The organism is Williamsia sp. M5A3_1d, from assembly GCF_053345315.1.
On record NZ_JBKEZX010000001.1, the window covers coordinates 1 to 111,730 of the forward strand.

The window sequence follows — 111,730 nt, forward strand, 5'->3', positions numbered from 1 at the left end:
GACCTTCTTCACGCCGGCCGAACCCTGGTCCTTCTTGCCCTCGGCCTCGAGATCCTTGTTGTCGGTGACGTCACCGACGACCTCCTTGGCCTTGCCGATGGCGTCTTCGGCGGCGTTCTTTGCCTTGTCAACGATTCCCATAGCAGTTCCTCTTTCATCTGGAAGGCCCCGGTTGGGGTCACAAAGAGGTAGTCGGGACCGACACGGCGATGTGCACGCGCGATTTATGTGAAGTGAATCACACGGTATCGCCGACGTCGGGTACCGAGGCGTCACCGGCGATCATCTCGGCAGCGATGTCGCGGACCCGGCGGTTGGTGTTCTGCGACTGTGCGCGCAGCATCGCGAACGCCTGCTCGGCGCTCACCCCGTGGCGGCCCATGATCATGCCCTTGGCCTGTTCGATCGGCGCGCGGGAATCCAGCGCCGCGCGCAGTGCGTCGGCGACCTCGACCGCGGACTTGAAGCGTGCGAAATCACCGATGGCACGCGACACCGTCGTGGTCAGCAGTTCGATGATGTCGGCGTCGACGGTGTCGAAGGCCGCGGCCGCCTCGCCGTAGAGGTTCAGGGCGCCGAGCGGCTGGTCCGGCGCCAGCAGGGCTGCGGCGAGGAAGGAGTGGATGTCCTCCTGCGCGGCGGCCGCCGCGAACTCCGGCCACCGTTGGTTGCCCGCGTCGACGTCGACGAGCACCGTCTCCCCCGTGCGCGCCGCGTGCAGGCACGGCCCGTCCCCGGAGTCGTACTGCTCCTGATCGACGCGCAGGGTCCGCGAATCGGTGTGCACCGCGGTGTAGGTGCGGCCCCCGAGGGCGATGGTGATGCTGGTGCAGGTGGCGCCGTCGATCGCCTCGTGCGCCACGTCGACGACGCGCTGCAACAGCACCACCAGGTCGTCGGTGTCGGTGATGCTGCCGCCGAGGGCCACGAGCATCGCGGCGAGTGTCGCCGGTGTCGCGTCGGAGGCCGCGACGACGGTGGCGACCTCGACCGCCTCCTCGGTGGCGCCGTCCGGTGTCGCCGCGAGCAACGACGTGCTCGTCCGCGGATCCGACACCGGGTCGTCGCCGGTGATCTGCGTCGTCATCGCGGATCCTCCCCGCTGGGCAGGGCGTCGGAGCGGCGCGCCTGCACATCCTTGGTATCTCGCACCTGTACCTCGACCGACTGCGTCAGCACCGCGTGTCGGGCTTCGCCCAGCACGTCGCGGACCACATCGAGGACGAGCCGCCGGACCCGTGCGACGAGCGCGTCGAGGTCGGTGGGATCAGGTTCGTCGAGGCCGACGCGCACGCCGGTCAGGCGGTCACCCTCGATGTCGAGGTCGACCACCGACGGTCGGTGGGCGTCACGGCGCAGCGCTCGGGCGAGGACTGCGCGCAACGCGTGTTCGCGGACGGTGAGGTCGCCGACGGGGCGTGTCTCGGAGGCGCCGAGCGACAGCAGCCGCCCGCCGCGCGTGCTGGCCCGTACCCGCTCCAGGACGCTGTCGGCGACGGAGTCCCATCCCGCCTGGGCCCGGTCGCGTAGGTCCGCGACGAGCTGCCGGTATGCGAGGTCGTCGTCCTCCGACGGTGACCGTGAAGCCTTCATCGCCAACTCTCCATCGACTCGCGCAGCGCAGTGCGGGCGCGGACGTAGTGCCCGCGGGCAGCCGGGGACGCGACACCGATCACCTCGCCGATGTCGCCGAACGGCATCTGTTCGACCTCGCGGAGGACCCAGGCCGCGCGTTGGCGAGGTGGCAGCACCGACAACTCCTTCTCGAGCGCGTCGACGAACGCTTCCCCCGTGGTCGCCGTGAGCGGCAGTCCCAGCGTCGACGGACCACCGAGATCGAGGATGTCATCGCCGACGGGGATCGGCGACCGTTTGCGGTATGCGTCGATGATCTTGCGTGAGCAGATCGAGAACAACCACGTCTGCACCGAGCTGTCGTGGCGGAAGTGATCGAGTCCGCGCCATGCGGCGACGAACGAATCCTGCACCACCTCCTGCACGGTGCATTCGTCGGACAACATCCGACGCGCGTAGCCGTGCAGGCGGGGCCCGAAGCGGTCGACGAGCCGGTCGAAGGCGTCGCGGTCGCCGAGTCGGGCACGGTCGACCAGTTCACGGTCGGTCAGGACAACAGCGTCCTGGTCGTCTCCCCACACAGAAAAACCCCTTCACAGCTATGGCTCCGCTCGAGAAGCCATCACATGGAAGAGGCAGCTCAACAATAGGTTGTTCGACACCGCCGTGTCGGGAGGGGGCTCAACCGAACGTGGTGTGTGTCACACCACGTGGGCATTCGAAGGCGAGGACAGTGGACGTCTGTACCCATGTCGGGCGATTCCGACATCACTTCCGAGGAGGCCCGACCATGAGCCAGGACGACGGTCGCACCGATCCCGCGTGGGTCGATGCCGTGCTCGCCGTCCCCGAGGTGGTGGCCGTCGTCGCCGATCCCGACGCTCCGCGTGCAGACGCCGGTTCACGTGCGGCGGGCGCCGACACGGGCGAGGCGACACATGTCCACGTGACGGTCACCGACGCCGGCGATCCGTCGACCACCGCGCAGAACGTGCAGGACGCCGCCCATCGGGTGACGGGCGGACGGGTCGACGTGACGATCGAGGAGATCCTCGAGCGCTGATCGCCTCGAGGTGACGGAGGGTGGGACCGGTCCGTCAGCGAGCTCGGGTCACCGCATGTAGCCGCGCGGCCTGACGGGTCAGGTGATCACGCTCGAGCAGGTTCGACGCCTGCGTCGCAGCGCGGGCATACAGCTCCGCCGCGGCCACCGGATCGCCCGCCCGTTCGTGGAGATGGGCGGACACCGCCGTGTGCCGGGGCAATTCCGGATCGATGTCTGCCAGTGCGGCCAGCCCGGCGGCGCCACCGTCGGCCTCACCGACGGCCACCGCACGGTTGAGCCGCGCCACGGGGCTGTCGGTGATGGCGATCAGCTCGTCGTACCACTCGACGATCTGCACCCAGTCCGTCTGCTCCGCCGAGGGTGCGTCGGCGTGCAGTGCCGCGATCGCCGCCTGAGCCTGATACTCGCCCAGCCGATCTCGAGCCAACACGCCCTGCAACAGCGATACCCCCTCGGCGATGAATGCTGTGTCCCAACGACTTCGGTCCTGCTCGGCCAGCACGACCAACGACCCGTCCGATGCATACCGCGCCGGGCGCCGCGCGTGGTGCAGGAGCATGAGCGCCAGCAACCCGACGACCTCCTCGTGGTCGGTCAGCGCGACGAGCGCACGGGTGAGCCGGATGGCCTCGGCGGCGAGATCGACGTCGCCCGAGTACCCCTCGTTGAACACCAGATAGAGGACCCGCAGCACGGTCGCCACATCGCCCGGTGCGTCGAACCGGACTCCCGCGATCGTCCGCTTGGCCCGGCTGATGCGTTGCGCCATGGTCGCTTCCGGCACCAGATAGGCCTCGGCGATCTGCCGTGTGGTGAGTCCGCCGACCGCACGCAAGGTCAGCGCCACCGCCGACGCCGGCGTGAGGGACGGGTGCGCACACAGCAGATACAGCGCGAGCGTGTCGTCGGTGGACGGGACCGGCCCCGCCTCCGGCTCCTCGTCGACACGCTCTTCGCGCAGTCGCCGCGACGAGTCGGCCCGCGCTGCGTCGACGAATTTGCGCCACGCCACCGTGACCAGCCAGCCGCGCGGCTCGCGTGGCGGATCGTGCGGCCAGACGCGCAGCGCCTCGAGCAGCGCGTCCTGGACGGCGTCCTCGGCGCGGGCGAAGTCGGCACCGCGACCGACGACGACCTCGATCACCCCCGGAATCAGGGATCGGATCAGGTCGGCGTCGACCGCGGCAGGTTCACCGGCAGGCATGCGTCGCTCCGTGACAGCCGTCAGGGTGATCACTCCGTGATCGCCGGGGGCTCGGTGAGGAACGGTCGCACCTCGAGCCACTCGTGGATCGGTTCGCTGCCTCGACCGGGGGCCGCCGAGAGTTCGCCGGCGAGTTCCACGGCACGGTCCCAGTTCTCGACATCGATGATCATCCAGCCCGCGATCAGGTCCTTGGTCTCCGCGAACGGCCCGTCGGTGACCGGCGGCCTGCCCTCACCGTCGTAACGGACCCACGCGCCCTCAGGCGCCAGAGCCTGACCGTCGACGAACTCGCCTGTGCCCTCGAGTCGGTCAGCGAAGTCGCGCATGTACTGCATGTGCGCCGAGATCTCGTCCTCGGTCCACTGGTCCATGGGCACGTCGTTCCGCGGGGCCGGGGCGCCACGGTAGTGCTTGAGCAGCAGGTACTTCGCCATGATGTTCTCCTCCATGCGGTGCGGCCCATTCTGGCCGCTCTCGACACGGGGACGGAACCGATCGACGGTTCTCGACATCGCCACGGAAAAACTTTCTCGGGTTCGTCGGCGGGCGCCGGGTCAGTAGTCGTTCGAGGTGTCGACGGCGGGCCGCTCGGGGCTCAGTCGTTGCAGGTGAACGCGGCGCGCAAGCCGGATCACGGGACGGATCAGCAATTCGACACTGCCGGCGAGGAACAGCCACGTTCCCGCGTAGGTGGTGGATTCGCCGAAGAACAGAATGCTGCCGACGATGAACCAGATCGCCACGAGGATGTCGTTGACGATGCTGACGACCTCCCAGCGCTGGCGGATGACGAGTTCTTCATGGCCGATGGTGAAGGTCACTTCGTTGTTCATGTGCTCATCCTGCAGCGACGTCCCGGGCCGCCGTGGCCCCTCCGGGGCCCTCCTCGTGACATCCGGTTCAACAGATGTTGAGATTGGCGTGGTAGGCATGTCGAGAACCGAACAGGAGATACCGATGACGACCACGTCCCGTTCCGGGGCTCGCGCCGACGACGCCCGAGGCGACCGCGCTCCGATCGGCACCCTGCTGCTGATCGTGCTGGCACTGCTCTCGGCGATCGCACCGATCGCCACCGACCTCTATCTGCCCGCGTTCCCGACAATGACCGGCGACCTGTCGACCGGCGCCACCGCCGTGCAACTCACGCTGACCGCCTTCCTCGTCGGCGTCGCGGCGGGGCAACTCGTGTTCGGGCCGCTGTCGGACCGGGTCGGACGCCTGCGCCCACTGCTCGGGGGTGCGGTGATCTGTGTGGTCGCGAGCGCACTGGCCGCGCTCGCACCGTCGATCGAACTGCTCATCGCCGCGCGCTTCGTCCAGGGACTGGCCGGCGCTGCGGGGATGGTGATCGGACGCGCCATCATCAGCGACCTCGCCGTCGGCCCCGCTGCAGCCCGCGCGTTCAGCATCATGACCCTCGTGACCGGCGTCGCGCCGATCCTCGCCCCGTTCGTGGGCAGCCTCCTCGTGGGCAGCATCGGATGGCGCGGGGTCCTGTGGGTGGTGTTCACATTGACTGCACTGATGCTCGTCGCGGTCGTCGCGGTGGTGCGCGAGACCCACACACCCGAGCGACGCGCAAAGGCGAGAACCGAGCGCGCGCACAACGGTTCGGCAACAAAGGATGTGCTGTCGCGATCATTCCTGGGCAACACTCTCGCCTACGGATTCGGTTTCGCGGTGATGATGGCCTACATCGCCGCATCGCCGTTCCTCTATCAGGTGATGTTGGGGATGAGCGAGATCGCCTACGGGGTGTCGTTCGGCGCCAACGCAGCCGGACTGGTCGTCGTCGGCAGCATTGCGGCACGCCTGGCCGTGAGCCGCTCGATCCGGGGGATGCTGGGACTCGGACTGTCGGTGGTCGGCGTCGCGACCGCGGCCTTGCTCGTCCTCGTCGTCGCAGGGACACCACACTGGCTCATCCCGATCCCCATCTTCGTCGCCGTGTCCGGTCTCGGGCTCGTACTCGGGAACGCGACAGCGCTGGCCCTGCAGGCGGTCCCGCGCGTATCGGGCTCGGGGTCAGCACTGTTAGGCGCCTTGCAGTTCGGGCTCGGGGCCGCGGTCTCGCCCCTGGTCAGCCTGGGCGGCGAGAACGATCCGCTCCCCCTCGCGGTCGTGATGGTCACCTGCGCACTGATCGCCCTGCTGGCCTTCGCGGTGGCGGGCCGACGATCAGGCTGACCCGCACCGCCGAGCGCAGACTGGCGTAGTGCTCGGGTGATCAGATCTCGGTTTCCGAGCAGCACCCGTTCGCGGGCGGCCGATCGTCCTGCTCTTGTCGATCCTCGTCGGTAGGTCGCCGTCCGTCCGATCCGGCTTTCGCCCAGCTACCGAGTCGGTGATGCGTGTCTACGGGGTGGACGTCGAGATCGCTTGGCGAACAGACCGTTAGAGCCCCGGCAACCCTCACTGCACCGGGAGCACCAGTAGGTCAGCAAGCACCACCAGTTGTCATACCCCGCCTCTACACTGATGCACATGGTCGACGGGGGTTGGGCTGGGGTGGATGCGGGGTCGGTGGGGTTGCTCACCGACCACGTCGACGCGCCGGTAAACTCGTTGTTGGGCAACATGGTTCACGCCGCCGCCGGACAGGCCTACCTGGAGTGGACCCGCTACCGTGACGCCGGGGAACTCCACCGACAACTGGTGGTACCCGAGGAGACATCGGACCGGCGGACATTCGATGCGTCGATGCAGTGCGCGGCCCGGATCGCCCTGACCCATTCGATGTCGCAGGGCGCCGCCGAACGGTTGGTCGACACCGCAGTCGCGTTGCGGGATCGCCTACCGAAAGTGGCCGCGTGTTTGCGGGATGGGCGTCTCTCGCCGCGGTATGTGCGGACGATCGTCGAACGCACCGACCTCCTCCTCGACCGTGATGCGCAGGACACCGTCGACACCGAGATCGCGGCAGCGCTCCGCAGGCGGGGGTCGTGGTCACCGTCACGGATCCGGGACATGGTCGACCGCAGCGTCTACCGGGTAGATCCCGATGCCGTCCGGGCCCGCCGTAAAGCGGCGGTGGATGCGCGTGGGTTCTGGACTGAACGTCTCGAGGACGGCATGGCCCGGGTGGAGGCCACCAGCACGGCGGAGAAGGCCATTCAGATCTCCCGACGCGTAGACGCGCTCGCCCGTGCGGTCTGCAAGAACGATGATCGGTCGTTGGCCGCACGGAAGTCCGATGCCCACTTCTGTCTGATCATGGGTGTGGCGTGGGAATGCCACTGCGGCGATGACTCCTGCGATGCGCCGACAGTGCCCGACCCGGATGCGCCTGCGGTGCGGGAGGTCCCCGGCACCGGCAGCAACATGACCTTGCACGTCATCTGCGATCTCGAGACCGTTGCCGGGGATGGGCAGACACCGTGTTTCCTCGACGGGTACGGCGTCATCTCCCCTGCCCACCTCGACGAGTTGCTTCACGAGCCCGGGGTGTCGGTGAAGCCGATCGGGCATCTCGATGACCCGATCGCCCCACATACCCCCGGCAACCCGCATCGGCCGTCGACGGCGTTGGACACCGTTGTGCGGGCCCGATCCCTGTACTGCGACGTCGGGGGCTGCGACCGGGCGGCGTGGGTCTGCGACATCGACCACACCCGCGAATACGACCACGACCACCCCGAACACGGCGGACAGACGTGCCCAGGGAACACCGGGTCGAAGTGCCGGTTTCACCACAACCTGAAAACCCACACCGCGTTCCTCGACGACCAAACCATCAGTCGGGATGGGCGTACCGAGAGGGTGATCATCACCCCCGAAGGCCTCACCATCGACGGGCCCGCGTTCAGCGGCGACGACCTGTTCCCGGCGTTGAAAGACATCCAGTTCACCGCCCCCGAAAACGCACCCCCAGCCACCCACCCCGACAACCCAGAACCTGCACCCACCAGACGCCGCCCACGCCTGGCAGACAAACACGCCCGCCGACAGACAGAACGCGAACACAACCGCCGCACCCGCGAAGCCCAAGCCCAAGCCCAAGCCGAAGCCCAGGAACAGGCAGCCCGCGAGGCGGAGGACGACGAACCACCACCGTTCTGACAAAGCCCGCCGTGGCGGGCGCCGGGGGTTACCGTCGGGCGATGACACCGGCCCGCCCGCGCGATCGTCGCGGATGGTGAACCGCCGATGGTGAATGCCGTCGCGCTGGCGCGCGCCGGACACCTGACCCCCGCGGTGGCGGTCACCGCGCTGTCCACGGTTCTCGCGGCCACCGGCGACGTCGCACCGGTCGTCGTGGTCGCACTCGCGATCGCCGTGTTCAGTGGGCAACTGGTGGTGGGGTGGACCAATGATCTGATCGATCGCGACACCGACATCGCCGTGCACCGCACCGACAAGCCGCTCGTCGTCGGCACCGTCACCCGTCGGACGGTCGTGACCGCAACGGTCATCGCCGCCGGCGTGTCCGTCGTGGCGTCGCTGCTGTGCGGTGTCGCGGCGGGAACGGTGCATCTCGTGGCCGGGGTCGGCGCGGCCCTCGCCTACAACCTCGGGGTCAAGCGGACCCTGTTCTCCTGGGTTCCCTACCTGGTCGCGTTCGGATCGGTGCCGATCGCGGTGGGTCTGGCATCTCGATCCGGTGACCTGCCACCGGCCTGGGTGGTGGCCATGGCCGCCCTGCTCGGCGTCGGCGCCCACCTGCTCAACGTGTTCCCCGATCTCGAGGACGACGCCGCGTCCGGTATCGCCGGCCTGCCGCATCGTCTGGGCCACAACAGGATTCCCACGATTGCGGCCGCACTCCTCGTGGGGGCGACCGTGATCGGGGTCGTGGCCACCGACCGCGGGGTGTGGCAGTGGGTGGTTTTCGGCGTCGTCGTGGTGGTCGCCGCGGTGTGCACCCGCGGCCCGGGTCGGACGCCGTTCTACGCCACGATGCTGATCGCCGGGATCGATCTCACGCTCATCGTCATCGGCTGACCATGCGCGACACCAACAGGTCGACGATCGCGCGTCGTTCGGCCTCGTCGCCGGGATGGGTGAGCAGACCCTCGACCACGAACGCGATGATCGCGCTCGCCGCCTCGGCGTCGTCGGCCGGAAGGTCGGCCCGCGTCAAGGCGTCGGCGAGGTCGTGGAACGCGGTGTGCCACTCGTCGATCACCGGCGACGACGCACGCCGCGAATGGACGGTGTCGACGAGAGCATGCATCGACGACAGCTCGTTCACCGCGAACAGGATCTTCTCCGACAACGGCTCCGCGGCCACCACCTCGTAGCGGGACAACGCTTCGGCCAACAGCTGCTCGAGCACGGCGACCAGGAGGTGGTCCTTGTCGGCGAAGTACCAGTAGACGGTGTTCGTGGTGACCCCGGCCTCGGCCGCGATCCGGCTGACCGCGGTGACCTCGTAGCCGTCGGCGACAAACAACGTCCGCGCAGCAGCGACGATCTCTTCACGCTTCTCCGCCCGGGCGCGGGGACGGCGGTTGGCGGGCACCCGGCGAGACTACTTGATCGGCGTTCAAGAAACCGTTACCTTTCCTTGAACTGCACTCAAGAACCTACCGAGAGGCGACACCGTGCCCACCGAGATCGACTACACCCGCGTCGAGGAGACGTTCGTCTCGGCGGGCGTGACCTGCGCGGCCACCGTCTACCGTCCGAGCACCGCGACGCCGGAGAAGCCCTCGCCGGTGGTCGTGATGGCCCACGGGTTCGGTGGGGTGCGGGCCCTGCGGCTACCGGCATACGCCGAGGTGTTCGCCTCCGCCGGCTACGTCGTGATGCTGTTCGATTACCGCTACTTCGGCGACAGCGAGGGAGAACCACGACAGCTCCTCGACGTCGCATCGCAGCTCGCCGACTGGCGCGCAGCCATCGCCTTCGCGCGCACGATCGACGTCGCCGACCCCGACACCGTCGTCGCGTGGGGCACCTCGTTCGCCGGCGGTCACGTGATCACCACGGCCGGTTCCGGCGAGCGTCTGGCGGCGATCATCGCTCAGGTCCCCCACGTGAGCGGCCCGGCCGCGGTGCGTGCCACGGGGATCCGACGGGCCCTGCGTATCGCACCGAGCGCACTGGCCGACACGGTCGCCGCTCTCCTGCACCGTCCGCCGCGCTACGTCGCGTCGATCGGCCCGGAGGGCTCTTCCGCGGTGATGTCCACGCCGGGTGCAGAGCAGGCGTTCGAGCGTCTCGTCACCGAGTCGGGGTTGCGCCGCGGCGACCACGCGGAGACCGTCGCCGCCCGGATCGCCCTGCGCATCGGCCTCTACTCGCCGGTTCGGTCGGCATCGGGTGTCCGGTGCCCGGCACTCATCCAGGTGGCCCGGGGTGACACGATCGCGCCCGCCGCCGCGGCGACGAAGGCCGCCCGCGCGATCCCCGACGCCACGGTGCTGTCCTACGACGGCGGTCATTTCGACCCCTACGTCGAGCCGCTGTTCCCGTCCGTCGTCGCCGACCAGCTCGCATTCCTGCGTGCCGTGGTGCCTGTCGAATAGGCGACCGCGGCGAGCGAGCACTGCTATGTTCGGAACTGCTGAAGCCCCCGGCACCCGCGCACAACGGATTTCGAGTCTGCGTGATCGAAATCCTTGACCTGCGAGGACGCGCACCGATCACCGCTGGTGACGACACCGGCCGGCGAACACCACACGGCCCGCGCCTCCACGGGATGGCGTGCAAGCGCCCCCGCGGACCCCGGGGTGTCGGTTAACGTAGCGCAACTCGCCCACGGCACCCCACCGACGTCCGTCGATCCCTACTCGGACGCGGAAAGCGCTGCGGTCGCACGAACGATGGGATGCCAGTGGATCTTTGGGGATACCTACGAGGCCGGGGCGAGCTGCTCACCTTCCTCACGTATCAACACGCGTCGCTCGCGTTGCAGACCCTGGTGGTCGGCTCCGTGATCGCCGTCGTGGTCGCGGTACTCGTCTACCGCCTGCCTTTCGTCTCCGCCCTCACCCTCACCACCAGTCGCGTGGCGCTCACGATCCCGTCGCTGGCGCTGCTCGCACTGCTGATCGTCCCGTTGGGCCTCGGTGTGCTGCCGTCGTTCTTCATGTTGGCGTTCTTCGCCGCGCTGCCCGTCATCGGCAACGCCATCGTGGGCCTGCGGTCGGTGCCGGAGACGGTGATCGAGTCGGCACAGGGAATCGGGTTGTCGCGCTGGCGGATCCTGTTCACCGTCGAACTGCCCATCGCGTGGCCGATCATCCTCATCGGCATCCGCGTGTCCACCCAGATGATCGTCGGCGTCGCCGCGATCGTCGCCTACGTCCTCGGTCCGGGACTCGGATCGTTGATCTTCAACGGCCTGGCCAGACTCGGAGGCGCCAACGCCCTCGAGATGGCCCTCACCGGAACGGTTCTCATCGTCGTCATCGCCCTGGTGTTCGACGCCCTGCTGGTGCTGCTCGGGCGCCTCACGATCGCAAAGGGACTTTCATGACGACCACTTCACCCAGCGACGTCCCGCCGCGGACCGCGGCCGACACCGACTCGTCGCGCACGGTCACCGGAGTGCCGATCCGCCTCGACGGAGTGGTGAAGCAGTACCGCGGCACCGCGACACCGGCGGTGAAGAAGCTCGATCTCGAGATCGCCGCGGGCGACATCGTCGCGTTCGTGGGCCCGTCGGGCTGCGGCAAGACCACGACGCTGAAGATGATCAACCGGCTCATCGAACCGACCGCCGGGCGCATCCTGCTCGACGGGCGCGACGTGACCGGCGAGAACCCCGACAAGCTCCGCCAGTCGATCGGCTACGTCATCCAGTCCGGTGGTCTCTTCCCGCACTGGTCGGTCAAGAAGAACATCGGCGCGCTGCCGCGGGTGCTCGGATGGGACAAGAAGCGGATCGCCGAACGCACCGACTACCTGCTCGACCTCGTCGGTCTCGACGCCGACGTCTTCGCCGATCGTCTGCCCAAGGACATGTCCGGCGGCCAGCAGCAGCGTGTGGGCGTCGCCCGCGCCCTCGCCGCCGACCCACCGGTGTTGTTGATGGACGAGCCGTTCGGCGCCGTCGACCCCATCACCCGGGTTCGCCTGCAGGACAGCCTCATCGCGATCCAACACGAACTGGGCAAGACCATCGCCATCGTCACCCACGACTTCGAGGAGGCGACCAAACTCGGCGACAAGGTGTGCATCTTCTCCGAGGGCGGCCACATCGAGCAGTACGCGACACCCGAGGAGATCCTCGCCAGCCCGGCGACACCGTTCGTCGAGGAGTTCGTCGGTTCCGGCGCCACCCTCGCCCACCTCACCCTCTCGCGGGTCCGCGACGTGCCGCACAACCCGGTGCTGCGGGCCCGGGTCGGGCAGTCGGCGCAGGAGGTCGTGAACCAGGCGCGCGCCGAGGGCCACACCTGGGTGGTCGTCGTCAACGAGGACGGCACCCCGCGCTCGTGGCCCTCGATCGATGAACTCCTCACCAAGGAGGTCGTCTCCGACTACGTCGACAACCGCCTGCCGGTCGTCGCCCGATCGGCGACCCTCAACGACGCGCTCGACTCGATGCTCGCAGCCAGCCAGGGCGGCGTCCTCGTCACCGACGGTCGAGGCGCCGTGCAGGGAACGCTCACCATCGCGGTGGTGATGGACGTGATCCGCAACCAGCTCGCCGACGCCCGCGCGGACACCGACACCGACACCTACGCCGACCACCAGGACGGCGCGGCGTCGTGAAGCGCCTGCGCCGCATCCCGACCGACGTCTGGTTCGAGCCGCTCATCATCATCGTGGTGCTGATCGGCTACATCATCTGGTACCGGTCGACCACGTTCAGCACCACCGAGCAGGCCTCACTCGCCTGGTCGACGCTGAAGTCGACGATCCTCGACCACATCGAGCTGACCCTCATCTCCACAGCCTGGGTCGTGGTGATCGCCATCCCGCTGGGCATCCTGCTCACCCGCGAGAAGGCCAGGCGCGTCAGCCCGTTCGTGGTGAACATCGCCAACATCGGCCAGGCCGCACCCGCCGTCGGGCTCATCGTGCTGTTCACCTTCTGGCTGGGTACCGGGTTCCGCACCGCAGTCCTCGGGCTCGTGGTGTACGCGATCCTGCCGATCCTGCAGAACACGATCATCGGACTTCGCCAGGTCGATCAACGCACCATCGAGGCCTCGCGCGGTATCGGGTACTCGGGGCTGCGCACGCTCGTGCAGGTGGAACTGCCGCTCGCCGTGCCGGTGATCCTCAACGGTGTCCGCACCGCGCTGGTGATCCTGGTGGGCACCGCGACACTGAGCACGTTCATCGGCGCCCCCAGTCTCGGCACCCTCATCACCACGGGCGTCACCCTCTTCCTGCCGAAACTGCTCATATCCGGGGCCATCCTGGTCGGACTCCTGGCCATGACGATCGATTGGCTCGGCCGCCTCGTCGAGCTGGTCGCGACACCACGAGGACTCGCATGACCCCGAACAGCCCGATGTCCCCGAACGGCTCGATGACACAGCGCACATCCCGGGTCGTCAAACCGCGCAGGCGTTTCCGTGCCGTGTTCGCCGTTCTGGCGGCGACGCTCCTCACGGTCACCGGCTGCGGCCTGGTCAGTTCGTCGGGGACGTTCACCACCGGGAGCCTCCCCGACGGCGCGAAGCCGCTCGAAGGCGCGAAACTCACCGTGACCTCGAAGAGTTTCACCGAGGGCGTTCTGCTCGGCAAGATCACCGCATCGTATCTGTCGTCGGCGGGCGCGAAGGTCACCGACCTCACCGGCGCCCCGGGTTCGGCGTCGTCGCGGCAGGCGCAGCTCAACGGCGACGCCGACATCCTGTGGGAGTACACCGGAACCGGGTGGGTCACCTACCACAACCAGACCGAGACCATCGCCGACCCGACCCTGCTGTGGGAGAAGGTCCGCGACATCGAGAAGTCGACCAACGACCTGGTGTGGTTGCCGCCGTCGAACTTCAACGACACCTACGCGTTCGCGGCCTCGGGTCCGACCGCGCAGCGCCTCAAGGTGACGTCGTTGTCGGAGGTCGCGGCATTGCCGGTGGCCGACCGCACCTTCTGCGTCGACGACGAGTTCTTCAGCCGCTCCGATGGATTCCTGCCGATGCTCAAGAAGTACGGGATCCCCTACGGCACCCCCGACGGTGTCCCCGCGGGCAACGTCACGCGCATGGACGCCGGGGTCATCTACACCTCGACCGCCAAGAGCGCGCCGTGCAATTTCGGTGAGGTCTACACCACCGACGGCCGCGTAAAGAACCTCGACCTGACCGTGCTCACCGACGACCGGAAGTTCTTCCTGCCCTACAGCGGAACCGCGGTGGTGCGCGCGTCGATCAACCAGGAGTACCCGCAGCTGGCCCCGTTGATCGCCAACATCTCGAAGCGGCTCACCGACGATCTCATGCAGGACCTCAACGGTCGCGTCGACATCGACGGCCAGGATCCCGCCGACGTCGCCTGGGAATGGCTGAAGAGCGCGAAGCTGGTGAACTGACCGAGCTCGGTGGGCTGACCGAGCTGGGTGGACTGACACAGACGGGCGCCGGACGCTGTACGCGTCCGACGCCCGTCTGGCGTGAGAGGTGTTGTGTCAGTTGACGAGCGGTCCGCTCTTGGCGCAGACCACCGGGCTCGCGGGGTTGAGTGCGTTCTTGACGATCGAGATCGCCCGCGTCGAGTAGCTCATCGACAGGTGATCAGAGAGGTCGATCGGGCACCCGTCCTGCAGGGTGACGTTCTTGACCGTGGCGCCCGGGCCGGCGGTGAGGAATGTCGACTCCGACGGGGTGGTCACCTCGTCGTAGGTGGTGCGGATGATCGTGTAGTCGATCCCCGGGAGGGTGTCGCCGCCGGCGTTGACCTTGTTGATGAAGTCCGATCCGACGACCTGCTGGATACCGGAGACACCGACGGGGAGCTGGGCGAAGCCGAGGATGTCGATGCCGAGGTTGTTGATGCTGCGGCCGAGCGACCCGATGCCGAGAAGCGTGGTGCCGTGATTGGTGGCGCCGAGGGTGATCAGCTTCTGCACCTTGGCGGCCCCACCGTTGAACTTCAGGTACTGGCGCGCGAGCACACCGCCCTGCGAGTGCCCGACGATGTCGACCTTCGACGCGCCGGTGGCCGCGAGGACGCGGTTGACGAAGGTGGCGACCTGGCCGGCCGAGGTCGGGATGTCACCCGTGCCGTTGGTGCCCGGGATCAACGAGATCACGCCGCCGCCGTTGAAGATGTTGAGCTTGCCGTAGTTGAACGTGAAGACGCAGTAGCCCGCCGCCTTCAGATCGGGCGACATCCGCGCGAAGTTGTCGTAGGCGTTCTCCCAGGTCCCGTGCAGCAGGACGACCGGACGCTGCCCCGACTTCGGCTTGCAGCCGAAGTCGTTGGCGCCGGTAGGAGCTGCGTTCGGATTCTGGATGGCGTAGCCGAAAGCGTTGCCGAAGTTGGTCTGCTGGGGACCGAAGCCGACGGTGTCCGACGCGGTGCTCCCGGTGCCGTCGGGCACCGTGAACGGTCCGGCGACGGCGTTGGTGGTGATGGAACGGTTGGCCGTCCCGTTCTGTTGTTGCTGCTGAACCTTCGGAGCCGCCTTCGTCGGCTTCTTCGCGCCCTGCTTAATGGTGTCGGTCAGTTGCTGCACCGACGGTGCCGCGGTGGCGGGGCCGGCGAGACCGGCGCCGAGTCCGACGACGGCCGCGACGGACACGCAGCCGATCGCGAGACGGTGAAACCTTCCAGAGGTTGTCATGGTGTGCCTTTCTTCGTGTGATTCGGCGCCCCCGAGGCCGTTTCACCCCTAGTCGTACGCCGAGCGAAAGGTATCCATGCCCACTCGTCCCATTGGCAACATTCGTCACGGTACGTTCGATTTCTAGAACGAGTGAGCTGGGTCACTGTGAGATGTCACCATGATCGAGTCCATATCAGGAGGTTTACTCAACGTCGGTTGAGGGTGGTTGTGTGGTCGCTGTCGAGGCCCATGGTCACGTGGCCGGGGCGAGCACCGTCACGGAGTTGTGGCCGCCCATCCCCAACGACGGCTTGATCGTGATCCCGTCGACCATGGTCGTCGCGCCGTCGAGCAGCTGCGGATGCGCTGCGGCGACCTGCGGCGGCGCCGGGACCACGCCGTGCTCGGTGCCCAGTGCAGCCGCGGCGATCTCGACCGCGGCGGCCGCGCCCTGGCAGTGCCCGGTGAGCGGTTTGATCGAATAGACCGCGGGGCGCGCGTGGGCGAACATCTCGGCGAGGATCGCGGTCTCGGCCGCATCGCACTGCGCCGTCCCCGGGCCGTGTGCGTTGAGATACCGCACATCCGCGGCGGAGACACCGGCGTCGTCGACTGCGTCGGCGACACAACGCATGATCTCCCTGTGATCGGGGGCGACCGACGCCACGTGGAACCCGTCGTGCGACATCGCGCCACCCAGGACGCTGAGATGGCCGCGCGCAGCGGCGCGTCGGGTGACGACGAACCCGACCGACGCCTCTCCCATCGCGAATCCACGGCTGCCCTCCTGGAAAGGGCGGCAGGCGTCGAGCGGCTCGGCATCGACGACGCCCGCACCGAGTCGCACGAAGTGATCGATATTCTCGGGGGTGAGCGAGAGATCGGTCGCGACGCACACGACATCGTCGACGATGCCCGCGTCGAGCCACATCTTCGCCGTGATCAGTGCGACATTTCCCGAGCTGCACGTGGCCGACAGATTCATGGCCGGACCGTGGAAGCCGAATTCCTGCATGAGTGTCGAGATGGGTGTCGAGGGCAGCAGACCCATGTAGTCACGAATGCGCCGGTGGCCGTGATCGTCGAGGTGGAACGTCCGCCAGTCCTCGGTGTCGCCGAGGACGACTCCGTGCAGCAGCCCCACCCGGCGTCCCGCGGTCCACCCCCGGGCGTGCGCATCGCTGATCGCCTCCCGCGCCGCGTAGCGCATGGCCTGCGAGAACCGGCTGCGACCATCGGCCGGATCACCGCCATCGGGCACCTTTGCGAGCCAGACGCCGTCGTCGCTGCCGTAGTCCGCTCCCCGGTGGAGGACGCCGGCCGGCTTACCGCCCGAGACGCCTCGCCACAGCGCCTCGGCGCCCCACCCGTACCCGGTGACGGCTCCCACGCCGACGATGTCCACATTCTTCGCGCCCTTGTTCGTCGTCATCTCGGTGACACCTTTCGTCGTCGCGGAATCGGGGATCCCGTCCCCGACATCCATTGAGATACATGTGGTGCGACAACACAAAAGAAGGCATCAACAATTCGTGATCAACAATGCGGAATCACGCGCTCCGCACATTGTTCGAGTCCTTTCATCTCTCATTGATGGTCCGATAGACTTCGCCGGTCGGCTTGGATGAGAACCCCGACATCATCAGAGAGAGGTGGCGACGGAGAGGCACGGGGTGACCGATCCGGACCGTCACTACAAGATCCTCATCGACCACAGCCCTGACGCGATCGTCGTGCACGAGGGACGACGACTGGTGTTCGTGAACCCGGCGGCTCTACGCCTCGTCGGTGCGCACTCCCCTGATCAGGTTGTCGGCCATCTGTTCTCGGAGTTCGTCGACCAGGGCTCGTTGGGCGCGTTGCGTGAACGCATCCGTGCCCTCGAGGAGGAGGGGGTGCCGTCCGCGCCGACAGAGATGAACCTGCGCTGCATCGGAGGTCGGCGGACCCCCGTGGAATCCCGATCGGTGCTGACCCTCTGGGAAGGGCGACCCGCCTATCTCGCGGTCCTGCGCGATCTCGCCGCGCAGCGCGCGGCTGAACGCGCCACGGCCGCTGCCGAACACCGTTTCTCCAGCGTGGTGTCCACGCTGACCGAAGGGGTCATCGTGCAGGATCCCGACGGGATCGTGCGGTCGATCAACACCGCCGCGCTGACCATCCTCGGGATCGACGCCACATCGGTTCTGGGAAAGGACATGCCGCGAGACATGTTGCGCACCATCAGGATCATCGACGGTGACGGCGTCCCGATGCGGCATGCCGACCTGCCGCACCAGACCACCCTGCGCACCGGCCGCGCCACACATTTCGTCCTGGGCGTGACCCGTCCCGACGGCACGCAGGTGTGGGTTCGCGGGACCTCACAGCTCATCGACGACCACGCCCTGTCGCATCTCGTCGCGTCGTTCACCGACATCACCGCGGAGCGGGAATCGGCCGCCCTGCTCCGCTATCAGGCCACCCACGACTCGCTGACCGATCTCCCCAACCGGTTGAGCATCGTCTCCACGCTGGCCGACGTTGTGGGGTCCGACGACCGCGGATCGCTCGCCGTCCTCTATGTCGATCTCGACAACCTCAAGACCGTCAACGATTCCTTCGGCCACACCATCGGCGACGCCGTGCTGCGCGAGGTCGCCAACCGGTTGCGCGCGGTCGTGCCCGACGGGTGCGAGGTCGGTCGGGTCGGCGGTGACGAGTTCGTCGTGCTGCTCTGCGGCGCGAGCGCCGACACCGACGTGGTCTCCGAGGCCGTCCACGCCGCACTGTCGCGGCCCCTCCAACTCGACGGTTGGACGATGGGCGTCGGCGTCAGCATCGGCCACGTGCTGGTGCCGCGGGGTGACGGTCGCAGCATCGACGACCTGCTCCGCGACGCCGATCTGGCCATGTACGCCGCGAAGGATGCAGGCGGTAACCGCACCGTCCGGTTCTCCTCCACCCCGACGCCCTGAACCCGAAGCCGCACCCACGTGCGGTTTCGACATACGTGTTCTCGGCTACTCCTCGCACGACGAACCGTGAGACCGAGACGAGGGACGCTGCGATGACCGATTCCGACACGACCGACCCGGGAACGAACCGGCAGGATCCAGCCCTGGCCGGGCGGATCGCGCAGATCACCTCGCGGTACCCCGACCGACCGGTCCTCGCGTTCGATGCCGACGGAAAACTCATGGATTGGAAAGTGGCGGACGCGTCGGACTGGGCGAACGGTTCGCATCCGCAGGAGCGGATCTACGAGATCGACGGGGGCGCCGACGAGCAGGCGGTGAGCGCTGCGATCTCCGCTGCGGACTGATCGACGCCTGCCGATGGGACCGAGATCGTGGCGCTGCCCGACGTAGGCTCGACCCGTGCATCCTGACGAGTCGTCGACCTCATCGTCCGAGCGCCCCGACGCCGGTTCGGGCCAGACGCGTATCGAGGTGTCGCGGGTGATCGCCGCATCGCCTTCCGCTGTGTTCGCCGTGCTCAGCGACCCGCAGGGGCATGTGGCCATCGATGGATCCGGCATGTTGATGGGTGCCGACGGCGACCGTGTGCGGGCGGTGGGCGACACGTTCGTCGTGCACATGGACCGTGAGGCCCTCGGCGACATCCCGATGGGTGAGTACGACGTGACCGTCACGATCGCGTCGTTCGAGCGCGACCGTGAGATCTCCTGGACGATCCTCGGCCGCATGCGTCCGCCCATCGGCCACGTGTACGGCTACCGGCTGGAGCCCTCGGGCGACGGCACGCGGGTCACCTCGTTCTACGACTGGTCCGACATCCACCCCGAGTGGCGCGCGAAGGGGATCTTCCCCGTGATCCGACCTGAGTCACTCACCACCACCCTGGGCATCCTCGCGCGCACCGTGCTCCGCGGGTACCCCCACGCGACCCCGCCGGACTGACGTCAGCGCTCGGGTCGGTCGCGGTCGGTCGGATCGAGTGCGCGCCGGGTCACCGACGTCGATCGGCCGTAGATCGCCTCGTATGCAGTCCGGTCGGCGACGGCCTGCCGACGACGGCTCTCCGGCAGCAGATCCGGATCGAGGCCGTGCTTGCCCAGACGGTGCCTGCGATTCTGGTCCATGTAGGCCGCACAGTAGATGAGGCCGAGAACTGCTGCGAGCGCGACCATCTGCGCGCGTAGCCACCACGGTCCCGGGAACATCATGAACACCGCGAAGATCGGGAGGAACGGGACCATCCCCCGCACGAGGTGCCGGATGTAGTAGTTGCGGCCCAACAGGTCTCGTCGCACCCAGTCCCGGAGATCGGGAGCGAGGGTGCGTCCGAACGCGTAGCCGATCCACTGCCACACCGTGGGGCGCTCACGCCCGCCTGTCGACCTGCTCATCGGTTCGCGCCGTTCTCCGCAGCCGCCTTGGCCGCGGTGTTGATCCGCCAGAGCACCTCGCGGAGATCCTCGAGGTCGGCCAGGGACACCCCGAGGGTGTCGACCACGGCCGGCGGGATGTCCAGCGCCTTCTCTCTCAGCGCTGCGCCGGCGGCGGTGAGCGTCACGTCGAGCTGACGCTCGTCGGTGCTCGATCGCTCACGGGTGAGGAGCCCGGCGGTCTCGAGGCGCTTGAGCAGCGGGGACAGCGTCGCGGAATCGAGCATGAGCACCTCGCCGATGGCGCGCACGCTGCGCGGCGATGACTCCCACAGCGCCAGCATCACCAAGTACTGGGGATGGGTCAGCCCGAGGGGTTCGAGCAGGGGACGGTAGATCGTCAGCACGGTGCGGTTGGTGACGGCGAGCGCGAAACACACCTGCCGGTCGAGCTGCAGCAGGTCGTCGGTGGTCGCCAGATCGTTCATGATTCAGATCGTACACGATCCAATAGTGCACTATCTATATTTCGAGACCCGCAGACGAAAGATCCCGCCGTCGGGGTCGACGGCGGGATCTGTCGGCGCGATCGGAGATCGCGAGCGATCTGGTTCTACGAGCGGGTGCGGGCGCTGAAATCGAGGTCGTTGCCGCCCCACAGCAGGATTCCCGAGACCGCGACGGTGCCGAGCACGAACATGGTGATGAGCATGGCCTCTCCTCTTCTCGTCGGCGAACGCCTGACTGGCACGTTCGTTCTGTTCTCCAGGATAAGCCCGAAAAGTGGCTGCGCACAGAGAAAGTCGGCGACGACTCGTCTGGCGGGGCGAAGTGACGTGCGTCGCTGCGCGCCTCTGGGCGAGTCCCGGGTCACCACCAACGGTGGACCGTGACCGAAGTCAGTCGCCGGAGCGGAAGATCCGCCGGCGCCGAGGCCGCGCGGTCTCACGGAGTTCGGTCTCGCTGGTGAGTTTCACGCGGGGACGCCCCGCGGTGGTCCCACGGCGTCGTTCGACACGATCGATGGTGGCGATCCCACGAGCGCGCACGGGTTGCACGCCCTGCCGGCGGAGGAACGAGTCGAAGTCACCGATCGCGTGTGGGCGGGTCGGGAGTCGTCCCTCCGCGGCGTCGGAGATGAACGCCTGCACGGTCTCCTCCGCGTCGGAACGATTGGCGCCGATGCCACCGGTAGGGCCGCGCTTGGCCCACCCGACCACGTACGAGCCGGCCACCTCCACCGAGGCGTCGGATATCCGGCCCGCCTCGTTGGGGATGCGGCCCGCGGCGTCGTCGAACGGGAGTCCGGGGATCGGGCGGGTGCGGTAGCCGATGGATGAGATGAGGTTGTCGGCGGGGATGTCGCGGACCACGTCACCGGTGCGTACACGGACCGCACGCACACGGTCCGTGCCCGACTGACCGCCGCCCAGCACCTCCAGCGGTGTGGAGTCGTAGAGGAAGACGATGCGCTTGGCCGTCCCGTCCACGTCCGCGGTGACGGTGATCGAATCCTGGTCCGACGCGTCGACGGTGATGATCTCGACCCCGGGGGTGTTCACCAGAGCGGTGTACTCGGCGGGGGTGTGGGCGCCGGTGTCGCGACCACGGCGGCCCAGCAAAACCACCTCGTGGGTGCGGTTGACCTCGAAGAAGTCGAGGGCCCGGTCAGCGATGTCGGTGCGGGCGAGGTCGGCGAGATCGGTGTGGAACAGGCGCACGATATCGAGCGCCACGTTCCCGGTCCCCACGATGACGGTGCGACCGACGGTGGCCGGTTGCAACGGGTTCGGGGCGTCGGGGATGCCGTTGTACCAGGCGACCGCCGCGCTCGCCGAGGTGCTGCCGGGCAGGTCCTCGCCCGGGATACCGAGGCGACGGGGCTCCGACGCACCGATCGCGTAGAAGACGGCGTCGAAATGATCGGCGAGATCCTGCGGCGAGATGTCGCGACCCACCTCGACACCGCCGAGCACGGTGACCCGAGGATCGCGCAGATGAAGATCGAAACCGCGGGTGATGTTCTTCGTGGCCGGATGGTCGGGGGCCACACCCGACCGCACGAGACCGCCCGGCGTGGGGAGCCTGTCGATCACGGTCACCTCGACGGCGGTGCGCATCAGCAGCGTGCGCAACGCGTATCCCGCCGAGGGGCCCGTGCCGACGAGTGCCACCCGCATGCCCTCCGGCAGACGCAGCAGCGGCACGTATTCGGTGGGCTTCTGCTCCTGCGAGACCTCCCGGTCGCGGTAGTACGCGGCGTTCACCTCGGCGAAGTGCAGATCACGCGGGCCGAGGCGGTCAACCGGGAAGATCGCGTCGACCGGGCACGCATCCGAGCACGCGCCACAGTCGATGCAGGTGTCGGGATCGATGTGCAGGATGTCGGCGGTCCCGAAACCCGGTTCGCCGGGCGCGGGATGGATGCAGTTGACCGGGCACACCGACACGCACCCGGCGTCGCTGCAACACGACTGGGTGATGGCGAAGGCCATCAGAGAAGATTCGCCCTGCGGTACCACCGCGCGGCCGGACGCGTGAGCAGACCGACGCTGTCGAGGAACTCCATCAGGTGGACGCAGCTCTCCCGCATCATCGACTGGAAGTGACGGTTGTTCTTCTTCACCGCCATCGCGCGCTTGCTGTCCAATCCGGCGTTCGTGTACAGGTGCGGCGAGTGCAGGCTCGTCACGATGAGGAAGCCGGCGATGGCGATGATCAGTGCGCTGAGCTGGCGACGGAACCAGCCGACACCCTCCATCGACTCGCGCACCTCCTCGCGCGCGAACTTCATGTGGCGCGACTCCTCGAGCACGTGGATCTCGTTGACCGTCCGCACCAGCGGGAGCACGCGGTCGTCGTTCATGCAGCCGCGCTGGAAGACGTCGAGGACCTCTTCGGCGACGAGGATCGCGCTGTAGGCGACCTCGTTCTTGGCCAGGGCCATGAACGCCTTGCCGGCCCAGCCGACGAACCTCGAGGGCCGGTAGGAAGTGCCGACCATGACATCGGCGCCCTTGGCGAACATCAACGAGTGGCGGCACTCGTCGGCGATCTCGACCAGCGACCACTGGAACTCGGGCGAGTGGTATTCGCCGAGGTACTGATCGCGGATCACCATCTCCTGCAGGATCATCTCGAACCAGATGCCGTTGGTGGAGATCGACGCGAACTCGTGCCGGGTGAGCGCGATGCGCTGCTCCTCGGTCATCTCGTCCCACATGTCCGTGCCGTACAGCGACGACCACTCCGGGCTGCAGCCGTACTTGGTCGGGTCGAGTGGCTCGTTCCAGTCGATCTCGGTCATCGCGTTGCGCGACATCCGTGCGGCGGACGCGATGAGTCGATCCGAGACCTCGTTCGACCCCTGGTCGCGCCGGGTCTCGTTCGTCTCGGTGCTCTCGACGGTGATCGTCATCTCGCGTCCCTCCATCGTGACAACTGGTGTTGTAGTCAATGAACGTTGTAGTCAACGCTCATTGTCACGATACGGGTTCGGAGTACACCTGTAAACCCTCGGCAGGGCGCCTGGTAACGCAGAACGTCCCCGTGGCGGTCGCGACGGACCGAGGTCCGTCGCTCCCCTCCACGGGGACGTTCTCAGCAGTTCAGGCCGGTCCCGAGGGACCGTCGGCCGTCAATCTCGCAGCGTCATTCCCGCGGCGGCATCGACACGCGCACGCCGTTGTCGCCACCGTGCTCCGGGCCCGCATCCGGGTGATCGGCGGGCAGACGGCCACGGAAGCGAGCGGCCTCGCTGTCGCGGACATCGGAACCCGAGTGCGCGGGGCGGTGGTACGGGCCGGGCTTCGGCCGCACCTTGCCGCCGGGGAACGCCAACCGCAGGATGGTGCGCTGCACCTGTCCCCACTGGGAGAAGAACGGCCCGGTGTTGTACGGCAGGTCGTAGCGCTCGCAGATGTCCTTCACCTTCGGGGCGATCTGCGAGTACCGCGAGCTCGGCATGTCGGGGTAGAGGTGGTGCTCCACCTGGTAGCTCAGGTTGCCGCTGGCGATGTGGAACAGCGGGCTGCCGTCGATGTTGGCCGCGCCCACGAGCTGACGGGCGTACCAGGCGCCACGACTCTCGTCGGCCGCCTCCTCCTGGCTGAAGGTGTACGCCTGATCCGGGAAGTGTCCGCAGAAGATGATCGCGTTCGACCACACGTTACGGATGATGTTGGCGGTGAAGTTCGCCCAGAACGTGGCGACGAAGGTGTCCTCGACACCGGGCAGCGCCTTGTCGGCGATCGACGCGGCCGACTTCGCCGACTTGCCGTTGAGCTTGCGCAACTGCTTGCCCAGCCGCGAGGTCTTGCCCTGCGGCACCCGACCGCCGGTGACGACTGCGGTGAGCGCGAAGGCGCCCGCGCTGATCGCCGGCCAACCGATGTAGTCCTTCACCACCTGACGACGCATCTTGTACGCGCTGCCCTTGAGGTCCTTGAGGACCGCGGCCGGCGACTTGTCGCCCCGACGCATGGCCTCGAGGTCGAGATCGTGCAGGGCCACGCCCCACTCGAAGAACGCGATGAGCAGCAGGTTGTAGAACGGCTGCGCCAGGTAGACGGGGTTCCACTTCTGATGCGGATCGATACGCATGATCTCGTAACCGAGATCCTTGTCCTTGCCGCGGATGTTGGTGAACGTGTGGTGCACGTAGTTGTGCGAGTGCTTCCACGACTCCGCGGTCGACGCGGTGTCCCAGTCCCACACCGACGAGTGGATCGTCGGATCGTTCATCCAGTCCCACTGGCCGTGCATGACGTTGTGGCCGATCTCCATGTTCTCGAGGATCTTCGCCGCGCCGAGGGCCGCCGTGCCGGCGAACCATGCGGGCTTGGACCGCGAGTTGAGCAGGACGACACGGCCGAGCGCGGCCAGCTGACGCTGCGCGGCGATCACGGACTTGATGTAGTTGCGATCCTTGTCGCCGAGGTCGCTGTAGACCTCGTCGTGGATCGCGTCGAACTCCTTGCCCAGGCGCTCGATCGTCTCGGCGTCGAGATGAGCGATCGGGTTCCCGGTGGGGTTACGTCGTTCGGTGGTGGTCATGGGTGGTCCTCCCTGATGGATCGCTGTGGTGCTGTGCGAATCGCTGGTGTTGCCTGCCGTGCGGGCTGTGGTGGTGGAGCCGGGTCTGTTAGAGATCCACTTCCACTTCGCCCTCGGCGCTGTTCACGCAGATGCGGATCGACTGTCCCTCGGGTGAGGAGACGTCTCCGGTGCGCAGATCACGGATCTGTCCCTTCTTCAATACACCCGTACAGGTGTGACAGATGCCGATGCGACACCCGTACTTGAGCTCCAGCCCCGCCTTCTCGCCTGCCTGCAAGATGGGAACGCCTGGCTCACACTCGAAGTCACTGTCACTCTTGAGCATCGTGACGTGGCCACCCTCACCTTCACCGGGGTCTGCACCGAAGGTGGGTTGGAATCGTTCGAGCAAGATCTGATCGCCGATGTCGTTGGCCTTGTAGTGCTCGACGAGGTCGTCGAGCAGCTCGGCCGGACCGGACGCCATGGTGGTGCGCTCACGCCAGTCGGGGCACAACTGGTCGAGGTCCTCGGGCTTCATGCGGCCCTCGTCGCCGGTGACCCGCAGGTTCAGCGTGAAGCCGTCATGCGCCTTGTCGAACCGCTCGAGCTCGGTGAGGAACATCGTCTGCTCGCGCTTGTGGATCGAGTGGATCGCCACGACGTCGTTCATCTCGTCCCGATGATCGAGCGCGCGCATCATGCTCATGATCGGCGTGATGCCACTGCCGGCGCTGATGAAGAGCATCTTCTTCGGCAGCGGCTCGGGCAGCAGGAACGTGCCCTCCACGTCGCTGAGCCGCACGATCTCGCCGGGCCGGATCGCCCGCACCAGGTACGGCGAGACGGTTCCCTCCTCGACCAGCTTGGGCGAGACGCTGATGAGACCGTCGCGGGGCTCGGGATCAGAGGTCAGCGAGTACGCACGCCAGTGGAACTTGCCGTCGATGACGAGTCCGAGGCGGACGTACTGGCCGGGCTCGTGACCGGGCCACTCGTAACCGGGCCGGATCCACACCGTCGAGGCGTCGGTGCCCTCGGGGCTGACCTCCTCCACCCGACCACGGAGTTCCTTGGTGGTCCACAGGGGATTGATGAGCTCGATGTAGTCGTCGGGCTCGAGCGGGCTGAACAGTGCCCGGATACCCTTCAGGAAGCCTCGACGCAACGGCGATACCTGGGGTGTGGCGCCGCGTTCAGCCATCGAGACGCCGGCCGGGATTCATAGGTGACACGTGACCTCACAAGGTTCTCGATCGAGATGGCTGCTGTCGCAATCCGGTCACCCCACGCTGGTTCTCGGCGAGTGTGATCCGGGTCTCTTCGGCCCACACTACGTTGCCTCACGACGCGGTGCGCACGCTTGCGATCACAGAACAGACAATGCACACGACTGCAAGGTCACCGTCAGGTCACGACGCGTCGAGTCCCTGGTGACGCACCCCAGAGCGACGATTCGCACAGTGTGGAGAACGACAGCGACCGATCACTCGCTCTGTCCAGCGCCTGGTGGAGCGGGTGATGCGGCGACCCGCAGGGATGCTCCCGCCACCGTCCTGCGCCCGGCGCGACCTGGGGCACACTGAGGTCCATGAGAACCGGGCACCACCGCCGGCGCAGGCGCATCGGGGTGGCCCTCGGTGCCGTCGATCGCGCCGTCTACGACGCGGTCGCACGATCGGACAGTCCGCTGCTCGACGCGACGATGCCGCGACTGACCAACGCGGCGAACTATTCGCGATTGTGGTTCGCGATCGGTGCGGGTCTCCTCGCGTCGCGGTCGGCGTCGGCGCAACGCGGCGCGGCGCGCGGTGTGACCAGTCTCGCCGTCAGCAGCGTCGTCACCAACCAGATCGCCAAGCGCGTGTGGGCGCGGCGACGCCCGGTGTCGGATGCAGTACCCCTCGCCCGAGTGGTCCGCACCCCCTCGTCGACGTCGATGCCCTCGGGGCACTCGGCGAGTGCGGCTGCCTTCGCGGTCGGTGTCGGGCTGGAGAACCGGAAGTTCGGTACCGCGCTCGCCCCGCTGGCCGCGCTGGTCGGCGTCTCACGGGTCGCGACCGGTGCCCACTACCCGGCCGACGTCGTCGTCGGGTTCGGGATGGGGGCCTCCATCGCGTTGATCATCGGGCGCGTGTTCCCACCGATGTCGGTGTACCGCCCTGTCGACCACGCGCCACGGTGGGTCCCGACCCGCGAGCGCAGCGACGGGGCCGGGGTGGTGCTGGTGATCAACCCGAACTCGGGGAGCGGCAGCGGCGGGCGGATCGTCGACGAGATCCGCGCCCACCTGCCCGCCGCGGAGATCGTGACCTGCGGGCAGGGCGACGACACCGTCGAGCTGTTGCGTCAGGCCGCAGACCGCGCCGAGGTCCTCGCCGTCGGCGGCGGGGACGGGACGGTCGCTGCGGCCGCCGATGTCGCCCGGACCGCCGGCGTGCCGCTGGCGGTGTTCCCCGCGGGCACCTTCAACCACTTCGCCAAGGACATCGGGTGCCCCACCGTCGCCGCCACGGTCGACGCGATCCGGAAAGGCCGTGTGGCACGGGTCGACCTGGCCCTGCTCAACGGCGAGACCGCCTTCATCAACAACGCCAACATCGGCGCCTATCCGCAGTTCGTGCGCTTCCGTGAACGGTACGAGAAGAAGCTCGGCAAACCGGTCGCCAGCGTCTACGCGATGCTGCACACGCTGCGCCGTGAACGACCGGTACGGCTGCGCTTCACCGACGCCGGCAACGGCGCCACCACCGTCACCACGTCGCTGTTCTTCCTGGGGACATCGGTGTACGAGACACCGGGTTTCGCGCCGGCGCACCGCCCGCGGATGGACGACGGGCTTCTCGACGTCCGCATCCTCGAGGTCGACAGGCGGCTCGCGAAGACCCGCATCATGTTCTCGGTCCTCACCGGTCAACTGGCGCGGTCGAGCCTGTATCGCGAGATGCGGGTCACCGACTTCACCGTGACCTCGCTCGACGGGCCCACCACGATCGCGCTCGACGGCGAGGTCCGTACCCGCTGTACGACCGCATCGTTCACCGTCGACCACGAGGGTCTGGCGGTGTTCGGGAGTTTCGAACGTGAGTGAGAACCGCCGCGTCGTCGCCCCCGACGGGACACGTCTGGCCGTCTCGATCCGTGGGCGCGGACCCGCGCTGCTCCTGCTGGCCGGACAGTCCAACGACAACACCTGGTGGGACGGTGTCCGCGACGACCTCGGAGCGGGCCGCACCACGGTCGCCGTCGACTACCGGGGCACGGGCGGCAGCGATTCCCCCGAGATGCCCTATTCGACGGAGATGTTCGCCGACGACGCGATCGCGGTGCTCGACGCCCTCGGCATCGAGAGCGCCGCGGTGTACGGGACGTCGATGGGTGGTCGCGTGGCGCAGTGGGTCGGCGCACGACACCCCGACCGGGTGACCCATCTGATCCTGGGGTGCACCACTCCGGGCGACGCCCACGGCGTGCCCCGCAGCGTCGAGGTCCGCCGCGCTCTGGCCCACGACCGCTCGCAGGAGGTGCTCACCGACCTCATGTACACACCGCGATGGCGCGCCGCGCACCCCGGTCCGTACCGCACCCTCGGCGACCCGTCGATGACCAACCACGCGCGCCACCGGCACCTGCAGGCCAGCAACAACCACGACGCGTGGGATGCGTTAAGCGACATCACCGCGCCGACCCTGATCCTGCACGGCGACGACGACCGGATGGCGCCGGTCGGGAACGCCGCACTGCTCGCCGAACGCATCCCCGACGCAAGGGTGCGGGTGTTCGCGGGCGCGCGTCACGCCTACTTCGAGGAGTGCCACCGCGAGGCCGGGCCTGCCGTCACGGAGTTCCTCGCGGTTTGACCGCGGGCTCGCGGTGGTAGCCCGACGGGGTGAAAGACCATGATTCGCCCCACATCGACACCACATCGACCGATCCGGTGGACCCCGCCGAGCCGGATTCCCCGACCGACCTGACGAGACCGTCGACCGTCGCGGTGCTGCGCCGCACGGCCAAGGAGTTCTCGCGGGATCAGTGCACCGATCTCGCCGCGGCCCTCACCTATTACTCGGTGTTGTCGCTGTTCCCCTCCCTGCTGGTGGTCGTGTCACTGCTCGGCGTCTTCGGGAAGGGCCAGTCCACCGTCGACACGGTCTTGCAGATCGTGGGCGACGTCGCGCCGTCCTCGGCGGTCGACACCATTCGTGATCCCGTGAGCCAGCTGGTGAACGCACCCACCGCGGGTGTCGCTCTGGTGATCGGTCTGCTCGGCGCCCTGTGGTCGGCATCGGGATACGTCGGTGCGTTCGGTCGCGCGATGAACCGCATGTACGAGATCGAGGAGGGGCGCCCGTTCTACAAACTGCGCCCGCTGCAGCTCCTGGTCACGCTGATCGGCCTGATCATCGCGGCGTCGGTCGCACTCATGCTGGTGATCAGCGGACCGGTGGCGCGCTCGGTCGGCGACGCCATCGGTGCGGGCGACACCGCGTTGCTCGTGTGGAACATCGCCCGCTGGCCGGTCATCCTCGTGTTCGTCGTCCTCGTCGTGGCTCTGCTCTACTACGCCTCACCGAATGTCGCGCAGCCGTCGTTCCGCTGGATCAGCGCGGGCGCGGTCCTCGCGATCGTGGTGTGGATCGTCGCGTCGGTGGCCTTCGCGCTCTACGTCGCCAACTTCAGCAGCTACAACAAGACCTACGGCGCGCTCGCCGGCGTGATCATCTTCCTGCTCTGGCTGTGGCTGACCAACCTGTCGTTGTTGTTCGGCGCGGAGTTCGACTCCGAGCTGACCCGCGGCCGGCAGTTGCAGGCGGGTATCGCGGCCGAACGCGACGTCCAGCTCCCACCACGCGACACCAAGGCCTCCGACAAGGCCGCACGCGCGCGTGAGGAGGAGATCGAACGCGGTCGTCGTCTGCGCGAGTCCCGCGGAACCGAATCGACAACCTGACGCACACGGGACGTCACCCGTGGTCGACCGCCTCGACGGTGATGCGGTCGAGGGCGAACCGCCGAACACTGCCCGGGATCGTGGCGTCGCAGGTGGACAGCAGCGGTGGCGAGGCCGACACCCGGAGGGTCACCACCGCGCGCCGGTCGTCGCCGGCGTCGAGGGTGACGCGTGCTGTCTCGCGGTCGTCGAACACCTCGATCGGCGCGAACGCCTCGATCCTGTCGTCCCCGGTGTGCGCCCGGGCGAAATGCTGCGCGGCCTGCACCACGTGCGGGACACAGGTCCGGCCACGCAGCAGGTCGGCGGCGACCCTGCCCTGGTCGTGGCGCGCCATCAGATCGGCCATGTCGCCGGTGTCGACGCGCCCGTAGCTCAAGCCGTCGGGGAGCACGATCATCGTCGCGGCGAACCGATCGCCCCCCAGATGCGAACACTCCCAGGTGATCTCGGGTCGCACCGCGGCCAGATCAGCGGTCGCGGCGCGACCACGGACCGCGCAACAGCGATCGTGCCTGCCGTGCGCGCAGACCGCCGCGAGCGGGCCGTCGACGATCGATCCGGCCGAGCCGTCGAGAGGGAGTTTTAGGTAGTCCTCCGGACCGGAGACCTCGCCGCCGTACAGCACCGAACCGACCGGGCGGGTGTCGGCGATGAACCACCGCCATCGAGGAGTGGGGGCGCGACGCCCCGGCCGTCGGATCGCGACGATGCGCATCGAGGCCGCTTCCGCGCGGCGGACGATCGCGCGGCCCAGCGCGCGATCGATGATGCGCGGCGACTGCAGGAACGCCGAGTGTCCCCACGGGCCCGCCAGTTCCAGCAGCAACCAGGCGTGGCCGAGGGACGCGGTCGCGTACAGGGGCTCGGCGGCCGCACGAGATCGGTCGCTGCAGGGCGGCGACTGTGCGTCGGGCAGGTTCACACCTCCGCCGGGACCGCGACGGCCTCGCGCAGCAGGCGTCGGACGAGCACGGCACCGTCGGCGGCGTCGAGCCCGGGAAGCGTTGTCGCCGTGGCCACTCCGGTGTCGCCACCCTCGGTGGATCGCAGGTGTCGTAGCGCCGGAGCGCAGAAGGCCGGGAACGAGATGGCGCGGTCGGACAGTTGCACCCGCACACGTCCTGTCGTCGGATCGTCGATGATGGACCCGATCAGGCCGTGCCGCCAGCGCACGCGCACCTCGTGGGCCGCAGCGATCGCGTCGAGGGTGGCCAGCGGGCGGACCGCGGCGGGACGGGTGCGGCTCGCGAAGGTGGCCGCGAGACCGTCGGCGACGGCCGATCCCCACTCGTCGGCGCGCTCGCGGATCTCGTCGGCGAACGCCAGCAACGCCTTCGTCGCGTGTGCCGCGATCGCGTCGTGGTCGCCGGGGTCGATGCCGACGGGCAGCGACGTCCGCAGATCGGTCACGGCGCCGGCGACACGATCGACCGCCGCGCGCACCGCGTCGACCCGCGTCAGTGCGGGGACGCCGATGGTGAGGTGGATGGCGGTCTCGTCGGTGGTCCGCGCGGAATGCAGCCAACCACGCGGGAGGTAGAGGGCGTCGCCGGGAGCGAGATCGGTGTCGATGACCGGGGTCTCGGTGACCCGGCGGGCGATCGCGTCGCGATGACCGGTCCAGGCGTCGGTGGGCAGCGGACTGGTCACCACCGGTTCGTGGACCGTCCAGTGTTTGTGGCCGGCGACCTGCAGCACGAAGACGTCGTGCACGTCGTGGTGGGAGTCGAAGCCCTGGCTGCCGGGTGGGGTGATGTAGGCGTTGGCCTGCACGGGATGCCCGAGGTCGTCGACGAGACGCCGGACTAAATCGATGACCGGGGGCCAGAGGCGATGCAGTCCCTGCAGGACGATCGACGCCCCGTCGGCGAACTGTGCCAACGCCTTTGCCGAGTCGACCTGGTCGCCGATCTCGGCCCCGACGCCGGCCGGTCCGACGAACTCGTCGCGGGACAGCAGGGCGCCGTTGCGCGCCATCCGGATGAACGGCGCGCGTACCCCGCGCTCGGCGAGCAGCTCGTCGACCGAGGAAGCCGAGAGCAGATCGCCGAAGTCGCGGGGCAGCGTCGTCGAGGGGCTGAGCAGTGGTCTACGACCCCAGTACTCGCGCTGGAAGGTCTCCAGATCGACCGAGATACAACGGCTCAGCATCGTGGTGTCGGTCAGGCCGTGCCGTCGGCGCCACCGTCGTGGCCGTCGGGGTTCGAGCCGCCGTCGGCCGGACCCTCGCCCGCACCGGCGGTGCCGTCCGCGCCACCGTCGTGACCGTCGGGGTTCGAGCCGCCGTCGGCCGGACCCTCGCCCGCACCGGCGGTGCCGTCGGCGCCACCGTCGTGGCCGCCGGGGTTCGATCCGCCGTCGGCGGGGCCTTCTCCGCCACCGGTGGAGGTGGTGATGTCATCGTCGTCGAGCGCCATGAGCTGCCTTTCGTCGCGCGTGAGCTGGTGGGTGGTCCAGCTCCCCCTGTCTACCACCAGACGGCCTCGGCTCGTGGGCCTCTCGGGCGTCTCCGATCCCACCGGTTCTGAGGTGTTTGACGCGGCGGCGGTGGTGGTACACGTGCGCGTTCGATCTGTACATGCACCCGGGATACTGGACTCATGCGATCTCGGCAGAAGGTCATCGACGCGGCCCTCGAACTGGTCGCCGAGGGCGGGTTCGCCGCGGCGAGCATCGCGGCTGTGGCGTCGCGGGCGGGGGTGTCCCGGCAGACGATCTACTCCATCTTCGGCAGCCGTGAGGACATGGTGTCGCAGGCCGTCATCAGCGTGACGATGGAGGCGGCCGACGAGATCCGTTCCGGCGTCGAGTCCGCCGACGGTCCCACCGACTACCTCGTGGAGTTCATCATCGTCGGGCGTGCGGTCGTGCACCGGCACCCGGTGCTCACCACGCTTCTGCGCGGCGAGGCCCTCAATCCGCTCTTCGACACCGGCATGCTCGCACGCGCCCGCCCGGTCGGTCGGGAGATGCTCGCCCCCATGGGTGTCCGCTTCCCCGAGATCGCATCACGCATCGACGACATCGTCGAGATGGCCGTGCTCCTCGGCCTCTCGGTCATCCTGTTCGACGACCCGACGGCACGATCCGATGACGAACTCCGCACGTTCCTGACTCGCTGGATCGAGCCCTCCCTCGGTTAGTTCTTGACACTTTCTGCGCACACTGTCTAGTTTCAGGACGTCATCGCATCGCCGATCCATCGGGGGATCCCACATGGCCGACGTCAGTCGCCGCTCCTTTCTCGCAGGTACCACCGCAGCCGGTGTCGCCGCCATCGCCACATCCACTGTGGCGCAGGCGCAGACACCACCCTTGCGCCGCGCCCCATCGCCCGCGCGGGTCCGACTCACCCGCGAGAGCCACCGCGTGGTGGTGGTCGGCTCGGGGTTCGGCGGCGGCGTGACCGCGCTGAGGCTGGCCCAGGCCGGCGTGCCGGTCCTCGTGCTCGAACGCGGCAATCGCTGGCCCACCGGTCCGAACTCGCACACGTTCCCACTCGCGACATCACCGGACAAGCGCATCTTCTGGCATCGGTCGGCGCCCCAGTTGTTCGGGCGGCGCGCGGCTTTCGATCCCTACACCGGCCTGCTCGACGCCGTCGCCGGCGAGAACATGACCGCGATCTGCGCGGCCGGTGTCGGCGGCGGATCGCTGATCTACCAGGGCATGACGCTGCAGCCGACCGAGGCGGCCTTCCTCACACAGTTCCCCGAGCAACTCGACTACGCGCGCCTGAACAGCACCTACTACCCACGCGTGGCGAAGATGCTGCAGCTCGAGACCGCTCCCGACGCACTGGTGAACAGCCCGAACTACCACGCACCGCGCGTGTTCGCGAAAAAGGCACGCGCAGCGGGCTTCCCGGTCTCGAAGATCCCGATGCCGATCGACTGGACGTACGCCGAACGTGAACTCCGCGGCGAGATGACACCGTCGTACACCGACAGCGCCGGCAGCCTCGGGGTCAACAACGGCGGCAAGCACAGCGTCGACGTCACCTACATCGCGCAGGCCGAGGCGACCGGTCTGGTGCAGGTCGCCGTGTGGCACGAGGTACGCGAGATCTTCCGAACCCGCAACGGACGCTGGGAGATCCACGTAGACCGTACCGACACCGCAGGTCGGGTGCTGGAGAACAAGATCATCACCACCCCGACGCTGGTGATGGCCGCGGGCACCATGAACACCACCAGGTTGCTCATGCGCGCCCACGCCAAGGGCCAGATCACCGATCTCCCCGACGGCCTCGGCCGCGGGTGGGGTAGCAACGCCGACCGCATCTACTCGTGGACGACCTTCGACGAGGACTTCGGCGCCACCCAGGGTGGGCCGGTCGTGTTCGGCAGCCTGAACTGGTCGGATCCGGCCCGCGCCTTCACCGTCATCCAGGCGTCCATCCCCACCGTCGCGAGGATCGACACCCACACCACCATGTTGGTCGGCTACGGGGTCAGCGACGACCGCGGTCACTTCACCTACGACTCCCGGACCGACGACGCGATCCTCCGCTGGCCGAAGAACGGTGACGCGCGAATCCAGCAGGGGCGCATCGATCCTGCCGTGCGCAAGATCGCCGGGCCGGCAGCGATCGTCACCGACACCACCGGGATCTTCATGAACACCTGGCACCCGCTGGGTGGCGCCTCGATGGGCTCCGTGTGCGACCTCGAGGGGCGCGTACAGGGACAGAAGGGGCTCTACGTCCTCGACGGCTCGTTGATCCCCGGCAACTGCGCGGCCTGCAACCCCTCGATGACGATCGCCGCCATCGCCGAGCGGGCCCTGGACAACCTCGTGGCGAACGACGTCGGCACGATCATCTAGCCGACCACTACGTAGGGATGACCGGCAGCACGATCCGCGACAGATGTGCCGCGTCGTGATGGACGGTCTGATGCGCCACCCGGATGCGAGTACCCGTGGTGGGACTTTCGCCGGTGTTCAGGTTGCGGTCCCACCGAGGAAAGTTGCTCGAGGTGATCTGCACGCGGAGGCGGTGGCCTGACGCGATGACGATGCTGGTCGACCACATGTCGATCTCGGTGGCGTCGATCCGTCCGCTGACGGCGTCGACACGCCGTACCCCGTCGACGATGTTGACCGATCGTCCCGATTCGTCGACGTCGCACAGCCGGGCCACCCAGTCCGTGGACGGACCGTCGGTCGACGCGAAGATCGTCGCGGTCACGCGGCCGGTGATCTCCATGTCCTCGGCCAGCGGGGCGGAGGTGAACACGAGGACGTCGTCGCGCGCCTCGACCGCGGCCTGGTCCAGCGAGCCCGCCGGGAACGAGGCCGCCATGAACATGCCACCGCCGGTGGTCGGCGCGGGGTCGGCGGGGTCGTAGTCGTACTCGGTCGCCGACCCCGCATCGGTGGGGAGCGCATCCGACAACACGCCACCTGGATGCAGGTACATCGCGGTGGGGACCGCACGCTGGAGCGGCCACTCCTCCTCGTGTCGCCATTGGTTCGCACCCATCACGAACACGTCGACGCCCGTGCGTTTCTCGGCGTCGAGCGGCGCACCGCTCAGGTGATGGTCGAACCATTCGAGTTCGACGCCGGTCATGGTGCCGTCGGCACCCGGGGCCATCGAGCTCACACCGTAATTGACCCCGGCGAGATGGCCGGGTGTGGTGGTTCCGCCGGTGGTGTGTTCCCAGGGCCCGATGATGAGTCGGGTCTCGTTGCCGGCCGCCCGGGCAGCAACATAGTTGTCTATCGCTCCCTGGCAGAACACGTCGAACCATCCCGCCACATTCAGCGACGGCACGGCCACATCATCGATCCGATCGAGAATGTCGGCGGCGGCGACCACACCCGGATCGGCCAGGCCGCGCTGCGTCCCGAAATCGGGCTGGCCCGTGCGCGCGACGGCCGGCGAATCACCCGACGGCAGCTCCCAATAGGTCACATCGGCCAGGTTGTCGAAGTCCCATGCCGTCCTCCCCAGCCGCGCCGACAGCTCCTCGGGGTCGGAAGCATCTCTCGGGTACTGAGCCATCGACTGCGACAACGTCCACCAGAGGGACAGACCGTGTTCGAGTGCCCCGCCGCGGTAGAAGAGGCCGTCGTCGGCCCTGTTCCACGTGACCTGCGGCGCGATGGCGACCAGGTGCGGTGGCCGCGCAGCTGCGGCGGCCCACTGTGTGTCACCGCTGTAGCTACCGCCGAACATCGCGACCTTGCCGTTGCTCCCGGGGATGCCGGCCGCCCACTCGACGGTGTCGTACCCGTCGAATCGCTCCGACGCCAACGGGAGCCACTCACCGTCAGACGCATGGCGGCCTCGGATGTCCTGCTGCACCACGATGTAGCCGCGGCGAACGGCTCGGTAGGTGTCGAGCATCTGCAGTGTGCTGATCGACGACCCCTTCTCGTACGGTGTGCGCTGGACCAGGACCGGCCACGGCCCGTCACCGGCGGGCCGGTAGACGTCGGCGCGAAGCACGACCCCGTCGCGCATCGGTACGCCAACATCGAATTCGATCGTCGCCGTCGTCATGCCAGTACGTCCTTCCACGTCGTTTCGCCGGCGTTCTTCGGATCGCGTGCCGGTGGCCGAACTGTCGCGAAGAACTCGCGGATGTCGGCGACCCAGATATCGGGCTGTTCGAACGCCGCGAAGTGTCCGCCGCGCGGCATCTCGCGCCAGTGGGTGATGTCGTAGAACGGCTCACACCATTCACGCGTCGGTCGGTAGATCTCGGTGGGGTAGATCGCGACCCCGGTGGGCAGTAGCACCGGATCTCCCGGCAGGAAGGCGGTTCTCATGCTCTCCCAGTAGAGCCGCGCCGATGAGGCGCCCGCGCTGTTGACCCAGTAGAGCATGACGTTGTCGAGCAATTCGTCTCTGCTGAGCACGTTCTCGGGATGGCCGTCACAGTCCATCCATGATCGGAACTTCTCGACGATCCACGCGAGCTGGGCCACCGGCGAGTCGACGAGTCCGTAACCCACGGTCTGCGGACGGGTCGTCTGCAGGGCACTGTAGGCCGAGTCGTCTCCGGTGAACGACCGGTCGGCGTCGACCGCATCCTGTTCGCGCGCCGTGAGGGTGGCATCGGGGTCGGGGCGGGTGTGGATGGGGTTGGTGGTGTGGATCGCGATACAGCGGCCACGGTTGCGACCGATCTGTGTGGTCACCCCCGCGCCCCAGTCACCGCCCTGCGCAACGTAGTCGGAGTAACCCAACCTGCCCATGAGGGTCTCCCACGCCGCAGCGGTCCTCTCGACGCCCCACCCGGCCTCGGTGGGCGTACCCGAGAAACCGAAGCCCGGCAGCGACGGGCAGATGACATGGAAGGCGTCCTCGGCTCGCCCGCCGTGGTTCGTGGGGTCGGTGAGCGCGTCGATCACCTTGTGGAACTCCACGACCGAACCGGGCCAGCCGTGGGTGATGAGGAGCGGGAGAGCCCCGGGATGCGGGGAGCGTTGATGGATGAAATGAATTCTCAGACCGTCGATGTCGGTGGTGAACTGGTCGAACCGGTTGAGCGCCGTCTCGCGCGACCGCCAGTCATAGTCGTGCGCCCAGTACGCCGCCAGATCCCGGGTGTAGCTCAGTGGGATCCCCTGCGACCAGTCGTCGACGGTCTCCGCCTCCGGCCAGCGGGTGGCATCGAGTCGACGGCGCAGGTCGGCCAGATCATCGTCGGACACGTCGATCGTGAACGGGGTGATGTCGTCGTCGGTCATCGGTCAGGCCTGATCGGTGGGGGTGACCAGCAGTTCGCGGACCGCGGTGTGTCGAGGGCGGGTGACGATGTAGCTGATCGCGTCGGCGATGTCGTCGGGCTGGAGAACCTCGTGCTGCTCGACGTACGGGTCGAGCATGTTCGCGCGTACGACCTCGTTGTTGTGGGTGGGCAGTTCGGTGTTCGTGGCGCCGGGTTCGACAACCCCGACCCGTACGTGGCGTTCGGTCACCTCCTGGCGCAGGGCCTCGGTGAACCCGGTGACGGCGAACTTGGTCGCGTTGTACGCGGCCACGTAACCGGTCGCCTGGCGGCCGGCGATCGACCCGACGTTGACGATGTCGGCCACCCGACGGGCACTGTCACCGGCGGCGGTGAGCAGGTGCGGCAGTGCGGCGCGGGTGACATACAGCAGACCTCGTACGTTGATGTCCAGCATGCGATCCCATTCGTCGGGATCGGCACCGTCGACCGGCCCCAGCAGCATCAGTCCGGCGTTGTTGACGAGGATGTCGAGTCGACCGAGGTGCTCCACGACGCGCGCCACAGCCGCTTCGGCCTGTTCGCGCTCGGTGATGTCGGCGGGGACGGCGAATGCGGAGCCACCGGACCGTGAGATGTCGGCGACCAGGGAGTCGAGCCGATCGGCTCGACGCGCGACGACGGCCACGGTTGCACCCTTCTCTGCGAGATGGCGTGCGGTCTGTGCGCCGATACCGCTGCTGGCGCCGGTGACCAGGGCGACAGCGCCCGCGAGTTCCGAAGACATGAGAGATCCTTTCGAGGTGGTGATCAGTTTCTCGGCCGCGCCACCGCCGGAGACATCGTTCCTGTCGTGGCTGCAACGCGTCGGACACCTCAGAGTCAAGGCGAGATCATGTGTCCCAGGCAGTCACCGCTTGTCGGGGTACAACCAGTGACCCCTTGGCGAACACGAAAGTGCTCCACTCGGTGCTAAGGGATGCGCGATCCGAGCTGCTGCCTCGCCCTGTCAGTGGATTCGTCAATCAGAGTGGGCAGGAAGCGGGTTCGAGACAGGCGGGGCCGGTTCGCGCTCGATACCCCCGGCCACGGCGCGATCGGGAAGCCAGATGACGAAGGTACTTCCCACGCCCAGCTCGCTGAACAGCGACATCCTGCCCTCGTGACTCTCGACGATCTGCCGGGCGATGGTCAGGCCCAGGCCACTGCCGCGGCGCCCGCTCGCCGCCGGTTCAGCGTTGGAGGCGCGCCTGAATCGCTCGAACACCAACTGCTGCTCCGATTCTGCGATCCCAGGACCGGCATCCCGTACTGCGGTCCACGTCCACCCGGACCGACTCCCGACCGCCACGGTGACCGTGGACCCACTGGGCGCCAGCCGGATGGCGTTCGACATGAGGTTCCCGATCGCGCGTCCGAGCGATTCCGGTTCGGCATAGACGACCGGCCCGACCGGGGGCACGTACCACCGGATCGAGTGAGCGTTCCTCTGCGGGAACCGGTACTCCTCGGCGGTGTCGGCGACCAGGGTCGCCAGATCGAGTTCGTGATCGGTGAAGGCGCCGGACCGACGTCTCACAGTGGTCGACGGATGATCGGGCGGCACGGGGATCGTGTTCGCCTGATCAGCGGGCGAGTGACCGTCGGGTACTCGCGAGCAACATGCCACCGACCAGGACCGCCACCCCGCCGAGGACGAAGACCGTGCCGATGCCGGTCTGATCGAGCAGGAACCCGCCCAGGGCGGCGCCCAGTGCGATCGCCAACTGGAACGTCGCGACGAACAAGCCGCCGGCCGCCTCGATCCTTTTCGGTTCGACCCGCGCCAGCCACGTCTGGGACATGGTCGGGATCGCACCGAACCCCGCACCCCACATCGCAGTGGCGACGAACACCAGGGGCACAGAGTGTGTCGCGAGCGAGAACCCGATGATCGACAGACCGACGACGATGGGCACGGCGACCATGACCGCGACCAGCCGACGGTCGACGGAGATGCCCGCGAGAAGGTTGCCGGCCAGACCGCCGATCCCGAAGACCGCCAGGAGCAGGGCGATGGACGCGGCCGTGAGTCCCGGCACGTTCTCGGCGGCCGTGCGGATGAAGGTGTAACCGGCGAAGTGTCCCGCCACCATGAAGGCGAGTCCGACCAGCCCCAGGATGAGGATTCCCGAGCGCAGGAGTGTCAGCAATGTGCGCACACCTCCACCGCCCGCTGACGGTACGGACGGAGTCACCAGCGCGAAGAGTGCGAGAGCGACAGCGGTCACGACCGAGATCCCGAGGAAGACCGATCGCCACCCGGCCACGGAGCCGACATAGGCGCCGAGGGGCACGGCAGCGATGGTCGCGCCGGCCACGCCGATGTTGACCACCGACATCGCCCGTCCCAGATGCCGCGCCGAGACCAGATGCGAGGCGATCGCGAGCGCCATCGCCCAGGTACCGGCGATCGCGACGCCCAGGGCCAACCGCGCGACCACGACGACGGCGTAGGTGGGGGCGACCGCGCTGAGCAGGTTCGCCAGCACCGCGACACCGAGCAGACCGGTCACGAGGCGCTTCCGATCGAGCCGGGGGAACACGATCGCGATGCCGAGCCCGGCGATCATCCCCACCAGAGCTGTGGCCGTGACCACCTGACCGGCGAGCCCCTCGGTTATCCCGAAGTCGTCCGCCATCATCGGGAGCAGACTCGCGGGAAGGAACTCGGCGGTCACCAGGGCGAAGATGGCGAACATCAACGCGATGACCCCGGACCATCCGGACCGGATCCGGCGCGGAGCCGTGGCACGGGCGGCAGGCGATGTCGTGATGCTGGGCATGGTTTTCCTCGAGATCGATGGGGCCGCGTCGTCCACCGGACATCGGGTGGGTGAGGCGAGAGTTCGTGGGTGACGTCTGGGATTCAAGGCGAGCACACGCGGCAGAGGCAGTCACCGCTTATCGGGGTACAACCAGGGACCCCCACAGTTGCCGGGAAAGTTCTAGGTTCGGGACATGAGCAGTACAGGTGATGGTCTCCGGGAGTTCTTGACGTCTCGTCGGGCGCGACTGACCCCTGTCGAAGCCGGTCTCCCCGACTTCGGCGGGCGGCGTCGCGTCCCGGGGCTGCGTCGTGAAGAGGTTGCCATGCTCGCCGGGATGAGCACCGAGTACTACGTGCGACTCGAACGCGGGAACGCCACCGGCGTCTCCGAGTCGATCCTCGACGGGATCGGCAGAGCCCTGCACCTCGACGCCGCCGAATACGCACACCTGTGCGATCTGGTGCGTTCGGCGAACGAGGGCGCGAGCGCACGTCGCCGACGCCGGAACGCGCAGCGACCACAACAGATCCGGCCGGGCGTCCAGCAGATGATCGACGCGATGACCCACGTCCCGGTGGTCGTCCAGAACGGGAGACTCGAGGTCGTCGCCACCAATCAACTGGGCACCGCACTGTTCGCGCCCATGTTCGACGCGTCGCACCGCCCGGCGAACTTCGCTCGCTACGTGTTTCTCGACCCGGGCGCCGAACGCTTCTACCGCGACTGGCACGACTCGGCCGAGCAGCTCGTCACCGTACTGCGCGGCGAGGCCGGCCGAGCCCCCTATGACCGGGCACTCACCGACCTCATCGGCGAGTTGTCCACCCGCAGTGACGTGTTCCGCACACTATGGGCCGCGCATGACGTCCGCAACCACGAGACGGGTGTGAAACGAATTCATCACCCGGTCGTCGGGGACATAGAGCTCAACTACGAGGCGATGGAGGTGTTGTCCACTCCCGGAACGCAACTCGTCGCCTTCTCCGCAGCCCCCGCAACGACGTCGTCGGAGGCGCTCTCCCTCCTGGCCAGCTGGGCGACGCCGGCGATCCACACCGGCATCACTCCGGTCGAGACACCCGACGAGCACAGTGACGCCTGACGAGACCACATTCGTCGCGGCAACGATGAACGCGATGTGCGACTACTGCAGCACCTACATCGCGGTCGGTGACGCCGTGATGCTGCTCAGCGATCGACTCTATGTGTGCGCGGCGTGCGCCGGCTCGGGCGTCCGCATCTGACCAGCCCACCGCGACAGTCTCCATGGGGTCACCGCCAGTGACTCTCGCTGCACGTCGTACGCCCCTACAGTGGTGCCATGACCTCGAACGACCCACGCCCCCGGGATCAGGCACGCGTCGCCATCCGCGAATTCTTGAGCACGAGGCGCGCGAGGATCACCCCCGAGCAGGCGGGTCTGCCCACCCACGGGCAGGGTCGACGACGGGTGCCGGGGCTGCGGCGCGAGGAGGCGGCACTGCTCGTGGGCGTCTCGCCGCAGTACTACATCCGACTCGAACGCGGAGACGCGATCGGGGTGTCGGACAGTGTGATCGACGGATTGTCCGACGCCCTGCACCTCGACGCCGCGGAACGATCTCACCTTCTGGACCTTCTGCGTGCGGCCGGGGCCTCGCAACGCCAGATCCGTCGTCGGGTTCCGGCCGGCAGGCAGGTGCGACCCACCATCAACCGTCTCGTGGAGGCGATGCCCGGCGTGCCCGCTCTGGTGCTGAACGGCAGGCTCGATCTGATCGCGGCGAATTCGCTGGGCCACGCTCTGATGCGTCCGCTTCATCGGGACGACCGCGAACCCAACAATGCACGCAGCGTGTTCCTGGACCCGATGTCCACCACGTTCTTCCGCGAGTGGGACATGGTCGCCAACGACACCGTCGCCCTGCTGAGGGCCGAGGCAGGTCGCGTGCCGCACGACAAGGATCTGTCCGATCTCATCGGCGAGCTCAGCATGCGCAGTGACGATTTCAGAGTCCGGTGGGCGGCACACGATGTGCGATCCCACAACACCGGCATGAAGAAGATCCGGCATCCCGGTGTCGGTGACCTCGACCTGCCCTATGAGTCGCTGCCCATCGAGCCGGGCTCGACCACGAATCTCGTCACATACCTTCCCGAGCCCGACTCCCCCACTCATGACGCATTGATCCTGCTGTCCACGTGGGACCGGGAGTACCGCGCCTCACGCACCGAGGCAGAGAACCCCTGAGAGACTCTGCCCGGCGCCGACCGGCGCCGGGCGGCGCCGGGCGGAGATGCTCAGTCGTCGAATGACAGGCCGGCACCGAGTTCGCGTGAAGCGGCAGCCTGGTCCAACAGCTCGTGTGCCTTGATCTCTGCCGCCTCGATGGCGTCCGCTCCGGCGATGAACCGCTGCAGCGGATCGTCCTGTCCGGTGATCTCGAGAAGGGCACGGGCGAGCTTGGCGGGGTCGCCCGGCTGCTTCCCGTTCATGCCCTTCATGCCCTCGATCTGCGGTGCCGTCCGGGCGGCGTAGTCACTGAGCGACAGCTCGGGCCACATCGTCGATCCGTCGACGAGGAGCTCGGTGCGGAAGTAGCCGGGTTCCACGATCGTCGTCCGGATCCCGAACGGCTCCACGTCGAAGCGCAGCGACTCCATCCACCCTTCCTCGGCGAACTTCGACGCAGCGTAGGCGGAGGTGAACTCCATCCCGACCAGGCCCGCGGTCGAGGTGATGGTGATGATGTGTCCGGCTCGCTGCTCGCGCAGCACGGGAAGAACCGCGCGGGTGACGTTCATCGGCCCGAAGACATTCGTCTCGAACTGCTGACGCATCTGGTCCGACGAGATCTCTTCGAAGAATCCGGTGAACAGATTGCCCGCGTTGTTGATCAACACGTCGATGCGACCGAATCGCTCGACGGCGGCCGCCGTGGCGGCCTTCGCATCGTCGATGTTCGTGACGTCGAGCTTGGCGGCGAGCAGGTTGTGCTGCGGACCACCCAGCTTCTCCTCCACCTCCTCGGGTCGACGCCCGGTCGCGACGACCTGGTGACCGGCTGCGAGTGCTTCGCGGGCGATGTCGGTGCCCAACCCGCGTCCGGCGCCGGTGACGAGAATGACCTTGCTCATGAGTTCCCTCCAAGGGGTAGTCGAGGTGAGAGATGTTGGGGCGGTGAGCGAACCCGCATCCCAGCAGCTACGACAGCGAGCGTATCGCCGGAACTCGACGCCAGAGAGATACCAGCGTTACCCCCATAACCCGTGCCTGCCATGCGTCGGGATCGGCCTGTTCCATCAAGGAGGTCGGTCGCCATCAGGTCACGACGGATCGCACATCACAGGGGCCATCCCCACCATTCGAAAAGGATTCACATCATGTCCAAGGTTCTCCTCCTCGTCGGCCACCCGGACCTCTCGGCGTCAAAGGCCAACGCCGCGTTGGTGAACGCGGTGAAGGATCTCCCTCACGTCACCGTTCACGACCTCTACGCCACCTACCCGGACCTCGAGATCGACGTCCCCGCCGAGCATGCGCTGTTGGCCGAGCATGACGTGATCGTCTTCCAGCACCCGGTGTACTGGTACAGCGTGCCGCCGCTGTTCAAGAAGTGGCAGGACGAAGTTCTGACGATCCCCTTCGCGTTCACTGTCGACGGTTCGGAATCGCAGCTGCACGGCAAGAAGGGGATCGTCGCCGTCACGACCGGCGTCCCCGCCGAGCACTACACCCTCGAGGGTGTCAACGGAGTGACCATCGAGACCCTGCTGAGCCCGTGGAAGTCGACTCTCAAGCTGTGCCAGTTCGACGTGCAGCCGATCTTCAAGGTGCACGGGGTCGTCTTCGGCGGCACCGATCAGGATCTCGCCAACTCGGCCAAGGAGTACCGCGAGCTGCTCGAGTCCTACGCCGACTGACGGTGAGGTGCCGCGCGGGTGGTGGACGTCGATCGGGGGACGTCCACCATCCGCTCCGTGCTCGATGTCCAGCCATGGGGGATTCGGCCCCCGGTGCTCATCGCGCCGCCGTCAGATGCTGTCGTTGAGCGCCTTGATCGGCATCTGCAGATCGACGAGCAGGTCGAGGTCGGCCTCGGCCGGCCGGCCCAGTGTGGTCAGGTAGTTGCCCACGATGACCGCGTTGATGCCCCCGAGGATGCCCTGCTTGGCGCCGAGGTCACCGAGGGTGATCTCACGACCACCCGCGAACCGCAGGATGGTGCGCGGCAACGCCAGACGGAACGCCGCCACCGCACGCAGTGCATCGGATGCCGGCAGCACGTCGAGGTCACCGAACGGGGTGCCCGGACGCGGGTTGAGGAAGTTGAGCGGGACCTCGTCGGGCTCGAGCGCCGCGAGATCGGCGGCGAACTCCGCGCGCTGCTCCAGCGACTCCCCCATGCCGAGGATGCCGCCGCAGCACACCTCCATACCGGCTTCGCGCACCATGCGCAGGGTGCCCTCGCGCTCCTCCCACGTGTGGGTGGTGACGACGTTCGGGAAATGCGAGCGCGCGGTCTCGAGGTTGTGGTTGTAGCGGTGCACACCCATCGCGGCGAGCTCGTCGACCTGCTCCTGGGTCAGCATGCCCAGGCTGCACGCGATCTGGATGTCGACCTCGTCGCGGATGGCCTCGATACCCGCGGCGACCTGGCTCATCAGACGCTTGTCGGGGCCGCGGACAGCGGCGACGATGCAGAACTCCGTCGCGCCGGTCTTCGCGGTCTGCTTGGCCGCCTCGACCAGAGACGGGATGTCGATCCACGCGCTGCGCACCGGAGAGGTGAACAGACCCGACTGCGAACAGAAGTGGCAGTCCTCGGGGCAGCCGCCGGTCTTGAGCGAGATGATGCCCTCGACCTCGACCTCGGGACCGCACCACTTCATGCGCACGTCGTGGGCGAGCTGCAGCAACTCCGTCAGCCGGTCGTCGCCGAGCCGGAGCACCTCGAGCACCTGGTCCTGACGCAGCGCCTCCCCGCCCTCGAGGACCTGCGCACGCGCCACCTCGAGGATGTCGATCACGCAGACCCCAGCAGGTTCGTGATCGCCGCGTCACGCAGTTCGACCTTCCGAACCTTCCCGGTCACCGTCATCGGGAACTCCTCCACCACCTGCACATAACGCGGGATCTTGTAGCGGGCCAGCTGGCCAGAACAGAAGTCGCGCAGTGTGTCCGCGGTGATCGCCTCGGCCCCCGGGCGCACACGGAGACACGCGACGAGTTCCTCGCCGTATCTGTCGTCGGGCACACCGACGACTTGCGCGTCGATGATGTCGGGGTGCGTGTACAGGAATTCTTCGATCTCGCGTGGGTAGATGTTCTCTCCACCGCGGATGACCATGTCCTTGATCCGGCCGGTGATCGCCACGTAACCGTCGGAGTCCATGGTGCCGATGTCTCCTGTGTGCATCCACGATTCGTCGTCTATCGCCGCGGCGGTCATCTCATCGTTGCGCCAGTACCCCAGCATCACCGAGTACCCGCGGGTGCAGAGTTCGCCGGGAACTCCACGGTCGACCGGTGTCTGCGTTCCCGGGTCCGCGATCATCACCTCCAGGTGCGGTCCCACCCGGCCGACGGTCGCGACACGTTTCTCGATCGGATCGTCCGACCTGGTCTGCAAGGACACCGGGGACGTCTCGGTCATGCCGTAACAGATGGCCACCTCGGTCATCCCCATGCGGTCGATCACCTGGTTCATGATCTCGATCGGACACGGCGATCCGGCCATCACTCCTGTTCGGAGCGAGCCGAGCTGAAAGGTCGTGAACTCCGGGTGATCGAGCTCGGCGATGAACATCGTGGGTACGCCGTAGAGCGAGGTGCATTCTTCGGACTGCACCGCAGTCAACGTGTCGACGACGTCGAACGCCGGACCGGGGATCACCATGGTGGCACCGTGGGTGGTGCATGCGAGGTTGCCGATCACCATCCCGAAGCAGTGGTAGAAGGGCACCGGGATGCAGACGCGGTCGGCCTCTGTGTAACCCAAAAGCTCACCGATGAAGAACCCGTTGTTCAGGATGTTGCTGTGACTCAGGGTCGCACCCTTGGGTGATCCCGTCGTCCCCGACGTGTACTGGATGTTGATCGGGTCCTCGGCGCGGGTGTCGGCCTGTGCGGCGACGAGCACTTCTCGCCCGATGTCTTCGCCACGTTCGAGGAACGCCGACCAGCTGTCGGTGCCGATGAAGACCGAACGTTCGAGCGTCGGACACTCCCCGGCGACGTCGTCGATCATCGCGGCGTAGTCCGACGACTTGAAAGACGGAACGGCGATCACGACTCGCGACTCCGACTGCTGCAGCAGATATCGCAGCTCGTGAACACGGTACGCCGGGTTCACGTTGACCAGGATCGCGCCGATCTTCGCCGTCGCGTACTGGATGAATGTCCATTCGGCGCAGTTCGGTGCCCAGATCGCGACCCGGTCGCCTTTGACCACCGAGCACGCGATCAAGGCCGCCGCCACGCGGTCGACGTCGGCCTGCAACTCGCGGTAGGTCCATCGACGCCCGGTCTTCGCCTCCACCAGTGCGTCGCTCTCCGGGTGGGCGGCCACCGTCTCGTCGAAGTTCACCCCGATCGTGGTCGTGAGAAGTGGCGTGTCGGTGGGGCCTTGCGCGTAGCTCGACTGCATGGATGAGTCGCTCATCTCTGGTGTCCTTCCCGGTTGGTGCTGCCTGCGCGGACGAGGATGCGTCGCGCGTGTGCGATCACCGGGGCGTCGACCATCCTGCCGTCGTAGGTGAACACCCCGCGGTTCGTCTCGACCCCGGCGAGAACGCCCTTTGCCCAATGGATGTCGGCATCCGCGGGGGTGTAGGCGCCACGGATCACCGGCACCTGACCGGGGTGGATCGCGACTTTGGCGTCGAAACCCACCGCGACCGCGTCGTCGCACTCGACCCGGAGTCCGTCGAGGTCGGCGATGTCGAGGAACACCGAATCGAGCGCGAAGAGCCCGCGCGCCTTCGCGGCGAGAAGCGCTTGTGACCTCACGTGTTGGGCGACGCCCCGGTAGGTTCCGTCGTCGAACCGACTGGCGTTGCCTCCGAGCGCGGCGAGGAGATCCTCGGCGCCCCACATCACGCCGACGCAGTTCGGAGCAGCCACCGATGCGACGATGTTCACCGCGCCGAGCGGCGATTCGACGAGAGCCACGACCCGGTGTGGTGACAGCGCCTCGATCTGCGCGGCCGATTCACACTTGGGGAGCATCACGAGGTCGTAATCGGTCTGCTCGAGTGCCTCCAGATCGGCCGCGAGATCCGCGGTGCCGTGAGCGTTGACACGCACCACCGTTCGCGTCGGATCGAGTGGGGTCGACAGCACGGCGTCGCGAGCCGCCCTCTTGTCGGATGCGGACACCGCGTCCTCGAGGTCGAGGATGACCACGTCGGCTCGTTCGGCGGCCTTGGCGTATCGGTCGGGACGATCGGCGGGACAGAACAACCAACCCGGTCCGGGCATCGTCCACGTCATGCCACGCCACCGCCGTCGGTTTCCTCTGCGGGACGCAGCTGGATGAGGGTCTTGCGGACCGCCACCGCCACCACATCACCGTGCTGGTTGCGGCCCGTGTGCGTGAAGGTCACGACGCCCTCGCCCGGCCGGCTCCTCGATTCCCGTTTCTCGGTGATCAGCGTTTCCGCGTAGAGGGTGTCTCCGTGGAACATGGGTTTGGGGAACGACACCTCGGAGAACCCCAGGTTGGCGACGATGGTCCCCTGCGTCAGCTGTGCAACGGACAGTCCGACGAGCGTGGACACCGTGAACATCGAGTTGACCAGGCGTACACCGAAGGACGTGGTCTCGCTGTATGCGGCGTCGAGGTGCAGGGCCTGGGTGTTCATCGTCTGGGTGGTGAACAGTGTGTTGTCGGCCTCCGTGATCGTCCGACCCGGTCGGTGTTCATAGATCGCGCCGACTTCCATCTCCTCGAACCACAGGCCGCGCTGCCGGATCCGGGCGGCGGTCACAGTCCGAGACTCCTCGCGATGAGCATCAGCTGGACCTCGGTGGTGCCCTCACCGATCTCGAGGATCTTGCTGTCCCGGTAGTGGCGTGCGACGAGGTACTCGTTCATGTATCCGTAGCCGCCGTGGATCTGGGTGGCGTCGCGGGCGTTGTCCATCGCCGCTTCCGACCCCACCATCTTCGCGATGGACGCCGCCTTCTTGAAGGGCTTGCCCGCCAACATCATCGCGGCCGCGTCGTAGTAGGCGGTGCGCGCCGTGTGCGCCCGTGCCTCCATCCGCGCGATCTTGAAGGCGATGGCCTGGTTGCTCCCGATCGTCGACCCGAAGGCCTCACGCTCGTTCGCGTATCTCACACTCTCGTCGACACATCCCTGGGCGACGCCGACCGCGACCGCAGCGATGGCGATACGTCCCTCGTCGAGGATGTTCAGGAAGTTCGCGTAGCCGCGACCCTCCTGACCCAGCAGATTCTGCTCCGGAACGCGGACATCGGTGAAGCTCAGCGGGTGGGTGTCCGATGCGTTCCACCCGACCTTGTTGTACGCGGGTCCCACCTCGAACCCGGGTGTGTCGGTGGGGACGAGGATCGACGAGATCTGCTTGCGGCCGGAGTCGTCGACGCCGGTGACCGCGGTGACGGTCACCAGTTCACTGATGTCGGTGCCCGAGTTGGTGATGAACTGCTTGCTGCCGTTGATGATCCAGTCGCCACCGTCGCGTCGTGCGGTGGTCTTGCTCCCGCCGGCATCGCTGCCCGCTCCGGGTTCGGTCAGACCGAATCCGGCCAGGGTCTTGCCGCTCGTCAGCTTGGGGAGCCATTCCTGCTTCTGTGCATCGTCGCCGAAGCGGTACACCGGCATGGCACCGAGGGAGACCGCGGCCTCGAGGGTCATCGCGACGCTCTGATCGACTTTGCCGAGTTCTTCGAGGGCGAGGCACAGCGCGAAGTAGTCGCCGCCCATCCCGCCGAATTCCTCCGGGAAGGGCAGCCCGAACAAGCCCATGTCGCCCATGCCCGAGACAACCTCATAGGGGAACGAGTGCTCTTCGTCGTGCTTGGCCGAGACCGGCGCGACGACGGACTGGGCGAAGTCGGCGACCGACTTGGCCAGCTGCTGGTACTCGTCGGGGAGATTGGCAGTCGACAGGTAGTCGGTCATGATCGTTCCTCTTCTTCGTCGGGAGCAATGGTTGCGAGTACCTGATCCACGCGGACCTGGTCTCCTACGGCGACGCCGATGTCGACGACACCGTCGACAGGGGCGGACAGGGTGTGTTCCATCTTCATGGCCTCGACGACCACCACCGGCGCTCCCGCGCTGACGGTTTCGCCTCCGGTGGCGAGGATCGCGATGATCGAGCCGGGCATCGGACTGAGTATCTCGGAGGCGCCGGCCAGCGCGTCGTCACCGCGCACGCTGGGCTCCGCCGCGGTCCGAATCGCCCAGGTTCCCACCGCATTCGAGATCCAGGTCTCGTCGCCGGCCCGGGCGACACGCATGAGATCCCGGCGACCGTCGATGACCACGGCGATCGAGTCGTCGGTGGCGTCGACACCGAGCGAACGCGCGGGTTGCTCGTCGACGAACACCGTTGCCGATTCCGGGGTGCCGGCAAGCGAGACGTGCGAGACCCTCTCCCCGGCAACGAGACGCACGGTGTGCGCGACGTCGGCGCCCACGCGCCATCCAGACGGCATCGACCAGATGTCGTCACCGGCGGATCTCCACACCTCGATCCACGAGACAGCGGCTGCGGCGATCAGCGCTTCATCGGTGACCGATGCGGCCACGAAGTCGTCGAGTCGTCGGTCGAGCAACCCGGTGTCCAGTCGACCTGCCCGAACGTCGTTGTCGGCGAGCAGGAACCGGGCGAACTCGATGTTGGTGACCACGCCCAGCACGGCGGTCTGCGACAGCGCGCGGTCGAGTGCGCGCAACGCGGTGGGCCGGTCGGGGCCGTAGGCGATGACCTTGGAGAGCATCGGGTCGTAGTCGCTGCCGACCTCGGTGCCCACCCTGAGACCGGAGTCGATGCGGACGCCGTCACCGACGGGCTCACGAAGCCCGATCACCGTGCCGCCTGTGGGCAGGAAACCGCGACCGGGATCCTCGGCATAGACCCGCGTCTCGATCGCGTGGCCGGTGAGCGTCACGTCGTCCTGGGCAATGGTCAGCACCTCGCCTGCGGCCACCCGGACCTGCCACTCGACGAGATCCAGTCCGGTCACCATCTCGGTGACCGGGTGTTCGACCTGCAGGCGGGTGTTCATCTCCATGAAGAAGAAGTCGTCAGGCCGATCGGCGGAGACGATGAACTCGACCGTCCCGGCGCCGGTGTAGTCGACGCTGCGGGCGGTGTTGCAGGCCGCTTCGCCGATTCGGGCACGTGTCGCCTCGTCCAGGAGGGGTGACGGCGCCTCCTCGATGACCTTCTGATGCCGGCGCTGCAGGCTGCATTCGCGTTCACCGAGGTGGATGACGTTGCCATGCTGGTCGGCTAGAATCTGGACCTCGATGTGCCGCGGCCGCAACACGAATCGTTCCAGGAACAGGGTGTCGTCGCCGAACGACGATGCCGCCTCGCGGCGTGCGCTCGCCAGCGCTGCGGGGAGGTCGGACGGATCCTCCACGAGCCGCATGCCCTTGCCGCCGCCGCCGGCGGACGGTTTGACCAGAACCGGGTACCCGACCTCTTCCGCCCCCGCGACGAGATCGTCATCGGTGAGCCCGGGGCGAGAGATGCCGGGGACCACGGGTACCCCGAACTTCGACACCGCGTCCTTGGCGGTGATCTTGTCGCCCATCACCTCGATCGCATGGGCGGGCGGACCGAGGAACGCGATCCCGGCCGCGGCACATGCCGACGCGAATTCGGCGTTCTCCGAGAGGAACCCGTAGCCGGGGTGGATCGCCTGTGCACCGGTGCGCTGTGCGGCGTCGATCACCTTCGGAATGGACAGGTAGCTCTCGCGCGCACTGGCCGGCCCGATCCGGACGGCGACGTCTGCCTCGGCGACGTGTCGGGCCCCGGCGTCGGCGTCACTGAAGATCGCGACCGAGGTGATCCCCATCCGCCGGAGTGTCCTCGCCACACGGACGGCGATCTCGCCGCGGTTGGCGATCAGTACTGTGTCGATCTGCTGGGCTGTCGTGTCGTCGGTCATTGGGCTCACATCCTGAAGACGCCGTAGGAGACTGCCTCGAGCGGCGCGTTTGCACACGCCGACAGGGACAGTCCGAGAACGGTTCTGGTGTCGGCCGGGTCGATGATCCCGTCGTCCCACAGCCGCGCGGTCGAATAGTAGGGGTTGCCCTGGGTCTCGTACTGCTCGCGAATCGGGGCCTTGAACGACTCCTGATCCGCCTCCGACCAGGGTTTGCCCGCGTCATCGAGCTGGTCACCGCGGACCGTCGCGAGCACCGACGCGGCCTGCTCGCCACCCATCACCGAGATCCGGGCGTTGGGCCACATGAACAGGAACCGTGGCGAGTAGGCACGCCCGCACATGGAATAGTTGCCCGCCCCGTAGGAGCCACCGATGACGACGGTCAGCTTGGGAACTCGGGCGCACGCGACCGCGGTGACCATCTTCGCGCCGTGTTTCGCGATGCCGCCGGCCTCGTAGTCGCGTCCGACCATGAAGCCGGACAGGTTCTGCAGGAAGACCAGCGGGATGCTGCGCTTGTCGCACAGTTCGATGAAGTGGGCACCCTTCATGGCCGATTCGGCGAAGAGCACACCGTTGTTGGCGATGATCCCGACCGGGTGTCCGTGGATGTGCGCGAATCCGGTGACCAGCGTCTTGCCGTACTCGGCTTTGAACTCGTCGAATTCGCCGGCGTCGACCACCCGGGTGATCACCTCGCGGACGTCGTAGGGGATGCGCGGGTCGGTGGGTACGACGTCGTAGATCTCGGCCTGATCGGCGATGGGGTCCCGGGTCGGGACCACGTCCCATGGGCGCGCCGGCCGGGGTCCGAGGGTGGACACGATCGAGCGCACGCGGCGCAGCGCGTCGCGGTCGTCGTCGGCGAGGTGGTCGGTCACGCCGGAGACCTTGGAGTGCAGGTCACCCCCACCGAGCTCTTCGGCGGTGACGACTTCCCCGGTGGCGGCCTTCACCAGCGGAGGCCCGCCCAGGAAGATGGTGCCCTGGTTCTTCACGATGATGGCCTCATCGCTCATCGCCGGCACGTATGCACCGCCCGCCGTGCACGACCCCATGACCGATGCGATCTGCGCGATTCCCCTGGCACTCATCGTCGCCTGGTTGAAGAAGATGCGACCGAAGTGTTCGCGGTCGGGGAACACCTCGTCCTGGCGTGGCAGGAACGCCCCGCCGGAGTCGACCAGGTAGATGCACGGCAGCTGGTTCTGGAGTGCGATCTCCTGAGCGCGCAGGTGCTTCTTCACCGTCATCGGGTAGTAGGTGCCGCCTTTGACCGTCGCGTCGTTGGCGATGATCACGCACTCCCGACCAGAAACCCGGCCGATCCCGGCGATGACACCGGCACCCGGGCATTCGTCGTCGTAGAGGCCGTTGGCGGCCAGCGGGGCGATCTCGAGGAACGGGCCACCCGGGTCGAGCAGCTCGTTCACCCGATCGCGTGGCAGGAGTTTTCCGCGCGCGACATGACGCTCACGCGACCTCTCGCTTCCGCCGCGCGCTGCCACCGCGATGCGCTCGGCGAGCTGATCGACCAGGACTCGGTGGTCGGCTCGGTGGGTGGTTGTGCCGGTCGCCATGTGTGTCGCACCTCGCGTCGGTTCTACGTTCACACCCGATTCGGTTAATATCGAGTAACTGAGATTTAGAGTAAATGACGATTAACTGAGTTGTCCAGACTTTCCCGAAAGAAGGCGAACCAATGGCGATGTGGAGCGTCGACAACCCGGCACGACCTGCGACTTCGCGGGACAGACAGAAGGCGCGACGCCGCCAGGAACTGTTGTCCGCCGCGGCCGAGCTCTTCGCCGAACGCGGTTTTGCGGCGGTGCGGCTCGATGACCTCGGCGCGGCGGTCGGCATCAGCGGACCGGCCCTGTACCGCCACTTCCCCAACAAGGACGCCGTGCTCGTCGAGCTGCTGGTGGGGATATCGAGTCACCTGCTGGCCGGCGGACGCGACGTGGTTCGAGAGCGGACACGCGGTGGCTCCGCCGTGGGTGAACTGGTGGACTTCCACCTCGACTTCGCCGTCGAATCGCCTGCTCTGATCCGCATTCAGGATCGCGACCTGGCGAGCCTGCCCGACAGCGCACGCCGTGACGTGCGGCGGATGCAGCGCGAATACGTCGAGGTGTGGGTGACGACCCTGTGCGAGGAGAACCGTGACCTGACCGAGGGTGACGCACGAACCATGGCGCACGCGGTGTTCGGTCTGATGAACTCCACACCGCACAGCACGAGCCGTACAGCCGGTTCGCGATCACGACACGTGCTGCGGGACATGGCCCTTCGCGCATTGGGGGTCGACCCCGTTCGTACCTCCCGGTGATCCGATGTCATCCCCCGATGAGATCGGTGCCGGTGTTCGCGGCAAGGTGGTCGTGAGTGACCCCGGGGGCGAGCTCGATCACCTCGAGGCCGCCCTCGACGACGTCGATCACCGCGAGATCGGTGATGATGCGGTTCACCACGCCCTGCCCGGTCAGCGGTAGGGAACAGGTGTCGACGATCTTGGGATTGCCGACGCGGTCGGTGTGCTCCATCAGCACGATGACCTGACGGGCACCGTGCACGAGGTCCATCGCGCCGCCCATCCCCTTCACCATCTTCCCGGGCACCATCCAGTTGGCCAGATCGCCTGTGCGCGACACCTGCATGCCACCGAGGACAGCGGTGTCGATGTGTCCACCGCGGATCATCCCGAAGCTCAACGACGAATCGAAATACGACGCACCAAGATTGACCGTCACGGTCTCCTTGCCGGCGTTGATGAGATCGGCATCGAGCGCGTCCTTGGTGGGGTAGGGACCGGTCCCGAGGATCCCGTTCTCCGAATGCAGGGTCACGTTCACGCCCGGGGACAGGAACCCGGGGATCAGCGTCGGTAGTCCGATACCGAGATTGACGTACTCGCCGTCGACCAGCTCCTGCGCCGCTCGTGCAGCCATCTGTTCGCGGGTCCACCCTGTGGTGTCGATCGGTGTCGTCATCGCTTCGCTCCTGTCGTGATGGTGCGCTTCTCGATCCGCTTGTCCTGGGGTCCCGTGTGCACCACGCGCTGGACGAAGACACCCGGGAGGTGCACAGCCGCAGGATCGATCTCTCCCGGCTGGACGAGTCGTTCGACCTGAGCGATGGTGACTCGACCGGCCATGGCGACCAACGGGTTGAAGTTCATGGCCGTCTTGTCGAAGACGAGGTTGCCCTCGGTGTCACCGATCGCTGCGTGCACCAATGCGAAGTCGGTGGTGATCGCCTCCTCCATGACATACCGCTGCCGACCGAAGACTCGTGTCTCCTTGGGCGGTGAGGCGATGGCGATCCCGCCGTCTGTGTCGTATCGCCACGGCATGCCGCCGTCGGCGATCGGACTGCCGACGCCCGCCGGGGTGAAGAACGCCGGAATCCCGGTTCCACCTGCCCGTAGACGTTCGGCGAGCGTTCCCTGCGGGGTCAGCTCGACCTCGAGCTCACCGGCGAGGTACTGCCGCGCGAATTCTTTGTTCTCGCCGACGTACGACGCTGTGACACGGCGAATCCTCCCCGCCGACAGCAGGATGCCCAGGCCGTGGTCGTCGAGACCGCAATTGTTGGAGTACACCTCCAGACCGTCGACGCCGCTGTCGGCGATCGCGCCGATCAGTGCGTCCGGAATCCCGCACACCCCGAAGCCGCCCACCGCCAGGGTCGCGCCGACCGGGATGTCCTTCACCGCGTCGGCCGCGCTCTCCCACAGTTTGTCGGGCATCGGTTCCTCCTTCTCGTCCATTGGACGGACATCGACCAGTTCGGCCAGAACAGCCGCATTCGTTCCTGCAGGCAAGGTCTCGCGAGTCACCAACAGCGGACTGGTCGAAGAGTGGCGGCAAACGCCGATCAACGTTCACTGAGCGGACGTACACTGCGGCAGTGTCCGCATCCGAATCCGCGTCCGGCGTCGTCGAACGCGCCGTCGCCGTACTGCGCGCGGTGGGTGCCGCCGAGCCTGCCGGAACGACGACGACCGACGTCGCCAGGGCGTGCGACCTGGCCAGGCCCACCGTGCACCGGTTGCTGACATCGCTGGCCTCGGAAGGACTGGTGGACCGCGACGCCGCGACCGGCCGGTGGTCACTGGGACCCGAGATCTACCTCCTCGGATCGGTGGCCGCGAACCGCTACGACATCACCGAACATTCGTCGGCCATCCTGCACCGACTCGCCCGCGAGACCGGCGAGAGCGCCTACCTGTCGGTTCGCAGGGGCGACCACACCGTTTGTGTCGCCGAGGAGGAGGGCAGTTTCCCCTTGCGTTCGCACGTGCTCCACGAGGGGCTGCGACTGCCACTGGGGGTCGCCTCGGCCGGCCTGGCGATCCTTGCGCACCTGCCCGATCGAGATGTCGATGACTACCTCGCACGGGTGGATCTGGCACCCGGATGGGGCGAGTCGCACAGCGAACCCGCGATCCGAGAACGCGTCGCAGCAACGCGGACTGCGGGATACGCGACGAACCCGGCCCTTCTCGTCGAGGGCAGTTGGGGGCTGGGGGCAGCTGTCTTCGACACCGACGGCCGCCCGGCGTGGGCACTGAGCCTCACCGGGGTCGAGACCCGGTTCCGACGCGACCGCCGCCACCGCCTCGGGGTGATGCTCCTCGAACATGCACACGAGTTGTCGTCGCGTCTTCGTCGGAACGGCCGTGACCGATCGATCCCGTGAACGGTCGCTCAGGTCACGACAACCCCAGTCGGGTCGCGACAGCAGCGATGTGGTCCACATGACCGCCGACGGAATCGAGTCCGAGACCCATGGTCACCAGGGAGACATGCGTTCCACCCGCGGCACGCCAGGCCTCGATCTCGGCGACCTGGGCATCGACATCACTCGTGGCAGGTGCCACATAATCTGCTCCGAAGTCGACGCCATCTCTGCCGTGGGCGACCAACCGTTGCCGAAGATCCTCGGCAACCTCGGCCGCCCGATGTGCGCCGCCACCGAAGTGGATGAACCCGTCGGCGACCCGCGCCGCGCGGTCGTGGGCCTTGTCTCCCGCCCCGCCCAGCCAGATCGGGATCGGTTCAGCAGGTTTCGGAAGCAACGTGGCCCTGTCCACCCGGTCGAAGCGGCCGGCGTAATCCACGACCGGTTCGGTGAACAGCTTTCGTAGCAGGTCGATCTGTTCCTCCTCCCGGGCGCCGCGAGTCCGGAAGTCCTGCCCGAGCGCCTCGAACTCGACGTGGTTCCATCCGACCCCGACGCCGAGACGTAGACGCCCGCCGGAGAGCAGTGATACGTCGGCCGCCTGCCGGGCGACAAGAGCGGTCTGCCGTTGGGGGAGCACCATGACGCCGGTCGCGAAGCCGATGCGTTCGGTGATCCCGGCCAGGTACCCGAACAACACGAGAGGATCGTGAAAGGGGTCGCGCTCGCTGTAGGTGCCGACCAGCTCTCGAGATCTCCCGTCACGGACCGCGCCGAGCACGTGGTCGTACGCCAGGAGATGATCGAAGCCGAGATCCTCGACGGCGCGGGCGAACACCCCGACCGCTGCGGGGTCGCCCCGTAGTTCGGTCTGGGGGTAGACGATCCCGATCTGTAGATCGCTCACGTGTCGATCGAGGCCATGTTCGCCTCGTTGTGTCGAGCACCGGCGGCCGGCGTCAGATCGTCGAGACGCGCGAGTTGGTCTGCCGTCAGGGTGACTCCGTCGGCGGCGGTGTTCTCTTCGACACGCGAGACGCGGCGGGTCCCCGGGATCGGGGCGATGTCGTCGCCCTGGGCGAGGAGCCACGCGAGGGCCGTCTGCGCCGGGGTCGCTCCGACCTCGTCGCCGATGGCTTTCACCTCGTCGACGATCCGGAGGTTGCGTTCGAAGTTCTCACCGACGAACCGTGGGTTGTCCTTGCGCCAGTCGTCGTCGGAGAAGTCGTCGACCGTGCGGATCTGTCCGGTCAGGAGTCCGTGTCCCAGTGGCGAATACGGGACGAAGCCGGCGCCGATCTCACGGAGCAACGGGAGGAGTTCGTCCTCGGGGTCGCGGGTCCACAGCGAGTACTCGGTCTGCAGGGCGGTGAGCGGGTGCACCGCGTGGGCGCGGCGGATCGTGTCGGGACCGGCCTCCGACAGTCCGTAGTGGGCGACTTTGCCCTCGCGGATCAGCTCGGCCACGGCGCCGACGGTGTCCTCGATGGGCGTGTTCGGATCGACGCGGTGCTGGTACCAGAGGTCGATGTGGTCGATTCCCAGTCGCCGCAACGATCCCTCGACCGCGGTGCGGATGTTGTCGGGGCTCGAGTCGATGTTCCCGGGCCCGCCACCCGCGTGGGAGACGAGCCCGAACTTGGTGGCCACCACGACCGAGTCGCGGCGGTCACGGATGGCGCGTCCGACGACCTCCTCACTGTGGAAAGGTCCGTAGATCTCCGCGGTGTCGATGTGTGTGACACCGAGATCGATGGCGCGGTGGATGGTTCGGATCGATTCGGCGTCGTCGAGACCGCCGCCGGTGGTGTACGTGCCGGCCATGGTCATGGCGCCGAGCCCGATCCGGGAGACCTGTAGTTGTCCGAGGTTGGCCTGTTTCATGATGTGTCCTGTCTGTGGCGGGTCGAGATGGGTCAGAAGAGTTCGGTGATGGCCTGGTCGCTGGAGTCGACGTAGCGGTCGCGCTGCTTCGTCCCGAACGGGCCGTAGGGGTAGTCGTCGGGGGTGGGCGCACTGACCTCGTCCAGGAGCGCGGTGTCCTGGTCGGACAGGATCAGATCGGCGGCGACGAGATTGTCGTCGAGTTGGTCGAGTGTCTTGGCGCCGATGATCGGGGCCGTCACCCCGGGTCGATTCGTGACCCAGCTGTAGGCGACCTGGCCTGGACTGACCTCGAGAGAACGAGCGATGTCGCGGACGGCGTCGAGGGTGGCCCAGTTCTGTTCCTTGGCCCCGAACGCGCCGAAGATGTGGTCGTTCATCGGGTTTCCCGCTCCCGCGCGAGTGTCACTCCCCGCCTGCCGATCGCGTTCGTACTTGCCGCTGAGGAACCCGGCGGCCAGAGGCGACCAGGGGAGGAGGCCGATGTCGTTGTGAGCGGCCGCGGGAACCATCTCGAACTCGATCTCTCGGCACACGAGGCTGTACTGCTGTTGCAGGGTGACCGGCACGTGCAGGTTCAACGCCTTCGCGGTGGAGACGGCGAGTTGCAGCTGCCAGCCGGTGAAGTTGGACAGACCGATGTGATGGATTTTCCCTGCACGCACCGCGTCGTCGAGAAAGCGCAGCGTGACCTCGATCGGTGTCAGGGGGTCCCAGGCGTGCAGTTGGTAGAGATCGACGTTGTCGCGGCCCAGACGGCGCAACGATGCGCTCAGAGCGGCGTCGAGATGCCGCCGCGACGAGCCGTTCTCGTTTGCGTCCGAGCCGGTTCCGAACCGGGCCTTGGTGGCCAGGACGACACGGTCGGTCACGTCGGCGGGACGGTTGGCGAACCATCGACCCAGCAACTCCTCCGAGGCACCGGCTCCGTACACGTCGGCCGTGTCGACGAAGTTCCCCCCGCTCTCCACGAATCGGTCGAGGATCGCGAAGGCCTCGGTCTCGTCGGTCTCCGTGCCGAAGCCCATGGAGCCGAGAGCGATGGTCGATACGGTGATGCCCGTTCCCGGCAGGGTGCGGTATCTCATGGTCGGACTCCTTGCTGGCGTTGCGTGTCGGCGTGTCGACGTTCTCAGTCAACCCGCCGGGCGCATCGTCAACCAGGCCCTGCTGATGGGGTCACCAGTGGTGACCCCATCAGCCCGTCGGCAACAGGGTCACCGCCCCCGGCGCGGCGCCACGATCTTTCCGTAGTCGAGTCCGCCGTGCGAGTACGTCGGCACGACCGGCCACTGCCGTTTCCAGGGCGCGCATTCCGAGGACGGGATGATCTGCAACCACCGCGGATCCCGCGGTGACGGCGACGCCATGGTCTTCTCCTTCACCATCGAGTCGTACTGGTCGAGCGAGTCCTCCATCGTGTTGGCGTTGAGCACCACTTCGCGGTTGTAGAACGCCGCCTGCTGCCGCACGCCGGGGATCTTCGACAACTCGGGTTGCCAACTGTCTGCGGCCATCCCGTTCTCCGACGAGACCCAGACGCCGTCGGGGGTGTTGACGACGAGCGAGTGATTGCCGTCGGTGTGGCCGGGCGTCCACAGCAGGCTCACCCCGACACCGAGCTCGACATCGCCGTCGAACACGCGCACACGATCCATCGGCACACCGTCCATCCCGCCGTCGACGTACCACGACCACTGCAGCGGGTGCGGCGCCTCGAAGGTGCCCAGTTCCTTGCGGTGGACGAGCAGCTCGGCGTTGGGGAACAACGGTTCCCGCGGTGCGGACTCGCCGGGGATGACCGAGGTGCTGCCCAAGATCATCCGCACATCCTGGACGTGCAGGTGATCGAAGCTGAGGAAATCGACGTCGTCGTTGCTCAGCCCACACTGCGGCAGCACGCTCTGCGGATCGTTGTAGTACTTCGTGAAGACCCTGTGGGACAGGAACTTGCCCGCCATCGACTCGAGTTTGGCGTAGAACGGCGCCTCCGCGGAGCCCGCCGCGACCGTGGGCTCCCACACCAGGGTCTTGAGTTCGCCGTCGAAGCCCTCGAACTGGATGACGAACATCCGGTTGATGATCGAGATCATCGGGTTCGGGCCGACGGAGTACCCCTGGAAGGCGAATCGCTGCGGGTAGGGAGCCGCGGCGATGTCGAAGCTCTTGATGGCGCGCACCTGCCCCTGGGTGATGAAGCGTTCGCGGTACGCGCTCGCCGCATCGCGGACCGCCTCGAGTCGCTTCCCGCGCGGCCAGATGTCGTGCACACCTGCGAACTCGGGGATCGGCCGGATCACCCGGTCGTCGATCGGTGCCGCGTGGGTCGGTGCCTCGAAGGTGGTCATGCCGCCTGCTCCTCGTCGTCGGGGTCGTCCGGCAGAGAATACCGCATCTGACACGGACGCGTTCCTGATTGCGTCGGACAGCAAGCCGGTGCGGAGCCGAGCTGAGTCCCCGGCGTCCCGCCCGTCGAGGGAGGTACTGGCTGTATCCCCAGAGACAGGGACTCCCTCCCACCCATCGCATCGCTGTTCACTTGCGTCAGAAACGGACACGGGACGTGCCCGCCGACGAACGAGGAGAAGATCGATGCCTGACTCACGAGTGGTTGTCATCACGGGCGGTTCGAGCGGTATCGGCAAGGCCGCCGCGACCGCTCTGGCGGAGGGCGGAGGGCGGAGACACGGTGGTCGTGACCGGTCGTGACCGGGACCGAACGCATGCCGTGGCGAGGGACATCGGCGGAGTCGGGGTCGTCGCCGATTTCGAACAGCTCGACAGCGTGCGCGCGCTCGCCGATTCCCTGCTGCACGACTTCTCCCGTATCGATGTCCTCGTGAACAACGCCGGCGGCATGTACAACACGCGGGCGCTCACCACCGACGGATTCGAACGCACGATGCAGACCAACTACCTGGCGCCTGTGTTGCTGACCCGACTTCTGCTGCCACGACTGCACCTGAGCTCGGGGCGCGTCCTCTCGACATCGAGCACCGCGAACAAACAGGGAAAGATCGACCTCGAGGACTTCGATTTCGCGAACCCGAGGTGGAACTCCGGGCTCGGCGCCTACGGGGCGTCCAAGCTCGGCGTCAACCTGTTCACCGCGGAACTCGCCCGGCGGTCGAGCGTTCCGGCGTTCGCCGTCCATCCCGGCCTGGTGCGGACAGGCCTGGCCCCGGACTGGTGGGTGCTCAAGACGCTGAAGGCGATCACGTTCGGTAGGTACGGGGTTGCACCAGCAGAGGGCGCCGCGCCCCTTGTCGAACTGGCACGCGACCACAGTGTTCCCGCTCCGAGTGGCACGTATTTCGACCGGCGGAAGGCCGATGGGAAACAGGGCCGGCAGGCAGCCGATGCCGCATTCGCGGCCGCTCTGTGGGTCCACACCTCGGGTCTGCTCGGGCTGCCCGCTGACGTCTGAGCGGGTGGACGGCGAGCGCGGCGAACACGCTGTCGACCGGTTCACCCAGCTGGAAGACGCGCTGCTCGGCGGCCCGCGAATGTTCACCAGGGCCGAGGTGGCGAGAGAACTCGACCTCGACATCGAGGAGGCAGACAAGGTCTGGCGCGCCTTCGGCCTGGCGCGAGATCCACGCGATCAGGCGATCTTCACCGAAGACGACCTGGGCGCAATGGGATTGATGACAGTGGCTTTTCGACGCCTGCCCGAGGGCCCAGCCCTCGCCTCGGCGCGAGCGACCGCGCACCAGATGGCGCGACTCGCCGACTGGCAGGCACGACGTCTCGATGCGCTCGGTCGGGGCGATGCCACCGATGCCACCGTCGCTGAGACTGCTCTGGCGATCAGCCGACTCCAGGACATCGTCTGGCGTCGCCATCTGGCCCTCGCACTCGATGGGCTCGAGATCGGTCGCGTGGCCGATGCGGGTGGCGGCCGGGATGGGCAGGAACTCGCAGTGGGTTTCTGCGAGATCGTGGACTACACGGGGTTGTCGCGGAGTCTCGGCATCGACGAGCTCGCGGTGCTGCTCGAGACCTTCGAAGGACACGTCAGCCGGATCGTCACCGCACGCGGTGGGCGGGTCGTCAAGACCCTGGGCGACGCCGTCATGTTCACCGTCACCGAGTCCGTACGCGGCGTCGAGCTCGGTGGCGCGCTTCATGGTTTGAGTCGCCGTGACCGCATGCCGCAGGTCCGCGTCGGCATGGCGCACGGCCGCGTCCTCGCACGACTCGGAGATGTGTTCGGGGAGCCGGTCAACATCGCAGCACGGCTCACGAGCAGTGCGAGGCCCGGCACGACGCTGTACGACGCAGCCCTCGTCCGGTCCGTCGACGGCGAACCCGTCCGATTCCGATCCATCGGTCTGCGGAACGTCCGGGGCTACGGCCGACTGGTGGCACATGTTGTCACGGGCGACCGCGACCCCGGTCAGAACAACCGGGTTCGAGGCGACCGTCCGCCATGAAAAATGTTGCTGCACAGTCCACTAACCACGTGTGCTCTTTCCCGAGGAATGCCGGCGAACGGCACACGTGATCGATTCGCCGCACGCGACTAGTGTGTGTGACGATGAGGCCGGGTGCGACGAGTGAGCAGACGACGGGCCGTCGCTATGGCGGCCAGGATCCGGCGGCCCGGCAGGCGGCGCGGCGCGAGCAGTTGCTCGACGCCGGGCTCGAGTGCTTCGGCACCGACGGGTACCAGCGCACCTCGGTGAAGCAGGTCTGCGAACGCGCCGGACTCACCCAGCGCTACTTCTACGAGTCCTTCGACGACCGCGAGGGGCTGCTCCTCGCGGTGTACGACTCCGTGGTCGAGCTCGTACGCGGCCGGACCGAGGCATCGATCGCCGACGGCAGCACCACCATCGCCGACCTCGCCCGCCTGGCGCTCGGCGAGTTCGTCGACTGCCTCACCGAGGACGCCCGCCGCGCGCGGATCATGCTGCTCGAGGTCGTCGGCGTCAGCCCGGTGCTCGAGGCGCGTCGCTACCGGGTCATCCACGATTTCGCCGACGTCATCGTCCGCGCGGGCGCCGCTCACGCCGGTCTCGAGGAACTGACCCACGAGTTCCATCTCGTCGCGGTCGGCCTGGTGGGGGCGGTCAACCAGCTGCTCGTCGACTGGGTGCTGGGCAACGAGTCGACCGACCCCGATCACATCCTGGCGGTGTGCGTCCGGCTGTTCGCAGCCGCGTTCGACGACTTCGTGCCGGACTGAGCCGCGACCGTCCGCGACTGGAGGGGATCCAAACCTGTGACTGTTGACTGTCTCGCGTGCAGTCTCATCGAGGACCCGTCCATGCTGCCGGGCGGTCGAATCGCCGCGACCGAGAACTGGGTGGTCGAACACTGCGTCGGCCCGCTGGGGCTCGGAACGCTCATCGTGAAACCACTGCGCCACGTCATCGCGGTCGCGGACCTCAACGACCCCGAGACCGAAGAACTGGGCCCTCTACTCAGACGGTGTTCGCGCATCGCCTCAGAACTCGTGTCGGCCGAACAGGTCTACAACACGCTGTGGTCTCACGCCGGCGCCGTGCCAGGTCATGTGCACTACGTGATCCAGCCTGTGACCCGTGGGCAAGTTCAGTCCACCGGGGTCTATGGGCCGGCCCTGCAAATGTCCATGTTCACCGAGAACGCCCAACCGGACGATGCGTCCATCACCGACATCTGCGATACGGCCCGACGCCTGTGGGCAGGGCATCGCGGCTAGCAATGGTGGACTGATGACACAGAGCGGCCAATTCTACGAATCGCTTGCCAAGCGTCGGCTCGGCGCCGGCGCGCTGATCACGAACACCATCGGTGACGCCCTGTTGGTGAAGCCGACGTACAAGCCGGGCTGGGAGATCCCGGGTGGCGCGGTCGAGGCGGGCGAAAGCGCTCCAGCTGCGTGCAAGAGGGAGCTTCAAGAGGAACTCGGCCTCACAGTCGTGGAGTTGGGTCGGCTGCTGGTCATCGACCACCAGCAGGATCCACCACCGCGCGGCGACTCGATCATGTTGGTGTACGACCTGGGCGTCATCGAGGATCCGTCCAGTCTGCGGCTCAGGACATCCGAGCTGTCGGACTACGCGTTTGTCGGGGCCGAGGAGTTGGCTGACTTCGCGCTGCATCGCCTGGCACGACGTGTCCGCGCCGCGCTGGCAGCGAGGGCTGAGAACTCGATGGCGGAGCTGATCGACGGCGAACGTCGTGCATACGAGCCGGACGAGTAGGTCTGTTCAGACCAGTCGCGAACAACCCCGCGACGCCCCGTCCGTAGGCGATACACGGCAATGGCTCACGGCGCTGCTCGAATCACTGTCGATGTTCGGTCAGAACGAGCAGTTCGGCGTGGATACGCGCTGCGTCGGGTCCGCTGGAGAACGGCACACGGTCGAGGTGTGCGGTGTCGCGCTGATTGCGATAGATCGCGATGAAGGCGACGAGGAGAACCGGTACGAGGATCACTGCGAGAGTCATGTCAGAAAGTGTGTTCTCGCACAGATCGTGCCACCAGCGGCAGAATGGCCGATGTTCACAAACTTTCTGCCACACTGTCGTCATGCTGAGATCAGTCGCCGTGATCGTGCAGGAGCCGGTCGCGTTGTTCGAGTACGGGGTGGTGCACGAGGTCTTCGGACTCGACCGCACCGATGACGGCGTGCCCCCGTTCGAACTGCTCATCTGCTCCCCCACGCCGAACGTCCCGCTCGCGAGTGGCAGCGGGGGGTCGATCATCGCTCCCCTGCCATTGACCGCCGCGCTCGACGCCGATCTCGTCGCGATCCCCGGCGGCCCCAGCGACGGCGAACCGCTGCCCGAGGTGATCGACGTGCTGCGCGCCGTCGTAGCGCGCGGCGGGCGACTGCTGTCGGTGTGCACGGGCGCGTTCACGATCGCGGCCACCGGCCTGCTCGACGGCAAGCGATGCACCACGCACTGGCGCCACGGCGAGAAGCTGGCGGCACGGTATCCGGGTGTCGACGTCGACACCGACGTCTTGTTCGTCGACGAGTTCCCGATCGTCACCAGCGCGGGAACCGCGGCCGGGATCGACGCCTGTCTGCACATCGTCCGGCAGGAACACGGCCCCGTGGTGGCCAACGCCATCGCCCGACGCATGGTGGTGCCGCCGCACCGCGACGGCGGTCAGCGACAGTTCGTGTCCGCACCCGTCCCGGACTGCTCGGAGGACGGGTTCGGGGCGGTACTGGCGTGGATGCTCGAGAACCTGGCCGACGACATCTCGGTGCCCGCTCTCGCGGCGCGTTCACACATGTCCGCGCGGACGTTCGCCCGGCGGTTCGTCGACGAGGTCGGCACCACTCCCCACCGCTGGCTGACCGAGCAACGGGTACTGCACGCGCAGAACATGCTGGAGGCGACCGACGTCGGTATCGAGGAGGTCGCCCAGCGCGCCGGTTTCGGATCGGCGACGCTGCTACGACACCACTTCTCGGCCGTCGTCGGCGTGTCGCCGTCGGCCTATCGGCGCCGCTTCGGCTGCGTGGTCACGGCCGAGTGATGTTCTCGCCCGCACGATCTCACCGCTGCGCGGCGGCCGGGTCCGTGGCTGCAGTGTTCGCGGCGTCGCCCGATTCGGTCGCGGCGGGGTCGGTCGCGGGAGCCGGCTCGTCGATGTCGTCGAAGGCGATGCGCGGGACCACGGTGGCGGCGAGGACCGCCCGTACGGCGTGGACGATCACCGCGACACCGAAGCCGACCGCCGCGGCCAGCGCCAGATAGAAAGCCGCGTCGACGAGCGCGCCCGAACCGGGTTCGGTGACCAGGGCCGCGGCCAACGCCAGGATCAGCCCGCCGACAGACCATGCGGTCGACACCAATCGGGGTGCGATGGTGGATGCGGCGAACAGTCGGCGGTAGATGGTGGTCTCGAACTCGTCGACGGCCGCCAGACGCACCGGGTCGCCGTCGGCGAGTGCGCGCAGCGACGCGGCCAGCGCTGCGTCGCGACCGAGATGGGCACCATCGCGTCGCCGGTGGTGGGTGTAGGCGATGACCGCCGCGATCGCCGCCACGAGTCCGAATGCCGCCACCACAGAGCTGTCCACGGCGCTCACGCTACCGCCCGTCCACGACGGCAGTGGCCGACGGCGAATTGTCCGTTGACCGCCCGTCATCAGGCGGCGCGCCCTACGATGACCCCGGACATGCGCCCGGTCGTGCCGGCCAACAGCCGCATCGGGCATCCGTCCTCGAGGAGCGCCGATGGCTGAACTGGTCGAACATTCCACACGCGTCGTCGCCGCGCGCCTCGACAACACCTCGATCCGAGCGATATCCGGATCGATGGTGTCCTACCAGGGCACGGTGGCGTTCAAGTCGGCCGGCTTCGGCGGCGGATCGGGCGTTCTCGCCGGCCTCAAGCAGCGCGCGACCGGCGAGAGCCTCTCGTTGATGGAGGCCACCGGTTCCGGCGTGGTCCATCTCGCGGTCAACGGGCAGTACGTCAGTGTGTTGCAGCTGACCAACGAGACACTGCAGGTGGAGTCCCAGCAACTGCTGGCGATGGCGGGGAATCTGCAGACCAACGTCACCTTCGCCGGCCTCGGCGGCATGAGCAGCGGGCAGGGGCTGTTCACCACCACCGTCACCGGCACCGGTCAGGTGGCGCTGCTGTCCGCGGGCGGCCCTCTGATCCATCTCGAGGTCAATCCGAACCTGCCCCTGGTGGTCGATCCCGACGCCTTCGTCTCGGCGAAAGGTCAACTGCAGCAATCGTTCGTCACCGATGTGAGCTGGCGCGACATGGTCGGCGCCGGGGGCGGTGAGGCCTTCTCGCTGCGATGGCAGGGCCAGGGTGTCGTCTCGATCCAACCCGCGGAACGGTGAACGCCATGGTCTTCGAGAAGGTCAACAGCAAGGTCGTCTCGGTCGACATCGCCCGGGCCGGAGGAGTGATCGCCCGCAAGGGCGCGATGCTCTTCTACACCGGCCAGGTGATGTTCTCCCCGCACATGATCCCCGGCGCCGGCGGTGCCGGCATGGGTGCGATGGCCGGCATGGCGGGCCGGATGATGGCCGGCGAGCACGAGAAAACGATGTTGGCCCAGGGAAACGGGGTGGTGCACTACGGTTTCGCCGGCCTGGCCGTGCATGTGGTGGATCTTCCGCAGGGCGGCACGGTGACCGCCGACGCCTCGCGACTACTCGGCCACACGGCGGGTCTGCAGGCGTCGGTGGTGATGATGCAGTCGCAGTCGGGCGGCGGAGGTGGCGGGCTGCGCAATGCCTTGCGCGGCGCCGCCACCGGCGCGCTCACCGGCAACGGCCTGATGACCACCCAGCTTCAGGGTCAGGGTGCGGTGGTGCTGCTCGCCCACGGCGAGGTGATGGAGCTGCGCGTGGGCGGCGAACCCGTTGTCGTCGACCCACAGGCGTTCGTCGGGACGCTGGGACACGTTCAGACACAGCTGAAATCGGCGCTGAGCTGGCGGGATGCGGTGGGTCGTGGCGCGGGAGAGGCCATGCAGCTGCACTGCACCGGCGACGGCATCGTGTTCGTGCAGGCATCGGAACAGAAGTTGTGAGGAAGAAGCCATGAGCGACATCCTGAATCCCGGGGTCCTGGTGGGCAACGACAACGTGCCGCACAACTCCTACGCGTACTACATCACCCTCGACCGGCCGTGGATCATGTCGAAGGGCGCGATGATCGCCTACTACGGACAGATGCAGTTCCGGACCCTGATGCAGGGCCTGCAGTCGGGGCTGCTCTCCTCGATCGCCGGGACCATCAGCGCGCCGATGTACATGGGCAACTTCGTCGTCGCCGAGGGCCAGGGAACGTTGATCATCGGCGACCGCGGCTTCGACATCAACTCCTTCGACCTCGACGACGGCAACCTGACGGTCCGCGCGGCGAACCTGCTCGCCTTCGAACCGGGACTGCACCTCAACCAGTCGATCGTCCCCGGCTACCTCACCCTGATCGGGACCGGGAAGTTCCTCGCCTCGTCGAACGGACCGGTGATGTTCGCCGAACCGCCGGTGCGCGTCGACCCGCAGTCGCTCGTCGGGTGGGCCGACTGCCCGTCACCGAGCCATCACTACGACCAGAACTGGGTGAACGGCTTCATGGCCGCGGGCGCCGCGATGATGGGAGCAGGCAGCGGCGAGGAGCAGCAGTTCGACTTCACCGGCGCGGGAACGGTTCTCATCCAGTCGAGCGAGAAGGTCCGCAACGACTCCGACGTCGTCCGCACCATCGAGACCCAGATCCCCGGGCTCTCGCAGAGCGGTATCCGCCGCATCATGGCCACCGCGCAGGCGCACATCAGCCAGCAGTGACCGGCGCGGCACGATCGGATCCGGATAGCTACTATCGGAATAGTAGGTTCGCGTTCTTCACCGAGAGGCAATGGCTGTGGCCGACCACGATGGGCATCCCGACATCGACGAGTTCGATCTGGGCGCCGTCCTGCACGCACTGGCCGATGACAATCGGCGAAGCGTCATCGCCCAGCTCGCCGCCGAACCGCAGGGTTCCGAGCAGTTCTGCAGCGTGTTCGGACTGCCCTGGGCTCCGTCGACCCGCACCCATCATTTTCGTGTGTTGCGGACCGCGGGCCTCATCTGGCAGCGGGACGTCGGCAACGGCCGCATGACCCGCCTGCGCCGCGACGACATGGACCGCGTGTTCCCGGGCCTGCTCGACTCGGTGATCGCCGCCGACGCGGCCACCCGCGCCCGCGTCTCCTGACCCCGCACGGGGTCAGGTTGCCGTACGGGGGGCCGTCCGCTCGTGGAGCGCCCGGCTAGAAGGTGACCGGTAGGGAGATCGGTCGGTGTACGAGGATGCCGGTGTCCCAGGCTATCTCGGAGGGATCGACGGTCAGTCGCAGGTCCGGGAGTTCGGTGACGAGCCGACGTAGGACCTCGGTGATCTCCATCCGCGCCTGCGCGGCCCCCATGCAGTGGTGCATCCCGTATCCGAACTGCAGGTGCCGACGGCCCTGACGGGCGGTGTCGACCACCCAGGGGGCGGGATAGACCGCGGGGTCCCGATTCGCCTGGTGCGCATCGGCGTACACCACGTCGCCCTCGGTGATGACGCCGTGTTCGACCGGCACGTCGCGGGTCGCGACGCGCGGGAAGGTCGAGATGCGGCCGAGGGGGAGCAGCCGCAGGAGTTCCTCGGTCACCGTCGGGATGGCGTCGGGATCGCCGACGAGGTGGTCCCACAGCGCCGGTCGGGCGAGCAGCACGTAGGCGATCTTCCCGATCACCGACAGCACGTTCTGGTCGCCACCCACGATGGAGCCCAACAGGATCGCGGCGTACTCGCCGTCGGTCACCGGTGGGGTGACGACGTCGCGACCGGCGAGCAGGTCCGCGATGAGGCCCGGACCCACCGGACGTCGACCGGCCACGAGGTCCTCGATGTAGTGGTAGAGCGTCCAGAAACTCTCGAGGAGTGCGGGGACGTCGTCGTCGCTACCGATCTGCATCTCGCGCGACAGCGCGCGGAAGAACGGCACGTCCGTGGCCGGGATGCCGAGCTGCACGGCGTTGAAGCCGATCGTGAGCGGGTCGAGCAGCGTCCCCATCAGATCGGCGGTGCCGGCGTCGCGATCACGGGTCAGCTCCGCCACGACCGTGTCGAGCACACCGTGCACGCTCTGTGCGCGCCGCGCCACCGACGCCGCGCTGTACGCCGATCCGACGAAGCCCTTGAGCCGCCCGTGATCGGGATGGTCGAGGTTCAGAAGCATCTCGGTCGGCATGATCGTCGGCAGGAACGTCGGCCCGTCGTCGGTGTTGGTGCGCGCACGCGCGAAGGTGACGTCGGTGAGCACCGCGTGCACGTCGCGGTAGGAGGTCAGGTGCACCGCCCGGTGACCGCTCGGGAGCAGCACCTGCGGCAATCCACCTCGCGACGGCTCGTCGACCGGCCGGGTCATCGACGGCGGTTGGAGGCCGGGCAGCTCCCTGAGGTCGACACGGACAGCCGTCGACGAGGTGGATGCGGTCATGCCGGGGTTCCTTCTCTCTCTGTGGGGGACGCCGGCCGGTCGGCCGAGGCGTCGTTCTGGGGGGACGTGGCGTCGGAGGCGGTCGGCGAAGGACGCCGCCGGACCGCGACGATCGCGATGGTCACCACCGCGAGCAACGCGATGAGCACGATGACCGTGGTGACGAAGGCGCTGCGGTAGACGTCGGGATGACCGAACTGGCCCGCGGCGGTGTCGTCGGCGGCCGCACCGCTGAGTTTCGATCCGATGACGGTCGAGAGCACGAGGGCGTAGCCCGCGACGAACACGGCCTCGCTGCCGATGCGGAAGAAGTTCAGCAGACCCGCGGCGGTGCCGGTGCGTTCCTCGGGCACCACCGACAGCGCGTGCCCGTCGACCAGACCGATGGGCAGTCCGAAACCGAGACCCAGCAGGACCATCGGCAGCAGGACCCACACGAACGAGTTGCCCTCCGACAGCAGGAGGATGCCCGCGTTGCCGAGGAGCAGGGCACCGAGGCTCAGCAGGACCACGACACCGACGGTGAGGGCGCGGAACCGGGTGACCGCCTGGGCGATGAGCAGCGGCGTCACGAGAACCGGGATGGTCATGGCCAGCATGAGCAGTCCCGCGTCACCGGCACCGAGGTCCTTGATGCCACTGAAGGCCGAGGGCAGGTAGGTCAACAGCGTCACGAAGCCGATCGAGCCGGCGACGGGGACGAGGCACATCGCGAGGAACTCACGATTGCGCAGGAGGCTGATGTCGAGGATCGGGCCGCGCGGTCCGCTCACCGGCTCCGCGGCGGGGAGCACCCGAGATCCGATCGCGGCGGCGGCGAGGATCACCGCGTGCACGACGAACACACCGCGCCAGTCGACGAGTGAGACCAGGGCGCCGGAGATGGTGGGGCCCAGTGCGAGTCCCAATCCGTTGACGGTCCCGAAGATCGCGAACGCGTGCGTACGGCGAGATCCCTCGTACGCACTCGAGATGAGCGAGCTCGATCCGGTGAGGATGGCCGCGGCACCGACGCCGGCGATGACCCGGGCGATGTCGAGGATCAGGAGGTTCGGCGCGATGGCGCTGAACACGCTGCCCAGGGTGACCGCGACGGCACCGAGGGCGAAGGTCTGGCGGTGTCCGATGCGGTCGCTGAGCGCGCCCCACACCAGGGTCGCGAGGGCGAACGCCACGTTGAAACCGTTGACGACCCATTGCAGGGCCGTGGGATTCGACCCCAGGTCGGTGGAGATGTGCGGGAGGGCGATCGCGGTGCCGGCGATCGCGGTCGGTGTGACGAATTGTGCCGCCAGCACGATCGGCAATGTCCACCTGCTCGGCGTCGCCGCGGTCTGCGCTCCCGCGTCGGTGGTGCTCGTGTCGGTCATGAGACCCCTTCGGTCGTCGTGTCGGTGATGAGTGCGAGCGCGGATCCGGCTCGCACCGCACTCACTGCGATTGCAGTAGGTACTATAAACACCGTAGGTACGATCGCGCTGGTTTGTGACCACGGGGAGAGAGCGACATGGGCAGTCAGGTACACCACACCGACGTGGCGATCGTCGGCGGCGGACCGGTCGGTATGGCCCTGGCCGCCGAGCTCGCACTGCACGGGATCGCCGTCGCGGTGATCGAGATCCGCACCGAGACCGACGAACGTCCCCGTGCGGGCACAGTCCACGCCCGTTCCCTTTCGCACCTGGCGCGCCGTGGTTACATACCGTCGCGTCGTGCCGACGAGATCATCGGTGCAGCAGGGCAATACGTGTCCACACCGTTCCAATTCGCCGCCCAGCCCGTACTGTCCATCACTGCCCCCGCGGTCGAACCGGCCCCCATCGCGGGTATCCCGCAGGCACGTCTCGAGGCCGCGTTCGAGCACCGCGCCCGTGCCCTCGGGGCTCACGTGTTGCGTGGTCACACCGTGCGTGAGATCGCCGACCGTCGCACCACCGACGCCGGCGACCGGTTCGAGCTCACGGTCGACTCCGACACACCGGAGGGGTTCGGATCCGTGTGGGCCCGATACATCGTCGGCGCCGACGGCGCGCGCAGTCTGGTCGCCGAGCACGGCGACTTCGGCAGTCACAGCTATCCCGCGACGATGAACGCGCTCGCCGGTCTGGCACGCGCCGACCAGTTCGACCCGCCGCCGGGATGGAACGTGACGTCCACCGGATGGACGCTGCACAACCCGAATCCCGGTGGCAAGGCACGGATAATCGCGATGGACTTCTCCGGTCCGCTGACCGTGCGCGACACCCCCGATCCGCAGGAGTACCTGCGCCGCCTCGGCACGGTGCTGGGTGCGCCGCCCGCACTCGACGACATCACCCATCTCACCCGCTTCAGCGACTACGGCCGGTACCGCACCCGGATGTGCGACGACCGCGTGATGCTCATCGGTGACGCCGCCCACGTGCACTACCCGCTGGGCGGGCAGGGTCTCAACACCGGCATGCAGGACGCCTTCACCCTCGGCTGGCGCCTCGCGTCGGTGATCACCCACGGCACAGATCATTCCGTGCTCGAGGAGTGGTCGCGGGAACGGGTACGGGTGGCCGGGGTCGTCGTCGCCAACACGGTGCTGCAGTCGCGGATGATGAATCCGCACTCCACCGATCTGCGTGACGCCGTGGTCGCGATGCTGTCGGTGCCCGGCCTGCACGACGCGCTGGCCGACGTGATCAGCGGCCAGTTCCAGACGGGCTTCCAGACCGACCTGGTGATCACCGCCGACGACGGAACGGTGTCCACCCTCGCCGAACTCCTCACCCGGGGAACCCATGTGGCCATCGCGCCGGACAGCGAGACCCCGCTGCCCGGCGCGGTCGGTGCCGATGGGCCGTCGCGTCCGGACGTGACCGTGGTGCGCGGGAAGGTCACCCCGGAGCAGCCGTGGGTGTCCGCCCTCATCCGGCCGGACGGCTACCTCGCGGCCATGCACTGACCCCCACCACCCGGGACTCACCCGGCCGAGGGGACGGCCGCGCCGTGCGCGGACCCGGAGTGCCGGGCGACGGCGGACCGCACGGCCTCGACCGCCGAGGGCGTGTCGACGAACTGCACTGCGGTCCAGCCGCTCTCGACCGCTGACCGGCAGTTCTCGGCGAGGTCGTCGACGAGAATGCAGTCGCGCGGTTCGACGTCGTTACGCTCCGCGGCAAGGGCGAAGATCTGCGGATCCGGCTTCCGCACGCCGACACGGCAGGAGTCGACGAGGTCGGTCACCACGTCGTCGAGTCCGACCATGGGACGCCAGTAGGGCTCCCATTCGACGACGTTGTTGCTCAGGATCCCCACTGGGACACCGTCGGCGATCAATTCGAGTGCGAGGTCGCGGATACCCGAGTTCACCTGATGACCCGCGAACCACTGCCGACCGAAGTCGGGTTCGCTGCGCGAGAGGTCGAGGTCGGGCCGCTCGATGCGGATCGCGGCGTGCAGGCGGGACACCCAGTCACGTTCGCTGAGCAACCCCAACTCGATGGGTGCGAGTGGGGGCAGGTCGAATTGTGCACCGACCGTGGCGATGGCCCGTTGCAGGACGGCCACCGGGATACCCGTGTTCGCCTCGTAGCGCTCGAACAGCTCGAGCAGCGGCGGCGACAACACCCCACCGAAGTCGAACCACACGAAGGGCCCGCTCATTGGACCATGGTGTAGATGTCGACGGGCAGGAGCTTGAGATGAACTTGACCGTGCGCGATCACGTCATCGCCCTGGTCGAGGTGGACGTCGGCGAGCGCACCACCCTCGTCGTCGGGCCGCACGGTGGCGCGGGCGTGCGTGTCGCGTTCGAACTCTCCGAACTTCGTGAACTCCATGTGCAGGCGGTGCATCACCATGCGGTTGGTGTCGAGCCCCAGCGTCACGTTGGCCGAGGCCATGGCGATCTGACGGGCCGCCTCGAACACGAGCATGCCCGGGACGTGGTCGAGTGCGTGGTCGAACAGCGACGGATGATTGGTGTCGATGATCGTCAGTGTCGACAGCTCGCCGTCCACGAGTTCGGGGTTGGCGAGGATCGCGTTGCGCGGGTTGTGCCGACCGACCGATCCCGGCCGCATCCGTGCGACGTGCGCGGCCGCAGGTATCCGGTGCTGCGGGGGTAGGCCCAACGACTCCCGACCGCGATTGCGGATCTTCTTCCACACCGGGCTCGGCATCCACTGGTAGGTCATCGCCTCGCGGGCGGCGACGGTTCCCTCGATGGAGGCCACCATCTCCAGCGTCAGACCGATGACCTGACCGTCGCGGACCTTCTCGTGCACGACGTGGGCCTCGATGACGCAGTGTCCGGGGCAGGCTCCGATCCGCAGCGTCCTCTCGTCCAGGATCTCGAAATCGGCTGCACCGAAGATGAACTTCTCGGTTCGTGGGACGTCGAGGAAGGTGTGCGCGTAGTAGATGGCGACCTGACGGAACACCTCGACGAGCAGGAGCGCGTCGTAGCTGGCCGCGGTCCCCCGGTGATCGCTGAAGTAGGAGTGGTTGCGCGGAAGCTGAGCGGCGAAGGCCGCCCCGTCCGCGGTCCGGTGTGCATCGGTGAGGAACACCTCGGCGATCGATTCCCGGTGCACGATGCCCCGGGGGATGTTGCGGTCGAAGGAGAGTTGTTCAAGAGCGACGGTCATGGTGTGCCTTCCTGGTGGGTCGGACGGATGTCGTTACGCGCGTGCACTATCGGGCTTCGACGGCGATGTCGTAGGACCACCCGTTGACGATGTTGCGTGGGGCGTCGAAGAGGGACGTGAGGTTGAAGACCTTCGATGACGCGGCGACGCTGTTGCGGTCGGTGAAGAGCGGGATGGCGATGTTGCGGCCCAGGACCCGCTTGACGACGTTGTCGAACAGTGTCTTTCGGGTCGCGGTGTCGGTGGCCTGCGTCGCCTCGATGAGCCACCGGTCGACCTGGGGGTCCGACAGCTTCGATCCCGCGACGATCGAACCGAGGGTGATGCCGTCGATCTGCCCGTACTTCAGATCAGGGCTGGTGGAGCCGAACGCGCGGTTCAGTTGCAGCGAGAGATCGAGTCCGCCGACCTGGCGCGGGAAGGCCTGATACCTGTTCTGCGCGAGCAGGTCATAGACCTGAGCGTTCTCGACGTACTGCAGCGCGACATCGACGCCGAGGTTCTGCCGCAACTCGGCCTGCCACGCCTTGAGGACGTCGTCGAGGGGGTAGGTCGGTGTCGTCGCGAGCAGGCGTACCTGCAGTGTCTGGCCGGCGGCGTTGGTGCGGAACTCCTTCCCCGGCGTGGTGACCCACCCGGCCTGCGTCAGTTCGTCCCGGGCCGCCTGCGGATCGGGTGGCGTGGCGTTGTCGTACCCGGGCTCGAAGTACTTGCTGTCAGGGGAGATCAGGCTCCACGCGCGTTTCTGTGTGTTCCGGGTGACCGATCCGATGACGGTCGACAGGTCGACCCCCCTTGCGATCGCGTTGCGTACCCGGTCGTCCCGCGTCGCGCCGTCGGTGACGTTGAGCATGATGACCGTCGGCGACGCCGCCGATCCGACCTGGTCGTACTGGAAGTCCCCGGACCCGCGGAAGAGGTCGATGTCGGTCGCCTTGACCGTCGATATGGCGTCGACCTCGCCGCTGCGCAGCAACCCGGCCCGCGTGGACCCCTCGGGTACGTACTTCACGACGAGCGAGTCGACGTAGGCGGCGCCCTGGTGACGCGCGGTCGCCGGCCCCCAGTGGTAGGCGGGGTTCTTGCGGAAGCGGATCTCCTGTCCCTGGATGGCTCGGTCGATGATGAACGGACCCGACCCGACGAGCTTCGTGCCGCTGGTGAGCGTGGTCTTGTCGGCCGTGAGCGTGCTGGGGGCGACGATGGCACCGCTCAGCCCGGCGAGCGTGGACAGGAAATCGGCACGCGGTGATGACAGGGAGATCCGGACCCGGTACGGCGCAACGACATCGACGGTCCGGACGCTGGAGTACTGCAGGATCCCGAGCGTCGTCCACGACGGGTAGTCCGGATCTCGGAGCTTGTCGATGGTGGTCTTGACCGCGGCGGCGTCGAGCTTCTCACCGTTGGAGAAGGTGACATCGTCGCGCAGGGTGAAGTCGTAGGTCTTGCCGTCGGGTGACACGGTCCACGACGTCGCCAGCCACGGGTGGAAGTTCTCCTGGGCGTCTTCGGACACGAGGCTGTCGTAGCTGTTGCGCAGGACCTGCGAGGCATCGAAGGCCGAACCGAAGTGTGGATTGAGTCCGCGCGAGGGGTAGGCGTCGAGAGCGATCGTGAACGTGCCGCCGTCGGCGGGGGATCCCGACGGTGCGCCGCCTCCGGAACCTGGTTCGGGATCGGATGCGCACGCGGCGGCGACGCCGATGACGAACAGCGCCACGAGGGCGACGACTGCGGCGCGGGGTACACGGAGAACGGGGGTCAGCACGGTCGGTGTCACCTGTCTGGTCGGTGGATCGGTATCGGTCGGGCTCACAGTCGAGGGATGGCGTCGATCAGACGGCGCGTACACGACGACCGCGGAGCGTCGAACAGCGCGGCGGTGGTGGCCTGTTCGGCGATCCGCCCGTGGTCGAGCACCACGACTCGGTGACACAGACTTCGGACGACGGCCAGATCGTGGGAGATGAACACGACTCCCAGCTCGGTGCCCTCGGTCAACTCCCGCAGCAGATCGAGGATCTGCGCCTGCACCGAGATGTCCAGTGCCGAGACGGGTTCGTCGCAGACCAGCAGTCGTGGTGCAGACCCGAGTGCCCGGGCGATGTTCACCCGCTGGCGCTGCCCACCGGACAGTTCACGGGGGTGTCGCGCCGCGATGGACCGCGGGAGGTGCACCGCGTCGAGGAGTTCGCACACCCTCGACGCGCGGTCTGCACGTCGGTCGACAACTGCGGCCACACTCTCGGTGACGATGCGGTCGACGGTGTGGCGGGGATCGAACGACGCCACCGAATCCTGGGCCACGAGGCCGATCTCACCGAGGCGCCGGAAGGCGGTGCGGTCCTCACCGTCGCGGAGGATCGTGCCGGCGTCGGGCAGCAGCAACCCGGTGACGATCTCGGCGATCGTGGACTTGCCCGACCCCGACTCACCGACGATGCCGAGCACCTCACCGGCCGCGACGTCGAACGACACGCTGTCGACCGCGACCAGCGGACGGCCGAGCACCCGGAAGCTCTTGCTCAGGCCACGAACCGACAAAACCGGGACCGCTGCGGGGTCGGTGGTGAGCGGCGGTCGTGGGGCTCCCCGGGGTACGGCGTCCAGCAATGCCCGGGTGTGCGCGGCGGTCGGCGTGTCGATCACTGCGCGGACCGGACCCTCCTCGACGACACGTCCGTCGTGCATCACCACCACTCGATCGGCGACGGCCGAGACGACGGCGAGGTCGTGGCTGACCAGGATGACGGCCCGTCCGGCGCGCGCCTGCGCGGCGACGAGGTCGAGCACCTGCGCCTGCACCGTGACATCGAGTGCCGTGGTGGGTTCGTCGGCGATGATGAGGTCGGGTTCACCGGCCAGCGCCGAGGCGATGAGGGCACGTTGCCGTTGCCCGCCCGACAGCTGGAACGACCGCTGGCGCCGCTTCACCTCGGGATCGGTGATGCCGACCGAGGTCAACAGTTCTTCGACCCGCGCGGTGCGCCCTCGGCGCGGTACGTCGACCAGGGCCTCGGTCACCTCGGCCCCGATGGTGCGCAACGGATCCAGGGCGGTCAGGGCGTCCTGCAGGATGAGACCGATCCGGCGGCCTCGCACGGCTCTCCACCGTCGCTCGCCGCGGTCGAGCGCATCCTCGCCGAAGATCTCGAAACGATCGGCCGCGACACGGGCGCCCGGTCCCGCGAGACCGGCCAGACTGCGGGTCGTCACCGACTTGCCGGAGCCCGACTCACCGACGACGGCGAGGACCTCTCCGCGGCGCACCGACAGATCGACGCCGTGCACCACCTCGGTGTCGCCGAAGGCGATGCGCAGGTTCTCGATCCGGACCAGGGTCTCGGGGTCGGACCGGTGGTCGGGTGTCGTGGTGGTCGGTGCGGCGTCCGTTCGCGACGTGGTGTCCAGGGGCGTGCTCATCGCGGATCCCGGTACTCGAAACGTCGGGCCGCGGCCCGACCGACCACCGTGCTCGCGATCACCGTCGCGTTGATCGCGAGACCGGGGAAGAACACCGACCACGAGGCGATGCGCAGGTCGTCGCGCGCTTCGGCCAGCATCGAACCCCACTCCGGGGTGGGTGGCTGCGGACCGAATCCGAGGAAGCTCAGGGCGGCGGCACCCAGGATGGAGGTGCCCAACCCCAGCGTGATCAGGACCGGCAGGGTGGTGACGGCGTTCGGCAGGATGTGTCGCCCGACGACGTGCAGCCGGCGAGTGGTGAGACGGGCGTGCGTGACGTAGTCGGCACGCGACACCACCCGCGTCTCGGCGCGCATGACGCGGGCGAAACGCGGGGCGGACGCGATCCCGATGGCCAGGATCAGATTGGTGGTGCCGGTACCGGTCAGGGCGATGAGCACCAGCGCCAGCAGGATCTCGGGGAACGCACCGAGCAGGTCGAAACACCGCGACAGGACCGTGTCGACGATGCGGTTCCCGAGTCCCGACACCAATCCCAGTGGGACACCGATCGCCACGGCGAGCAGCGTTGCCGACACCCCGATGGCGATGGACAGCCGCGCGCCGTGGACCACCCGGGTCCACACGTCGCGACCGAGTTGATCGGTGCCGAACGGGTGGTGCGACGACGGCGCGGAGTGTGCGATCGTCAGGTCGATACGGAGCGGATCGGTGGGCGCGAAGAGCGCGGGCCACACGACGGCGACGATCACCAGCACGAGGAACACACTCGCGACCGCCAGGCCGGGCGGGACCCGGGGCACGGCGAAGCGCAATCGCTGTGCGACAACGGATGTCGTGGTCATCGGACCTCCCTCAGCCGCGGGTCGATCCACAGGTGCAGGAGGTCGACCAGGACAGTGACGACCAGATAGATCGTCGCGGTGAGCAATGCGATCGCCAGCACCACCGGCAGGTCCTTGTAGGTGACGGCTTCGACGGTCGCGCTGCCGAGCCCGGCGCGTCCGAAGACCTCCTCGACGACCACGGTCCCGGTGAGCAGGCTGCTGACCGCCCACCCGGCGAGCGTCGCGGCCGGGATGAGCGAGTGGCGCATGCCGTGTCCGGCACGCAACCGCAGTCCGCCGACGCCCCGTGCCCGCGCCGACACCGCGAACGGCTGCTCCAACGCGCGCTCGACACCGCCGCGCATGACCTGGGACAGCACCGCGGCGATGGGCAACGCGAGCGTGAGACCGGGCAGGATCAACCGCTGCACCTCGGTGCCCGCGGTCACCGGCAGCACGCGCAGCGTGAACGCGAACACCCAGATGAGGATGAGTCCGACCCAGAAGGTCGGGGCCGAGGCGAGTGACAGTTCGACACCGCTCACCGCCGCCGCGACCGGTCCGCGCCGACCGGCGGTGAGCACTGCGAGCAGGGGTGTGAGCACCACCACGATGAGCAGTGCGACGCCGGCGAGCTTCGCGGTGGAGATCAGCTGGTCGCCGAAGACGATGTCGGACACCGGCTCTCCGCGCACATAGGAGTAGCCCAGGTCGCCGTGCAGCAGCTTGCCGACGTAACGCAGGTACTGGACGACGAGAGGCTGGTCGAGTCCCCAGTCCTGTTCGACCCGCGCGCGCAGATCCGGGTTGCTCGCCTCGCCCATCACCGCCGAGACAGCATCACCCGGCGCGAGGTGGATCGCGAGGAACGCCAGGGTCATCGCCGCCCAGATCATCGACACCGCCGAGATCACGGTCGAAGAGATGCGACGCACGAGGACACGGCGCCGCCCCGGTCCGTCGACCGGTGTCGACGGCAGCGGGTGTTCGTCCGACGCCAGGGGGCCCGCCGGCGTGATCGTGGCGGTCACAGTTCGATCGGGGCGCCCACGACGCTCCCCCACTCGGTCCACGATCCGTCGTAGACGCGCACCCGATCGTCACCGAGGACATCACGGAAGATCAACCAGCCCAGCGCCGCCCGATGTGACAGCCGGCAGTAGAAGACGAGATCGTCCGCATCGTCGACCCCGGCCTCGCGCACCCGTTCCTGTAGCCGTTCGACCGGCAGGATGCGATCGGCGTGGTCGAGCAGCTCCGCGACGTGCAGCGACCGCGCGCCCGGGATACGACCGTGTCGTTGCGCGCCGTGGTCGATCGGCTCGGTCCACGGAGCGACCCGGAGGCCGGAGAACTCCTCTGGCGACCGTAGATCGACGATCGTGATGTTCGGCGAGTCGAGGGCGGCGAGGACGCCGGCGCGGTCGACCAGCACGGACGGACGCGCGCCGGACGGCACCGCGGCCGACGCGGCGGGTGACCCGACCACGCGGGCCGAGGTCTGGGCGGTGGACATCTGTTCTGTCAGTGGCGTGGCCGCTCGCCAGGCACCTACACCGCCGTCGAGGTAGTGAACCCGATCGGCGAGCCCGACGACCGTTGCCGCCCACACCGCGTAGGCCGCGAACTGTGTCGGTTCGCCTGCGAACACGACCGTGCTGTCGGCGCCGACCCCGAGCGCCTGCAATCGGCGCGACAACGTCGCCGCCGTGGCGAGTTCGCGGCGGGTGTCGTGCCACAGCAGCGACTTCCAGAACACGGCCCGCGCTCCGGGGATGGCCCCCGTGGCACCGGTGTCGGAGTCGACGTTCGTGATCTCGATGACGACAACGTCGGCGCGTGACCCCAGGGCCGACCGCAGCCACTCGACGTCGACGATCGTCGACGTCCTCGTCTCGGCCATGAGCCCTCCTCCGGTCAGCGCCGCGTGATCGTTCGTGATGGGAAAGAATGTATGCGCTCGATGCCGGATTCGTGAATACAAAAATCACGGTGCGCCGAACTATGTTCCCGATTGTCCTGCAAACATAACTTCGTGCTCACTCCGCCGCCGACCCGAGGGAACGCCGTCATCGACATCACCGACCACCGCGCAGACCATGTCGCGAGCGCCGACACCCTGGCCCATCCCCGCTTCGCCGGGGTGGTGCTCGACATCCGGGTGGGTGACGACGGGCGCGCGGACCTCGACGCCTACCTGCGCGGTCACATCCCCGGGGCACGCTTCGTCGATCTCGACGCCGACCTGTCAGGCCCGGTGACGTCACGATCGGGGGCACGACCGCTCCCCGATCACGCCGACCTGGCGCGATCACTACGCCGTTGGGGCATCACCCCGGCCACGCCGGTGGTGGTCCATGACGACTCCACCTCCGCTGCCGCCGCACGAGCCTGGTGGATCCTGCGGTGGGCCGGAGTACGCGACGTGCGTCTCCTCGACGGCGGTCTGCGCGCCTGGCTCGCCGACGGCGGAGACCTGGCCGTGGGCCACGAACGCGGGCCGGTGCGGGCCGTCGTCCCTGCCGGACACCCTGATGCGGGAGTCGTATGGACACCCGGCGTACTGCCGACGGTCGAGATCGACGACGTGGTGGACCTCACCCGCCGCGCCGTGCTGCTCGACGCGAGGCCCGCGTCACTGTTCAGCGGATCCGAGGGCGGTTCCGCGCACATCCCCGGTGCGGTGAGCGCGCCGGTCTTCACCGACTTCGACGACGACGGGCGACTTCGCCCGGCACACGAGCTCGCGGCCCGTTACCGTGCTCTCGGCGTCGACCTCCACGCGGCGGACCGCGTGGTCGCGGCGTCGTACTGTTCGAGCGGCGTCGCGGCCGCGCTCCAGGTGCTGGTGCTCGCCACCCTCGGTGCGCGGGCGGCGCTGTATCCCGGGTCGCTGTCGCAGTGGACCGCAGACCCCGCGCGCCTGACCATCGGCGCGTGCATCACCCCGCGCCCCACCGCCGACATCGGCTGACGAGACGAGACCATGCGAACCCGACGAGGAATCGCCCGCCGAGGAGACCGATGACCACCGGACGTCGAATCATTCTCAACGCCAACCTGATACCAGGCGGGACGATCGGAAGTCCGTGGCGTCGCACCGAGGAGCCCGCCGGGCACTTCGTGACCATCGAGCACTATCTCGAGGTGGCCAGGATCGCCGAGCGCGGGCGGTTCGACGCACTCTTCCTCGCCGACTCCCCCGATCTGCAGACCAAGGAGTGGAACGCGCCGAGCCGACTGCTCGACCCCATTGTCGCGCAGTCGGTGATAGCGGCCGCCACGGAGAACATCGGCCTCATCGTCACCGCGACGACGTCCTACAACGACCCGTACAACCTCGCCCGCCAGTTCGCGAGCCTCGCCGCCGTCTCGGGCGGACGCGCCGGCTGGAACCTCGTGGTCACCGGCGGTGATGCCGCTGCGCGTAACCACTCGCTCGACGAGGCGTTGCCCAAGGCCGACCGGTACGAGCGGGCCGCGGAGTTCATCGAGGTGGTCACCGCGCTGTGGGACTCGTGGACACCCGACGCGGTGATCGCCGACCGTGCGACGGGTCGCTACCTCGATCCGCGACGCATCCATCCGATCGGTCACGACGGCAAGCACTTCCGCGTCGCCGGACCACTCAAGGCGCCTCCACTGCAGCACGGGCGACCCGTGCTCATCCAGGCCGGGGCCTCGACCCACGGCGTCGAGCTCGGCGCCCGCACGTCGGACGCCATCTATACCGCGCATGTTGACGCGGACTCCGCCCGCGCACGGCGTACCGAGGTCCGTGCGCTCGCCGTCGAGGCAGGCCGTCACCCCGACTCGGTGAAGCTGCTGCCCGGACTCATCGTCATCCTCGCCGACACCGAGGCCGCCGCCCGCGCCCGCCAGGCCGATCTCGCCGACCTCATCCCGGACGAGGTACAGATCGTGAACCTGGCCGCACGCCTCGGCGTGGAGCCCGACGCCCTGGACCTCGACGCACCGATCCCGTGGCACCTCGTCCCACCGGAGAGTTCCGCCGACAGTGCGCGCGGTCAGCGCGCGGTGTTCCTCGAGTTCGTGGCACGTCAGGGCCTCGACACCCGCGGCGCAGCACGACTTCTCGCCGCCGGCAGCGGACATGCGACGGTGGTGGGCGGTCCCGAGCAGGTCGCCGACACGATCGAGGACTGGTTCGTCTCGGGGGCCTGCGACGGCTTCAACGTGATGGTCGACGAGCTGCCCGCCGGCCTCGAGACCTTCGTGGACACGGTGATCCCGATCCTGTCCCGCCGGGGCCTGTTCCGGACCGAGTACACCGCTTCCACCCTGCGCGGACACTACGGCCTGTGAGCACCGCACCGGTCGGCGTCGCACCGCGGCTGTCGCTGTTCCTGCAGGTCCGAACCGGTGAGCCCACCGCGGCGGTGTACCGGCGCGTGATCGAGATCGCCCGGCACGCAGAACGTCTGGGCGTCGACACGCTCTGGGTCGCGGCGCGACATTTCGGAGCCCACCACGCCGCGGTCCCCAGCCCGTTCCCCCTCCTCGCCGCGATCGCCGCGCACACCGACCGGCTACGGCTGGGCACCGGTGTGGTCGCGCTGCCGTTCGAGAACCCGGTGCGTCTGGTCGAGGACGCCGCGGTGACCGACCATCTCAGCGACGGTCGCGTCGAACTCGGCGTGGGCAAAGGTCTCGGTTTCGGCCTGTCGGCCACCACGTACGCCGGTTTCGGACTCGCCGCGGTCGATCGCGAGGACGTGTACGCCCGACACCTCGACGCCCTGCACCGGCTGACCACGACCGGTGTCGCCGCGGAGGATGTCGTGCTCCACCCGGATCCGACGGCTCTGCGCGCCCGTATCTGGCAGTCCACCGGCAACAACGAGACCGCCCGGCGGGCCGGTCTCGCCGGCGACGGGTTGCTGCCCCATGCGAACTCCGAGGCCCGCGGGGGCTCGGGGGTGTGCGAGCTGGTCGATGTCTACCTCGACGCCTGCGGCGACACCGTGCCGCGGGTGGGCGCGACCATCGGGGTGCTACCCGGCGACGTCGAGCGGCTCCTCGAGGTCGATCGGCAGATCAGCCCCGCCTACTACGAGTCGACGCCGGTTGCCGACGACTGCATGCGTTACCTCCGCGAGGCCCACATCGCGCACGGGCCGACCGAGGCCATCGTCGACACCGTCGTCGCGTCCGGCTCGCTCGACCGAGCGACCGATCTGTTGTTCTCGGTGCCGCTCGCCCTGCACCACGAGGCTTTCGTCGACACCCTCGAACGGGTGGTGGGCGAGGTCGCGCCGGCACTCACCGACGCCGCCACCCCGGTGCGCTGACAGTCGAGCCGTCAGTCCAGGAACTCGCGGTGCACCACCCCGGCCGCGCCCGCGACGGCGTCGGCGAGCTCGTCGATCGCGGCCGCCTCGTCGGGCAACTGCGGTACCGCGATGCGCAGCAGACCGCGCCCGCCGCCACCGACGTATGACCGTGCACCCGAACCGACGTTGATGCCGCGACGGGCCAGTTCGAGGAGCGCACCGGTCTCGTCACGCACCTCCACCCACACCACGAGGCTGTTGGGTCCGGCGTGCGCGGCGATCGCGCGGTCGGCGAGGGCCGACCGCAACGCCGATCGCCGATGTGCGTAGCGCGACCGGGCGGTGTCGATGACGGTGTCCGCGTCGGCGTCGGTGACCAGGTGCGCCAGCGCGTTCTGCAGGATGCGACTGTTCGCCGCGATCCCGTGCACCCGCAGGCGGATCGCCCGGTCGATGATCTCGCCGCTGCCGCCGATCACGCACGTCTTGATGTCCATGCCATAGGCCTTGCAGTAGCTACGAACCCGGACGGTCTGGGCCGGGTACCGGGCCCCCAGCGACGGCGCCTGGTCCAGCGCGAGTGGGCCGACCGCATCGTCCTCGACGATCCAGGGCCGCACCTCGGACGCGGCGAGAACCTCGGCGATCTCGTCGACCCTTGTCGCACTGAGGGTCCCGTCGGCGGAATAGGCTCCCTCGGGTTGCAGCACGATCACTGCGGGGCGCTGCTCGAGCACCTCGGCGAGCGACCGCGCGCAGGCGCCGTGCTCATCGGAGCGAATGCCGACCACGCGATAGCCCACGTCCTCGAGTGTGTCGAGGAACCCGGGGATCACCGGCTCCTCGACCGCCACGAGATCACCCGGGGACGCCGCGGCCTCCACAGCGAGCAGCAACCCCTCGGATCCGCCGCCGGCGGCGACGAACGCCTCGGCCTCGAACGGCCAGTCGTCGCGCACCGCGTCGCGAAGGCGCTCGGTGATGTAGTCGCGGCGCGGTCGGTTCAGGTTGTCCGAGCGCAGGCCGGCGAGCATCGCGTCGGCCAGGTCGGGCTGCAGCGCGTAATCCGGGCTCCCGGTCAGCAGGTCGCGATCGGCCCAGGTCGGCCCGGACGCCCGGCCCGACTCGGTGACCACCGTCCCACCGCGGCGATTGGTCTCGATGAGTCCCTCGCCGCGGAGAGAACTCCACGCCGACACGATGGCGCGGGTACTCAGGTCCGAACCGTGCGCGAGGTCACGAATCGTGGGCAGACGCGTTCCCGCCGGGAGCACTCCCTCGCGGATCAGTTCGGCGACCACCGTCCCGATCTGATCGGCACTGTGCGCATCACGGTCGGCCAACGCCGACCGGAGGACGTCGTCATCGGTTGCCATGCCTGCTGCCTTCACCACACCATTATGTCCACGTCGCGTCGCCGGGTCAGCATTTTGCACACAGCCGGTCGCAAACACAACGCGTTGTGTGTCACGTACGAGAACCGGTCCACGGCCACCCGTTCGTTACCTCTTCGTTATCGACGCATCGACTGCGTACCAAAGCGTCCAGGGATTATCTGTTCCGGTCGGTAACGGTATAGCGTCCATTTCATAGCGATCAAAGAAATGGGTCGTCGTGTCACTCGTGCCTGACGGCGCGTTGTTCGAAAGGCCCGCCATGGACCAGAACACCCTCGCGCACCACACCCTCCAGCCTGCCGGCCTCGAGCCTGCAGACGCCGCCCCGGTCACCGTCGCGGTCCCGACCGATGCCGACACCGCGTCGGATTCGGCTCTCGCCGACATCGCCGACAAGGCCGAGAACCTCCTCGGCGACATCGCAGACGCCTTGCCCGGCCCGCCCGAGAGCCTGCTGCTCGGGGAACACGGCGGCGTCATCATGTTGGCCGCCCTGGTCATCGCGACGATCGTGATCCTCGCCGCCTCGGCGGCCACCGGAGCCCTGTGAGCACGGGGTCCGCACCCCTGGGCGCCGGCCCGGACGAGCGCGGTCGCGACTGGTTGACCCTCGCCATCGAAGGCGTCCTCATCGCCGTCATCCTGGGCACGCTGATCGGCGCCGTCGTCACCGCACTGCCACTCATGGGCCTGCTGTCCACCATCGGCGTGGTCGCGGCGTTGGTCGTCATCGTGCTGCTCGTCGCGTTGGCCGCGTACCTCGGCCGCAGCGCCGACGACGAACCACTGGGGTCACTCGACGACGTCGAGAACTTCTGAACCACCGCCGGCACGGTCACCCGATCGCATAGACCATCCCGAGTCCGGCGGCGCACGCTGCCAGCGACAACACCAACGACACTGCGGCGTAACCGATCCCGGCTCCCACACGCCTGGAGCGCAGCAGTGTCACCGTCTCGACGCTGGCGGTGCTGAACGTGGTGTATCCCCCGCAGAAGCCGGTGCCGACCACGGCCTGCCAGTCCGCGTCGACCCCGGCGCCGGTCACCAGCGCGGCGACCACACCCAGCGCGAACGATCCGGTGACGTTGATGATCGTGGTCTGCCACGGCGTCGACCAGCCGAAGCGATGGCGCAGCTCGCCGTCGACGCCGAACCGGGCAACGGCCCCGAGCGCACCCGCCAGCGTGACCAGCACCGCGATCACCGGCTCACCACACGCCGCACGACGACGAATCCCAGTGCTGCGACGGCGATTCCGATGACGACCGTGGTGACGACGTAGGCGACGCCGATCCCCGCGCCGGATCCGGCGAGCAACCGATCGGATTCGAGCGCGAACGCACTGTATGTGGTCAACGAACCGCAGAAGCCGACACCGGCGAACAGTCGGATCCGTTGACGCACACCGGTGTCGGGACCCGCCACGGTCAGCCACCCGACCAGCGCCCCGAGGATCGTCGCCCCGACGAGGTTCACGACGAAGGTCGCCCACGGCCACTGACCCGCAGAAGTCGGATCGAGGCGCTCAGCGGCGTAACGGGCAGCGGTTCCGACGAGTCCACCGACGAAGACGACGGCCATCGCGCGCCACTGACGGTGCAGCGGCCCGGATGCGGGTGAGTCGGGGTCGACGGAGGTCACGCGGCTCAACCTACCCACGAACGCGACAAGCGTGCACTCCCGCCGGGAGTGCACGCTTGTGCGAGTGGTGCCGAGCGATCAGACGTGCGCGACGACCTTGTGCTCGATGTTGCCCGCGGTGGCCTTCGAGTACGGGCACATGGCGTGCGCGCCCTCGGCGAGCTTGTCCGCGGTCTCCTGGTCGACACCGGGAGTCGTGACGTCGATCTGGGCGGTGAGGCCGAAGCCTCCATCGCTCGAGTCCTTGCCGATCCCGATGGTGACCTTCACCGTGCTGTCGGCCGGCGCCGGGTTCCCGGCCGCCTTCGAGCTGGCGTGCAGTGCACCGAGGAAGCACGCGGCGTATCCGGCCGAGAACAGCTCCTCGGGGTTGCTGCCGTCACCGCTACCGCCCATCTCCTTCGGCGGGCGCAGATCGAGATCGATCTGACCGGTGTCGGAGTAGACCTGCCCATCACGTCCGCCGCCGGTGGCCTTGGACGCGATGGTGTAGACGGTGTCGATGCTCATGAGCTCCCCTTCGGTGAACGGACAGTGGGGTACGCGGACCACTCCGCGTACGCCGTGCACAACGGCCCCGCGGAACGGTTTGTTCCGCGGGGCCGTGTGTGGTGGTGTCGGCCCAGATCAGCCCTGGGAACCCTCGCGCACCCCGGCCTCGACCTTCTTGCCCAGATCGGGATCGACGTTCGTCCAGTACTCGAAGACCCGCGAGAGCACCGGCTCGGTCACACCGTCGAGCACGTGGCCGACGATGTTGTCGACGAGGCGGTCACGCGCGTCGTCGTCCATCACCTCGCGGACGAGTTGACCGGCCTGACCGAAGTCCCCGTCCTCCGGGTGCTCGACGTAACCGGTGCGCAGCGCCTCGCCGTCGAAGTCCCACATCCCCTCGTCGCCGGCCGCGGCCGCCGACGCGTGCGGTCCGCCGTATGAGTTCGGCGCATAGACCGGCACCTCGGGTCCGTTGGAGCGGTACGACATCGACCCCTCCTTCGAGTAGGTGTTGATCTCGGCGTTCTTCGCGTAGTTCACCGGCAGCTGTGAGTAGTTGGTGCCGATGCGGTAGCGGTGGGCGTCGGCGTAGCTGAACACCCGCCCCAGCAGCATCTTGTCGGGCGAGAACCCGATGCCCGGAACGACATTCGACGGCTCGAACGACGACTGCTCGATGTCGTTGAAGAAGTTGCGCGGGTTGCGGTTCAGGGTGAGCTTGCCGACCTCGATGAGCGGGTAGTCCTTCTGCGACCACACCTTCGTGAGGTCGAACGGGTTGACCCTGTAGTCCGCCGCCTCGGCGACCGGCATCACCTGGATCTTGAACGTCCAGCTCGGGAAATCACCGGAGTCGATGGTCTCGTAGAGATCCTTGCGGTGGTGATCGGGGCTGCTGCCGGCGAGCTGGTCGGCCTGGTCCTGGGTGAGGAAGTCGATGCCCTGGTCGGTCTTGAAGTGGAACTTCACCCAGAAGCGTTCTCCCGCCTCGTTCACCGTCTGGTAGGTGTGCGATCCGAAACCGTCCATGTTGCGCCACGTCTTCGGGATACCGCGGTCACCCATCAACCAGGTCACCTGGTGCGCGCTCTCGGGGCTCAGGGTCCAGAAGTCCCACTGCATGTTGTGGTCCCGTAAAGCCGAACCGGGAAGCCGCTTCTGCGAACGGATGAAGTCCTGGAACTTGATGGGGTCCTTCACGAAGAACACCGGGGTGTTGTTGCCGACGAGGTCCCAGTTGCCATCGGTGGTGTAGAACTTCAGCGCGAAGCCGCGGGGGTCGCGCCAGGTGTCGGGGCTGCCCTGCTCACCGGCGACGGTCGAGAAGCGCGCCAGCGCCTCGGTTTTCGTACCCTGCTGCAGGACCTTCGCCTTGGTGTAGCGCGAGATGTCATGGGTGATCTCGAGTTCGCCGAAGGCGCCGCCACCCTTCGCGTGGACGACCCGCTCGGGAACGCGTTCCCGGTTGAACTGGGCCATCTTCTCGATGAGGTAATGATCGTGCAGCAGGATCGGGCCCTGCGCACCCGCGGTGAGCGACTGATCGTCGCTGGCGACCGGGATGCCGGTGTTGGTGGTGGTGTGCGGGGTGGAGGCGTGCTGGGGGGAATCGTGCTGGGTCATCTCTTGTCTCCTCATGGTGCCGTGCGGCTCGCCAGGGCTCGAAGAGTCGCGCTTGTCGATCGGGCTGCATACGTTCACGGCCGGAGATACGACCAACGCTACGGCATCAACTGGAATGGATCCAGACAGCTGGTGGGATGAGACGCCAGCGTCACGCCACTCACGTCCGCCTTCGAGTGGCGCGCTCCCCGGCGGTGATCTAGCGTCTGTCCGCAGAGGTCGTGTGTAGCACCGGGTGATCCCGGTGTTCGCGTCCGCGGTGATCTCCACTCTCCCACCGCGTCGAAAAGCGCATCCGCCCTCACACCGGAGAGAGAACCGCATGCCACACACCGAACGATCCCGTACCCCGTTGACCGAACTCCGCCGCGAGGCACGGATGGGTGGGATCGGCACCGAGACCACCGACCGCGAGGTGCGGCGCATCAGCCTCGCCGACCTCGACACCCGTCGCGAGGCCATCGCCGACGAATTGTGGAGCGCCGCAACCGACATCGGATTCTTCCAGGTCGTCGACCACGGGATCGACGCCGACACCCTCGACCGCGTCTTCGCGATGTCGGAACGCTTCTTCGCGCTGCCCACCGAGGTGAAGGCGAGCCTTCCGCTCCGTCCGGGGACCAACGCCGGGTGGGAGTACTCGTCGCAGGTGCGCCCCTCGGTCGGCACCCCCGACCAGAAGGAGTCGTTCCAGGTCACCCGACCCCGCATGGACCGACTGTGGCCGAGTGACGACGACATAACCGGTTTCCGGACGACGATCGAGGACTTCGAGCGCCGGTGCTGGGAGATCGCGATGGCCCTGCTCGGCTGCTTCGCCCCGCGCCTGGGTTTCGACCGCGACTTCTTCACGCGGGCGCACGATCCGGCGAGCGCGGGATACCAGAGCACGTTACGACTGCTGCACTACTACGCCTTCGGCGACGAACTGCTCGACCGGTCCGACGTCTGGCGGGCCGGTGCGCACACCGATTTCGATGCGCTCACCCTGCTGTTCCAGCGGTCCGGTCAGGGCGGCCTGCAGGTGCTTCCCGGCGCGGAGGCCGACGGTCAGGCCTGGACCTCGGTGGAACCGTCCGACGATGCGATCACCTGCAACATCGGCGACATGCTCATGCGCTGGTCCGACGACCGGTTGCCGTCGAACTTCCACCGCGTGCGCTCGCCGCGACGCGACGAGTACCGCGGCCCCCGACACACCATCGCCTTCTTCGCGCAGGCGAACGCCGACGTGGTGATCGAGAGCCCCGGCGGCAAGTACCCGCCGATCACCGCACACGACTATCTGCAGCAGCGCATCGCCGCCAACTTCTCGCGCCGATGAGCACCGTTGTCGCCGACGCCTCGGTGTACTCCGGCGGGCGGTGGAACGCCCACTGCGACATCGTGATCGACGACGGCGTCGTGACCGGTGTCGTACCCGCCGGGAGCGGAGAGGGCGAACGGGTGACCGCCCCGGGCGGGTACGTCATCCCCGGCTTCGTGAACACCCACACCCATCTGCAGCAGTCGGTGATGCGCGGTGTCGCCGAGTGCACGCCGTTGCTCGCGTGGCTGCTCGAGATCGGCGCACGATCGACGGCCATCACACCCGAGAGCGCCTATCTCGCAACGGTGTCGGCGTCACTCGAGGGACTGCGATCGGGGACCACCACCCTTCTCGAGCACATGTGGCCGCATCCGTCTCCCGAGGTGCACGACGCCGTCATCCGAGGCCTCCGCGACACCGGGGTACGAGCGGTTCTCGGACGCGGTGTCGCCGACCGCCCCGATGCCACCCGTCGGTGGGGCTTCGAACCGTCGCTGATGCAGCCGCTTCATGACGTGTTCGCCCACGTCGACGATATGCGCTCGGCGGTGGCCGGGTCGGCGATCTCGATCGGGTTCGGCGTCCCCAACCCCCGATCACTGACCCCCGAGGGGATGGTGGCGGTCCGCGAGTTCGCCGACGGGCGGGACATGACCGTGTCGATCCACCTGGCGGAGACCGGCACCGACGACGCGATGTGTCGCGAGCACGCGGGCCTCGGTGCGCTCGATTACCTCGCCGCGTCCGGGTTTCTGTGGGATCGCCTGGTGGCGGTGCACTGCGTCGAGGTCACCGAGCGTGATCGTTCGATGCTGCGCGACCACGGTGTCGGGGTGTCGCACAACCCGGTGTCGAACATGCGGCTCGGCAGCGGTGTGGCACCGGTTCCGGCGATGCTCGCCGAAGGAGTGCGGGTGGGGCTGGGTGTCGACGGCGCGGCGAGCAACGACACCCAGAACATGCTCGAATCGTTCCGCATGGCGGCCTACCTGCAGCGCGCCACGCACAAACGTGCCGACCTGCTCGGATTCGCGGAGATGATCGACATGGCGTGCGGCGGGGTGAACCCCTCGATGGGCCTCGCCGACGTGGTGGGCGGCGTCACGGTGGGTGCGCCCGCTGATCTGACCGTGATCCGGTTCGACCGTGACTTCGCGACACTGCCGGTGACCGATCCCGGGGCGTCGATCCTCACCACCGGGAGCCCGTCGATCGTCGACACCGTCCTCGTCGGCGGCGAGGTGGTCATCGCCGACGGCCGCAGCACCCGGGTCGACGAGGCGGAGCTGACCGCGGCACTGTCCCGGTTGGGGTGACGCTCAGCCGCGCCGGGACCGCATCTGCCCGGGACGCACGCGCATCGGCTCGGGGAGCCACTGGTTCACGCTGCGGCGCAACGTGAACAACGCCGACAACAGCAGCAACGCGAACTGCACCCATGCGACCACCGTCATCACCGACGAGACCTCGGGGTAGTCGAAGAGCAGGTCGATGCCGACGGGGATGCAGAGCAGCATCAGCACGACCGCGGTGACGTAGAAACTGCGACAGTTGCGGCTGTGATGGCGCGAGATGGCGGTCAGCAGCGGGTACTGGATCGCGAGCAGGACGACGATCGCGATGAGCATGATCACCGGGTACGTCGATGACAGCGAGTCGACCTGGGTGGCGGGCGCCGACTCGCTCGGATCGGTCGCGATGCCCTCCTCCAGCCGCCCGCGTAGGGCGTCGGAGATGGTGCCGAGGTTGATCAGTCCGTACGCCGCGCTGATCAGCGCGGCGATCGCGCCGCCCACCCAGAGTGCGAACGCGTGCTGCAGCGCGCGCGGCGGTGGCCCGATCTCGTCGGTGCGCAGATCCTTGTCGGCCGAGGTCCGCCCGGCGGCGATCTCGGCCATGTCCATGGCGTCGAGTTCGGCGAGGCTGGGGATGGGATCGGGATCCTGCGGAGTGCTCACATCACCCAGTGTGGCACCGACGGTGTCCACAACTCGCACCGTTGACGACCGCGACGTGGATCATCCACACGCCGACCGCCATCGGTGCGAGCCGTGTACGGGTCAGACCAGCAGTTCGGCGATCTGGATCGTGTTCAGTGCGGCACCCTTGCGGAGGTTGTCGCCGGCGACGAACAGCGACAGCCCGCGTCCGTCGGGTACACCCTCGTCGACGCGGATGCGGCCGACCAGCGACTCGTCGACACCGGCCGCGTCACGCGGGGTCGGGACGTCGACCAGTCGCACACCCGCGGCCGATCGGAGGATCTCCTGTGCCCGCGCCGGCGACAGCGGCCGGTCGAACTCGGCGTTGATCGACAGCGAGTGGCCGGTGAAGACCGGGACCCGCACGCAGGTGCCGCTGACCAGCAGCTCGGGCAGATCGAGGATCTTGCGCGACTCGTTGCGCAGCTTCTGATCCTCGTCGGTCTCGAACGATCCGTCGTCGACGATCGACCCGGCCAGCGGGATCACGTTGTAGGCGATCGGCGCCACGTACTTCACCGGCGCGGGGCCGCTCACCGCGGAGCCGTCGTGGACGAGGAGCTCGACGTCGTCGATACCCGCGCGCAACTGTCCGGCGAGTTCCTCCACGCCGGCGAGGCCGCTGCCCGACACCGCCTGGTAGCTCGAGATGATCAGTCGGCGCAGGCCTGCCTCGGCGTGCAGCGGCTTGAGCACGGGCATCGCGGCCATTGTGGTGCAGTTCGGGTTCGCGATGATGCCCTTGGGCGGGTTCGAGGCCAGGTGGCCGTTGACCTCGGAGACGATCAGCGGGACCTGCGGATCCTTGCGCCACGCCGACGAGTTGTCGATGACGGTGACACCGGCGGCGGCGAACCGCGGTGCCTGCTCCCGCGACATCGTCGCTCCGGCGGAGAACAGCGCGATGTCGAGTCCGCTCGGATCGGCGGTCGCCGCGTCCTCGACGGTGATCTCACCGTCGAGCCAGGGAAGCTTCTTCCCCGCCGACCGCGACGACGCGAAGAACCGCACCTCGTCGGCGGGGAACTCCCGCTGCGTGAGCAGCGTGCGCATGACGGCGCCGACCTGTCCGGTCGCGCCGACGACTCCGATGCTCGTCACAAGCTCTCTCCTCGCTCCGCTCGTGTCATCGCGTCACCGCCCCGTTCCGGCGTGGACGGTCGCGACCTCGTCGCCGCCGAGGTCGAAGGCGGCGTGGATCGCGCGGACGGCGTCGTCGAGTTCGGTGTCGCGGCACAGCACCGAGATCCGGATCTCGGAGGTGGAGATGAGTTCGATGTTGATGCCGGCCGCGCTGAGCGCCTCGCAGAAGGTGGCCGTCACACCGGGGTGGCTCTTCATACCCGCACCCACCAGCGACACCTTGCCGATGTGGTCGTCGAACAGGATCTCCGAGAACCCGATCTCGCCCTTGAGCTTCATCAGCTTGTCGACGGCGAGCGGTCCGAGCTCCTTCGGCAGGGTGAAGGTGATGTCGGTCTTGCCGGTGTCGACCTTCGACACGTTCTGCAACACCATGTCGATGTTGATCTCGGCGTCGGCGACGGCGCGGAACACCTGCGCGGCATAGCCGGGCTTGTCATCGAGCCCCACGACGGTGATCTTGGCCTCGCTGCGATCGTGTGCGACTCCGGTGAGAATTGCGTCTTCCACTGCGATGTCCTCCATCGAACCGGACACGATGGTGCCGGGCTTGGTCGTGTACGACGAGCGAACGTGTACGGGAACGTTGTAGCGGCGGGCGTACTCCACGCATCGCAGCATCAGGACCTTCGCGCCGCAGGCGGCCATCTCGAGCATCTCCTCGAACGAGACGGTCGCGAGGTGTCGTGCGTCGGGGACGATGCGCGGATCGGCGGAGTAGATGCCGTCGACGTCGGTGTAGATCTCGCACACGTCGGCGTTCAGAGCTGCGGCCAACGCCACGGCGGTGGTGTCCGATCCGCCGCGGCCCAGGGTGGTGACGTCCTTGGTGTCCTGCGAGACACCCTGGAAGCCTGCGACGAGGACGATCTTGCCCTCGTCGAGCGCACTGCGGACGCGGCCGGGGTTGACGTCGATGATCTTCGCCTTGCCGTGGCTGCTGGTGGTGATGACACCGGCCTGCGAGCCGGTGAACGACTGCGCCTGGGCGCCCATCGAACTGATCGCCATCGCGACCAGCGCGTTGGAGATGCGCTCACCGGAGGTCAGCAGCATGTCCATCTCGCGTGCGGGCGGCGACGGACAGACCTGCTCGGCGAGGTCGAGCAGTTCGTCGGTGGTGTCGCCCATGGCCGAACACACGACGACGACATCGTTCCCCTGCTTCTTGGTGGCGACGATCCGCTCGGCCACGCGGCGGATCCGTTCGGCCGACGCGACCGACGACCCGCCGTACTTCTGCACCACGAGCGCCACGCCGGCCTACCTCCACCTGTCCTCGGATCGACTCGCCACACCCTACCGGCCGACCTGCGCGATGACCGATTCGAGCGATGACCTGCTCGGATCGGTTCGATCAGGGGGCTTACGATCTGTACTCGTGGCAGCAACCCCCTTGGCGAGCACCCCCGCGGCGACCGACACGAACTCGACGGTCGAGTCCGGATGGGCTGAGACCGGCTGGGCTGGGCGTCATCAGGACTGGCTGGCGCCGATCGCGAGCTACCTCGCAATCCGTGCGATCGGGCTGCTGACCCTGGCGCGGTTCGCCGATCTGCGCGGCGGCTCGGTCGGCTACTTCCTCTCCTCATGGGACGGCCGGTGGATGCTGGCCATCGCCGAACACGGTTACGGCGGCGTGCCGTTCACGCAGGCCGACGCCCACGGCTACCGCGACGCCAACACCCCCTACGCCTTCTTCCCCGGATACCCGATGCTCGTCGGGGCCGTCGCGAAGCTGCCGGGCGTCACCGCGTTCGGGGCCGCGATGGCGGTCAACATCGTGGTGGGCTGTGTCGCCGCGGTCGGCGTCGCGCGCCTCGGCGCCATCTGCTGCCGCCTGATGGGCGACCGACCCCGTGGCGGGTCGGGGTGGTTCACCGACAACCTGCGGATCACCTCGCGGGTCTCGATGTTCCTCAACTCCACCACCGACTCGACCGACGCCCCGACGTCGCGGGTGGACCCGCGTCGGGTCGGACTGATCCTGGTGGTGCTGTTCGCCGCCGCGCCGATGGGCATCGTGCTGTCGATGGCGTACACCGAGGCGCTGTTCTGCGGGCTCGCGGTGTGGGCACTCGTCGGTGTGCTGGAACGTCGTTGGCTGCTCGCCGGGACCATGACGATGCTGGCCGGACTCACCCGACCCACGGCCGTCGTCCTGGTCGGCGTCGTGATGCTGGCGGCGTTGCTGGCCCGCCGCGACGGCCCCCGGGCGTGGCTCGCGGTGATCCTCAGTCCGCTCGGCTACCTCGGTTACCTCGGGGTGGTGTGGCACCAGACCGGTAGTCCCACCGGGTGGTTCACCATCCAGACGCAGGGCTGGGGCACCGAGATCGACTGGGGCCGGGCCGCATGGCAGTTCGTCAACTACTCGCTCGTCAACGCCGACGAGGTCGCGGTGGTCGCGACCGCGTGGATCATGGTGGCCACCATCGCCCTCGTCGCGGTCTGCGTGTGGGAGCGGCTGCCGTGGCCGGTACTGCTGTACGGGACGCTGGTGATCGTCTCGATCGTCGCCTCGAGCGGACTGATGATGAGTCGGCCGCGACTGTTGTTGCCCGCCTTCGTGATGTTGATCCCGTCGGCCATCGCGCTGGCCCGCGCACGCCCGTTCACCCAGCTGTGGGTGCTCGCCGCGGTGGTGACCCTGAGTTCGTGGTTCGGCGCCCACATGCTGACGGTGTACCCGCACGCGATCTGAGCGGGCGCGGCAGATCAGGCGCGCGCGAGGGCGAGTCGCTCGATCCGCGGCAGTGCGATCGCCATGATCGTCAGATAGGCCGGTGCCCACAGGGGCACACCGAAACTCAGCACGCACCGGTTCTCGCCGCGGGGGATCACCTCGTGACGCGTCGCCGGGATGCCTGCCACCCGCCACGCCCACGCCCGGCCGGGCGTGAACTCGGTGATGGTGAACGGCAGCGGCACCCCCACCGGGGTCCACACCTTGCCCTGCGCTCCCGCCGACAGCCCGCCCGGGGAGTCGAGTTGCGCCCCCGACACCGACGGTCCCCATTCCGGCCAGGCCGTCAGATCGGTGATGACATCCCACACCGAGGCGGCGGGGGTGTCGATGGTCAGCTCGACCGATGGCATCGCGTGTCGCAGTCCCAGACGCATGTCCCCGACAGTAGGTGTCGGTCCCGACGCGCGCCGAGGGCACGGCTCTCACCGCGGCCCGAGCCATCGGGGCCCGGGGAACCCGGTGTCGACGTGGCTGTCGGTGCCTCGGTTGCTGTCGGTGCCTCCGTTGCTGTCGGTGTCGGGACCGAGATCGGTGAGGACGCCGGCGTAGGAGTCGAGGGTGGGCTGTCCCGCCTCCCGATGGCTGCGTCGGTCGACGATCGCCAACGTCAGGACGAGAGCAGGGGCCAGGATCAGGATCAGCGTGAAGGTCATGGCACTGACTGTGCGGCCACAACGATCCTGCCACCAGTGGCAGCACCGACACTGTTCGCAAAGATCCCGCCAGTCAGCGGGCGGCGGCCTCGAAGCCCACGCAGAGCAGCTCCACGCCGTGGTCGAGCCGGCGCCGCGAGTCGGTCAGTCGCCGCTCCCGGCCGACACCGCGCAGCGCCGCCACGCGGGGTGGCGGCTCGTCGGTCTCGTCACCGTCGAGCACGTCGTCGAGACCGCTGCGGCCCGAGACCTGCTCGGAGCTGGTGCGCAGCAGCTGGTCGCTGACGTCGGCGAGGGCCACGCCCTGGATGTAGCTCCACAGGGTCAGGGTCATCTCGGCCGAGGCCACGCGGTCGACACCGAGCTGGGAGAAGCCGGCCATCATCCAGTCGAGACACCCCAGACTCGACGCGCCCATGCTGTGGCGGGGTGACGAGTACGCCAGCACGACCCACGGGTGGCGTTGGTACAGCGCCCAGTCGATCTCGACCGCGACCTGCACGCACTCGCGCCAGGTGCGGTGGCCGACCACGGCGAGATCGTCGCTCCGGGCATCGCCGGAGCCGTCGTCACGGGCCATCTCGTGCGGATAGGGGAACCGCCGCCCGACCTCCTCGGTCATGGCCATCAGCAGTGCGTCCTTGTCGGCGACGTGGCGATACAGCGACATCGCACCCACCCCGAGGCGGTCGGCGATCTTGCGCATCGTCACCGCAGCGAAGCCCTCCGTGTCGGCGAGATCGATCGCGACCTCGACGATCGCCGACCGGGTCAGGCGCGGCCCGCCCACCGATTCGGTCATCGCAGTTCACCTCCCGTCGACGGTGGCGCAGAGCACCACGGATGTCATTTGCGTACAGCGTACTCACGTGGGTATCTTTGCCGAGACGAACCATTCGCGTACGCCGTACGCGCGACCCTCTCATCGGGGTGGATCACGACCGAGTCAGCAGAAGGAGGACAGCAGCATGAGCACGATCGCGCAGACAACAGGAGGCGCCGACCCGCGAGGGACGCAGCCGCGCACCGACCCGCGCGCCTGGCTGGGCCTCGCGATCATGTCGCTGCCGGTGCTGCTGGTCGCCATGGACTTCTCGGTCCTCTACCTCGCCATCCCGACGATCACCGATCAGCTCGAGCCATCGGCCGCCGAGCAACTCTGGATCGTCGACATCTACGGCTTCCTCATCGCCGGCCTGCTCATCACGATGGGCAACATCGGCGACCGCTTCGGGCGCCGCAAGATCCTGCTGTCGGGTGCCACGGTGTTCGGCCTCGCGTCACTTATCGCGGCGTTCGCGCCCAACGCGGAGATACTGATCGGCGCCCGCGCGCTGATGGGCATCGGCGGCGCCACCCTGCTGCCCGCGAGCCTCTCGCTGATCAGCAACATGTTCCCCAACCTGCGACACCGGTCGCTGGCCATCGGCGTGTGGACGGCCTCGTTCGCCGGCGGCTCGGCGGTCGGTCCGGTCATCGGCGGCGTGGTGCTGCACCACTTCTGGTGGGGTTCGATCTTCCTGCTCAACGTCCCGATCCTGCTGGTGCTTCTCGTGCTCGCACCGCGATTCGTCCCCGAATACCGTTCGGGCACCACCGATCCCTTCGACGGCCTCGGTGTGGTGCTGTCGCTGCTGGGCATCCTGCCGCTGATCTACGCGATCAAGCACGTCGCCGCCGACGGTGTCGATGCCGTCGGGATCGTCTCCGCGATCATCGGCGTGGTCGCGATCATGGCGTTCATCCGTCAGCAGAGGAACGCGAAACACCCTCTGCTGCAGGTCAACCTGTTCCGACTCCCGGCGTTCACCTCGGCGATCATGGCCGCGTTGACCTGCATGATGACCCTCGGCGCGTTGTCGTATCTGACCGGCATCTACCTGCAGTCGGTGCTCGGGCGTGACGTGCTCGCCGCGGCACTGGCAGGGGTGCCGATGGCCGTCGCCGTCGCAGTGTTCTCGCTGGGGGCATCGCGGATCAGCTCGCTGCTGGGCAATCGCGGGGCCTTCGTGACGGCACTGTTGTTCGCAGCGGTCGGCAATCTCGGTCTGCTGGCCCTGGGCACCGACACCCCGCTGTGGATCTACCTCGTGTCGACCACGGTCGCCGGCGTCGGCTACGGCATCGTCTTCAGCCTGGTGTCGGAGGTCGCGGTGGCCTCGGCTCCGCCCGAACGTGCGGGCGCGGCGTCGGGGATCTCCGAGACCAGCTTCGAGCTCGGCACCTCGCTCGGTCTCGCGCTCATCGGTTCGCTGGCCACGCTGGTGTTCCGCGGCAATTCCGACGGACGCGACTTTTCCGACACGCTCGGCGAGACCCTCCGGCACGCAACACAACTGGGGTCGGCACAGGGAGGCGACCTCGCGCAGGCCGCGCGGGCCGCCTTTGTCGACGGCCTGCACGTCGCGGTCGGTGCCAGCACGGGAATACTGGTGGTGATGGCCGCCGTTATCGCCGTCGTACTGCGCCGCCGACCAGCGCGCTGATGGTGCCCGCATCGCGGGCGCAGGGAGGGACGACAACCGTGCACGAGCTCTTCGAGAAGCGATGGAGCGCGCGAGGCCTCGACGCCTCGGCGACGATTCCCGCCGATGACCTGACCGCGATCCTCGAGGCCGGGCGGTGGGCACCGACGTGGGGATCGACCCAACCGGTGCGGTTCGTCGTCGGTGTGCGCGGCGATGCGACCTTCACCGCGCTCACCGAGGTGCTCAGTCGCGGGAACACCTGGGCCACAGCGGCATCGGCGCTGATCCTGCTCACCACCCGCGACGACGCCGACGACGCGAACGCGACCACCTACGGCGCCGTCGATCTCGGACTCACGACCGCCCAGATGATCCTGCAGGCCGTCGATCTCGGTTACGTGGGTCATCCCATGGCCGGCTTCGAGGTCCCCGCCACCATCGAACGCTTCGAGATCCCCGCCGGTGAGCGCCCGCTGGTGCTGCTGGCCGTCGGGACCCTGGCCGATCCCGACACCCTCGACCCGAAGATCGCCGAGAAGGACGCGCGCGAGCGCACCCGACGGCCCCTGGACGAGATCGCCTTCGCCGAGCGCTGGGGCCACCCCTTCGGCGGATGAGCACCGACGTCGGCTCGGCACCGCACCCGCCGCCCGAACGACCGGCGCTCCGTGCCCTGTTCTTCGGGGTGTCGGGTTTCGGTACGCGCTGGCCGGCCGCGATCCGGGCCGCGGCCGCCTTCGCGCTGCCCGCGGTCGCGTTGTTGATCGGCGGGTTCGGGCACAACGCGCTGTTCGCCGCCCTCGGTTCGTTCGCGGTGCTCTACGGCGAGAACCGCCCCTTCCGCATCCGTTGGCGTGTCATCGGTGTCGCCGCGGCCACGCTGCTCGCCTCGGTCGCGGTGATGGGGACCCTCGGCCATCTCGCCGGCCCCGACGCATCGGCCGGGGTGCGTTCGGGACTGGTGATGGCGTCGGTCGTCATCGCCGGTGTCGCGGTGTTCGTGGGCAACGCCCTGCGCATCGGACCACCCGGACCGCTGTTCTTCGTCCTCACCGGCGGGATCGCGGCCACGGTCACCCAGCACGGGGTGAACCCGTGGGTCGTGGTCGGGTGCACCGCGGCCGGAACCGTCGGATCGTTGGTCGCCGGGATGGCACCGGCCCTCGCGCACCGTTCGCGACCCGAGGAGTCATCGGTCACCGCGGCCGTCGCCGCGATCGAGCACTACCTCTCCACCGACGCGCCACCGGAATCCGCGCTGCGGCAGGGCGCGTCGGGCCACCTGCTGCACGCCTGGAGCGTGCTGCACGACGCCGCGCAGACCGACGGTGAACTGGCGCGGCGGCTCTGGCGGTCGCATCACCGACTCCACGGATCGGCCGCCGACGACACCGCGCTCGCGACCGCGCCGCTGCCGCGCCCCTCTGTGATGCAGCGCCTGCGGGCCGCTGCGCATCCCCACAGCCACGCCGCGGTTGCGACGATGCGGGTGGTCGTGGCGGCCACCGTCGTCGGGCTGGTCTCGGTCGCGGTCGGACTGAGCCGACCGGACTGGGCGATCGCCGCGGTCGTCCTGGTGCTGCAGCTCGGGCCCGACCGCATCCGCGGCGTGCTGCGCGGGGCGCACCGGCTGGCCGGAACCGTTGTCGGCGTGGGCCTGTTCGCCGTGGTGCACCTGCTCGAACCCGGCGACGTGGCGCTCGTCGTGATCCTGACCGCCCTCACCTTCGCCATCGAGATCAGCGTGGTGAGCAACTACGGGCTCGCCGTCCTCGCCATCACACCGCTGGCCCTCCTGATGTCGCCGACGACGGCCGGGCTCGCCGTGATCGCCGGTGACCGCATCGTCGAGACGGCGCTGGGAGTGGCCGTCGCGGTCGCCGCGTTGTGGGTGGTGGGTACCGGTGCGCACCGCCGCACCACGCGGTGGTCCCGGTCGGCCGCGGTCGGCGACATGCAGCGCCTGCTCGAAGACGTCGCCGACGGCTCACCACACACCGACGTCGCGCGTGCGCGTCGCCGGGATGTGCAGTGGGCACTCATGGAGGCCGAACTCGCGGCCACCGAGAGCGCCATCGACGAACCTCGCTGGGCCCGCACCGACTGGCCGTCACACGTGCGGTTACGCCGCCTCGGGCACGGCCTCCTCGCAGCGTGCTGGACGGCGCCACACGACCGACCGCTCGATGCCGGCACCGTCGCCGAACTGCGGGACCGTGCCGCAGCGGTCGGCTGAACTCCGCCGGGCGGGTGTTTGGCCCATCCCGGGGGCGGGGGTATCGTCTGCCATCATGCGGCGCAGCCTCCTCCTCGGGTGCCGCGGCGGGGTCTGATCAGACCGGCTCCCCGTCGCGGGGGTCGATACTGCGCCGGTCACTTCATCCACGACCACGGAGAAATGACCCTCAATGCCTGCAGCAGACAGTTTTCGTTCCGGAGCCAGCCGCATCGTGTCTCCCGGCGGCCCCGTCCCCTCTGATCAACCGAGCTGGAACACCCAGCGCGCGTCGGCGATGCCGTCGCATCGGTACAAGCCCTTCGCCGATGAGGTCGAGTCGGTCACGCTGGCCGACCGCACCTGGCCCGATCGCATCATCGACCGTGCCCCGGCGTGGTGCGCCGTCGATCTCCGGGACGGCAACCAGGCCCTGATCGACCCGATGAGCCCCGCCCGTAAGCGCCGCATGTTCGACCTGCTGGTGCGGATGGGCTACAAGGAGATCGAGGTCGGCTTCCCCTCGGCGAGCCAGACCGACTACGACTTCGTCCGCGAGATCATCACCGACGGGGCCATCCCCGACGACGTCACCATCCAGGTGCTCACCCAGTGCCGCGACGAGCTCATCGAGCGCACCTTCGACGCCTGTCGCGGGGCACGGTCGGTGATCGTGCACTTCTACAACTCGACCTCGGTGCTGCAGCGTCGCGTCGTGTTCCGCGCCGACAAGGCCGCGATCACGAAGATCGCCACCGACGCCGCGCACAAGGTGAAGTCGGAGGAGCAGAAGTACCCGGACACCCACTGGCGCTACGAGTACTCCCCCGAGTCGTACACCGGCACCGAGCTCAGTTACGCCAAGGAGGTGTGCGACGCGGTCACCGAGATCATCGCGCCCACACCGGAGAACCCGATCATCCTGAACCTGCCGGCGACGGTGGAGATGGCCACCCCGAACGTCTACGCCGATTCCATCGAGTGGATGCACCGTAACCTGGCGCGTCGCGACTCGGTCATCCTGAGCCTGCATCCCCACAACGATCGCGGAACCGCCGTCGCCGCTGCTGAACTCGGCTACCAGGCGGGCGCCGACCGCATCGAGGGCTGCCTGTTCGGCAACGGTGAGCGCACCGGCAACGTGTGCCTGGTGACCCTCGGCATGAACCTGTTCAGCCGCGGGGTCGATCCGCAGATCAGCTTCGCCGACATCGACGAGATCCGCCGCACGGTGGAGTACTGCAACCAGCTCGGTGTGGCCGAGCGCCACCCCTACGGCGGCGACCTGGTCTACACCGCGTTCTCGGGAAGCCACCAGGACGCGATCAACAAGGGCCTCGACCAGATGAAGATCGACGCCGACGCCGCCGACACGGACATCGACGACCTGTACTGGCAGGTGCCGTACCTGCCGATCGACCCCAAGGACGTCGGCCGCACCTACGAGGCGGTGATCCGCGTCAACAGCCAGTCGGGCAAGGGCGGTGTCGCCTACATCATGAAGTCCGACCACGGTCTCGCGATGCCGCGGCGACTGCAGATCGAGTTCAGTCGCGAGATCCAGAAGATCACCGACGGCGAGGGCGGCGAGGTGTCGCCCAAGGAGATGTGGGACGTCTTCGCCGACGAGTACCTGCACCCGCTCCGCCCGCTCGAGCGCATCAGCCAGCGCGTCGACGCCGCCGAGACCGACGACGGCGAGGACCGCATCTCTGCCGTGGTCAAGGTCGACGGCGTCGAGAAGGAGATCGCGGGACGCGGCAACGGGCCGCTCGCGGCCTTCGTCGACGCCCTGGGCACCGTCGGGTTCAACATCCGGATCCTCGACTACAGCGAACACGCGATGACCGCGGGGTTCGACGCCAGCGCGGCCAGCTACGTGGAGACCGAGATCGACGGCGAGGTCGTGTGGGGTGTCGGCATCGCCACCTCGATCACCACCGCGACGCTGCGCGCGGTCGTCTCGGCGGTCAACCGCAACCACCGCAAGCGGTTCGGACCGGGGAACGGCGACGACGTCGCCGCCGGTCCGGCACCGCGCACCTGGGCGCCCTGAGCGGCGCGAACCCGCTTCGAACTGACGAACCCGCCTCCTGCAGGAGGCAGGTTCGTCAGTTCAGGGCGGTGTCGCCGGCGGTCGACCTTGACGCCGAAGCGGACATGCACGACACTCCTCGGATAACTGTTACCTCCCGTACCACCTATCTGAGGGGTCGACGATGACACCACAGTTCGACGCGATCATCGTCGGCGCCGGTTTCGGCGGCATGGGCGCGGCCATCGCGCTCGCCGAACTCGGCCTCCACAACATCTCCATCCTCGAACGCGAGGACGACCTCGGCGGGACATGGCACGTCAACCACTACCCCGGTCTCGCCGTCGACATCGCCTCGGTGACCTACTCGTACTCCTTCGCGCCGAACCCGTACTGGTCACGACTGTTCGCCCCGGGCGCGGAACTCAAGCGCTACGCCGAACACGTCGCCGACACCTACGATCTGCGTCGGTCGATGCGGTTCGGTGTCGTGGTGGAGCGTGCCGAATGGGATGACGCAGAGCAGCACTGGGTCGTCACCACCGCCGACGGCGAGACGCTCACCGGTCGATTCCTCGTCACCGCCACGGGGTTCCTCTCCCAGCCGTACACGCCCGACTTCCCCGGCATCGACACCTTCGCGGGGAAGATCATCCACACCACGCGGTGGGACGACACCCACGATTTCGCCGGCGAACGCGCCGCGATCATCGGGACCGGCGCGACCGCCGTGCAGCTGATCCCCGAGATAGCAGCGCACGCAAGCGATCTCACGGTGTTCCAGCGCACGCCGATCTGGGTGGTCCCCAAGATCGACTTCGCCATACCGCGCGTCGTCCAGCGACTCTTCGCCCGCGTCCCCAACACGCAACGGGTGGCCCGCACGGTGAACAACGCGATCCTCGAGGCCATCATGGTGGTCGGGGTGTTGCACTTCCGACAGGCCAAGGCGGTCAACCGGATCGCGGCCGCGGTCGCGCGAGCACATCTGCGGGTGTCGGTGCGGGATCGGACGACGCGACGGGCCCTCACGCCGCACTACGACTTCGGCTGTAAGCGACCCACGTTCTCCAACAAATACTTCCGCACCTTCAACCGGCCGAACACCCGCTTGCAGACCTCGTCCATCGAACGGTTCACCGCTGATGCGGTGATCACCGCCGACGGCACCCGCACGCCCATCGACACCCTGGTGCTCGCGACCGGCTTCAACCTGTGGGACGTCAACTTCCCGGCATTGACGATCGTCGGTCGCGAGGGTCGGGATCTCGGGGCATGGTGGCGGGAGAACCGCTTCCAGGCCTACGAGGGCATCACGGTGCCGAGATTCCCGAACCTGTTGAGCCTCAACAGCCCGTACTCCTACAGCGGGTTGTCGTACTTCACCACCATCGAATCGCAGATGGCCCACATGAAGCGGTTGCTGACCGAACTCGAACGCCGTGGTGCGGCCACCTTCGAGGTCACCGACGAGGCGAACTCGGCCTTCCTCGACGACGTGACCGAGAAACTCGGCGACTCGGTCTTCTACGGCGGGCAGTGCTCCACCTCGCGCAGCTACTACTTCAACCAGCACGGCGAGGCCGCGCTGCTGCGTCCGACGTCGACATCGGCGTCGTTCGCGGCCGCATCGACGTTCCCCGTGAGCGACTACCAGTTCAGCTGACCCGCGAATCCGGCCGTATCGGCGCGGCGGGGAACGGTCGGCGGCCGTGGCGTCTTGGATGGGGGTATCCCCTACGAGAGGCGAGCCCGTGCGCGCTGCGTTCTATGACCGGCAGGGTCCGGCGACCGAGGTCCTCCAGGTGGGCGAGATCGCCGAGAGCGAGCCCGGTGACGGCGAGGTCCGGGTACAACTCACCCGCTCGGGCATCAACCCCGGCGATGTGAAGAAACGCCAGGCCTGGCTGGATGCACCGATGGCGTTCGACCGCGTGGTGCCGCACAGCGACGGTGCCGGCGTGATCGACGCGACGGGACCCGGCGTCGACCCGGCTCGTGTCGGTACCCGGGTGTGGATCTACGGCGCCCAGTCCTATCGGCCGTTCGGGACCGCGGCGCAGAGCACGGTCGTGCCGAATGATCTGGCCGTGGACCTGCCGGATCAGGTGAGCGACTCGGTGGGTGCATCGCTCGGGATCCCCGGCATCACCGGGCACCGCGCGGTGTTCGCCGACGGGCCGGTCGAGGGGAAGACGGTGCTCGTCCACGGGGTGCTCGGCGCCGTGGGGTCTTTGGCCGCCCAGCTCGCACGACGCGGGGGCGCGACCGTCATCGGAACCGTCCGTCGCGACACCGACGTCGCACGGGTCCCCGGTTCGGTGGCCGACTCCGTGATCTCCCTCGAGTCCGACGCGGCCGAGCGGATACGCGCGGTCGCGCCGGGCGGTGTCGACCGCATCATCGAGGTCGCGTTCTCGGCGAACATCGAGCTCGATTCCGCGGTCGTCGCGAACAACGCCGTCATCGCCGTCTACGGCAGTCCCGACCCACGCCCCACCTTCCCGCTGTGGCCGCTGCTGTTCGCCAACGTGTCGATCCACCTTCTCGGCAGTGACGACTTCTCGCGAGAGGCGAAACGCGCTGCCGCCACAGACCTCACCGCGGCCGCCGCCGAGAACACGCGCCTGGTGCCGGTCATCGAGGAGTCTCCGCTCGAGGAGATCGCGGCCGCACACGATCTCGTCGAGCACGGTCGACCGTCGGGCAGGGTGGTCCTCACCATCGAGACCTCGTGAACGCCGTCGCGGTCGAGCTGTGAGCACGACGACCGACAGCCGGGGTCACCTGGCGCGCAGGAATTGGCTGCTGATGAGTGCTGTACTGCGAACTATGTAGACGGCGCGGGGTGACCATCACGAACACCAGCTGACCATTCGTCGCGAACCGGGCCCTCGAACCGCGAGCATTCGTCCGACAGTGTGGTCGCCACCGACGCGACCACCACACGATCGAGCGCGCGGGGCCGGTGCAGGATCTCGTAGACGCGCGCAGCACGGACACCCGAGAGCACGAGTCGGTGGACCTGCGGATGCCGAACGGCGTGTCGTGGGATCAGCGCGATGCCGTGCCCGGCGGCCACCATGGCCTCGATGACGGCGAAGTCGTTGATGCGGTGGACGACTCGCGGCGCCACACCGGTGACCGTGGCGAGCGACAACAGCACGTCGTCGACGGGGAACCCACCGCGCACGCTGATCCAGTCCTCGTCGTCGAGGTCGTCGAGACTCACCGATTCCCGATCGGCCAGCCGATGATCCGGTGGGACGACGAGGTCGACGGGCTCACGCATCACCACCGACCTACGCACCCGGGGTGAGGTGATCGACGGTGCGCGTTCGTCGCGGTGGGTGAGCACGAGGTCGTGGTCGGCGAGGGTGTCGGACGCCGACGCGTAGGGCACGTCGACATCGGCGGCCACGAGCTCGATCCCCGACGATCTCGTCGCCGACAACAGCCCTGGCAGGAGAAGGGCCGCGGCGGAGGGGAACATCGCGAGTCGCACCGTACCGACGGTGGTGCGAGACCGGGCGGCCATCTCGTCGGCGGCCCGGTCGACGGCCGCGATCACCTCGTCGGCCCGCAGGACCAGCGCGCGGCCCGCGTCGGTGAGCCGCAGCCCTCGGCCCTGCTGCTCGAGGAGTTCGATCCCCGCCTCACGAGCGAGCACCTTGAGTTGCTGCGACACCGCCGACGGCGTGAGTCGCATCGCATCGGCGACGGCGCCGACACTGCCTCGATCGGCGAACTCCCGCAGCAGCCGCAGTCGGTGGACATCCATGTAGAAAAACTACACGGACAATCCATAACAATTCGATTGTCCTGAAGCAGCGCGGACGCTCACGATGATGACCATGAGTACTCGCCACCGTCTGATCGGCCTGACCGTCGTGGTCCTGTGGGGACTCAACTTCATCGCGATCCACGCGGGGCTCGAACACTTCCCACCGTTCTTCTTCGCCGCACTGAGGTTCGCGGTGATGGCGATCCCGGTGATCCTGTTCGTCCCGTTCCCGAACGTCCCCGTGCGCTGGTTGCTGCTCTACGGCACCGGGTTCGGGATCGTGCAGTTCGCGTTCCTGTTCCTCGCGCTGGCCACCGGCATGCCGACCGGTCTCGCATCGCTGGTGTTGCAGTCGTCGGCGCCGTTCACCGTCGTCCTCGGGGTGCTGCTGCTCGGCGAGCGGATGACGCGGCGGCAGGTGCTGGGCATCGGTGTCGCGGTCGGGGGCATGGTGCTGATCGGGATCGACCGAGCCGAGGCCGGCGCCGGGATCGGTGTGCTGCCGATGCTGCTCACCCTGATCGCCGGACTCGGCTGGGCCTTCGGCAACCTCGGCAGCCGTCTGGCCAAGCCCGACAACCCCATGCGACTCACGCTGTGGATGTGCGTGATCCCGCCGATCCCGCTGTACCTGGTGAGCCTGGTGATCGAGGGGCCCTCGGCGGGGGTCGACGCACTGTCGACTGCGTTCACCCACGAGGGCCTGATCGCACTCGGCGGCCTCGCATATGTGATCGTCCTGGGGACCATCGCCGGGTCGGGACTGTGGACCTATCTGATGAGCAAGCACCCCGCGAGCACCGTGGCGCCGTTCTCGCTGCTGGTGCCCGTGGTGGGGATCACCGCCTCGTGGCTGGCGCTGGGCGAGGACCCGTCTGCGCTGCAGCTCATCGGGGCGGCGGTGGTCATCCTCGGGTGCCTGGGCGGCATGATGGGCGCGGCGGGCAGAGCGGTCCCTGTGACAGACTCGTCGGCATGTCCGACGCTCCCAGAACCCCCCGGGCGCGCCTCCCGATCCGCACTCGGACGGCGCTCGCGGCGGCCGCAGGAGCCCGCTGGGCCTCCCAGAGAACCGGTCGCGGCAAAGGCTCGATGATCGGTGGCCTCATCGCGGCGAAGATCGACCCCTCGATCATGGGGCGACTCGCCGGCGGCAAGGCCACCGCACTCATCACCGGTACCAACGGCAAGTCCACGACGACGAAGATGACCGCGGCCGCGCTGGCCTCGCTCGGTTCCGTCATCAGTCAGGCCGACGGCGCGAACATGGACGCCGGCATCATCGCCGCGCTCACCCTCGGCCGCGATGCCCCGTACGCGGCGATCGAGGTCGACGAGCTGCACGTCCCGCACGTGTCCGACGCCGTCGATCCCGATGTACTCGTGCTGCTCAACCTCTCGCGCGATCAACTCGACCGCGTGGGAGAGATCAACATCATCGAGCGCAGATTGCGTGAGGGCGTCGACAGGCACCCGGAGATGACGGTGATCGCCAACTGCGACGACGTGCTCGTCGCCTCGGCGGCGTACGACGCGGCGAACGTGGTGTGGGTGGCCGCCGGAGCCGGGTGGGCCAACGACTCGGTCAGCTGCCCCCGCTCGGGCGAGCCGATCATCCGCTCCGGTGACGTGTGGTTCAGCAGCGGCACCGACTTCCGACGTCCCACTCCCACATGGTGGTTCGACGACCACTCCATCTACGGACCCGACGGGTTCACCGCACCGATGACGCTCACGCTGCCCGGTAAGGCCAACCGCGGCAACGCGACCCAGGCTGTGGCCGCCGCGGTCGCGATGGGTGCCGATCCGTACACCGCGGTTGTCGCAGTGTCCGAGGTCGGTGAGGTCGCCGGACGCTACGGGGTACGGACCGTGGGCCCGCACTCGGTACGTCTGCTGCTCGCAAAAAACCCCGCGGGGTGGCAGGAGGCGCTGTCGATGATCGACCCCGACGCCGCCGGACTGGTGATCGCCGTCAACGGTCAGGTGCCCGACGGCGAGGACCTCTCGTGGCTGTGGGACGTGCGTTTCGAGCATTTCGAGAACACCACCGTGGTCGCCGCGGGCGAACGCGCATCCGATCTCGGGGTGCGGTTGATCTACGCCGGGGCCGAGCACCAGACCATCCCCGATCCGCTCGTGGCCATCGCCTCGTGCCCGCCCGGGCGCGTCGATGTCCTCGCCAACTACACCGCGTTCCGCGATCTCGGTGTCGCCATCGACCGCATCGAACGTTCGGAGGGCGCGCGCCGTGGCTGATCACACCTCCACCCTCCGAATCGGATTGGTGCTTCCCGACGTGATGGGCACCTACGGTGACGGCGGCAACGCGCTCGTCCTCCGGCAACGCGCCCGCATGCGCGGGATCGACGCCGAGATCGTGGAGATCACCCTCGACGATCCCGTACCCGACTCCCTCGACGTCTACACACTCGGCGGCGCCGAGGACTACGCGCAGCGCCTCGCCACCCGACACCTGTTGCGCCACCCGGGTTTACAGAAAGCCGCCCAGCGCGGCGTCCCGGTCCTGGCGATCTGCGCGGCCATCCAGGTGCTGGGCCACTGGTACGAGACGTCGGCGGGTGAGCGGGTCGAGGGCGTCTCGATGCTCGACCTCACCACGACCCCGCAGGCCACCCGCAGCATCGGCGAACTGGTCACCAGTCCCACCCTGCCCGGCCTCATCCAGCAGCTCACCGGCTTCGAGAACCACCGTGGCGGAACGGTTCTGGGCGCCGACTCGGTCCCCCTGGCCCGTGTCGATTCCGGTCACGGCAACCGCGCCGGCGATCGGGCCGACGGCGCTGTCACCGGATCGGTGATCGGCACCTACCTTCACGGTCCGGTTCTCGCCCGCAACCCGGAACTCGCCGATCACCTGCTGTCGCAGGCCATGGGTGGCGCCCCGCTCGCACCCCTCGACCTGCCCGAGATCGATCAACTCCGCCGCGAACGGATTGCGGCCGCGAGGCGCTGAACTCCCCGCAGGAATTGTCGTGGCCGTGTGCGATGGTCACCGGATGTCTGCGGCCACCACACACCAGCTGTTTCTGGGCATCCGTGTCGAGAGTCCCTGCGATGTGGCAGATCTCGACACCTGGACGTGGTCGCTGGTCACCGGGCTGTGCCGCGCACTCGACTGGTCCGTCGTCGGCCAGAGCACCGCGGAGCGCGAGCGAGGCGTCACCGTGACCTCCGTCGCGACGGACCACACCGGGGACCCCATCACGATCACGACCTTCTGGCGTCACGCGTGCACGCTGGTCGAGTTCCCACCGATCGAGGCGTCCGGAGTGCCCCTCACGGCCATGGTGCTGGAGGCCGAGTTCACCGACTCACCGGATTTCGTCGTCCGGGCCGGCGCCTCGCACCCGGTGCGTGGTCACATGGTCTCGATCGATGAGCTGCTGTGGTTCGAGAACACCCGGCGCCACTGGGAGCGGGCCGACCTGGGGCCGACGCTCGAGGAACTCGACTAGCGCGCCGATCAGGTACGCGGACGTTCGAACCCCAGATCACCCGCGATCTCCAACCATCGCCGCACAGCCGGAACCGGTTCCGGACGCCACACGAGGGCGAGAAGAGCGTGAACCGGAGCGTCCTCGATGAGGACCGACACCAGCCCGTCGGCACGCGATTCGCCGATCGACGACTCGCTGAGTACAGCCACGCCCAGCCCGCGCGCCGCCAGATCCGCGATCGCATCGGGGGCACTGGCCTCCAGTCGGACGTCGGCGACCACCTCCGCCCGCGCGCAGTTCATCTCGAACGCCACCCGGATGCCGTTGCCGACCGGGAGGCAGACGATCGGGTGCGCGCACACCTCCGCCATCGTCAGGTGGGTCGATCGGGCGAGCGGATGATCACGTGTCACGCCCACCACCAACCGGTCGCGCACCAGCACGCGGGATTCGAGGCCGGCGGGCGGCGCTTCGGCGACGCCGACGAGGGCCACGTCGAGATCCGCTTCACGCACACGATCGACGAGGGCGGCCGACTGTCCCTCCACCAGCTCGATCGCCACATCGGGATGTGCGCGGTGGTACTCCGCGAGCG

At 68.0% G+C, this 111,730-nt stretch carries 114 protein-coding genes (1 of these 114 cut by a window edge); 52 read left to right on the plus strand and 62 right to left on the minus strand.

The window, feature by feature from the left end:
* The 4 genes from ACLBW1_RS00005 to ACLBW1_RS00020 all read right to left on the minus strand — a co-directional run.
* On the minus strand, positions 1 to 141 hold a 141-nt coding region (locus tag ACLBW1_RS00005), incomplete at its 3' end, for a CsbD family protein (protein WP_447811083.1).
* A 97-nt stretch (positions 142 to 238) separates the two neighbouring features.
* Positions 239 to 1,087, minus strand: a complete 849-nt coding sequence (locus ACLBW1_RS00010) for an ANTAR domain-containing protein (RefSeq protein WP_447809318.1) — start codon at positions 1,085 to 1,087, stop codon at positions 239 to 241.
* Positions 1,084 to 1,593: a hypothetical protein gene (locus tag ACLBW1_RS00015; RefSeq protein WP_447809319.1), complete on the minus strand. Its 510-nt coding sequence runs from the start codon at positions 1,591 to 1,593 to the stop codon at positions 1,084 to 1,086. Before ACLBW1_RS00015 ends, ACLBW1_RS00010 begins: the two co-directional genes overlap by 4 nt.
* Positions 1,590 to 2,156: an RNA polymerase sigma factor gene (locus ACLBW1_RS00020; RefSeq protein ID WP_447809320.1), complete on the minus strand. Its 567-nt coding sequence runs from the start codon at positions 2,154 to 2,156 to the stop codon at positions 1,590 to 1,592. Before ACLBW1_RS00020 ends, ACLBW1_RS00015 begins: the two co-directional genes overlap by 4 nt.
* Before the next feature lie 209 nt (positions 2,157 to 2,365).
* Here ACLBW1_RS00020 and ACLBW1_RS00025 point away from each other — a divergent pair, with 209 nt between their 5' ends.
* Positions 2,366 to 2,638 carry a hypothetical protein gene (locus ACLBW1_RS00025; protein ID WP_447809321.1) on the plus strand — a complete coding sequence of 91 codons (273 nt, stop codon included), beginning with the start codon at positions 2,366 to 2,368 and terminating at the stop codon, positions 2,636 to 2,638.
* A gap of 34 nt (positions 2,639 to 2,672) precedes the next feature.
* Here the strand turns inward: ACLBW1_RS00025 and ACLBW1_RS00030 are convergent, their stop codons facing one another.
* From ACLBW1_RS00030 to ACLBW1_RS00040, 3 genes are all read right to left on the minus strand, one after another.
* The gene (locus ACLBW1_RS00030; protein WP_447809322.1) at positions 2,673 to 3,845 is read right to left on the minus strand and encodes an RNA polymerase sigma factor; all 1,173 of its coding nucleotides are present in this window, start codon (positions 3,843 to 3,845) and stop codon (positions 2,673 to 2,675) included.
* Between the two features lie 29 nt (positions 3,846 to 3,874).
* Entirely contained in the window at positions 3,875 to 4,282 is a 408-nt protein-coding gene (locus ACLBW1_RS00035; RefSeq protein ID WP_447811084.1) for a YciI family protein, read from the minus strand.
* Between the two features lie 120 nt (positions 4,283 to 4,402).
* The gene (locus ACLBW1_RS00040) at positions 4,403 to 4,669 is read right to left on the minus strand and encodes a YrhK family protein (RefSeq protein ID WP_447809323.1); all 267 of its coding nucleotides are present in this window, start codon (positions 4,667 to 4,669) and stop codon (positions 4,403 to 4,405) included.
* 136 nt (positions 4,670 to 4,805) lie between these two features.
* Between ACLBW1_RS00040 and ACLBW1_RS00045 the strand changes: the two genes are divergently transcribed.
* From ACLBW1_RS00045 to ACLBW1_RS00055, 3 genes are all read left to right on the plus strand, one after another.
* Positions 4,806 to 6,038, plus strand: a complete 1,233-nt coding sequence (locus tag ACLBW1_RS00045; RefSeq protein WP_447809324.1) for a multidrug effflux MFS transporter — start codon at positions 4,806 to 4,808, stop codon at positions 6,036 to 6,038.
* 297 nt (positions 6,039 to 6,335) lie between these two features.
* The gene (locus ACLBW1_RS00050) at positions 6,336 to 7,910 is read left to right on the plus strand and encodes a DUF222 domain-containing protein (RefSeq protein ID WP_447809325.1); all 1,575 of its coding nucleotides are present in this window, start codon (positions 6,336 to 6,338) and stop codon (positions 7,908 to 7,910) included.
* Between the two features lie 87 nt (positions 7,911 to 7,997).
* Complete coding sequence (locus ACLBW1_RS00055) at positions 7,998 to 8,792, plus strand: UbiA family prenyltransferase (RefSeq protein WP_447809326.1); 795 nt, start codon at positions 7,998 to 8,000, stop codon at positions 8,790 to 8,792.
* Here ACLBW1_RS00055 and ACLBW1_RS00060 read toward each other — a convergent pair.
* Positions 8,782 to 9,312 (minus strand): TetR/AcrR family transcriptional regulator, encoded by a 531-nt coding sequence (locus tag ACLBW1_RS00060; RefSeq protein ID WP_447809327.1) that lies wholly within the window; start codon positions 9,310 to 9,312, stop codon positions 8,782 to 8,784. The genes ACLBW1_RS00055 and ACLBW1_RS00060 overlap by 11 nt on opposite strands.
* 82 nt (positions 9,313 to 9,394) lie before the next feature.
* On the opposite strand from ACLBW1_RS00060, the gene ACLBW1_RS00065 reads away from it, so the two are divergent.
* The 5 genes from ACLBW1_RS00065 to ACLBW1_RS00085 all read left to right on the plus strand — a co-directional run bounded on the left by ACLBW1_RS00065 (position 9,395) and on the right by ACLBW1_RS00085 (position 14,289).
* On the plus strand, positions 9,395 to 10,321 hold the full coding sequence (locus tag ACLBW1_RS00065) for an alpha/beta hydrolase (RefSeq protein WP_447809329.1): 927 nt from the start codon (positions 9,395 to 9,397) through the stop codon (positions 10,319 to 10,321).
* A 302-nt stretch (positions 10,322 to 10,623) separates the two neighbouring features.
* Positions 10,624 to 11,274 (plus strand): ABC transporter permease, encoded by a 651-nt coding sequence (locus ACLBW1_RS00070; protein ID WP_447809331.1) that lies wholly within the window; start codon positions 10,624 to 10,626, stop codon positions 11,272 to 11,274.
* Positions 11,271 to 12,515 carry an ATP-binding cassette domain-containing protein gene (locus tag ACLBW1_RS00075; RefSeq protein ID WP_447809332.1) on the plus strand — a complete coding sequence of 415 codons (1,245 nt, stop codon included), beginning with the start codon at positions 11,271 to 11,273 and terminating at the stop codon, positions 12,513 to 12,515. The genes ACLBW1_RS00070 and ACLBW1_RS00075 overlap by 4 nt, the downstream gene beginning before the upstream one ends.
* Positions 12,512 to 13,249 carry an ABC transporter permease gene (locus tag ACLBW1_RS00080; protein WP_447809333.1) on the plus strand — a complete coding sequence of 246 codons (738 nt, stop codon included), beginning with the start codon at positions 12,512 to 12,514 and terminating at the stop codon, positions 13,247 to 13,249. The genes ACLBW1_RS00075 and ACLBW1_RS00080 overlap by 4 nt, the downstream gene beginning before the upstream one ends.
* 32 nt (positions 13,250 to 13,281) lie before the next feature.
* Positions 13,282 to 14,289 (plus strand): glycine betaine ABC transporter substrate-binding protein, encoded by a 1,008-nt coding sequence (locus ACLBW1_RS00085; protein ID WP_447811085.1) that lies wholly within the window; start codon positions 13,282 to 13,284, stop codon positions 14,287 to 14,289.
* Between the two features lie 96 nt (positions 14,290 to 14,385).
* Here the strand turns inward: ACLBW1_RS00085 and ACLBW1_RS00090 are convergent, their stop codons facing one another.
* Positions 14,386 to 15,501 (minus strand): esterase/lipase family protein, encoded by a 1,116-nt coding sequence (locus ACLBW1_RS00090; RefSeq protein WP_447809334.1) that lies wholly within the window; start codon positions 15,499 to 15,501, stop codon positions 14,386 to 14,388.
* A gap of 277 nt (positions 15,502 to 15,778) precedes the next feature.
* A complete protein-coding gene (locus tag ACLBW1_RS00095) occupies positions 15,779 to 16,957 on the minus strand; it encodes a beta-ketoacyl synthase N-terminal-like domain-containing protein (RefSeq protein WP_447809335.1) in 1,179 nt (392 codons plus the stop codon).
* A gap of 241 nt (positions 16,958 to 17,198) precedes the next feature.
* On the opposite strand from ACLBW1_RS00095, the gene ACLBW1_RS00100 reads away from it, so the two are divergent.
* The 3 genes from ACLBW1_RS00100 (at position 17,199) to ACLBW1_RS00110 (ending at position 19,427) form a co-directional block, all read left to right on the plus strand.
* A complete protein-coding gene (locus ACLBW1_RS00100; RefSeq protein WP_447809336.1) occupies positions 17,199 to 18,482 on the plus strand; it encodes a diguanylate cyclase domain-containing protein in 1,284 nt (427 codons plus the stop codon).
* Positions 18,483 to 18,574: 92 nt separating this feature from the next.
* Positions 18,575 to 18,829 (plus strand): hypothetical protein, encoded by a 255-nt coding sequence (locus tag ACLBW1_RS00105; protein WP_447809337.1) that lies wholly within the window; start codon positions 18,575 to 18,577, stop codon positions 18,827 to 18,829.
* A 121-nt stretch (positions 18,830 to 18,950) separates the two neighbouring features.
* Complete coding sequence (locus tag ACLBW1_RS00110) at positions 18,951 to 19,427, plus strand: SRPBCC family protein (protein WP_447811086.1); 477 nt, start codon at positions 18,951 to 18,953, stop codon at positions 19,425 to 19,427.
* 2 nt (positions 19,428 to 19,429) lie between these two features.
* On the opposite strand, the gene ACLBW1_RS00115 is transcribed toward ACLBW1_RS00110, so the two are convergent.
* The 6 genes from ACLBW1_RS00115 to ACLBW1_RS00140 all read right to left on the minus strand — a co-directional run bounded on the left by ACLBW1_RS00115 (position 19,430) and on the right by ACLBW1_RS00140 (position 26,096).
* On the minus strand, positions 19,430 to 19,876 hold the full coding sequence (locus ACLBW1_RS00115; RefSeq protein WP_447809338.1) for a DUF5313 family protein: 447 nt from the start codon (positions 19,874 to 19,876) through the stop codon (positions 19,430 to 19,432).
* A complete protein-coding gene (locus ACLBW1_RS00120; RefSeq protein WP_447809339.1) occupies positions 19,873 to 20,343 on the minus strand; it encodes a MarR family winged helix-turn-helix transcriptional regulator in 471 nt (156 codons plus the stop codon). The genes ACLBW1_RS00115 and ACLBW1_RS00120 overlap by 4 nt, the downstream gene beginning before the upstream one ends.
* 411 nt (positions 20,344 to 20,754) lie before the next feature.
* The gene (locus ACLBW1_RS00125) at positions 20,755 to 22,350 is read right to left on the minus strand and encodes a 4Fe-4S binding protein (RefSeq protein ID WP_447809340.1); all 1,596 of its coding nucleotides are present in this window, start codon (positions 22,348 to 22,350) and stop codon (positions 20,755 to 20,757) included.
* A complete protein-coding gene (locus tag ACLBW1_RS00130; protein WP_447809341.1) occupies positions 22,350 to 23,273 on the minus strand; it encodes an AurF N-oxygenase family protein in 924 nt (307 codons plus the stop codon). Before ACLBW1_RS00130 ends, ACLBW1_RS00125 begins: the two co-directional genes overlap by 1 nt.
* Before the next feature lie 233 nt (positions 23,274 to 23,506).
* On the minus strand, positions 23,507 to 24,910 hold the full coding sequence (locus ACLBW1_RS00135) for a fatty acid desaturase family protein (protein WP_447809342.1): 1,404 nt from the start codon (positions 24,908 to 24,910) through the stop codon (positions 23,507 to 23,509).
* 88 nt (positions 24,911 to 24,998) lie between these two features.
* A complete protein-coding gene (locus ACLBW1_RS00140) occupies positions 24,999 to 26,096 on the minus strand; it encodes a ferredoxin reductase (RefSeq protein ID WP_447809343.1) in 1,098 nt (365 codons plus the stop codon).
* Positions 26,097 to 26,483: 387 nt separating this feature from the next.
* On the opposite strand from ACLBW1_RS00140, the gene ACLBW1_RS00145 reads away from it, so the two are divergent.
* From ACLBW1_RS00145 to ACLBW1_RS00155, 3 genes are read left to right on the plus strand one after another with little or no spacing between them, the layout of a single operon-like run.
* Entirely contained in the window at positions 26,484 to 27,983 is a 1,500-nt protein-coding gene (locus ACLBW1_RS00145; RefSeq protein WP_447809344.1) for a diacylglycerol kinase family protein, read from the plus strand.
* Positions 27,976 to 28,752, plus strand: coding sequence for an alpha/beta fold hydrolase (locus ACLBW1_RS00150; protein WP_447809345.1), 777 nt, complete (start codon positions 27,976 to 27,978; stop codon positions 28,750 to 28,752). The genes ACLBW1_RS00145 and ACLBW1_RS00150 overlap by 8 nt, the downstream gene beginning before the upstream one ends.
* A gap of 29 nt (positions 28,753 to 28,781) precedes the next feature.
* On the plus strand, positions 28,782 to 29,843 hold the full coding sequence (locus ACLBW1_RS00155; RefSeq protein ID WP_447809346.1) for a YihY/virulence factor BrkB family protein: 1,062 nt from the start codon (positions 28,782 to 28,784) through the stop codon (positions 29,841 to 29,843).
* Between the two features lie 13 nt (positions 29,844 to 29,856).
* Here the strand turns inward: ACLBW1_RS00155 and ACLBW1_RS00160 are convergent, their stop codons facing one another.
* From ACLBW1_RS00160 to ACLBW1_RS00170, 3 genes are read right to left on the minus strand one after another with little or no spacing between them, the layout of a single operon-like run.
* On the minus strand, positions 29,857 to 30,768 hold the full coding sequence (locus ACLBW1_RS00160; RefSeq protein WP_447809347.1) for a sucrase ferredoxin: 912 nt from the start codon (positions 30,766 to 30,768) through the stop codon (positions 29,857 to 29,859).
* A complete protein-coding gene (locus ACLBW1_RS00165) occupies positions 30,765 to 31,997 on the minus strand; it encodes a cupin domain-containing protein (RefSeq protein WP_447809348.1) in 1,233 nt (410 codons plus the stop codon). The genes ACLBW1_RS00160 and ACLBW1_RS00165 overlap by 4 nt, the downstream gene beginning before the upstream one ends.
* Positions 31,998 to 32,008: 11 nt before the next feature.
* A complete protein-coding gene (locus ACLBW1_RS00170) occupies positions 32,009 to 32,263 on the minus strand; it encodes a BatC protein (protein ID WP_447809349.1) in 255 nt (84 codons plus the stop codon).
* Between the two features lie 183 nt (positions 32,264 to 32,446).
* Between ACLBW1_RS00170 and ACLBW1_RS00175 the strand changes: the two genes are divergently transcribed.
* Positions 32,447 to 32,989 (plus strand): TetR/AcrR family transcriptional regulator, encoded by a 543-nt coding sequence (locus ACLBW1_RS00175; RefSeq protein ID WP_447809350.1) that lies wholly within the window; start codon positions 32,447 to 32,449, stop codon positions 32,987 to 32,989.
* Between the two features lie 73 nt (positions 32,990 to 33,062).
* Positions 33,063 to 34,673, plus strand: a complete 1,611-nt coding sequence (locus ACLBW1_RS00180) for a GMC oxidoreductase (RefSeq protein ID WP_447809352.1) — start codon at positions 33,063 to 33,065, stop codon at positions 34,671 to 34,673.
* Positions 34,674 to 34,680: 7 nt separating this feature from the next.
* On the opposite strand, the gene ACLBW1_RS00185 is transcribed toward ACLBW1_RS00180, so the two are convergent.
* The 5 genes from ACLBW1_RS00185 to ACLBW1_RS00205 form a co-directional block, all read right to left on the minus strand.
* Positions 34,681 to 36,357, minus strand: a complete 1,677-nt coding sequence (locus ACLBW1_RS00185; protein WP_447809354.1) for a CocE/NonD family hydrolase — start codon at positions 36,355 to 36,357, stop codon at positions 34,681 to 34,683.
* The gene (locus ACLBW1_RS00190; RefSeq protein WP_447811087.1) at positions 36,354 to 37,535 is read right to left on the minus strand and encodes an epoxide hydrolase family protein; all 1,182 of its coding nucleotides are present in this window, start codon (positions 37,533 to 37,535) and stop codon (positions 36,354 to 36,356) included. Before ACLBW1_RS00190 ends, ACLBW1_RS00185 begins: the two co-directional genes overlap by 4 nt.
* Before the next feature lie 18 nt (positions 37,536 to 37,553).
* Entirely contained in the window at positions 37,554 to 38,318 is a 765-nt protein-coding gene (locus tag ACLBW1_RS00195; RefSeq protein ID WP_447809356.1) for an SDR family NAD(P)-dependent oxidoreductase, read from the minus strand.
* 234 nt (positions 38,319 to 38,552) lie between these two features.
* Positions 38,553 to 39,110 (minus strand): sensor histidine kinase, encoded by a 558-nt coding sequence (locus ACLBW1_RS00200; RefSeq protein WP_447809357.1) that lies wholly within the window; start codon positions 39,108 to 39,110, stop codon positions 38,553 to 38,555.
* A gap of 46 nt (positions 39,111 to 39,156) precedes the next feature.
* Entirely contained in the window at positions 39,157 to 40,356 is a 1,200-nt protein-coding gene (locus ACLBW1_RS00205; protein WP_447809358.1) for an MFS transporter, read from the minus strand.
* Positions 40,357 to 40,531: 175 nt separating this feature from the next.
* On the opposite strand from ACLBW1_RS00205, the gene ACLBW1_RS00210 reads away from it, so the two are divergent.
* The 3 genes from ACLBW1_RS00210 (at position 40,532) to ACLBW1_RS00220 (ending at position 42,571) form a co-directional block, all read left to right on the plus strand.
* Positions 40,532 to 41,443: a helix-turn-helix domain-containing protein gene (locus ACLBW1_RS00210; protein WP_447809359.1), complete on the plus strand. Its 912-nt coding sequence runs from the start codon at positions 40,532 to 40,534 to the stop codon at positions 41,441 to 41,443.
* Positions 41,433 to 41,585 carry a hypothetical protein gene (locus ACLBW1_RS00215; protein WP_447809361.1) on the plus strand — a complete coding sequence of 51 codons (153 nt, stop codon included), beginning with the start codon at positions 41,433 to 41,435 and terminating at the stop codon, positions 41,583 to 41,585. Before ACLBW1_RS00210 ends, ACLBW1_RS00215 begins: the two co-directional genes overlap by 11 nt.
* A 77-nt stretch (positions 41,586 to 41,662) precedes the next feature.
* A complete protein-coding gene (locus ACLBW1_RS00220; protein ID WP_447809363.1) occupies positions 41,663 to 42,571 on the plus strand; it encodes a helix-turn-helix transcriptional regulator in 909 nt (302 codons plus the stop codon).
* Between the two features lie 50 nt (positions 42,572 to 42,621).
* Here the strand turns inward: ACLBW1_RS00220 and ACLBW1_RS00225 are convergent, their stop codons facing one another.
* A complete protein-coding gene (locus tag ACLBW1_RS00225; protein WP_447809364.1) occupies positions 42,622 to 43,458 on the minus strand; it encodes an SDR family oxidoreductase in 837 nt (278 codons plus the stop codon).
* Positions 43,459 to 43,704: 246 nt separating this feature from the next.
* Between ACLBW1_RS00225 and ACLBW1_RS00230 the strand changes: the two genes are divergently transcribed.
* On the plus strand, positions 43,705 to 44,244 hold the full coding sequence (locus ACLBW1_RS00230) for an NAD(P)H-dependent oxidoreductase (protein WP_447809366.1): 540 nt from the start codon (positions 43,705 to 43,707) through the stop codon (positions 44,242 to 44,244).
* Between the two features lie 111 nt (positions 44,245 to 44,355).
* Here the strand turns inward: ACLBW1_RS00230 and bioB are convergent, their stop codons facing one another.
* From bioB to ACLBW1_RS00265, 7 genes are read right to left on the minus strand one after another with little or no spacing between them, the layout of a single operon-like run.
* Positions 44,356 to 45,351, minus strand: coding sequence for a biotin synthase BioB (gene bioB, locus ACLBW1_RS00235; RefSeq protein ID WP_447809368.1), 996 nt, complete (start codon positions 45,349 to 45,351; stop codon positions 44,356 to 44,358).
* Positions 45,348 to 46,985 (minus strand): AMP-binding protein, encoded by a 1,638-nt coding sequence (locus ACLBW1_RS00240; RefSeq protein ID WP_447809370.1) that lies wholly within the window; start codon positions 46,983 to 46,985, stop codon positions 45,348 to 45,350. The genes bioB and ACLBW1_RS00240 overlap by 4 nt, the downstream gene beginning before the upstream one ends.
* Positions 46,982 to 47,815 carry an HpcH/HpaI aldolase/citrate lyase family protein gene (locus ACLBW1_RS00245; RefSeq protein WP_447809371.1) on the minus strand — a complete coding sequence of 278 codons (834 nt, stop codon included), beginning with the start codon at positions 47,813 to 47,815 and terminating at the stop codon, positions 46,982 to 46,984. The genes ACLBW1_RS00240 and ACLBW1_RS00245 overlap by 4 nt, the downstream gene beginning before the upstream one ends.
* Positions 47,812 to 48,267, minus strand: a complete 456-nt coding sequence (locus ACLBW1_RS00250; RefSeq protein ID WP_447811088.1) for a MaoC family dehydratase — start codon at positions 48,265 to 48,267, stop codon at positions 47,812 to 47,814. The genes ACLBW1_RS00245 and ACLBW1_RS00250 overlap by 4 nt, the downstream gene beginning before the upstream one ends.
* Before the next feature lie 41 nt (positions 48,268 to 48,308).
* Entirely contained in the window at positions 48,309 to 49,472 is a 1,164-nt protein-coding gene (locus ACLBW1_RS00255; protein ID WP_447809372.1) for an acyl-CoA dehydrogenase family protein, read from the minus strand.
* Complete coding sequence (locus ACLBW1_RS00260) at positions 49,469 to 51,478, minus strand: ATP-binding protein (protein ID WP_447809373.1); 2,010 nt, start codon at positions 51,476 to 51,478, stop codon at positions 49,469 to 49,471. Before ACLBW1_RS00260 ends, ACLBW1_RS00255 begins: the two co-directional genes overlap by 4 nt.
* 5 nt (positions 51,479 to 51,483) lie before the next feature.
* Complete coding sequence (locus ACLBW1_RS00265) at positions 51,484 to 53,061, minus strand: carboxyl transferase domain-containing protein (protein WP_447809375.1); 1,578 nt, start codon at positions 53,059 to 53,061, stop codon at positions 51,484 to 51,486.
* A 122-nt stretch (positions 53,062 to 53,183) separates the two neighbouring features.
* Here ACLBW1_RS00265 and ACLBW1_RS00270 point away from each other — a divergent pair, with 122 nt between their 5' ends.
* Complete coding sequence (locus ACLBW1_RS00270; RefSeq protein ID WP_447809376.1) at positions 53,184 to 53,813, plus strand: SACE_7040 family transcriptional regulator; 630 nt, start codon at positions 53,184 to 53,186, stop codon at positions 53,811 to 53,813.
* A 7-nt stretch (positions 53,814 to 53,820) separates the two neighbouring features.
* Here the strand turns inward: ACLBW1_RS00270 and ACLBW1_RS00275 are convergent, their stop codons facing one another.
* Together ACLBW1_RS00275 and ACLBW1_RS00280 are read right to left on the minus strand one after the other, a co-directional pair.
* On the minus strand, positions 53,821 to 54,474 hold the full coding sequence (locus ACLBW1_RS00275; RefSeq protein ID WP_447809377.1) for a 3-oxoacid CoA-transferase subunit B: 654 nt from the start codon (positions 54,472 to 54,474) through the stop codon (positions 53,821 to 53,823).
* On the minus strand, positions 54,471 to 55,232 hold the full coding sequence (locus ACLBW1_RS00280; RefSeq protein ID WP_447809378.1) for a CoA transferase subunit A: 762 nt from the start codon (positions 55,230 to 55,232) through the stop codon (positions 54,471 to 54,473). The genes ACLBW1_RS00275 and ACLBW1_RS00280 overlap by 4 nt, the downstream gene beginning before the upstream one ends.
* A gap of 161 nt (positions 55,233 to 55,393) precedes the next feature.
* Here ACLBW1_RS00280 and ACLBW1_RS00285 point away from each other — a divergent pair, with 161 nt between their 5' ends.
* Complete coding sequence (locus ACLBW1_RS00285; protein ID WP_447809379.1) at positions 55,394 to 56,185, plus strand: IclR family transcriptional regulator; 792 nt, start codon at positions 55,394 to 55,396, stop codon at positions 56,183 to 56,185.
* 13 nt (positions 56,186 to 56,198) lie between these two features.
* Here ACLBW1_RS00285 and ACLBW1_RS00290 read toward each other — a convergent pair whose 3' ends face one another.
* The 4 genes from ACLBW1_RS00290 to ACLBW1_RS00305 all read right to left on the minus strand — a co-directional run bounded on the left by ACLBW1_RS00290 (position 56,199) and on the right by ACLBW1_RS00305 (position 60,399).
* Positions 56,199 to 57,074, minus strand: a complete 876-nt coding sequence (locus ACLBW1_RS00290; RefSeq protein WP_447809380.1) for an LLM class F420-dependent oxidoreductase — start codon at positions 57,072 to 57,074, stop codon at positions 56,199 to 56,201.
* Positions 57,071 to 58,051: an aldo/keto reductase gene (locus tag ACLBW1_RS00295; RefSeq protein WP_447809381.1), complete on the minus strand. Its 981-nt coding sequence runs from the start codon at positions 58,049 to 58,051 to the stop codon at positions 57,071 to 57,073. Before ACLBW1_RS00295 ends, ACLBW1_RS00290 begins: the two co-directional genes overlap by 4 nt.
* Before the next feature lie 32 nt (positions 58,052 to 58,083).
* On the minus strand, positions 58,084 to 59,139 hold the full coding sequence (locus ACLBW1_RS00300) for an aldo/keto reductase (RefSeq protein WP_447809382.1): 1,056 nt from the start codon (positions 59,137 to 59,139) through the stop codon (positions 58,084 to 58,086).
* A gap of 129 nt (positions 59,140 to 59,268) precedes the next feature.
* Positions 59,269 to 60,399: a hypothetical protein gene (locus ACLBW1_RS00305; RefSeq protein WP_447809384.1), complete on the minus strand. Its 1,131-nt coding sequence runs from the start codon at positions 60,397 to 60,399 to the stop codon at positions 59,269 to 59,271.
* A gap of 215 nt (positions 60,400 to 60,614) precedes the next feature.
* Here ACLBW1_RS00305 and ACLBW1_RS00310 point away from each other — a divergent pair, with 215 nt between their 5' ends.
* The 5 genes from ACLBW1_RS00310 to ACLBW1_RS00330 all read left to right on the plus strand — a co-directional run bounded on the left by ACLBW1_RS00310 (position 60,615) and on the right by ACLBW1_RS00330 (position 64,245).
* Positions 60,615 to 61,478 (plus strand): SDR family NAD(P)-dependent oxidoreductase, encoded by an 864-nt coding sequence (locus tag ACLBW1_RS00310; protein WP_447809386.1) that lies wholly within the window; start codon positions 60,615 to 60,617, stop codon positions 61,476 to 61,478.
* 4 nt (positions 61,479 to 61,482) lie between these two features.
* The gene (locus tag ACLBW1_RS00315; RefSeq protein WP_447809387.1) at positions 61,483 to 62,487 is read left to right on the plus strand and encodes an adenylate/guanylate cyclase domain-containing protein; all 1,005 of its coding nucleotides are present in this window, start codon (positions 61,483 to 61,485) and stop codon (positions 62,485 to 62,487) included.
* 104 nt (positions 62,488 to 62,591) lie between these two features.
* Positions 62,592 to 63,242: a TetR/AcrR family transcriptional regulator gene (locus ACLBW1_RS00320; RefSeq protein ID WP_447809388.1), complete on the plus strand. Its 651-nt coding sequence runs from the start codon at positions 62,592 to 62,594 to the stop codon at positions 63,240 to 63,242.
* Between the two features lie 81 nt (positions 63,243 to 63,323).
* The gene (locus ACLBW1_RS00325; protein WP_447809389.1) at positions 63,324 to 63,740 is read left to right on the plus strand and encodes a hypothetical protein; all 417 of its coding nucleotides are present in this window, start codon (positions 63,324 to 63,326) and stop codon (positions 63,738 to 63,740) included.
* 13 nt (positions 63,741 to 63,753) lie between these two features.
* Positions 63,754 to 64,245, plus strand: coding sequence for an NUDIX domain-containing protein (locus tag ACLBW1_RS00330; RefSeq protein ID WP_447809390.1), 492 nt, complete (start codon positions 63,754 to 63,756; stop codon positions 64,243 to 64,245).
* 82 nt (positions 64,246 to 64,327) lie between these two features.
* On the opposite strand, the gene ACLBW1_RS00335 is transcribed toward ACLBW1_RS00330, so the two are convergent.
* The gene (locus ACLBW1_RS00335; RefSeq protein WP_447809391.1) at positions 64,328 to 64,492 is read right to left on the minus strand and encodes a hypothetical protein; all 165 of its coding nucleotides are present in this window, start codon (positions 64,490 to 64,492) and stop codon (positions 64,328 to 64,330) included.
* 82 nt (positions 64,493 to 64,574) lie between these two features.
* Between ACLBW1_RS00335 and ACLBW1_RS00340 the strand changes: the two genes are divergently transcribed.
* Complete coding sequence (locus ACLBW1_RS00340; protein WP_447809392.1) at positions 64,575 to 65,537, plus strand: GlxA family transcriptional regulator; 963 nt, start codon at positions 64,575 to 64,577, stop codon at positions 65,535 to 65,537.
* A 19-nt stretch (positions 65,538 to 65,556) separates the two neighbouring features.
* Here ACLBW1_RS00340 and ACLBW1_RS00345 read toward each other — a convergent pair whose 3' ends face one another.
* Positions 65,557 to 66,084 carry a hypothetical protein gene (locus ACLBW1_RS00345; protein ID WP_447809393.1) on the minus strand — a complete coding sequence of 176 codons (528 nt, stop codon included), beginning with the start codon at positions 66,082 to 66,084 and terminating at the stop codon, positions 65,557 to 65,559.
* Between the two features lie 157 nt (positions 66,085 to 66,241).
* Between ACLBW1_RS00345 and ACLBW1_RS00350 the strand changes: the two genes are divergently transcribed.
* From ACLBW1_RS00350 to ACLBW1_RS00365, 4 genes are all read left to right on the plus strand, one after another.
* A complete protein-coding gene (locus ACLBW1_RS00350) occupies positions 66,242 to 66,865 on the plus strand; it encodes an AIM24 family protein (protein WP_447809394.1) in 624 nt (207 codons plus the stop codon).
* Positions 66,866 to 66,870: 5 nt separating this feature from the next.
* Positions 66,871 to 67,563, plus strand: coding sequence for an AIM24 family protein (locus ACLBW1_RS00355; protein ID WP_447809395.1), 693 nt, complete (start codon positions 66,871 to 66,873; stop codon positions 67,561 to 67,563).
* Between the two features lie 10 nt (positions 67,564 to 67,573).
* Positions 67,574 to 68,323, plus strand: coding sequence for an AIM24 family protein (locus ACLBW1_RS00360; protein ID WP_447809396.1), 750 nt, complete (start codon positions 67,574 to 67,576; stop codon positions 68,321 to 68,323).
* 70 nt (positions 68,324 to 68,393) lie between these two features.
* On the plus strand, positions 68,394 to 68,735 hold the full coding sequence (locus ACLBW1_RS00365; protein WP_447809398.1) for an ArsR/SmtB family transcription factor: 342 nt from the start codon (positions 68,394 to 68,396) through the stop codon (positions 68,733 to 68,735).
* Positions 68,736 to 68,790: 55 nt separating this feature from the next.
* On the opposite strand, the gene ACLBW1_RS00370 is transcribed toward ACLBW1_RS00365, so the two are convergent.
* Positions 68,791 to 70,008 (minus strand): cytochrome P450, encoded by a 1,218-nt coding sequence (locus tag ACLBW1_RS00370; RefSeq protein ID WP_447809399.1) that lies wholly within the window; start codon positions 70,006 to 70,008, stop codon positions 68,791 to 68,793.
* Entirely contained in the window at positions 70,005 to 71,378 is a 1,374-nt protein-coding gene (locus ACLBW1_RS00375) for an MFS transporter (protein WP_447809401.1), read from the minus strand. The genes ACLBW1_RS00370 and ACLBW1_RS00375 overlap by 4 nt, the downstream gene beginning before the upstream one ends.
* 137 nt (positions 71,379 to 71,515) lie before the next feature.
* On the opposite strand from ACLBW1_RS00375, the gene ACLBW1_RS00380 reads away from it, so the two are divergent.
* Positions 71,516 to 72,940 carry an FAD-dependent monooxygenase gene (locus ACLBW1_RS00380; protein WP_447809402.1) on the plus strand — a complete coding sequence of 475 codons (1,425 nt, stop codon included), beginning with the start codon at positions 71,516 to 71,518 and terminating at the stop codon, positions 72,938 to 72,940.
* A gap of 17 nt (positions 72,941 to 72,957) precedes the next feature.
* Here the strand turns inward: ACLBW1_RS00380 and ACLBW1_RS00385 are convergent, their stop codons facing one another.
* The 7 genes from ACLBW1_RS00385 to ACLBW1_RS00415 are packed head-to-tail and all read right to left on the minus strand — an operon-like array spanning position 72,958 to position 80,786.
* Complete coding sequence (locus tag ACLBW1_RS00385) at positions 72,958 to 73,641, minus strand: HAD family hydrolase (protein WP_447809404.1); 684 nt, start codon at positions 73,639 to 73,641, stop codon at positions 72,958 to 72,960.
* Entirely contained in the window at positions 73,638 to 74,627 is a 990-nt protein-coding gene (locus tag ACLBW1_RS00390) for a ScbA/BarX family gamma-butyrolactone biosynthesis protein (protein WP_447809405.1), read from the minus strand. Before ACLBW1_RS00390 ends, ACLBW1_RS00385 begins: the two co-directional genes overlap by 4 nt.
* Before the next feature lie 46 nt (positions 74,628 to 74,673).
* Positions 74,674 to 76,410, minus strand: a complete 1,737-nt coding sequence (locus ACLBW1_RS00395; RefSeq protein WP_447809406.1) for an ABC transporter substrate-binding protein — start codon at positions 76,408 to 76,410, stop codon at positions 74,674 to 74,676.
* Positions 76,411 to 76,442: 32 nt separating this feature from the next.
* The gene (locus tag ACLBW1_RS00400; protein ID WP_447809407.1) at positions 76,443 to 78,053 is read right to left on the minus strand and encodes an ATP-binding cassette domain-containing protein; all 1,611 of its coding nucleotides are present in this window, start codon (positions 78,051 to 78,053) and stop codon (positions 76,443 to 76,445) included.
* Positions 78,050 to 78,901 (minus strand): ABC transporter permease, encoded by an 852-nt coding sequence (locus tag ACLBW1_RS00405; RefSeq protein WP_447809409.1) that lies wholly within the window; start codon positions 78,899 to 78,901, stop codon positions 78,050 to 78,052. Before ACLBW1_RS00405 ends, ACLBW1_RS00400 begins: the two co-directional genes overlap by 4 nt.
* Positions 78,898 to 79,914 (minus strand): ABC transporter permease, encoded by a 1,017-nt coding sequence (locus tag ACLBW1_RS00410; RefSeq protein ID WP_447809411.1) that lies wholly within the window; start codon positions 79,912 to 79,914, stop codon positions 78,898 to 78,900. Before ACLBW1_RS00410 ends, ACLBW1_RS00405 begins: the two co-directional genes overlap by 4 nt.
* Positions 79,911 to 80,786 (minus strand): sulfurtransferase, encoded by an 876-nt coding sequence (locus ACLBW1_RS00415; protein WP_447809413.1) that lies wholly within the window; start codon positions 80,784 to 80,786, stop codon positions 79,911 to 79,913. The genes ACLBW1_RS00410 and ACLBW1_RS00415 overlap by 4 nt, the downstream gene beginning before the upstream one ends.
* A gap of 132 nt (positions 80,787 to 80,918) precedes the next feature.
* Between ACLBW1_RS00415 and ACLBW1_RS00420 the strand changes: the two genes are divergently transcribed.
* The 3 genes from ACLBW1_RS00420 to ACLBW1_RS00430 are packed head-to-tail and all read left to right on the plus strand — an operon-like array spanning position 80,919 to position 84,195.
* Positions 80,919 to 81,857, plus strand: coding sequence for a sulfurtransferase (locus ACLBW1_RS00420; RefSeq protein ID WP_447809414.1), 939 nt, complete (start codon positions 80,919 to 80,921; stop codon positions 81,855 to 81,857).
* Between the two features lie 50 nt (positions 81,858 to 81,907).
* On the plus strand, positions 81,908 to 83,209 hold the full coding sequence (locus ACLBW1_RS00425; RefSeq protein ID WP_447809415.1) for an NtaA/DmoA family FMN-dependent monooxygenase: 1,302 nt from the start codon (positions 81,908 to 81,910) through the stop codon (positions 83,207 to 83,209).
* Complete coding sequence (locus ACLBW1_RS00430) at positions 83,206 to 84,195, plus strand: LLM class flavin-dependent oxidoreductase (RefSeq protein WP_447809417.1); 990 nt, start codon at positions 83,206 to 83,208, stop codon at positions 84,193 to 84,195. Before ACLBW1_RS00425 ends, ACLBW1_RS00430 begins: the two co-directional genes overlap by 4 nt.
* Positions 84,196 to 84,206: 11 nt before the next feature.
* Here ACLBW1_RS00430 and ACLBW1_RS00435 read toward each other — a convergent pair whose 3' ends face one another.
* Positions 84,207 to 85,553 carry an aminotransferase class I/II-fold pyridoxal phosphate-dependent enzyme gene (locus tag ACLBW1_RS00435; RefSeq protein ID WP_447809419.1) on the minus strand — a complete coding sequence of 449 codons (1,347 nt, stop codon included), beginning with the start codon at positions 85,551 to 85,553 and terminating at the stop codon, positions 84,207 to 84,209.
* Between the two features lie 280 nt (positions 85,554 to 85,833).
* Between ACLBW1_RS00435 and ACLBW1_RS00440 the strand changes: the two genes are divergently transcribed.
* Positions 85,834 to 86,124, plus strand: coding sequence for a hypothetical protein (locus ACLBW1_RS00440; RefSeq protein WP_447809420.1), 291 nt, complete (start codon positions 85,834 to 85,836; stop codon positions 86,122 to 86,124).
* A complete protein-coding gene (locus ACLBW1_RS00445) occupies positions 86,121 to 86,393 on the plus strand; it encodes a hypothetical protein (RefSeq protein WP_447809421.1) in 273 nt (90 codons plus the stop codon). The genes ACLBW1_RS00440 and ACLBW1_RS00445 overlap by 4 nt, the downstream gene beginning before the upstream one ends.
* Positions 86,394 to 86,409: 16 nt before the next feature.
* Here the strand turns inward: ACLBW1_RS00445 and crcB are convergent, their stop codons facing one another.
* The 4 genes from crcB to ACLBW1_RS00465 form a co-directional block, all read right to left on the minus strand.
* Positions 86,410 to 86,781, minus strand: a complete 372-nt coding sequence (gene crcB / locus ACLBW1_RS00450; RefSeq protein ID WP_447809422.1) for a fluoride efflux transporter CrcB — start codon at positions 86,779 to 86,781, stop codon at positions 86,410 to 86,412.
* A complete protein-coding gene (locus ACLBW1_RS00455; protein WP_447809423.1) occupies positions 86,778 to 87,218 on the minus strand; it encodes a fluoride efflux transporter FluC in 441 nt (146 codons plus the stop codon). Before ACLBW1_RS00455 ends, crcB begins: the two co-directional genes overlap by 4 nt.
* Positions 87,219 to 87,296: 78 nt before the next feature.
* Positions 87,297 to 87,728, minus strand: coding sequence for an organic hydroperoxide resistance protein (locus tag ACLBW1_RS00460; protein WP_447809425.1), 432 nt, complete (start codon positions 87,726 to 87,728; stop codon positions 87,297 to 87,299).
* 117 nt (positions 87,729 to 87,845) lie between these two features.
* The gene (locus ACLBW1_RS00465; RefSeq protein ID WP_447809426.1) at positions 87,846 to 89,336 is read right to left on the minus strand and encodes a catalase; all 1,491 of its coding nucleotides are present in this window, start codon (positions 89,334 to 89,336) and stop codon (positions 87,846 to 87,848) included.
* A gap of 322 nt (positions 89,337 to 89,658) precedes the next feature.
* Here ACLBW1_RS00465 and ACLBW1_RS00470 point away from each other — a divergent pair, with 322 nt between their 5' ends.
* Together ACLBW1_RS00470 and ACLBW1_RS00475 are read left to right on the plus strand one after the other, a co-directional pair.
* Positions 89,659 to 90,660, plus strand: coding sequence for an isopenicillin N synthase family dioxygenase (locus ACLBW1_RS00470; RefSeq protein WP_447809428.1), 1,002 nt, complete (start codon positions 89,659 to 89,661; stop codon positions 90,658 to 90,660).
* Positions 90,657 to 91,961 (plus strand): amidohydrolase family protein, encoded by a 1,305-nt coding sequence (locus ACLBW1_RS00475; protein WP_447809429.1) that lies wholly within the window; start codon positions 90,657 to 90,659, stop codon positions 91,959 to 91,961. The genes ACLBW1_RS00470 and ACLBW1_RS00475 overlap by 4 nt, the downstream gene beginning before the upstream one ends.
* 3 nt (positions 91,962 to 91,964) lie before the next feature.
* On the opposite strand, the gene ACLBW1_RS00480 is transcribed toward ACLBW1_RS00475, so the two are convergent.
* The 3 genes from ACLBW1_RS00480 to ACLBW1_RS00490 form a co-directional block, all read right to left on the minus strand.
* The gene (locus tag ACLBW1_RS00480) at positions 91,965 to 92,603 is read right to left on the minus strand and encodes a hypothetical protein (RefSeq protein ID WP_447809430.1); all 639 of its coding nucleotides are present in this window, start codon (positions 92,601 to 92,603) and stop codon (positions 91,965 to 91,967) included.
* A 102-nt stretch (positions 92,604 to 92,705) separates the two neighbouring features.
* Positions 92,706 to 93,728 (minus strand): aspartate-semialdehyde dehydrogenase, encoded by a 1,023-nt coding sequence (locus ACLBW1_RS00485; protein ID WP_447809431.1) that lies wholly within the window; start codon positions 93,726 to 93,728, stop codon positions 92,706 to 92,708.
* Positions 93,729 to 93,761: 33 nt separating this feature from the next.
* Complete coding sequence (locus ACLBW1_RS00490) at positions 93,762 to 95,027, minus strand: aspartate kinase (RefSeq protein ID WP_447809433.1); 1,266 nt, start codon at positions 95,025 to 95,027, stop codon at positions 93,762 to 93,764.
* 124 nt (positions 95,028 to 95,151) lie between these two features.
* On the opposite strand from ACLBW1_RS00490, the gene ACLBW1_RS00495 reads away from it, so the two are divergent.
* Entirely contained in the window at positions 95,152 to 96,474 is a 1,323-nt protein-coding gene (locus ACLBW1_RS00495; protein ID WP_447809434.1) for a hypothetical protein, read from the plus strand.
* Positions 96,475 to 96,488: 14 nt separating this feature from the next.
* Here the strand turns inward: ACLBW1_RS00495 and ACLBW1_RS00500 are convergent, their stop codons facing one another.
* The 3 genes from ACLBW1_RS00500 to ACLBW1_RS00510 all read right to left on the minus strand — a co-directional run bounded on the left by ACLBW1_RS00500 (position 96,489) and on the right by ACLBW1_RS00510 (position 97,974).
* Positions 96,489 to 96,893, minus strand: coding sequence for an SRPBCC family protein (locus ACLBW1_RS00500; RefSeq protein ID WP_447809436.1), 405 nt, complete (start codon positions 96,891 to 96,893; stop codon positions 96,489 to 96,491).
* A 48-nt stretch (positions 96,894 to 96,941) separates the two neighbouring features.
* Positions 96,942 to 97,172: a hypothetical protein gene (locus ACLBW1_RS00505; RefSeq protein ID WP_447809438.1), complete on the minus strand. Its 231-nt coding sequence runs from the start codon at positions 97,170 to 97,172 to the stop codon at positions 96,942 to 96,944.
* A 73-nt stretch (positions 97,173 to 97,245) separates the two neighbouring features.
* The gene (locus tag ACLBW1_RS00510; protein WP_447809439.1) at positions 97,246 to 97,974 is read right to left on the minus strand and encodes a TetR/AcrR family transcriptional regulator; all 729 of its coding nucleotides are present in this window, start codon (positions 97,972 to 97,974) and stop codon (positions 97,246 to 97,248) included.
* 166 nt (positions 97,975 to 98,140) lie between these two features.
* Here ACLBW1_RS00510 and ACLBW1_RS00515 point away from each other — a divergent pair, with 166 nt between their 5' ends.
* The 6 genes from ACLBW1_RS00515 (at position 98,141) to ACLBW1_RS00540 (ending at position 106,628) form a co-directional block, all read left to right on the plus strand.
* Complete coding sequence (locus ACLBW1_RS00515; RefSeq protein WP_447809440.1) at positions 98,141 to 99,658, plus strand: MFS transporter; 1,518 nt, start codon at positions 98,141 to 98,143, stop codon at positions 99,656 to 99,658.
* A gap of 38 nt (positions 99,659 to 99,696) precedes the next feature.
* Entirely contained in the window at positions 99,697 to 100,257 is a 561-nt protein-coding gene (locus ACLBW1_RS00520; RefSeq protein ID WP_447809441.1) for a nitroreductase family protein, read from the plus strand.
* Complete coding sequence (locus ACLBW1_RS00525) at positions 100,254 to 101,876, plus strand: FUSC family protein (protein WP_447809442.1); 1,623 nt, start codon at positions 100,254 to 100,256, stop codon at positions 101,874 to 101,876. Before ACLBW1_RS00520 ends, ACLBW1_RS00525 begins: the two co-directional genes overlap by 4 nt.
* 172 nt (positions 101,877 to 102,048) lie before the next feature.
* Positions 102,049 to 103,911, plus strand: coding sequence for a 2-isopropylmalate synthase (gene leuA / locus ACLBW1_RS00530; protein ID WP_447809443.1), 1,863 nt, complete (start codon positions 102,049 to 102,051; stop codon positions 103,909 to 103,911).
* Between the two features lie 163 nt (positions 103,912 to 104,074).
* A complete protein-coding gene (locus tag ACLBW1_RS00535) occupies positions 104,075 to 105,556 on the plus strand; it encodes a flavin-containing monooxygenase (RefSeq protein ID WP_447809444.1) in 1,482 nt (493 codons plus the stop codon).
* A gap of 139 nt (positions 105,557 to 105,695) precedes the next feature.
* Entirely contained in the window at positions 105,696 to 106,628 is a 933-nt protein-coding gene (locus ACLBW1_RS00540; protein ID WP_447809445.1) for an NADPH:quinone reductase, read from the plus strand.
* Between the two features lie 92 nt (positions 106,629 to 106,720).
* On the opposite strand, the gene ACLBW1_RS00545 is transcribed toward ACLBW1_RS00540, so the two are convergent.
* Complete coding sequence (locus ACLBW1_RS00545) at positions 106,721 to 107,671, minus strand: LysR family transcriptional regulator (protein ID WP_447809446.1); 951 nt, start codon at positions 107,669 to 107,671, stop codon at positions 106,721 to 106,723.
* Positions 107,672 to 107,744: 73 nt separating this feature from the next.
* On the opposite strand from ACLBW1_RS00545, the gene ACLBW1_RS00550 reads away from it, so the two are divergent.
* The 4 genes from ACLBW1_RS00550 to ACLBW1_RS00565 are packed head-to-tail and all read left to right on the plus strand — an operon-like array spanning position 107,745 to position 111,153.
* On the plus strand, positions 107,745 to 108,770 hold the full coding sequence (locus ACLBW1_RS00550) for an EamA family transporter (RefSeq protein WP_447809448.1): 1,026 nt from the start codon (positions 107,745 to 107,747) through the stop codon (positions 108,768 to 108,770).
* On the plus strand, positions 108,767 to 109,933 hold the full coding sequence (locus tag ACLBW1_RS00555; protein ID WP_447809450.1) for a MurT ligase domain-containing protein: 1,167 nt from the start codon (positions 108,767 to 108,769) through the stop codon (positions 109,931 to 109,933). The genes ACLBW1_RS00550 and ACLBW1_RS00555 overlap by 4 nt, the downstream gene beginning before the upstream one ends.
* Positions 109,926 to 110,651, plus strand: coding sequence for a type 1 glutamine amidotransferase (locus ACLBW1_RS00560; protein ID WP_447809452.1), 726 nt, complete (start codon positions 109,926 to 109,928; stop codon positions 110,649 to 110,651). The genes ACLBW1_RS00555 and ACLBW1_RS00560 overlap by 8 nt, the downstream gene beginning before the upstream one ends.
* Positions 110,652 to 110,694: 43 nt before the next feature.
* Positions 110,695 to 111,153 carry a hypothetical protein gene (locus ACLBW1_RS00565; protein WP_447809453.1) on the plus strand — a complete coding sequence of 153 codons (459 nt, stop codon included), beginning with the start codon at positions 110,695 to 110,697 and terminating at the stop codon, positions 111,151 to 111,153.
* Positions 111,154 to 111,161: 8 nt separating this feature from the next.
* On the opposite strand, the gene ACLBW1_RS00570 is transcribed toward ACLBW1_RS00565, so the two are convergent.
* Positions 111,162 to 111,730, minus strand: partial view of a LysR family transcriptional regulator gene (locus ACLBW1_RS00570; protein WP_447809454.1) — the 3' portion only. 325 nt of this gene lie beyond the right edge of the window; 569 of the gene's 894 nt are visible here — the last part of the coding sequence; its start codon lies beyond the right edge, outside the window — the gene reads right to left on this strand; it ends in the stop codon at positions 111,162 to 111,164.

What these genes read in the sequence shown, in the direction of transcription:
- ACLBW1_RS00010 (WP_447809318.1), bottom strand. Translation starts at nt 1,087, where the DNA reads ATGACGACGCAGATCACCGGCGACGACCCGGTGTCGGATCCGCGGACG.
- ACLBW1_RS00015 (WP_447809319.1), bottom strand. Translation starts at nt 1,593, where the DNA reads ATGAAGGCTTCACGGTCACCGTCGGAGGACGACGACCTCGCATACCGG.
- ACLBW1_RS00025 (WP_447809321.1), top strand. Translation starts at nt 2,366, where the DNA reads ATGAGCCAGGACGACGGTCGCACCGATCCCGCGTGGGTCGATGCCGTG.
- ACLBW1_RS00030 (WP_447809322.1), bottom strand. Translation starts at nt 3,845, where the DNA reads ATGCCTGCCGGTGAACCTGCCGCGGTCGACGCCGACCTGATCCGATCC.
- ACLBW1_RS00035 (WP_447811084.1), bottom strand. Translation starts at nt 4,282, where the DNA reads ATGGCGAAGTACCTGCTGCTCAAGCACTACCGTGGCGCCCCGGCCCCG.
- ACLBW1_RS00045 (WP_447809324.1), top strand. Translation starts at nt 4,806, where the DNA reads ATGACGACCACGTCCCGTTCCGGGGCTCGCGCCGACGACGCCCGAGGC.
- ACLBW1_RS00050 (WP_447809325.1), top strand. Translation starts at nt 6,336, where the DNA reads ATGGTCGACGGGGGTTGGGCTGGGGTGGATGCGGGGTCGGTGGGGTTG.
- ACLBW1_RS00055 (WP_447809326.1), top strand. Translation starts at nt 7,998, where the DNA reads ATGGTGAATGCCGTCGCGCTGGCGCGCGCCGGACACCTGACCCCCGCG.
- ACLBW1_RS00070 (WP_447809331.1), top strand. Translation starts at nt 10,624, where the DNA reads ATGCCAGTGGATCTTTGGGGATACCTACGAGGCCGGGGCGAGCTGCTC.
- ACLBW1_RS00075 (WP_447809332.1), top strand. Translation starts at nt 11,271, where the DNA reads ATGACGACCACTTCACCCAGCGACGTCCCGCCGCGGACCGCGGCCGAC.
- ACLBW1_RS00085 (WP_447811085.1), top strand. Translation starts at nt 13,282, where the DNA reads ATGACACAGCGCACATCCCGGGTCGTCAAACCGCGCAGGCGTTTCCGT.
- ACLBW1_RS00095 (WP_447809335.1), bottom strand. Translation starts at nt 16,957, where the DNA reads ATGACGACGAACAAGGGCGCGAAGAATGTGGACATCGTCGGCGTGGGA.
- ACLBW1_RS00105 (WP_447809337.1), top strand. Translation starts at nt 18,575, where the DNA reads ATGACCGATTCCGACACGACCGACCCGGGAACGAACCGGCAGGATCCA.
- ACLBW1_RS00115 (WP_447809338.1), bottom strand. Translation starts at nt 19,876, where the DNA reads ATGAGCAGGTCGACAGGCGGGCGTGAGCGCCCCACGGTGTGGCAGTGG.
- ACLBW1_RS00120 (WP_447809339.1), bottom strand. Translation starts at nt 20,343, where the DNA reads ATGAACGATCTGGCGACCACCGACGACCTGCTGCAGCTCGACCGGCAG.
- ACLBW1_RS00125 (WP_447809340.1), bottom strand. Translation starts at nt 22,350, where the DNA reads ATGGCCTTCGCCATCACCCAGTCGTGTTGCAGCGACGCCGGGTGCGTG.
- ACLBW1_RS00130 (WP_447809341.1), bottom strand. Translation starts at nt 23,273, where the DNA reads ATGACGATCACCGTCGAGAGCACCGAGACGAACGAGACCCGGCGCGAC.
- ACLBW1_RS00135 (WP_447809342.1), bottom strand. Translation starts at nt 24,910, where the DNA reads ATGACCACCACCGAACGACGTAACCCCACCGGGAACCCGATCGCTCAT.
- ACLBW1_RS00140 (WP_447809343.1), bottom strand. Translation starts at nt 26,096, where the DNA reads ATGGCTGAACGCGGCGCCACACCCCAGGTATCGCCGTTGCGTCGAGGC.
- ACLBW1_RS00145 (WP_447809344.1), top strand. Translation starts at nt 26,484, where the DNA reads ATGAGAACCGGGCACCACCGCCGGCGCAGGCGCATCGGGGTGGCCCTC.
- ACLBW1_RS00165 (WP_447809348.1), bottom strand. Translation starts at nt 31,997, where the DNA reads ATGCTGAGCCGTTGTATCTCGGTCGATCTGGAGACCTTCCAGCGCGAG.
- ACLBW1_RS00170 (WP_447809349.1), bottom strand. Translation starts at nt 32,263, where the DNA reads ATGGCGCTCGACGACGATGACATCACCACCTCCACCGGTGGCGGAGAA.
- ACLBW1_RS00175 (WP_447809350.1), top strand. Translation starts at nt 32,447, where the DNA reads ATGCGATCTCGGCAGAAGGTCATCGACGCGGCCCTCGAACTGGTCGCC.
- ACLBW1_RS00180 (WP_447809352.1), top strand. Translation starts at nt 33,063, where the DNA reads ATGGCCGACGTCAGTCGCCGCTCCTTTCTCGCAGGTACCACCGCAGCC.
- ACLBW1_RS00185 (WP_447809354.1), bottom strand. Translation starts at nt 36,357, where the DNA reads ATGACGACGGCGACGATCGAATTCGATGTTGGCGTACCGATGCGCGAC.
- ACLBW1_RS00195 (WP_447809356.1), bottom strand. Translation starts at nt 38,318, where the DNA reads ATGTCTTCGGAACTCGCGGGCGCTGTCGCCCTGGTCACCGGCGCCAGC.
- ACLBW1_RS00205 (WP_447809358.1), bottom strand. Translation starts at nt 40,356, where the DNA reads ATGCCCAGCATCACGACATCGCCTGCCGCCCGTGCCACGGCTCCGCGC.
- ACLBW1_RS00210 (WP_447809359.1), top strand. Translation starts at nt 40,532, where the DNA reads ATGAGCAGTACAGGTGATGGTCTCCGGGAGTTCTTGACGTCTCGTCGG.
- ACLBW1_RS00220 (WP_447809363.1), top strand. Translation starts at nt 41,663, where the DNA reads ATGACCTCGAACGACCCACGCCCCCGGGATCAGGCACGCGTCGCCATC.
- ACLBW1_RS00225 (WP_447809364.1), bottom strand. Translation starts at nt 43,458, where the DNA reads ATGAGCAAGGTCATTCTCGTCACCGGCGCCGGACGCGGGTTGGGCACC.
- ACLBW1_RS00230 (WP_447809366.1), top strand. Translation starts at nt 43,705, where the DNA reads ATGTCCAAGGTTCTCCTCCTCGTCGGCCACCCGGACCTCTCGGCGTCA.
- ACLBW1_RS00240 (WP_447809370.1), bottom strand. Translation starts at nt 46,985, where the DNA reads ATGAGCGACTCATCCATGCAGTCGAGCTACGCGCAAGGCCCCACCGAC.
- ACLBW1_RS00245 (WP_447809371.1), bottom strand. Translation starts at nt 47,815, where the DNA reads ATGACGTGGACGATGCCCGGACCGGGTTGGTTGTTCTGTCCCGCCGAT.
- ACLBW1_RS00250 (WP_447811088.1), bottom strand. Translation starts at nt 48,267, where the DNA reads ATGGAAGTCGGCGCGATCTATGAACACCGACCGGGTCGGACGATCACG.
- ACLBW1_RS00255 (WP_447809372.1), bottom strand. Translation starts at nt 49,472, where the DNA reads ATGACCGACTACCTGTCGACTGCCAATCTCCCCGACGAGTACCAGCAG.
- ACLBW1_RS00260 (WP_447809373.1), bottom strand. Translation starts at nt 51,478, where the DNA reads ATGACCGACGACACGACAGCCCAGCAGATCGACACAGTACTGATCGCC.
- ACLBW1_RS00265 (WP_447809375.1), bottom strand. Translation starts at nt 53,061, where the DNA reads ATGGCGACCGGCACAACCACCCACCGAGCCGACCACCGAGTCCTGGTC.
- ACLBW1_RS00270 (WP_447809376.1), top strand. Translation starts at nt 53,184, where the DNA reads ATGGCGATGTGGAGCGTCGACAACCCGGCACGACCTGCGACTTCGCGG.
- ACLBW1_RS00275 (WP_447809377.1), bottom strand. Translation starts at nt 54,474, where the DNA reads ATGACGACACCGATCGACACCACAGGGTGGACCCGCGAACAGATGGCT.
- ACLBW1_RS00280 (WP_447809378.1), bottom strand. Translation starts at nt 55,232, where the DNA reads ATGCCCGACAAACTGTGGGAGAGCGCGGCCGACGCGGTGAAGGACATC.
- ACLBW1_RS00295 (WP_447809381.1), bottom strand. Translation starts at nt 58,051, where the DNA reads ATGAAACAGGCCAACCTCGGACAACTACAGGTCTCCCGGATCGGGCTC.
- ACLBW1_RS00300 (WP_447809382.1), bottom strand. Translation starts at nt 59,139, where the DNA reads ATGAGATACCGCACCCTGCCGGGAACGGGCATCACCGTATCGACCATC.
- ACLBW1_RS00305 (WP_447809384.1), bottom strand. Translation starts at nt 60,399, where the DNA reads ATGACCACCTTCGAGGCACCGACCCACGCGGCACCGATCGACGACCGG.
- ACLBW1_RS00320 (WP_447809388.1), top strand. Translation starts at nt 62,592, where the DNA reads ATGAGGCCGGGTGCGACGAGTGAGCAGACGACGGGCCGTCGCTATGGC.
- ACLBW1_RS00325 (WP_447809389.1), top strand. Translation starts at nt 63,324, where the DNA reads ATGCTGCCGGGCGGTCGAATCGCCGCGACCGAGAACTGGGTGGTCGAA.
- ACLBW1_RS00330 (WP_447809390.1), top strand. Translation starts at nt 63,754, where the DNA reads ATGACACAGAGCGGCCAATTCTACGAATCGCTTGCCAAGCGTCGGCTC.
- ACLBW1_RS00335 (WP_447809391.1), bottom strand. Translation starts at nt 64,492, where the DNA reads ATGACTCTCGCAGTGATCCTCGTACCGGTTCTCCTCGTCGCCTTCATC.
- ACLBW1_RS00340 (WP_447809392.1), top strand. Translation starts at nt 64,575, where the DNA reads ATGCTGAGATCAGTCGCCGTGATCGTGCAGGAGCCGGTCGCGTTGTTC.
- ACLBW1_RS00350 (WP_447809394.1), top strand. Translation starts at nt 66,242, where the DNA reads ATGGCTGAACTGGTCGAACATTCCACACGCGTCGTCGCCGCGCGCCTC.
- ACLBW1_RS00355 (WP_447809395.1), top strand. Translation starts at nt 66,871, where the DNA reads ATGGTCTTCGAGAAGGTCAACAGCAAGGTCGTCTCGGTCGACATCGCC.
- ACLBW1_RS00360 (WP_447809396.1), top strand. Translation starts at nt 67,574, where the DNA reads ATGAGCGACATCCTGAATCCCGGGGTCCTGGTGGGCAACGACAACGTG.
- ACLBW1_RS00365 (WP_447809398.1), top strand. Translation starts at nt 68,394, where the DNA reads ATGGCTGTGGCCGACCACGATGGGCATCCCGACATCGACGAGTTCGAT.
- ACLBW1_RS00370 (WP_447809399.1), bottom strand. Translation starts at nt 70,008, where the DNA reads ATGACCGCATCCACCTCGTCGACGGCTGTCCGTGTCGACCTCAGGGAG.
- ACLBW1_RS00375 (WP_447809401.1), bottom strand. Translation starts at nt 71,378, where the DNA reads ATGACCGACACGAGCACCACCGACGCGGGAGCGCAGACCGCGGCGACG.
- ACLBW1_RS00380 (WP_447809402.1), top strand. Translation starts at nt 71,516, where the DNA reads ATGGGCAGTCAGGTACACCACACCGACGTGGCGATCGTCGGCGGCGGA.
- ACLBW1_RS00385 (WP_447809404.1), bottom strand. Translation starts at nt 73,641, where the DNA reads ATGAGCGGGCCCTTCGTGTGGTTCGACTTCGGTGGGGTGTTGTCGCCG.
- ACLBW1_RS00390 (WP_447809405.1), bottom strand. Translation starts at nt 74,627, where the DNA reads ATGACCGTCGCTCTTGAACAACTCTCCTTCGACCGCAACATCCCCCGG.
- ACLBW1_RS00400 (WP_447809407.1), bottom strand. Translation starts at nt 78,053, where the DNA reads ATGAGCACGCCCCTGGACACCACGTCGCGAACGGACGCCGCACCGACC.
- ACLBW1_RS00405 (WP_447809409.1), bottom strand. Translation starts at nt 78,901, where the DNA reads ATGACCACGACATCCGTTGTCGCACAGCGATTGCGCTTCGCCGTGCCC.
- ACLBW1_RS00415 (WP_447809413.1), bottom strand. Translation starts at nt 80,786, where the DNA reads ATGGCCGAGACGAGGACGTCGACGATCGTCGACGTCGAGTGGCTGCGG.
- ACLBW1_RS00425 (WP_447809415.1), top strand. Translation starts at nt 81,908, where the DNA reads ATGACCACCGGACGTCGAATCATTCTCAACGCCAACCTGATACCAGGC.
- ACLBW1_RS00435 (WP_447809419.1), bottom strand. Translation starts at nt 85,553, where the DNA reads ATGGCAACCGATGACGACGTCCTCCGGTCGGCGTTGGCCGACCGTGAT.
- ACLBW1_RS00440 (WP_447809420.1), top strand. Translation starts at nt 85,834, where the DNA reads ATGGACCAGAACACCCTCGCGCACCACACCCTCCAGCCTGCCGGCCTC.
- ACLBW1_RS00460 (WP_447809425.1), bottom strand. Translation starts at nt 87,728, where the DNA reads ATGAGCATCGACACCGTCTACACCATCGCGTCCAAGGCCACCGGCGGC.
- ACLBW1_RS00465 (WP_447809426.1), bottom strand. Translation starts at nt 89,336, where the DNA reads ATGACCCAGCACGATTCCCCCCAGCACGCCTCCACCCCGCACACCACC.
- ACLBW1_RS00470 (WP_447809428.1), top strand. Translation starts at nt 89,659, where the DNA reads ATGCCACACACCGAACGATCCCGTACCCCGTTGACCGAACTCCGCCGC.
- ACLBW1_RS00475 (WP_447809429.1), top strand. Translation starts at nt 90,657, where the DNA reads ATGAGCACCGTTGTCGCCGACGCCTCGGTGTACTCCGGCGGGCGGTGG.
- ACLBW1_RS00500 (WP_447809436.1), bottom strand. Translation starts at nt 96,893, where the DNA reads ATGCGTCTGGGACTGCGACACGCGATGCCATCGGTCGAGCTGACCATC.
- ACLBW1_RS00505 (WP_447809438.1), bottom strand. Translation starts at nt 97,172, where the DNA reads ATGACCTTCACGCTGATCCTGATCCTGGCCCCTGCTCTCGTCCTGACG.
- ACLBW1_RS00510 (WP_447809439.1), bottom strand. Translation starts at nt 97,974, where the DNA reads ATGACCGAATCGGTGGGCGGGCCGCGCCTGACCCGGTCGGCGATCGTC.
- ACLBW1_RS00515 (WP_447809440.1), top strand. Translation starts at nt 98,141, where the DNA reads ATGAGCACGATCGCGCAGACAACAGGAGGCGCCGACCCGCGAGGGACG.
- ACLBW1_RS00525 (WP_447809442.1), top strand. Translation starts at nt 100,254, where the DNA reads ATGAGCACCGACGTCGGCTCGGCACCGCACCCGCCGCCCGAACGACCG.
- leuA (WP_447809443.1), top strand. Translation starts at nt 102,049, where the DNA reads ATGCCTGCAGCAGACAGTTTTCGTTCCGGAGCCAGCCGCATCGTGTCT.
- ACLBW1_RS00535 (WP_447809444.1), top strand. Translation starts at nt 104,075, where the DNA reads ATGACACCACAGTTCGACGCGATCATCGTCGGCGCCGGTTTCGGCGGC.
- ACLBW1_RS00545 (WP_447809446.1), bottom strand. Translation starts at nt 107,671, where the DNA reads ATGGATGTCCACCGACTGCGGCTGCTGCGGGAGTTCGCCGATCGAGGC.
- ACLBW1_RS00550 (WP_447809448.1), top strand. Translation starts at nt 107,745, where the DNA reads ATGAGTACTCGCCACCGTCTGATCGGCCTGACCGTCGTGGTCCTGTGG.
- ACLBW1_RS00555 (WP_447809450.1), top strand. Translation starts at nt 108,767, where the DNA reads ATGATCGGTGGCCTCATCGCGGCGAAGATCGACCCCTCGATCATGGGG.
- ACLBW1_RS00565 (WP_447809453.1), top strand. Translation starts at nt 110,695, where the DNA reads ATGTCTGCGGCCACCACACACCAGCTGTTTCTGGGCATCCGTGTCGAG.